Here is a 110,083-nt window from a genome sequence, read left to right on the forward strand (position 1 = left end):
GGGCCGTCGTGCAGCTCGGCGCTGACCCGGCGCATGTAACGTTCATTCGTGGCGCTCACCCGCTGCGAGGCGCCCTGCACGCGGGTCCGGAGCGCCTCGTTCTGCGTCGAGATGCGCGCCAGTTCCTCGAGCTGCAGCGTCAGCCGCCGGGTCTGGTCGGCGATGGTCCGGCTGCCGGCGCGGACGATGCCGAAGAGCGCGAGGAAGGTCATGCCGGTGACCAGGGCGACCACGGCCCAGGCACGGGCATGGGCGGTGCGCAGGTCGTGCTCCAGCTCGCTGGCGTCGAGGTAGAACTCCGCGACGGCGATGATCTGGCCGGTCACGATCGAGTGGATCGGGTTGTAGACCTCGAGCAGCGGCACGCCGCTCTGCAGCTCGCGCTGGCTCTCGGCCTCCTCGAGCTCGTCGAAAGAGGCGTTGAGCTGGCCGTTCCAGGCCTCGATCAGCTCCTCGCTCGGCGGGAAGCGCTGGCCGATCAGGTCGGCGTCGCTGCTGAAGGCGAGCAGCCCGCCGGGCCGCCAGATCTTCACCGAGATCACCCGGTCCGAGAGCGGCGGCTGGGTCAGCAGCGCGGTCATCCGCTCGATGGTCTGCGGCGAGAGCGACTCCGCGCTCGCGAGTTCCTGCGACATGGGGGCGATGAAGCTTTCCATGTAGACGGCGCTGGAGATCGCCGAGTTGCGCACGACGCCGGCCTTGATGCTGCCGCTGACGATGGAGCCGATGACGGCCATGCCGACCAGCGTGACCACGCTGCCCGCCATCGCGAAACGGTGGTGCAGCGGCAGGCCGGCCAGCCGCCTGCGCAGCGCTGCGAGCGCGCCCTTTCCACGGGCCGGAGCGAAGTCTGCCTGCGTCGTCGTCACGAGCGGTCATCCCAGTTGCGATGGTTCATCAGGCGATCACGGGCGCCCGAATGCAAGCCTCATCGGACCAAGGTCCGAAACCTGTCCCGCCGGAGGTCGGGCGCGCCGGTCCCCGAGGTCCGGCAGTCCGCGGCAGGGGTCCGGCCCCGGTCGCCATCTGCGGCCCGCGGGTGCCAGATGGGGGCGGCCAGGCATCGGTGCCTGTGCCAGTCGGAGGACCCAATCGATGATCAAGTTCCTGAGATGCGGCCTTGCCGCCGCCGTGCTGAGCACCGCCGCCATCCCCCTTGCCCCGGCCGCGGGACAGGCCGCCCCGCAACTGCTGAAGGCGGGCTTCGACCTTCCCCTGATCAAGGGCGCGACGCTCCTCCTTGTCCGCAAGGGCAGGGGCGCCGACGATGGCGCCGGGCATGATGCGGGCGACGACAAGGGCGGCCGGAAAGCCGGCAAGGGCCGTGGCGCGGACGATGCGCAAGGCGACGACCGCGGCGGCCGGATGGGTGGCAAGGGCCGAGGCGCAGATGACGCGCCCGGTGATGATAGAGGTGGCAAGGGCGGGAAAGGCCGCGGCCGCGATGACGGTCCCAACCACACGTGACGTCCACCCGGGCCAAGGTCTCGTCCGCCTTTGAATTTCTTGCGGCGGACGAGCCTCGCCAAACAAAGGCGCACTCTGCGCTGGAATGAATCCGCCGTCACGCCCAGTGGTGCGTTTACACCTTAGAAGTGCGGGCAGATAATGGTGACCGCGTCACTGGGTCACCCAGCCCCGAGCCTGCGTCGAGTGCAGCACGGCAGAGTCCGAGCGAACTTGGCTTGCGCTTGTGGCGTTGGGTTCATCCCTTTGCGCGCCACAGGCCGGTCATCAATCCAAGGCGTTCTTGTAGATCACGCCATCCTTCATGATCAGTGCGAAATTCGCCTCCGGATCCGCAAGGAGATCAAGGTCCTCGAGCGGAGTCCCGTTCACAAGAAGGAGGTCGGCATATGCGCCCTCCCCGATGACGCCGAGCTTGCCCGGATAGGGAGTGCGCGGACCGGACAAGGCGATGAGCTCTCCCGCGCGCGACGTCACCTGCACGAGGATCTCGAATGGCGTGAACCAGATCCCGCGGTCTACGGCATACCTCATCGTCTCCTCTTCGATCATCTGACCGTGCTCGATCACCTTGACCCCGGCATCGATGGCGCGACGAACCGCCTCGCTGTTGTAGGCGTGGGCACCGACGTAGGTGTTCCAGTCCGCGGCTGCCTGGACCGCGGCTTGCATTTCCTTGGGGGTCATCTGCTTGGAGTCGATCGGGTCAACGGGCACGTTGGCATCCTCGATGACCGCCTCGTTGACCCCGTCGAACACGTGCACGTTCGTGAAGAGAGTCTTTGAAGTGCCGTCCTGTGCGAGAGCGGGTGCAGCGCAAAGCGCAAGTACAGCTGCTGTCAGAAGGTCCCTCGTCTCGTTCCCCCCACGTGCCGAACGGGATGAAGATAGATGGCGCCGTGTTGGCCTGCGTTGATCGGCGTCACCTTACTCCACGTGGACGGCTCAACTCCGACCTGCGGCAAGAATGTCTTTGCACCGCTGGCCCATGGCAGTTGCCTCGCTATCCCCGCCGCTCCAGAAACGAAATGTCCTCCTCGTCCGCGCAAAGGTGGCCAGACGCTGCGCCGCCGCAAGTCCGCTCGGAGGCCATTCCTGTCCGTATCATGCGGCGTATGCGGAATTTTTGGATGCGCCTGAATTGGCCCTATATCCACATCACCCGATGAAACGCGAAGGAGGCTCCTGCATGGCCACCACCGGAAAACAGCTGTTCACCACCCTCGAGGCCGACGGCACACTGACCGTCGCTCTTGAGGACGTTTCATTTGCCGACCCCACCCGCAACCAGGTGCTCGTGCGGATGGAAGCCGCGCCGATCAACCCGTCGGACCTCGCCATTCTCGTCGGCGGCGCCGACATGGAGAACGCGGAGTATACGCCCGGCAAGTTCGTGGCCCGGATGCCCGAGACGGTGAATGCCGCGTCGAAGGCGCGGCACGGTCTGAAACTGCCCGCTGGCAATGAAGGCGCCGGCACGGTCATCGCCGCCGGCGACAGCGACGCCGCGCAGGCGCTGATGGGGCAGCGCGTCTCCTGCGTCCCGGGCAACGCCTACAGCCAATACTGCCTCGCCGATGCGGACATGTGCCTTCCGCTGGGCGAGCATTCCGCCGAAGAGGGCGCCAGCGCCTTCATCAATCCGATGACCGCGCTCGGCTTCGTGGAGACTGCCAGGGCCGATGGTCAGGATGCCATCCTGCACACCGTTGGCGCCTCGAACCTCGGCCAGATGCTGACACGCATCTGCGCAGAGGACGGCATCGGGCTGGTGAACATCGTGCGAAAGACCGATCAGGTGGAACTGCTGAAGGGGCTCGGCGCCGAGCATGTGGTCAACTCCTCCGAAGAGGATTTCATGGACAAGCTGGCCGACGCCATTCGTGCGACAGGCGCCTTCTACGGCTTCGATCCCGTGGGGGGCGGCATGCTGGTCGATACCGCATTCCGGGCGATGGAGCGGGTCGCAAGGGAGCAGATGGCCGAGTATTCACGCTACGGATCGAACCAGCCGAAACGCATGTTCATCTACGGCCGCCTCGACACCAGCCCCACCATCCTGACACCCAGCTACGGGTTCGGCTGGACCCTGTCGGGCTGGCTGCTGTTCCCGTTCCTGCAGTCGGCCGGGCAGGAAACCGTGGCCCGGATGCGTCAGCGCGTGCGTGACAACCTCACCAGCACCTTTGCCAGCAGCTACAAGTCTCGGGTCACGCTGGAGGACATGCTCACCAAAGACGCCGTGCTGGACTACCGCGCAATGCGCACGGGCGAGAAATATCTCGTCACGCCCTGGGCCTGATCCGCAGGCCAGAGCGGTGCCGCCCGTCGCTGGGCGGCGCCGCAGGTGGGCTCAGAAGCTCGAGAACCTTCTTCGCCGCAGCGCTTGATGAAGCAGGGTTCTGCCCGGTTACCAGCCGGCCATCGGCCACGGCATGAGCCTGCCAGTCGCCGACACTCTCGAACTCTGCCCCGAGCTTACGCAGCTTGGTTTCCGGCAGGAACGGCACCACGTAGACCAGCCCCACGGCCTATGTCTCGCTGACGGTGAAACCCGCCAAGCGTCGCCAGCGTGACCTCGTCGCCCGCGTCAAGGAAGGCTTAATACGGGCTTTCAAGTACTTCGTACCAGACGCCAGTGGGATTGCCGGCCTCGCCAAGGACATCGGCCGCGGTGGACAGCATCAGACTACGTGCCGGTTTCAGGTCTCGCTGCGCTGTCTCGGAACGTCCCGCGAGGGTCTCTGCAGGAGCATCCCCGGCCTGATATGGGGCGAATTCCCAGATCGAGAAATTGATGCGCAGCATGTCCGGTATCGACAAGCTGGACACATGACCCAGGACAGTTGCGAGGAACTGCAAGCAGGGTCGGACGCATAGCCTTTCTCCGTCACGTAGGGTCTCTGACAAGCCGGCCGCTGATCTACCGCGCCACCTCCACTTCCGCCAAAGCGGCCACCAGGCGATGCAGGAACTTCCGGGGATATCGATCCGTCTTCGCGAAGCCCTCGACGGTGAAGCCGGGATCCACGTCGAGAAGCCCGCGCATCGCAATCGCTGCGGCATCAGGCTCGCCGAGTTTGACATGCGCCACTGCGAGGTAGGCGTAGGGCACGCTGAATGCGGGGTTTGCCTGGATGGTCAGGCGCGCATAGGCCGCCGCCTCCTCGAAGCGCCCGGCAAACAGTCCGGCGACCGCCAGTGCGCAGAACGGATGGTATCGGAGCGGGTCGTCGAGCGGGCTCAACCGCAGCGCCTTCCGGGCATGTTCGACCGCCCGTTCGTCGCGCCCGCAATGCGCGGCCGCCATGGCGCTTAACCCGTAGACGAGCGCCGAACTCGCGTTGATCGCCAGCGCCCGGTCGAACACGGCCAGCGCCGCGTCGTAGTCCCCGGTCAGCATGCTGCGAACGAAGGCGCCGAAGCTCATGGCCTGCGGATCGTCGGCGTTTACCCCGAGCACCACGTCGGAGTGCGCCAGTGCCGCGGCGCGGTCCGCGGGATCGAGCCCGCCGCGGAAATAGCGCTGCTCGTGAAGCCATGCGGCATACCCGTGCGCCGGCAAGAACCCGGGATCGAGCGCGAGAGCGTCCTGAAGGAGCCGAAGCGCCTCGTCCGTGCCGCCGGCCTTGTTGGTGAGTACCAGTGGCACAGCCCTCAGATAGAGATCGTAGGCGTCGAGCCGGCCGGGTGCCTTGCGCCTCGCCCGGTCGATTTCCGCCCGGCGAAGCGACGGTTCGAGCACGCCGACGAGTCGCTCCGTCAGCTCGTCCTGCAGTTCGAACACATCCTCGACCGTCCCTTCAAACCGACCCGCCCAGATTTCGACCGCGCTGCCGCCGTCGATCAGGTGTGCGTTGATCCGCAGCTTCCGGCCCACCCGTCGCACGCTGCCGTCGAGCAGGTACCGCACGCCAAGCTCGGACGCGATCCGCCGAAGGTCGATGGACTGGCCGCGATAGGCGAAAGAGGAATTGCGGGCGATGACGAAAAGCCCCGGCAGCCGCGAAAGCCCGGTAATCACCTCCTCGGCCAGCCCGTCGACGAAGGAACTCTCGACCTCGCCTGCCATTGCGAAGGGCAGCACCGCGATCGAGGAGCGGCCCGGCGCCGTCGCGCGGTCTTCCGGCAGGTTCAGCCGATAGCCGCGCCGCGAGACGGTCTGCAACAGGCTCCGGTCGTGGTCGGCGAGGGCCTGGCGGATCGCGTGGATGCACTGCACCAGGCTGTCGTCGGTCACCGCCGCCCCGCGCCAGACCGCTTCGTGCAACTCGGCCTTGCTCACCAGCCGGTTGGCGTTGGAGATGAGGTAGCGCAACGCGGCGAATGACTGTGGCCGCATCAGCGAGGCGCCACCGTCGGGCCGACGAACCAGATCGCCTTCGAGATCCACCTCGAAGCCGTTCAGGACAACCTTGCGCGGCAACGACGCGTGCATCCCGAAGTCCCCGACAGAACCGCTCCTCGCTTCGAAGTTTAGCATGCACTGCGACGCGTTCGCCGAAATTTCGTCGAACGATCGGGACGCGCTCGTCACTTGCGGCCGTATGCGCCCTATTCTCGGCGGGAGTTCACGGCGCGAGGTGAGAAAATGAACCGGCCATGTCTTTCCGGGATCACCGTCGCAATGGCGCTCGCGGTCGGAACCTGCGCGTATGCCGAGGGTTTCGAAACGCGGGTCATGCAAGCGATGATCCGGGATATCGAATTCATCACACAAAATTCTTCGCTCGAATACGCCGGACAGGATCTGCCTGGCGTCACGGTCGTGTCCGCAGACGCCCTTCAGCAGCTGTTCCGTTCATCGGAGACCCATGTCTCGGCGAAGCAAGACGACAATTCCCCCGCACGTGTATCCGCCCTTTACGACCGCTTCGCGAACAGGATCTTTCTCGACGACATGAACGCAGTCGCCGGGCCCGCCATGCTCCACGAACTGGTTCACTATCTCCAGGCCATCAACGACAAGGAAGACATGTTCGTCTCTCACATCGTCTGCCTGGAGGCCGAAGCCTACGACGTGCAGGCAATCTGGCAGACCGAGAATGAGATCGATCTTGCGTCGAGGCCCCAGTACGGCTTCGTCACGACGCTGTTCGGGATCTGCAACGATGCCGACTTCTCGTGGATGGATGGCGCCTACGGACGTTGAAAAGGAGGCGTCAGGCTGACCTCAGCGGAAGTGCCTGAACAGCCCGCCGGCGATATCGGCGATGTCGAAGACCCGCGCATAGAGGTGTTCGCGCGCCGCGAAGGGAGCGGTATCCGACCCTGTCATGTCCCGCTCCACGGCGGTGACCAACCGGCGCAGACGTGCCTGATGGACACCGAGCCGGGTCTGGACGGGATCGGCCAGGATGCCCGCAAAGGCCGTGACGACGGCCGCCGTGACGATCAGCATCAGGGCGACCGTGACAATGGCCAGGGGCGAGGCGCCGACTGGGAAGGCGCCGTACCAGAGGCCGCCCAGTCCACGCCCGAGCGGGAAGTTCCCGATCGCGGCGTCCATGGCGTAGGTATCGGCCAGCGCAGGCGCCAGGGACAGCATGCCCGGCGTCAGGCGATGAAACAGCCAGGCCCCGAAGCAGATTGTCAGCAGCGCCGTGGTCATTTCGGCCACGGCCGACCGGGTGCCGGTGTAGGTCTTTATGGTCGCGGCGGCGCGTTCTGCCCGCCTGCGCGTCTCTTCCTCGCTGAGGGACGCGTCATCGCGAAGCGGAGGAGCCTCGGCGACGCGATCGGCAATGGAGCGCCCCGGACCGCCCGTCAGGGCAAAGACATGCTCGAGAAGCCCCTCCTCCACCGCGCGAGCCGTGCGCGTGGGCAGGATCAGGTGGATGCGCCCCAGAAGGCCTGAAGCGCGTCTCAGGCGCACCACCCGCATCAGGAGCGCGATGAGGCGGAGGACCGCATGCAGGGGCGCCAGGACGACGTTGAGCGGGGCACAGAGGATATCAAGGCCCAGGGCCCTGCGATGCAGACGGGCCGAGCCCGCGAAGGAGAAGGTCGACGCGACATGACCATCGATGCGCGCCCGCGCCTCGGCAAAGTAGTCCTCGGGCTCGGAAGGCCGGGTCGCACCGCGCTGCATTGTCGTCCTTTCACCGGACCGAGCCCCCTGCCCGCCCCGTTCGCAGATAAGACGCCCGCGGCCCGCTTCCAAGCGATGAGCAAGACGTCATGCGCCAAGAGGGCCCATCGCGGGCACATCAAACCGCCGACCAGGCTATGTCATCGCTTTCCCTGTCTCACAACCCGGAGGGATGTCAGTCGCCCCTGCCGTGCTTGTTGACTACAATCTCGTGGAGGCGGCCCGGCTCTTCGGGCTCGCCGAGGAGATCCGCGTGCATCGGCGGCGCCTGCTCGACGGCGCACCGACCTACCTATCGCGCAGGGAGTCCCCCGGCGCGCTTCCCGAACTTCGAAGACGACCAAGCGCCATCTTGCGCTTGCATACCCTCAGGGCTTTGATTTTCCGCCGCGACTTCGATCGCCGAGACCGGCCCCGAGCGGTTCAACCATGATCTCCTCGCCTCTGTCAGCGGCTGCTCAACGCGGTCTTCCGGTGGCACGCGCCCTGCCAAATTTTCGGGAATGGTCGCGCGTTGAAGCCCCGGAGGACAGGAGGCAAGACATGCCCTGCAGCGACATTCCCGGACCACACGCCGTCACCTCGATCTGCGGCGATCCGGGGTACACCCTCGATTTCCCCGCCGGCTGCCTTGGCCAGAGGCTGGTAAAGAAGAAGGTGACTTTCGAGGGCCCCGACACCCATCACCTCTGCTACGGCGACGCGGTGGGCACCTCCAACACGCTGATGACCTTCTTTCCCTTCACCCATACCGGCCCCGTCCGCGCCGGGCCGGGCATGGCCAGCGCAGTGGCCTCCTCGGCTTTCGAAGGCTGGATGGACCGGCGGGCGCTGGCGGCGGTCTGCGCGGTTCAGAACCTCGCTCGCCGCCCGTGCGGAAGGCCTCGGGATCGGCTGGGGCTCGATCTATCGGCCCGACGACCTGCGCTACCTGTTTCGCACCCCGGACCACGTTGAAATCGCTCGCTATCTCTGCGCGGTCTGCGTCGATGATCTCTACCCGAAGCCAGAGCCCGAGGTTCGTGGCTGGCGCTTGAAAGCGTGATCCACGACGAAGCTTGGCCTGCGACGGTCCTCCCAGGCGGCGCCTTCTACACGCCGTGAGAGTGCTGGGCGTACAGGCGCCTAGTCCGCGATGGGCTCCGGCAGCGTGAACAGGCCGACGAAGCGCGCTGCCAGCGCGGGGTCGCCGCGGATCACGACGCCCACCGCCTCGGGCGGCGCAGCGCCGTAGAACACGGCGGCGAGCGCGGCTCCGCTGCCCGCTTCGAAGCGCAGGTCCGGATCCTCGGTCTCGCCGCGCGCGACTGGCAGCGCCCCGTCCCCCAGCCGCGCGGTAAAGCGTGTGAGCCCGATCGCGAACACCGCGGTCACCGCAACTCCGCCTGCGGACCCGGCATCGAACATGGTGCGCAGCGACAGCATGAAGGAAACCGGTGACAGCGGGAGGGTCGGATCATGCAGCGGCGAGGCGGCGGCCCAGCGGCCCAGCTCCTGGATGATCGGCTCGGCCGCGTACCCCCAGCGCGTCAGACCATAAAGCTGCGCCGGGGCGGGCTCGGGCGCCATCTCGCGCCGCAGCACGCCGCTGGCCTCGAGCCCCGCGAGCCGCTCGGTCAGCACCTTGGCGCTGATCCCCGGCAGGCTTGCGCGCAGGTCCGAGAAGCGTCGCGGCCCGAACATGAGCTCGCGCACGATCAGCAGTGCCCAGCGTTCGCCCAGGGTCTCGAGCCCGAAGGCGGTGCCGCAGGCATCGGCGTACCAGCGACCATGGGGGCTTTTCCGCTCATTGGTTTCTTTTTGTAACGTCATGGTTGCCAATTGTAACTACTAGATCCTAGCCTGTCCACATCGGACTCAGCTCAGGAGGAATCCAGATGTCACAGATGATCTTCATCAACCTGCCCGTCGCCGACCTCGATCGCGCCATGCGGTTCTACGAGGCGATCGGGTTCCGCAACGATCCGCGGTTCACCAACGACAAGGCCGCGGCGATGACCCTGTCCGAGGCGATCCACGTGATGCTGCTCACCCATGACTTCTGGGCAACCTTCACCGACAGGCGGCGCGTCGACGCCCGAACTGAGGCGCAGGTGCTGCTCTGCATCAGCCGCGACAGCGCCGAGGCGGTCGATGCCATCACCGAGGCCGCGGGCGAGGCAGGCGGCACGCTCGACCCCACCCCGAAGCAGGATCACGGGTTCATGTACGGGCGCAGCTTCGCCGATCCCGACGGGCACATCTGGGAGCCGATGTGGATGAGCGCCGAGGCCGCCGCCGAGGGCCCGGCCGCCATGTCCGAGGCGGGCTGACCGCCAGGGCGCAGGGCGGACCACTCGGCCCTGCCCGCGCCACCGCACCACCTCCCCTTCACCGAAAGGAGCGCAGAGATGCCCAACCATCATGGCGATTTCATCTGGTACGAGCTGATGAGCCGCGAGCCGGACGCCTCCGAGGCCTTCTACGCCGGGCTGCTCGGCTGGTCCTTCGAGCCCGCCGGCTCCGGTGGCGGGATGGACTACCGTGTCTTCTCCAGGGGTGGACCGCAGGCCGGCGGACTGCTCGGCCTGCCCGCCGAGGCCTGCGAGGCCGGGGCGCAGACCATGTGGGCCGGCTATATCGGGGTCGACGACGTCGATGCATCGGTGCAGGACATGGTGCGGCACGGCGGCCGCGTGATCATGGAGCCGGTGACCATGGAGGGCGTCGGTCGCATGGCGCTGCTGCACGACCCGCAGGGCGCCCCGATCTACCTCATGCACGGCGCCTCGGACGAGGCAAGCCAGGCCTTCGCGCAGGATGCCCCGCGCGAGGGCCATTGCGCCTGGAACGAGCTGCGCACCACGGACCCCGCCGCGGCGCTCGAGGTCTACGCGGACTGCTTCGGCTGGGAGAAGGCCGACAGCATGGACATGGGCCCGGTCGGCTCCTACGACATGCTGCGCAACCCGCCCCACGACTCCCTCCTCGGCGCGATGATGCCCTCCGGCGACATGCCGTCGCAGTGGCTGTTCTACTTCCGCGTCGCCGACATCGACAAGGCCGCAGCATACATTGTGGCGAATGGCGGCGAGATGCTGATGGGCCCTCAGGACATCCCGGGCGGCGAGTTCATCCTCAATGCCCGCGACCCGCAGGGCGCCGTTCTCGCTCTCATCGGCAAAAGAACTTCGTAGGCCGTCGCCACAGGGCGGAGAGCCGGTGCGGGGGCCGCCGAAAGGCCTGGTCCTCTATCTCCCCGTGCGTGCCTGCCCGAGTTGGTTCGGTGATCGACAGTTGTGGCACAGGGCCGCAAGGTTGCTCGCGCAACCGGACATCGGCCCGGACGGAAGCACGAAGGGCAGTCCCCGGCGCGCGCCTACGGAGTGGATCGCGGGCAGTACCGCCTTCGGAAAGCGTTGGCAGGGGGTGCCCCGCCAACGCGCCCGCGCGCTTACCGGGCGTTGTCCATGTCGTGCAGCATCGAGACCCGGCGGCGGAAATCCTCGTCGGTCGAGAATTCGGCGGTCAGGAAGGCGTCGATAAGGTCGAGCGCCAGCCAGGGCCCGACGATCTGCGCCCCGATGCAGAGCACGTTGACGTCGTCATGCTCGACGCATTGATGCGCCGAATGAACGTCATGGCCGACCGCGGCGCGGATGCCCTTGACCTTGTTGGCGGCGATCGAGGCGCCGACGCCGGTGCCGCAGACCAGAAGGCCGCGCTCGGCCGAGCCGTCGTTGACCGCGCGGGTCACCGCCTGCGCGATCTCGGGGAAGTCGACCGGCTTGTCGTCGTGGGAGCCGACGTCGCTGACCTCGTGGCCGAGGCGCTTGAGGTGTTCGACGACGGTGGCCTTGAGCGGGAAGCCCGCGTGATCGGAGCCAATGACAAGACGCATTGTGGGAACCTTTCGAGGTTGGGTTTAGCGAAGCAGTTTCGGCAGGGCGAGCACGAGCCCGTCGGCGAAGGTGATGATCGCCAGCGTGAGCAGCAGCGGCACGTAGAACGGCAGCAGGGCCTTCAGCAGCTGGCGCAGCGTGACCTTGGCGATCGACGAGACGAGGAACAGCGACAGGCCCATCGGCGGCGTCAGCAGCCCCAGCATCAGGTTGAAGATGACCACGATGCCAAGGTGCACCGGGTCGATCCCCGCCATCACCATCGGCGGCGCGATCACCGGCACCACCAGCAGCGTCGCGGTGGTGGAATCGAGGAACATGCCCGCGATGAAGAAGATCAGGTTGGCGATCAGCAGCAACACGAAGGGATCGCTCGAGATGGTCAGGATCAGCTTCGAGAAGTCCTGCGGGATCTGCTCGACCGCGAGGATCCAGCCGAAGAGCGAGGCCGCCGCGACGATGATCAGGATCGCGCTGGTGTTGCGCAGCGTGGTCAGCATGGCGTTCCAGAGATGGTCGAGCGTCAGCTCGCGGTAAACCAGCCCGCTGATGAGGATCACGTAGACCGCGGTGACCGCCGCCGCCTCGGTCGGGGTGAAGAGCCCCAGCAACATGCCCGAGATCATCAGCACCGGAGCCAGCAGCGCCGGCAGCGCGGGTAGCAGGCTCTCGCCCACCTCGCGCGGGCTCGCCCAGCGGTCGGCGCGCGGCATGTCCTTGCGGATGGCGATGATCGCCGCGGTCACCATCAGCAGCACGATGCAGATCAGCGCGGGCACGATGCCGGCGATCAGCAGCTGGATGATCGACACGCTGGTGACCGAGCCGTAGACGATGAGCGGGATGCTGGGCGGGAAGATCGGCCCGACCACCGCCGAGCTCGCGGTCACCGCGGCGGCGAAGGGCGCATCGAAGCCGCGGCGCTTCATCGCCTCGATCTCGATCTTGCCGAGCCCCCCGACATCGGCCAGCGCCGCGCCCGACATGCCCGAGAAGATCAGGCTCGAGAAGATGTTGACCTGAGCCAGCCCGCCCGGGATGCGGCCCACCAGCGTGTCGGCGAAGCGGAAGATCCGGTCGGTCACCCCGGCAAGGTTCATCAGGTTGCCGACGAAGATGAAGAGCGGCACCGCGACCAGCGGGAAGCTGTCGAGCGCGTAGGTCACGCGCTGGGTCAGCAGGCCCAGCGGCAACCCCTCGAAGACCACGTAGAAGATCGCCGGCAGCAGGATCGAGTAGACCACCGGGAAGCCGAGCACGAAGAGCGCGAGGAAAAGAACGATCAGGATCAGGCCCATGTCAGAGGCTCACCGACTTGGCCGCGGGACGCTTGCGCAGCTGCAGTGCGTGGAAGATGCCCGCCCCGGCAAAGCCGACGAAACAGGCGCCGAGGAAGATCCAGAACGGGATCCCCAGCGTCGGCGTCGCGTTTTTCAGGTTGTCCGAGATGTTCGTCGCCGTCACCACCGCGATCAGCGCGCAGGCGCCGAAGGAGAGCAGCGTGATGGCAATTCCGAGCCAGCGCTGCACCCGCTCGGGCAGCGCCGCGCGCAGCTCTCCCATCACGATGTTCTCGTCCGAGCGCACCACCAGCGGGTAGGCCACGAAGACGGTGCAGATGAGCAGGAAGCGCGTGAGCTCCTCGGCCCCCACGATGGCGGAGCCGAAGACGTCGCGCATGATGACCTGCAGGAAGGGCAGCGCGATCAGCGCCGCAAGCATGGCCACGCACAGAAGGCGGAGGATCTTGATCATGGACCGGGGAACTCCGGGGTCTTGAGGTCGGAAAAAGCGCGGCGTGGACGCGCCCTGCGCCCACGCCGCGGCGGATCACTTCATCGACATGATCTGCTGGATGTACGGCCCGAAGTCCGGGAAATCGGTGTTGATCTGCGCCAGCACCTTCTCGCGGAAGGCGGCGAGATCGAGCCCGGTCTCCTCGGTGGTGAAGGTCATGCCATTGCCCTTCAGCTCCTCGACCAGCGCCTGCTCGGATTCCTGCGCCCAGTGCAGCGACTCCATCGCCTTGTCGTCGAGCACCTTGGTGATCGCGGCGCGGTTCTCCTCGGTCAGCCCCTGCCAGGCCTTCTCGTTGACGAAGACCGCGAGCACCGACTGCATGTGCCCGGTCATCGCCACGTGGCTCTGCACCTCGTAGAGCTTGTTGGCCGAGATCATCGTCAGCGGGTTCTCCTGCCCGACGACCATGCCGGTCATCAGCGCGGTCGGCAGCTCAGACACTTCGACCGGCGTCGGGGTCGCGCCGAAGCCCTTGACCATCGACACCCACAGATCGAGCGGCACGGCCCGGAAGGGCTTGCCCGCCATGTCGTCCGGCGACTTGATCTCGAAGTTCGACGAGATGTGCCGCGCGCCGCGGTAGATGCGCCCGATGATGCGCACCCCACCCTCCTCGATCAGCCGCGCGTTGATCTCCTGCAGCGCCTCGGACTTGGCCGGGTCGGTCTCGCGCATGGCGTGCTCGGCGTTCTCATAGACGAAGGGCGCGTTGAACACGGCGACCTCGGGCACGATGCGGGCCAGCGAGGCAAAGTCGTGGTGGCCCATCTGGATGGTGCCCATGCGCACCCCGTCGACCATCTCGGCGACGTTGCCGAGCTGGCTGGCCGGGAACACCTGCACCTTGACCTCGCCGCCGGTCTCCTCCTCGATCGCGGCAGCGGCCTCGGCGGCGAAACGGGTCTGGAAATCCCCCTCCGCGCCCACGTGGGCATAGCGCAGTTCAGCCGCCGCGGCCGGCAGCGCGCACAACCCGATTGTCGCGGCAGCCAGCAGCTGCCGAGCAGAAAAAGCGAACATGTTCTCCTCCCTTCGCTTGTCGTCTATGCTTTTCTGAGGCCTTTTCGATAGCTGTCGATCAGGCTCCTGCGACGCAACTCGTCGCCGATCGCGAAATGCTCCCGCAGCCGCTTGTCCGCGGCCTCCGGGTCCTTCGCGACGATCGAGAGGAACACCTCCCGATGTGCTTCCACGAGGTCTCCGACCACCGAGCGCTCGTGGTAGACCGTCTTGCGCCGCTGCACGTGGCTGCGCCGGAGCAGCTCCGACAGGGCGCCGTAAAGGGTGATGAGCGAGCTGCTGTGGCTCGCCGCGACGATCGAGCGGTGGAACATGAAATCCGCGCGCCCGCCTGCCTCGGGATCGTCCAGCGTGTCGATCAGCGAGCCGAACCATTGGCCGATGCGCGCGAGATCCACCTCATTCGCCCGCGTGCAGGCAAGCCGGATCGCCTGGCATTCGATGCCGATCCGCGCCTCCATCACGTCGTCGAGCATGTCCTGCTGCTGCGCGAGGCAGAAGGTGAAGAAGTCCGACACGGTCCCGAGGTTGGCCTGCCGCACGTAGGTGCCGCTGCCGTGGCGCACGTCGAGCATGCCGAGCATCGACAGCGAGCGGATCACCTCGCGCAGCAGCGGACGGCCCACCTCGAGCTCGCTGGCAAGGTCGCGCTCGGACTTCAGCCGGTCCCCGACGCGGAGCTCGCCCGACATCAGCGCATCCTTGAAATACGCGATGACGCGGTCCGTCCCCTTCTGCGGTTGAGGTGTGTCGACCTCGCTCATCCCTGCCGCCTCCTCCTGGCTGACCAAAGTGAACCTCTGGGCGGATCACTTGCCAACCAGTATCTGACATCGTGGCGAATTTCACCGAGGTGCTCGGATCAAATCTGGAAGGATTCCTTTTCAAAGCACTGAATTATATCACATTATTTTTGTTGCCCGCATCGCCTGCCTCGGCCAAAGAGGTCTTACCACTTAGCATGATTCCGAAGAACTCGGACGTCGACGCCAGTCGCGGAACGTGATCCATCACCTCCACCGTTGCGACGGAGGAGGCAATGCGTGGACCGGACGAGGCGACGCCATCCTGGCTATGCCAAATCCCAGCGGCGCCGGAAGAAGATCGAGGAACCTTTCGGCTGGGCCATGACCGTCGGCGGCATGGCGCAGACCCTGTCTCGCGGCATCGAGCGGGTGCGGGCCCGCTTCACGCTGGCAATGGCGGCCTGCAATCTGGCAAGGCTGCCGAAACCGCCTGCGACCTGATCCGGGAAGCCAGCGCGTATCGGGACGTCGTCCCACTCGGCAGAGGTTTTCAGCGCCCTGTCAGGAGTGGCCGTGGCTTGGTTCTGAAGTGCAGTCGGCCGCCGGTCTACCGGGCGAGGAACTCTGGTGGCTCTTGTCTTCCGCGACCTCGCGAAGATGCACGCCAAGCATCAAGAGCGCGGGCCAGAACATGTAGGCCTCGATCTCGAGATTCTCTCCGAAAGAGAGCAGGACCAGTGTCATCAGGATGCCGAGCGGAAGGCGCCCGCGCGGGTGGCGCGTGGCGTCCGCAAGGACGACGGCGAGATGTGCCACCAGCGGTACGAGAAGCGCGCCGACACCCACCAGCCCCTTCACGAAGAGAAGCCCGTACCAGGTGTGGTGGCTGCCGATGGGCATGTACTCCACCACGTGCGGGCCCGGCTGCACGGTGCCATGCCCGAACCAGGGTGCCTCTTCCCGCCAGCGCTCGAAGGCGATGCGCTGCAGCGTCTCGCGCACCCGCGTGCTGTCCGCCCGCGCGCCCTTGAAGGCCGCGACGCCGGCCTGGGCGCTCGACAGGAGCCATGTGCCCAGCACCGCAAGAGAGGCGGTCACCCCCGCAAGCGCCAGCCAGGCCGAACTGCGCAGCACGAGCGGAAGCATGCGCGGCCCGACCGTGCAGGCCACCAGCCCGACGAGGCCCATCCGCGATTTCGACGCGAGGATCATCAGCAGCCCCGCCCCGATTCCGCAGGCCATCCATCCCCGGTGCTTCTCCTCGAGCGCGAAAAGCACCATGACCACGCCGAGCAGGGCGGCAAATGGCGACCAGGGCAGGTAGAACTGCCAGCGCGGCGTCCAGGAGGCAGGATCGTAGGTGAAGAAGTAGACCGAGAAATACTCGGGTCCCGGACCGCCGATGACCTTCAGCGGCGAGGTGAAAATACGCTCGGGCAGCCCAATGTAGGGCGCGATCAGAAGCAGCGGCGCAAGCAGCACCGTCCAGAACCCGATGGCGCACTGGCCCCGGATCAGCACCTCGCGGCGGATCGGCAGCACCGCGCCGGCCAGCATGAAGAGCGCGACCAGCGCCCAGCCCTTGGCCCAGCCGATCGAGGACTTGATGGTCTGCTTGAGCCCCAGCCCCCAGGCCAGGTGCCCGCCCCAGAGCGCGATCAGCATGACCAGCATTCCGGCGATCCAGAGCCAGACGAGGCCGGGAACAGGGCCCGTCGCGCGCAGGTCGGCGCGGATCGCCGGCCCGAGATAGAGCGCCAGCGCCGCCATGCCCGCGAAGACCCAGCCGAGCACCGGACCGATCACGTAGAGCGCCCCCGCGCCGTAGAACACCCAGGTCATCACCATCGCGCGCCAGGCCAGCGCCTCGGGCGGGGTCATGGCCTCCGGCCGGCCTCGCCCGGTCATGGCGCAGCCGCGGGACGGGAGAGAATGCGCCCGATGAGCGGACGGCGGATCCAGGCGAGGAACAGGCCAAGAAGCAGCATCATGTTCGCCGCCCCCCCGGCCGCGAGCGCCAGCTTGCGATTGGGCGAGGTCGGCCTGTCCGGCAGCGAGGGATTTTCCAGGACCTGCACCAGCGGGTAGGAGGCGTAGATGTCGGCCTTGCTCGACTGGCTGCGCGCTATGGCCGTGGCAAAGACCGCTTCCGCGACCGAGAAGTCGCGCTGCATGTCCTCGAGCCGCGCCGCGACGGGCGCCAGCCGTGCCAGACGCGCGGTCTCGGCATCGAGGCGGCGTGCCACGGTGTCGTGCTCGGAACTCAGACCCCGGCGCGCGGCCTCTTCGCGGACAAGCTCGGCAAGCAGATCGGCGCGCGCGCCGGGCTGCGCGAGGTCGAGCCCCGCCACCGCGTCGGCCGAGAGGCCGGTCAGGCCCATGGCGCGTGCGCGGGCCATGCTGCGCGCCGCCTCGAGGGCCGCGCGCGCGGCGGTCACCTCTGGGTGGCGCGGGCCATAGCGCGAGCTCGCCTGGGCCAGTGCCGCGGTGTGCAATGCGATTTCCTCCAGCAGCGCCGTGTAGTCCGCATCGGCGTAGAGCTTGATGCTGACGGCCGCCTGCCCCGGCGCGATGCCAAGGCTGCGCGAGAGCGCGGCAACGGCCTCGGTCTTCTGCGCGAGGTCCGAGGCAAGCCCGGCCAGGTCCGCGCGCAACTCGTCCGCCGCGGCGAGCAGCCGGTCGTACTGGGCCGACGAGACAAGGCCGGTCTCGCTCTGGAGCGCGGCGATCGTCTCGCGCGTGTCGGCGACCGAGCGGCGATAGTCCTCGATGGCGGACAGCGCCCCCGCCTCGCGCACCGACAGCTCGTCACGGCGTAGCGCGTCGACCTCGCTGAAGAAGGCCCCCCGCAGCGCCTCGGCGCGGTCGCGGGCGGCCTCGGGCGTGGGGCCCTTCATCTGGACCCGGATGAGTCCGGTCTGATCCACCAGCTCAACCTTGGGCCGGCCGATGTCGCGGGGCTCCTCTCCGAGCACACTCGCGGCGGCATCGACGATGCGGTCGGCGCTCAGCAGGCGCTTGTAGGTCTCGGTGGGACTGATTGCGTTCGAGGAGAAGGCGGAGTTGGCGTAGGAGGAGGCCTGCCCGATATCGGCGAGATTGAGCGAGGCGGCCGCGCCCGAGCCGGGCAGGATCAGCGACATCTCGGAGCTGAAGCTGAGCGGCGCCTTCTTGAGATAGGTGGTGATCGGCCCCCAGATCGCCAGCGCGCCGAGCGACGCCAGGATCAGGTAGCGCGGCAGACGGACGAGATCGTTCGGCCGCCCGCCGCCGAAGAGGCGGCCCATCGAAAGCTCGCGCGGGGGGGTGCGCAGGATGCCCGGGATCGGGGCGTGTCGGCGGACGGGGCCGCTGGCAGTGACGTCGGACATGGAAGCTCTCCTTCGTCCGACAGTCTACCGGGTGTCACCCCCGAGGCCCGCCTGCGCCGCCGGATAGCGGGGCGCCGTGAGGGCGATGCTGGCTGGCTGAAGGCATCGCCGCCCTATCCGTAGGGATCGCGGGCCGTCGCCGTTCAGGCGAGGCCGACCTCGCGCGCGATCAGCGCGGCCTGGGTGCGGTTCGACGCGCCGATCTTGCGATAGAGCGTCTTCACGTGGAGCTTGATGGTCGGTTCCTGCAGGTCGAGGTCGCGGGCGATCTCCTTGTTCGACTTGCCCTCGGTCAGCCCCTTGGCGACCTGCTGCTCGCGGCGCGACAGCTTCTCGGCCAGCGGGTGGAGCTCCCGCGTTTCCGGGCCGCTCATGAAATCGATGGGCGCGTAGACCTCGCCCATCGCCATGAACCGCACCGCGTTCACCAGCCTTCGCGCGGTCAGCGTCTTGGGGATGAACCCGCAGGCGCCCATCGCCAGCGCCTTCTCGGCCACCTCGCGCCGCGCCTCGCCCGAGAGCAGAGCCACCCGAGGCGGCGCCGGACGGGCGAGCAGGCGCTCGAGCCCGGACAGGCCAGCCATCTGCGGCATGTTGAAATCCAGCAGCACGAGGTCGAACGGACCATCCTTGTCGATCATCCGTTCCGCCTCGCCGAAACTCGCGGCGGTGACGACCGATATGTCGCTGGCCGTCTCGAAATACATGACGAGCGTGTCCCTCAGAAGGTCATGATCGTCGGCAATCAACAGTCGCATGACTACTTACCAACCTCTGCAATGGTTTCTCCCCCGCGCAACAAGATAGCGCAAAAGCACGCATTAGTTGTGGAAAACTGCCCCTGCCGATCCGCCAGAACAGGCGACCTATCCGGTGGGACAGATTTTCCATACCCGCAGCCGGGCGCCCACCTGTCAGGCTCGAGCGGTTCTCCCGACGCTCCGTTGAAGCGTGCCGCTGCGTAATGAACCTTTGGGTCAAATACGAAAGAACCCAGGGAGGACCACCATGAAACACGCAGCCGGTACCGACTTCACCGCGCAGAATACGCAGCAAATCCAACGGGCTGATGTGAGCCTGCCGATGCGCGAGGTGATGGGACTGCCGCTCGTCGATGCAGCCGCACGAGCCACGATCGACGCCATTCTGGCCCCGGGGCTCAGGACTGTCGCCTTTCTCAACGCGCATTGCGCGAATGTCATGGTGCGCGATCCCTCCTATGCGGACGCCCTGCGCCGGGCGGACATGATCCTGCCGGATGGGATCGGCGTCGAACTGGCCGCGCGGATGACCGGCCAGCGGCTCGCGGCGAACCTCAACGGCACCGATTTCGTCCCGGCCCTGCTGCGCACGGCACGCCAGCGCGGGCTCTCGGTCTTCCTCTTCGGGGGCACCCCCGGCACCGCCGAGCGTGCGGCGGACCGGCTCTGCCGCGACATGCCCGGCCTGCGGGTGGTCGGCACCCGAGACGGCTACGCCGGCGCCGCCGACGAGGCGGCCGCGATTGACGCCATCAACGCGTCCGGCGCCGATATCCTCATCGTCGCAATGGGCGTGCCGCTGCAGGATGTCTGGCTTGCCCGGAACGCGGAGCGGCTCGCCCCGCGCGTCCGGCTCGGAGTCGGCGCCCTGCTCGACTTCCTCGCCGGCAACGTCCGGCGCGCACCCCTCGTGGTTCGCAGGGCGCGCTGCGAATGGATCTGGCGGCTCGCGATCGAGCCGCGCCGCATGGCCCGCCGCTACCTTGTCGGCAACGCCACCTTCATGGCCCGCGCCGCGCTGCACGCGCTGCGGTCGGTCGACCCGATCGGCCTGCGCAAGCGCCTGCTCGACCTGACCCTCGCGGGCCTCGCGGCGGTGGCCCTCTCGCCGCTGCTGCTGCTCGTCATGCTGGCGGTCCGGCTCGACAGCCCGGGCCCCGCTTTCTACCGGCAGACCCGCGTCGGCAAGGACGGCACGCCCTTTTCGGTGCTGAAGTTCCGATCCATGTACACCGATGCCGAGGCGCGCCGCGCCGCGCTTCTCGCGCAGTCGGACCGTGCGGGGATCTGCTTCAAATCGAGGAACGACCCCCGCGTGACGCGCATCGGGCGCATCCTGCGACGCAGCTCGCTCGACGAGTTGCCGCAGATCTTCAACGTGCTGCGTGGCGAGATGTCCCTCGTCGGCCCGCGCCCCGCCCTTCCGCAGGAGGTCGCCGCCTACCCCGCGCAGGCGCTGGGGCGGCTCCGGGTGAAGCCGGGCATCACCGGGCTCTGGCAGGTCTCCGGCCGGGCCGACATTTCCTTCGACAAGATGATCGACATGGATCTGGCCTACGGCGCGAGCCGCTCGACCCTGCTCGACCTGATGATCATCTTCCTGACCTTCCGCACCGTGCTGTCCGGCCGCGGGGCCTACTGATCCGCAAGGGTCATGCCCCGTCGGGTCCCGACGGACACCGGAGCGAAGAGAGGCCCGGCGCAGTCCCCCGCGCCGGGCCTCGCCTTGCCCACCCCTTCGTGAAGAGTCAGCGCAGGAAGGACACGACGCCGATGATGCCCAGCAGCCGCGCCACCTCGGTGATGTTGGTGACAGTGCTGTCGTAGCAGGCGATGGAGTCGCCGGGCAGCAGGTAGGGATCGTAATCATCGCGGTCCGCGCGCCGCAGCAGGTCCTCGATGTTGCGCTCGATCACCGCCGAGACGCCCGTCACCGGGTTGCGGCTGAACAGGACCGCCGAGCGGTCCGCGCTGGTCGCGCGCGGGCCGCCGACGCAGTTGGTGTCGACCACGGCCTGCAGGTAGCGCGTGCCCCAGGGCACCTCGCGGACCTCGCGCCCGATGGCGGATTCGGCATTGCCGCTCGCCGGCTGCGTCAGGTTCGACAGGAAGAGCGACGCGCCCGGCGGGCTGATCGGCGAGGGCCGCATCAGCTCCTCCTGGAAGCACTGGCGGCTCGGCACGCGGATCTCGTCACCGGTGACAAGCATGACGTCCACCACGTTCTCGCCTTCGAAGACACCGCGCATGTCGAGCTTGTAGAGCTGCCCGGCCCGGCGCAGTTCCACCGCCGAGATGTCGGCGTCGGGGCGCACGCCGCCCGCCGCCCGCAGCGCCGCGGACAGGTTGCGAGCCTCGGTCGAGGCGCCCATGGCGTTGATCCGCACACCGTCGCGCTGGTCTGCCCCGAGGGCCCCGATCTCGACCTGGTGCGGCTCGAACACCGCGCCAGAGACGCCGACGCTGACCGGCGCAAGATCGAGAACCCGCACCGAGATGCGCGGCCTGTCGTCATAGAATTCCTCGGCGCGCAGCGCGGCGGCGAGTCGGTCCTCGATCTCGTCCACGGTGCGGCCCTGCGCCGGGATCGCATTGAGGAACGGCAGGCGGATGGTGCCGTCGCGCGACACCTCGTAGGAGCCGTTGAAGGTCTCGTCCTGCTCGACCCGGATGTCGAGAAGATCGCCCCGCGTGAGCCGCTCGCCGCGCAGCGAGGCCGCGGCGAGCCCGCTGCCCTTGCCGTCACCGCCCCCGATCGGGGTCCGGCAGGCCTGGGCGTTGATCGTCGCCGAGCGCAGGAACTGGGCGTTGCCGCGGCTGACCTCGGGTTCACGCCACTGTGCCTGGTAGTCGAGCCCCTCTGCCACGGGAGCAAGATTGTCGGGCCGGTCGTAGCTGGCGCAGCCCGTGGCCGCCATCAGCGCGAAAATCGAGGCTGCCCTGAGACTTGGCTGGAACACGCGAACTCTCCGTCGGAACTGGGGGACCGCTCAGCGGCCCAATCCAGTGTTAGGCAATCTGATCGGAGGGGTCCACGTTCCCGCCAGGGTTGACGCGATATCCCTTCGGATTGCTGGCTGTCCGTGGGCAGCGTGCAACTGTCCGGCGGCGCAAGCGACGTGGCGGCAAGGCATGCGGCAAGGTCGGGGAACCACAGACCAGAGGTTTCGCCGATGCCCTTGCCCGCCACCCTTCTTGCGCTGACGCGTGTTCCGCTCGGGCGGAACCTGCTGTCCTACGGCGCCTCGGAAGTGGCGGCGAAGGCGTCTCGCCTGCTGGTCGTCATCGCCGTGTCCCGGACCATGGAGGCCGAAGCCATCGGCCTTGCCGCGGCCGCGCTTGCGGCGGCGGACATTCTCAAGGCGCTGACCGAGAACGGCGTGGGGCAACGCATCATCGCCGCCCCCGAGCACCGGCTCGAGCCCACCTGCGCCACCGCGCGGCGGATCTTCACGCTCTGGTGCGCCGGGCTCTTCGGACTGCAGCTGCTGGTCGCCGTTTTGCTCGTGCTCCTCGGCGGCAGTGTCTCCGTCGGCGGCCTGATCGCGCTGCTTGCGCTCGAGTACCTCTTCATGCCCGCCGGGCTGGTGCAGGCGGCACTGGCCATGCGCGAGGGCAAGATGCGGCAGACCGCCGCCATCGCCGGCGGCCAGGTGGTGGGTGCGAACCTCATTGCCGCGTTGCTGGCGCTGCTCTGGCCCAGTGCGATGGCGCTGGTGCTGCCTCGCATCCTTGCCGCCCCGATCTGGCTCGTCTGCATGCGCCGCCTCCGGCCCTGGACACCGGCGCGAAGCATCGTGGGCGCGCCGCTCTCTGAGTTCACCCGCTTCGGCGCCGCGGTGCTGGGGATCGAGATCGTCAAGGCCCTGCGCCTGCAGGCCGACAAGCTGCTCATCGGCCTGCTGATGGGCCCCGAGATGCTCGGTCTCTACTTCCTCGCCTTCAACGCCGGGCTTGGCCTTGCCTCGTCCTTCTCGGTGGCGATCTCGGTCGTGATCTTCCCGCATCTCTGCCGCGCCCCGGACCGCGCCGAGGCGCTGCGGCAGGGCATCCTGCTGAGCCTTGCCGTGGTCGCCCCCGCCGTGGCGCTGCAAGCGGCGCTCGCCCCCGTCTACGTGCCGCTGCTTTTCGGCGCAGGCTGGGACGGGATCGCCGAGGTCGTGAGCATCCTCTGCCTCGCGGCCATCCCGATGAGCCTCTGGTCGGGCGCCGCCGGCTGGCTGCGCGCCGAGGGGCGCACCGGCGAGGAGCTTCGCGCGACCATGCTGCTCACCGGCGCGCTGCTTCTGAACACCGTCATCATGTCGCCCTTCGGCCTCGCCGCTCTGGCCTGGGGATATCTCGCCACCGCCTGCGTCACCATGGGCGCGGCCTCTCTTCCCGCCCTCGCCGCCGGCTTCGGCCCGCGCCCCCAAAGGAGCTGATCCATGCCCCGTTTCTCGATCATCGTGCCGTGCTACCAGGCCGCCGCGACCATCGCCGACACGCTCGCCAGCCTGCGCGCCCAGACGGTGACGGACTGGGAGGCGCTCTGCGTCGACGACGGCTCGACCGATGCCACCTACGCGCTGCTGCGCACCGCCGCAGCAACCGACCCCCGCATCCGCGTGCTGGAGAACCCGGGCAAGGGCCCGTCGGAGGCCCGCAACCACGGCGCCACGCAAGCAACGGCGGAAATCCTGGCCTTCTGCGACGCCGACGACCTCTGGGCGCCGAACAAGCTGGCCGCGCTGGAGAGCGCCTTTGCCGACCCGGCTTGCGACGCCGCCTTCGGGCGGGTCTCCTTCTTCGAGCGCCGTGCCGAGGATGCGCGCTCGATCTCGAGCGTGCCCGCCGGCCCGCTGAGCGTCCCGCTGCTGCTGGGCGAGAACCCGGTCTGCACCATGTCCAACATCGCGCTGCGGGCATCGGTCTTTGCCCGCAGCGGCGGGCTGCGCCGCGAGATGGTGCACAACGAGGACCTCGAGTGGCTGATCCGCCTCGTCGGCATGGGCGCGCGTATCGATCCGGTCGATCAGACACTGGTGCATTACCGCGTTTCGACCTCCGGCCTCTCGGCCGACCTCGAGGCGATGCGCGCGGGCCGAGCCATGGCGCTGGAAAGCGCGGCGCGCTTCGGTTTTCGTGCCGATGCACATGCCGAGGCGGTGCACCTGCGCTACCTCGCGCGCCGCGCCCTGCGGGTCGGCCTCGGAGGCACGACCGCGCTGGGTCTCGCGCTGCGGGGGCTCGCGCTCGCCCCGGCCCGTTTCCTGACCCCGATGCATCGCGGCTGCGGCACGCTCGCCGGTGCGCTGATCGCGCCGGCGCTGCCCGCCCCGATGCGCCGCGCCCTGTTCTCCCGCTGACCCCACCGAAGGAGCCGCACCGATGACCCACGTTCCGTCCCGGACTTCCGCCCCCGCCGCCTCCGTCGTCGTACCGGCGTTCAATGCCGTGGCCACGCTCGAGCAAACGCTCACCAGCCTGCGCCTTCAGACGCTTCGGGATATCGAGATCATCGTGGTGGATGACGGCTCGACCGACGACACGCCGCAGATCGCCGAGGCGATCGCGCGGCAGGACCCGCGCCTGCGCGTCGTGCGGCAGGCAAACCGCGGCCTCGCCGGCGCGCGCAACAGCGGCATCGCGGCCGCCCGCGCCGGATACATCGGCTTCTGCGACGCCGACGACCAGTGGGCCCCCGGCAAGCTCGCAGCGCATGTTGCGCATCTTGATGCGAACCCGCTGGTCGGCCTCTCGTTCTGCGGCTCGCAGCTCATGGATGAGAACGGCGCGCTCATGCGGCGTGCGCAAAAGCCGCGGCTGACAGGCATCGGCGCGGTGCATGTCTTCAAGCGCAATCCGGTGGGCAACGGCTCGGTGCCCGTCCTGCGCCGTGCCGCGCTCGAGGCCATCGCCTGGCGCCCGGCTTGTGAGCGCGAACGCGACTGGGTCTTCGACGAAACCTTCCGGCAGTCCGAGGATATCGAATGTTGGCTGCGCCTGGCGCTGAGCACCGACTGGGAAATCGAGGGGATCCGCGGACTTCTGACACGCTACCGGATCACCTCGGGCGGTCTGAGCGCCGCGACCGACCGCCAGTTTGCCGCCTGGGAGCGGATGGTCGAGAAGCTGACACCACTCGATCCGCAGTTCTTTGGCCGCCATGCGCCCTCGGCACGGGCCTACCAGCTTCGCTATCTCGCGCGGCGCGCGGTCAGCGACGGGCGCGGTGCCGATGCGCGCAGGCTGCTACGCCGCGCCTTTGCAAGTTCGCCCCGGCCGTTGTTCGAGGAACCGATCCGCTCGGGTGTCACGCTCGCCGCGGCGACCTTGGTCGACCGCCCGCTGGGGCGCGCCCTGCACCGAGTGGCCACGCGGCCCGCGTCAGCCTGACGCCTCCGGCAGTCGGCGCGCCCCCCGCGACACATTTCAAGGAGCCAGACCAATGACCTTTGTCGGAGCCCCCGTCCCCAGCGCGTCCAACGATCGGACGCGCGTGGTCCACCTCGTCGACGACACCACGCCGGGCGGCGTCATGCGGTATCTCGATTTCTTGAAAAGCGACGCCACACTTGCCGAGGCGGCGGAGCATATCCTGCGCCCGGTCAACCGCGGCGAGGTCGGTCGGCTGTTGCTGGACTGCGAGGTCATCGTCTCGCACCTCTCGGTCAACTGGCGCGCCCTGCCCGGCCTCATTGCGCTGCGCGCCCGCCACGCCTCTGCGCGGCTGATCCATGTCGAACACAGCTACACCGCGGCGTTCACCGCGCTGAATGTGCGCAGCCGGGTGCGTTTCTTCACGCTCCTGCGGAGCGCCTACGCTCTTTTCGACAAGGTGGTGGCCGTCAGCGCCGCGCAGGGCGAATGGCTGCGCGGGCGTGGCCTCGTGACATCGGATCGGCTCGAGATCATTCGCCCGGCGGTCGATCTCTCGGACTTTGCCGCTCTGCCCGCACCCCGCGCGCAGCCGCGGGTGATCGGTGCATTCGGACGCCTCGACCGCCAGAAAGGTTTCGACACGCTGGTCTCGGCCTTTCGCAAGGTCCCTGGGAATGACAGGGTCCTGCGCCTCCATGGCGCCGGCGCCGATCTTGCCATGTTGAAATCCCTGGCGGCCGGAGACGCGCGTATCCAATTCCTTGGCCATGTCGCGGATCCGTCACGCGCCATGGCCGAGGTCGACATCGTGGCGATGCCCTCCCGCTGGGAGGCCTACGGCATCGCCGCGCTCGAAGCGCGTGTCGCCGGACGCCCGCTGGTGGTCACAAGCGTCGACGGATTGCGCGACCACGCTGGCCCCGGGGTCACGCTGGTTCGGCCGGGCGCCGTGGATGAACTTGCGGACGCGCTGCTGGGGACGACGAGGTGTGGCCAGAGCTCTGTCGAGCGCCGCGCTCTCGCCATCCGCTCGGAAGCCGCGACGCGCGATGGTTGGAGCCGTTTGATCCTGCGAGATCCCCCGTCGAACAGGGCTTGGGTTGCTGAAACCGAGGTGCCCTCGTCGATCCGGGCGTCCGCCTGAGTTGATCGTGCCGCGGGATCACGTCCGCACCATCTCGGCGCTGTCGAGGCCATGTCCCTGCAACTGAGGAAACTGCACGTCGATGCCGAGGGCCAGGCTCCCGCGGCGCGCCCGATCGCCTGACCTGAGCCGGGGGCAGGCCCGCGATCAGGCCGCCGCGTAGCTGGAGAAGACTTCCGTGCTGCCGTCCTTGCGGATCAGGAAGACGTCATAGGCCTCGCGCTCGGTCTCGGGGCCCATGCCGGGCGATCCGTAGGGCATGCCGGGCACGGCGAGGCCGACGGCATCGGGGCGCTCGGCGAGGAGCCTGCGGATGTCGGCCGCGGGCACGTGGCCCTCGATCATGTAGCCTTCGATCTCGCCGGTGTGGCAGGAGGTCATGCGCTGCGGGATGCCCCTCTCGAGCTTGTGCCGCATCAGGAGCGTGCCGAGGCTGTTCTCGGTGGTGACGGTGAAGCCCTCCCGGCTCAGGATCCGGGCCCAGCCCGTGCAGCAGCCGCAGTTGGGGTCCTTGAGGACGTGGATCGCCGGCGTGGCCTGCGCACCCAGCGCGCCCGGCAGGGAAAGCGCAAGGCTGGCGGTGCCGGCCATCATGCGACGTCGTGTCAGGGTCATGGACGGTGTCATGGACTGTCTCCTTTCAGAGGGCCGAGGGGCGGAAGGTCAGCAGGCGCAGGGCGTTCATCGTGACCAGCACCGTCGCCCCCGTGTCGGCGAGGATGGCGGGCCAGAGGCCGGTGATGCCGAGGACCGTGGTCACGAGGAAGACCGCCTTCAACCCGAGCGCAATGGCGATGTTCTGCCGGATGTTCGCCATGGTGGCACGGGCGAGGCGGACGATGCCCGCCGCATCGGTGACCCGGTTGCGCAGGATCGCGGCATCGGCGGTCTCGAGCGCCACGTCGGTGCCCGAGCCCATGGCGACGCCGACCTGTGCGGCGGCCAGCGCCGGAGCGTCGTTGATGCCGTCGCCGATCATCATCACCCGGGCCCCGGAACGCAGGTCGCGGATCGCCGCGACCTTGTCCTCGGGCATGAGCCCGGCGCGGTGGTCGATGCCGAGCCCTTCGGCGATGGCCTGCGCGGTGCGGGGATTGTCGCCGGTCAGCATGAGCGGGGACACTCCGAGCGCGCCCAGCTGCCTCACCGCCTCGGCCGCATCGGCGCGGGGCTCGTCGCGCAGGGCAATGAGTCCCAGCGGCACGTCCCCGCGCATCACGACCACCACCGTCTTGCCCTCGGCCTCGAGCGCCGCGACGCGTGTCCGGACCCCGTCTTCGAGCGCGCCGCGCTCCTCCGCCAGCCTCGGGGAGCCGACACGGACGGTCACGCCGCCGATCACGGCCTCGGCGCCCTTGCCCGGCAGCGCGCGGCCGCCGGTGGCCGGTGCAGCGGCGATGCCGCGCCTGCCGGCCTCGGCGCAGATCGCCTGACCGAGCGGGTGGCTCGCGCCGGTCTCGACCCCGGCGGCAAGGGCGAGCAGCTCCGCCTCGCTTCCCGCCAGCACCACCATATCGGTGACGCGCGGCCTGCCCAGGGTGAGCGTGCCGGTCTTGTCGAAGGCGACGTGGGTGATCCCCGCGGCGGCCTCGATCACCCTGCCCCCCTTCATCAGCAGCCCGTTGCGCGCCCCGGTCGAAAGCGCCGAGGCGATGGAGGCCGGGACCGAGATCACCAGCGCGCAGGGGCAGCCGATCAGCAGCAGCGCCAGCGCGCGGTAGGTCCAGTCGCCCCAGTCACCGCCGAGCACCAGCGGCGGGACAAGCGCCACCAGCAGCGCGGCGGCCACGACGGCGGGCATGTAGACGCGGCTGAAGCGGTCGATGAAACGCTCGGTCGGGGCACGGGCGCTCTCGGCCTCGGCCACCAGCCGCACGATGCGGGCGATGGTGTTGTCCCCGGCGGTCCTGGTGACGCGCACGCGCAGCAGCGCCTCGGTGTTGATCGACCCGGCAAAGACCTGCGATCCGGGTTCCTTGAGGCTGGGGACGCTCTCGCCGGTCACCGGGCTTTCGTCGACGCCCGAGGTGCCCTCGATCACCTCGCCGTCGCAGGGCACGCGGTCGCCGGGGCGCACCTGCACGACCTGCCCCAGCCCGAGCCGGTCCGCCGCGACCTCCCGCGTGCTGCCGCCGAGCTCGAGCCGGGCGGTCTTCGGCACGAGCTTCGAAAGGGCGCGGATGCTGTCCCGCGCCTTTCCGGCCGAGACGCCCTCGAGCAGTTCGCCCACGGCGAAGAGGAAGACGACCAGCGCCGCCTCTTCGGGGGCGCCGATCACCAGCGCGCCAAGCGCCGCGATCGTCATCAGCATCTCGATGGTGAAGGGCATGCGCGACCGGGCCATGGCAAGGGCGCGCCGGGCCACCGGGAAGAGGCCGATCAGCGTGGCGAGGGCAAAGGCCCAGTGCGCGACCTCCGCCGGGAAGACAAGGCGCGCGCCCCAGGCGGCGGCGAGCAATGTCCCGGTGCCGATCACCAGCCGGCCCTTCGCGGTCCGGTACCATGACGGCGCCGCCGGCTCCTCGGAGGGCGCCTCGTCCCGCGCGGGGCTTTCCGGGGCATGTTCGGCGGTCATGTCGGGGAAGGCCCCTTCCGGCAGGATGAAGGCGCCCCTGGGCCGTTCGGGCGGGGCGCCGCGGGGCGCGATGCCGAAGCCGATCCCGCGCACGGCGCTCTCGATGCTCTCGGGCGGGGTCTGGGTCACGTCCAGCGTCAGGGTCAGCCGTTCGGCCATCAGCGCGACATCCACGTTGCCGACGCCGGGCAGGCGCTCCACCGCGCCGCGGACCTTCGCGGCGCAGGAGCCGCAATCCATGCCCGTCACGCGCCATTCGCGCTGCGTTCCGTTCCCAACCGACATGCGTCCGCTCCATTGCGATTCCCGATTGGACCTCGATATAAGAGCTACAGCAACTGTAGCTTCAAGCCGTTTCTGCAGAAAGCCGCGCAAGGGTCGCGGCGGACCGGAAGCGGCAGGCCGAAGGGAAGGACGGGCCCATGCTGTCGATCGGGACCATGGCGAAACGCACCGGGACCAAGGTGCAGACGATCCGCTATTACGAGCAGATCGGGCTGATGCCCGAACCGGGCCGGACGGATGGCGGCCAGCGCCGATACGGCGATGCCGAGCTCGACCGCCTCGCCTTCATCCGCCACTCGCGCGAGCTCGGCTTCTCGCTGGAGGCCATCCGCGAATTGCTCGACCTCTCGGACACGCCCGAGAAATCCTGCGCCCAGATCGACGCGGTGGCGCAGCGGCAGCTGCGCGAGGTCGAGGCACGCATCGCCCGGCTGCAATCGCTCGAGGCCGAGCTTCGGCGGATGATCGGCGAGTGCCACAGCGACCGGGTCGCGGACTGCCGGATCCTCGAAGTGCTCCGCGATCACGAGGAATGCCTCTCGGACCACAAGGGGCCCGCGCTGTAACGCGCGCAGCCCCGGACCCCTCCGTCACGCCTTGCGGTCGGACCGCCCGTCCCCGACGAGGCGCACCGTCGACGGCAGGACCGCGATGATGAGGAAGACCCGCAGGACGTGATGCGCGGCCACCATTGCCGGGTCGATCATCAGGGCGAGCGCGACGACGCCCAGTTCCGGCGCGCCTCCGGGCAGGTAGGCAAGGAAGAGCGGCGCCACCCCCTCACCCACCAGCGGCGCCACGAGCACCGCCCCAACCAGCGAGCCGACCGCGAGCCCGGCGCCGACCAGCGCGGCAAGCCAGCCGTCGCGAAGGATCTGGCGGGCGGTGTACTGCGTGAACCTCGCGCCGACGCCCGAGCCGATGACCACCTGCGCCAGCACCGACAGCAGCGGCGGCACGTGCACGGTCAGCGTGCCGGTGGCATGCAGGACCGCCGAGCTCAGCAAGGGCACCAGCAACACGCCCGAGGGAAGCTTCAGCCAGCGCGCGACGCCCCAGCTTGCCGCCGCGACCAGCACCAGCAGCCCGTGCCGCATCGGATCGAAGGGCTCGGCGGCATGGAAGATTGCGCCGTTCGCCTCGGCGAGGTCGATCCCCGAAAGCATCTGCACGACCAGCGGCGCCGAGACCAGCAGAACCACGAGGCGCGCGGTGTGGCACAGCACGACCCGGTTGGTCTCGGCCCGGTACTCCTCGGCCAGCGTCGAGACCACCGAGAGCCCGCCCGGGATCGCGGCGAAGAGCGCGGTCTGCGGGGACATGTCGCTCCAGCGACGGAACACGGTGTAGGCCATCAGGCAGAAGCCGAGCGAGAGCAGCGACATGGCGACGAGGCTCAGCGCCCAGCTTCCCGACCGCGTGACCACGTCCTCGGTGAAGCCGGTCCCGAGCATGGTGCCGATCGCCACCATGGCGAGGCTGCGCCAGCTTGGCGGCAGCGCCGGACGGAAGCCCGAGACGCGGGCGACGAGTGCCGAGGCGGCAAGGCTGCCCAGCACCCAGGGCAGCGGCAGGTTCAGCGCGAAGAACAGCAGCCCGCCCGCCGCGCCGATCCCGATCGTGGCAAGGCCCCGCAGGGCCCGCCCCACCGTCAGGCTCACGCGTCCGCCTGCCTGCCGCGACCGCGGCGCAGGAGCCTCAGCAGCGGCGCGCCGACGAGGACGAGGATCATGATCGCGAAGAGCACCAGCGCGATCGGACGCTCGAGCAGGTATTCCAACGGTCGCCCGCCCGAGATCTGCAGCGTGCGCACCAGCTCGCCCTCCATCATCCGGCCGAGCAGCAGGCCGATCACCGTCGCCGCGACCGGGTAGTCGCTCCGCCGCATCAGCCAGCCGAGCCCCGAGAAGGCCGCGACGGTCAGCGGCCCGGCAATGGTCCCGGTGATCCCGTAGCCACCCCAGGCGCACATCGCCAGCACGCTCGGCACGAGATAGGCCAGCGGCACGCGCACCACCAGGCCCAGCACCCGCAGCATCAGCAGGCCGACGATGGCCAGCAGCACCACCTGCCCGAGGTTGCCGAGGATGATCGAGTAGACGATGTCGGTCTGGTTGCGGATGAAGGACGGCCCGCCGATGATGTTGTGGAACGAGAAGGCCGCGAGCAGCACCGCCGTGGCCGCCCCGCCCGGGATCCCCAGCGCGAGGAGCGCGGTCATCGAGCCGCCCTCGGAACTGCTGTTGGCGGATTCCGCCGCGATCACCCCGTCGGGCGCGCCCTTGCCGAAGGCTTCCGGCGTCTTCGAGGTGCGCTTGGCCTCGCCGTAGGAGACCAGGTTCGCGACCGAGGAGCCGACCCCGGGGATGGCGCCGATCACCGCGCCGATCAGGCTGCCGCGGATCAGCACGCCGGGATGACGGAAGGTCTCGGCGGCGCCGCGCAGGATCTTCGGGATGGAGATGTCGCGCTGCGCCTCGTCCTGCACGAGGTAGCTGCCGCCGCGCAGCCGCAGCAGCTCAGACGCGGCGAAGATGCCGATCATCGCGGGCACCACCGGGATGCCGTCGAGCAGGTGCGGGTTGCCGACCGTGGTGCGCATCACGCCCGTGGTCGACATGCCGATCTGGCTGAGCATCAGCCCGAAGGTCCCGGCCATCAGCCCCTTGGCAAGGCTGCTGTCGTTCAGCGTGGCGATCAGCGTCAGCCCCCAGAGCACGACGACCACCATCTCCATCGGTCCGATCTTCAGCACGAAGGCGGCAAGCGGCCCGATCAGCAGGAGCAGCAGCGCATAGCCGACGAAGGCCCCGACGACCGAGGCGGCGAGCCCCAGCCCCAGCGCCTCGTTGTGCTTGCCCTGCCGCGCCATCGGGTAGCCGTCGAAGGCGGTGGCGATCGACGAGGACGAGCCGGGAATGTTCATCAGGATCGCGGTGACCCCGCCGCCATAGGCGCCGCCGGTGAAGATCGAGGTGAGGAACAGCATGGCCTGCAGGAAGTCCATGCCGAAGGTGACCGGCAGGAAGACCGCCATGGCCATCGAGATCTGCAGCCCCGGGATCGAGCCGAAGATCAGCCCGATCAGCAAGCCGGGGATCACCCAGAGCCAGGGGCCGAAGCTGCCGAAGAGCAGGTCCATCGCCTGCGAGAGCGCGAAGGTGTCGATCATGTCAGAGGACCAGCGTCAGCATGGGATAGGGAAAGAGCGAGCCGAAGGCCTCGACCAGCAACAGCGTGAAGAGCGCGGCGAAGAGCGGCGGCTGCCACCAGCCCTTGCCGCCGCTGGCCACCACGCCGCCCCAGACGAAGAGGAAGGTCGCGACGTCGAAACCGACATGGGTGAGCGCGTAGCAGAAGACGGCAAAACCGGCGAGCAGCAGCAGGTCGCCCCAGACTGGCGCGACCTCGGTTGGATCGGCGGCGGGACGGCGCAGCGCGCTGACGATGACGGCGACCGCGAGCACCAGCATCGCCGCGCCGACCGGCGCGACCACGACGAGATTGTCGAGCTTGGCCGAGGCCGAGACGGCGCTCCAGGCGATGTAGCCGGAAACGGCGAGGATGATGCCGAGCAAGGCGGCGTGGGTGGCGGGGAACCTCGCGGTCATCGCGCTCTCCTCCCTGGGACGTGGAACGGGTGGGCGGGGGCCTCGGCCCCCGCCGGCGGATCACTGCGCGTCTTCGTAACGCTTCAGGATCTCGAAGTTCGAGGTGATCATCTCGGAGGTGCGGTCGGGCCCGAGCCATTCCGCCCCGATGTCCTGCGCCTCGAGCGAGGCGACGAACTCGGGATCCTCGAGCACCGTCTTGTAGGCATCGACCATCTTCTGGAAGGCCTCGGGGTGCTCGGCCTTGAAGGCCGCGTGGGCCGCGAGGCCGCGCATCGAGCCCGCCAGCACCGGCACCGGCTCGAGACCGGCCTGCTCGAGCGCGGCGTTGAGCGTCGGCGCGTCCCAGTCCTTGCTCGGGTTGTCGGCGGCAAGGGCCAGCGGCCGCACGTATTCGGCGATCGACAGGGTGCCGTCGGCGGCGAGCACCGTCATCTCGACCTGGCCGCCGGCCACAGCGGTCCGCGCCGCGCCGCCCGATTCATAGGTCACGACGTTGACCGCCGACTTGTCGAGCCCGTAGGCCTCGAGCGCGAGCTCGAGGTTGATCGCGCCGGTCGAGCCCGGAACCACCGAGACGCGCAGCTTGCCGGGCGTCTCCTTGGCCGCGGCCATGAACTCGTCCAGCGAGGCATAGGGGGTTTCGGCATTCACCGCGAAGAGGTCGTAGTCGTTCCACTGGCCGTTGATGAAGGCGAAGTCGTCCAGCGTGTAATCCGCGTCGAAACGTAGGATCGCGTTGGCGATGTAGGGGTGGATCGAGGTGGCGAGGAAGTAGCTGCCGTCCGCCGGCATCTGGGTGAAGTAGGTGTGGCCGACATGGCCGCCGCCGCCTTCCTGGTTGATCACCGAGATCGGCACGCCGAGCTCTTCCTGCATGCGCTGCGCCAGCGCGCGGGCGGTGCGGTCGGCCGAGCCGCCCGGGCCGAGCGCCACGACGAAGGTGATCTTGCGCGGCGGCCAGGCGTCCTGCGCGGCGGCGGACAGCGGCAGCAGGCTCGCGGCCAGCGTCAGCCCCAGAGCGGTGCGGGTGAATTGGCGTCTCTTCATCTTCGAGGTTCCTCCCTGTCGAACAAACTTCCTAGATTGTAGTGCAATCTGGATCTTGGTGAGTGGTATCGCCCCGCACTCCGCGCTGTCAAGACGCCACGTCATCTTGACAGACCAGTTATTTTCCATGATTTTACCGCCAGTCAGGAAGATTGCCCTACAATTCTTCTGAACGCCGGAGGTCAATATTGTCTACAAAGCTCGAAGATTCTCGCAGCCCCGCGCCCGAGCGACTCGCCGCGGAACTGCGGGGGGACATTCTTGAAGGACGCCTCCTGCCGGGGGCCAGGCTGGGCGAGGTCGCGCTGGCCGACCGCTTCGAGGTGAGCCGCGGCCCGGTGCGCGCGGCGCTGAACCTGCTCAGCGAATCCGGCATCGTGACGATCGTCCCGAACAGCGGCGCGCGGGTCCGCGTGATGAGCCGCGAGGACGCCCGCGCGCTCTATCAGGTCCGCGCCGCGCTCGAGAGCGAGGCCGCGAGACTGGCCGCCGCCAATGCCGGGCCGGAGACCGCGCTGCGCTTCAGCACCCTGCTCGAGCAGCACGCCCGCGAGGTCGGCGCGCATCCCCAGGGGGCCTACCTGCAGGGCGCGGGGGATCGCGACTTCCACATGATCACCGCGCAGATGGCCGGCAACCCGATCATCCTGCGCTACCTGACGCGCGAGCTTTACCCCCAGCTCTCGCTGCTGCGGGTGAAGCACCGGAACGTCACGGGGCGCGGCGCCAAGGCGCTGCACGAACACGAGCGCATCGCCGCCGCCATCGCCGACGGCGACCCCGAGATCGCCGGGCTGCTGATGCGCCGCCACATCCAGAACAGCTGGACCGCCCTCGAGGCGCAGCTCTCGGAAGAAGAGAAGGACGCCGAATGAGGCAGACCCACATTCCCGCCGCCTTCATGCGCGGCGGCACCTCCAAGGCGATCGTGCTCCGGCGCGCGGACCTGCCGGCGGACGAGACGCTCTGGCCGGGGCTCTTCGCCGCGATGCTCGGCAGCCCGGATCCGAACATGCGGCAGCTGAACGGCATGGGGGGCGGCATCTCGTCGCTCAGCAAGATCTGCATCATCGGCCCCGCCACGCGCGACGATGCCGACATCGACTACACCTTCGCGCAGGTCGGCGTGCGCGACGACACCGTGGATTTCAGCGGCAACTGCGGCAACATGAGTTCTGCCATGGGGCCCTTTGCCTATGACGAGGGGCTGGTGCCGGGCCCGCGGGACGGCGAGGCGACGGTCCGCATCCACAACACCAATTCCGGCAAGGTCATCGTCGCGCGCTTTGCCGTCACCGACGGCGAGGCCGATGTCTCGGGATCGCTCGAGATCCCCGGCGTTCACGGCAGCGGCGCCCCGGTCGCGCTGGATTTCCTCGACCCGGGCAACACCTTCGGCCGGGGCACCCTGCCGAGCGGACATGCGGTCGACACGCTGACGCTGGGCGATGGCCGGCAGGTCCGGGTGACGATGATCGACGCCGCCGTGCCCTCGGTCTTCGTGCCGGCCCGCGAGGTCGGCGGCGACACCGGGACGCACCCCGCGCAGATCGACGCCGACACCGCGCTGATGGCCACGCTCGAGGAGATCCGCCGCCTCGCCTCGCAGCGCATGGGGCTGACGGACAGCGCGGACGCGGCGGCCCGGCGCATCGCCACCCCCAAGGTCGCCATGGTCGGCCCGGCCGCGCCCTACGCCGATCTCAGCGGTGCGGCGCACGCGGCCGAGGCGCAGGACCTGCAGGTCCGGATGATCTCGGCCGGGCAGGCCCACCGTGCCGTGCCGGTCACCGGCGCGCTCGCGCTGGCCTGCGCCGCGGCGGTCGACGGCTCGGTCGTCGCGGACTGCCTGGGCGGCGATGCCGACGTGCTGTCGCTGCGCATCGGCACGCCGAGCGGGATCGTCGGCGTCGGCGCCGTCCGCGACCCGGGCACCGGCGCGATCACCGCCGCCCGCATCCTCCGCACGCAGCGGCGCCTCATGGACGGGCAGGTCCTCGTCCCGGCCGCCGCCCTCCCCCTCCCCTCCGACAAGACCTGACGAAAGAGTCCCCATGCTGAACCACGAGATCAACCGCGCCTTCAAGCAACGCGTCCTGACCGGGGGCGCCGTGCTGATGCCCGGAGCCGCCAACGCGCTTGCCGCCCGCGTCATCGAGGACCAGGGTTTCGAGGCTGTCTACCTCTCCGGCGCCGGTCTGACCAACACCTACCTCGGCATGCCCGACCTCGGCTTCGTCGGGCTGAGCGAGATCGCGATGCACACCTCGACCATCCGCGACGCCACCGAGCTGCCGATCGTGGTCGATGCGGACAACGGCTTCGGCAATGCGCTGAACGTCCGCCACGCGATCCGCACGCTCGAGCGCGCCGGGGCCAGCGCCATCCAGCTCGAGGACCAGCGGACCCCGAAACGCTGCGGGCACTTCTCCGGCAAGGACGTGGTCCCGCTCGACGAGGCCCGCTCGCGCATCCGCGCCGCGGTCGATGCCCGCCAGGACGAGAACACGCTGATCGTGGCCCGCACCGACGCGCGGGCGACCGACGGCTACACCGAGGCGCTCGACCGCGCCGCCGCCTTCATCGAGGACGGCGCCGACATCACCTTCGTCGAGGCGCCGCAGACGGTCGAGGAACTGCGCGGCATCCCCGCGGCGCTGAAGGGCACGCCGCAGCTGGTGAACCTCGTGGTCGGCGGCAAGACCCCGATCCTCGGGCTCGACGAGCTCGGCGACATGGGCTTCTCGCTGGTGCTCTACGCCAATGTCGCGCTGCAATCGGCGGTCTTCGGCATGCAGACGGCGCTGCGCCAGCTCCGGACCGAGGGGCGGATGGACGAGGGCGGCCCCGTCGCCAGTTTCCTCGAGCGCCAGCGCATGGTCCGCAAGGACCTCTTCGACGAGCTCGAGAAGCGCTACGCGATCTGAGCCACCCCCCCAGGAAGGAGTTCCGCCCATGCGCGCCCTGCAGATCGACACCTACGGCGACGAGGATGTCGTCACGTCCCGCGACATCCCCGTGCCCGAGATCGGACCGGACGAGGTGCTGGTCAGGCTCGGCGTCTCGGGCATCAACTTCATGGACATCCACACGCGCCAGGGAAAGTACCGGGACTCGCGGACCTACGAGGTCTCGGTGCCGACCACGCTCGGAATGGAAGGCGGCGGGATCATCGAGAAGGTGGGCCGCGACGTCCGGGACCTTCATCCGGGACAGCGGGTCGTCTACTGCATCAGCTGGGGCAGCTACGCGGACTACGCCGCGGTTCCCGCCCGCCGCGTCGTCCCGGTGCCGGATGAGCTCACGCTGCGCCGCGCGACCACGGCGCTGTTCCACGGGCTGACGGCGCATTACCTCGCGCGCGACGTCGGCCAGCTCGGGCCGGGGGTGAGCTGCCTCGTGCACTCGGCCTCGGGCGGCATCGGGCAGATCCTCGTCCAGATGGGTGTGGCCTGCGGCGCGAGCGTCTACGCGACGACGAGCACCTCGGGCAAGGCGGAGGTCGCGCGCTCGCGCGGGGCCTCGGAGGTGTTCGGCTACGAGGACTTCGCCGCCCGGATCCGCGAGGCGACGGGGGGCCGGGGTGTCGACGTGGTCTTCGACCCGGTCGGCGCACCGACGTTCCGGCAGAGCCTGCAGGCGCTGCGCAGGAAGGGGCTGATGGTCGCCTTCGGCTCGGTGGGCGGCAGCGTGCGCGATCTCGACCCGATCGAACTCGGCGAGGCGGGCTCGGTCTTCCTGACCCGGCCGCGCCTCGCCGATCACATCGCCAGTGCCGAGGACATCCGGCGCAGGGCGGACGAGGTGTTTTCCTGGCTCCTCTCCGGCGAGCTCGAGATCTCCTGCGCCGGTGAATTCGGGTTCGACGAGGTGCTCGAGGTGCACAGGCGGCTCGAGAACCGCCAGCTGGTCGGCAAGCCGCTGCTGAGCATTGACCCCGCCATCGACTAGCAGCGCACGTCAGAGGACTTCGAGGATCTCGCCGGTGTCGTGGCGCTTCACGAAATCGACGCGCGCGCCGTTCCAGTGGTAGCAGAAATGCGGCCCCTGGACCGGCACCGGGATCACGTCGGGCCAGAACAGCCCGATGCAGCGGCCGCCCTCCAGCCTCACGCTCTGCCACAGCAGCCCGTCGCTGCCCCCTGCCCGGAGCCGCGCGCCCTCGGCCTGCGAGGCGGCGTAGTCCTCCGGGTGCAGCACGCCCGGCACATCGGTCACGTCGTGCAGCTCGCGGTCGATCGACCCGATGAGGGCGCGGAAATCCGAGGTCCAGCCCGGCGCCTCTGCGGTCGCGGCCATGAACCTGCCGTGGTGGTGGATGGTCTCGGCCAGCGCAACGGTCTCGCTGTCGCCGGCGTAGTAGAGGCCGTAGCTGCCATCGGTGAACCGCCCCGGCCGCGCCGTCGAGCAATGCACGAAGGGCGCCATCACCAGGCTCGCCCCGGGCCCGGCCACCCGGCGCGCCGGCGGCACCTTGCCAAGGTCGCCCACCTCATCGCGCACCCGCGGGTTCGTCTTGGCCTCGACCGAGACCAGCGCCTCCCAGTCGCGCGGATCGGCGATGTCCTCGAAAAGATCGATCGGCGGGTAGATGGAGCGGATGATCCGCCAGGTCTGCGGCCAGGTCACGCGGCAGAGGGCCGCGCCCGGTGCTACCACGCGCCGCGCTCCGCATCGATCCACGTCCGCATCGCGGCGAGATCCGCAAGCTCGCCGCGCAGCATCATGTCGAGCGCCGAGTGGCCCTCGAAGGCGGCGTTGGGCCTGCGCACCCAGGCATAGCCGCGCGCGGGGTCGCGGAAGAGGTAGCGCAGGCCTTTGTGGATGCCCATGAGATGCGCCATGCGCATCCGGAGGTCGCGGTCGATCCGCCCGATCTCGCCGTCCTTCCACCGCGCCCAGGTGCGCGGAGCCATGCCGCCGAGAAGCGTTCGCGCCTCGGTGTCGCTCAGCCCCCAGGCCCGGAACAGGCTGACCGTCGTGCGGGCCAGCGCGCAGGCCTCCTCATCCGAGATCACCGGGTTGCCGGCTTCGGAGGGTCGCGAGGTGATGGGTTGCAGCTGCATGTCGGGCCCCTTCCATTTGGCATGAAGATAAGCTTTTCACGCCAAATGGCAAGTCCGGGCTGCGCGGGACCTGAAGATCAGGCGCGCTCGCAGAGCCGGGCCGGCGGGGTCCGGGCGGCGCGCCGCGCGGCGATCCACTCCTGCGCCTGCACGATGATCATCCCCGCCAGCACCAGCACGCCGCCCAGCAGGAACTCCGAGGTCAGCGCGTCGCCGAGCAGCACCACCCCGCTCGCGACCCCGAAGACCGGCGTCATGAAGCTGAGCACCCCGAGGCGCGACGAGCGGTAGACCTGCATCAGGCGGAACCAGGCGAGGAAGCTGAGGCTGCAGACGATCACCGTCTGGAACGACAGGCTCGCCAGCACGGCGGGCGTCGGCACCAGTGAAAGCCGCCCGGTCAGCGCGCAGAAGCCGAGCGCCGCCGCGCCCGCGACCGAGAGCTGGTAGAAGAGCGTCTGCGCGGGCGGCGCCACCGAGACGCGGGTGGTGCGGATGACCACGGTGGTCAGCCCCCACGACAGGCCCGCGCCCAGCCCCAGCAGATCGCCGAGGATCATCCCCGGGGTCAGCCCGGCACCGCGGCCGCGCAGCTCGGGCAGCACGAAGATCGCCACCACGCCGAGAAAGGCAATCGCGACCCCGAGCCATTGCACCGGCACCATGCGCTCGTCGGGCTGCGCGACGTGCAGGCCGATCGCGGCGAAGATCGGCGCGGTATAGAGAAACACCGCCATGTGCGAGGCGGTGGTCCAGCGCAGCCCCTCGGCGACGAGCAGGAACTCGAGCGCGAAGAGCGATCCCGCGAGCAGGCCGGGACCGAGGAACAGCCCGCCGTGCCAGCGGTCGCGCAGGATGATCCGGCTCAGCCCCAGCACGATCACAGCCGCGAGCACCGAGCGCAGGCCGATCTGCAGCATCGGGTCGACCGAGGCCGCGACCATCTTCATCGCGCTCTGCTGCAGCCCCCAGATCAGGCACAGCAGGACCATCACGGCGATGGCGGTGGTATCAATCGGTCGTTTCATGGGGACACTCGGTCAGGCTTTTCATGCCGCCTATCTAGTCTGGCGCATGGCATGTATATAGCGAGATGACGCCAATCTATAGTGCCGGACGGCCAAGCATGACATCCCCGCACCTGCGCCATCCCCCTTTCCGCGACAAGCTTCCCGCGCCGATCTATTTCCGTCTCGAGAAGATGCCCGCCAATGCCACCTACCCGGTGATGCGGCACGCCTGGGGAGAGTTCGTCTATTCCTTCAGCGGCGTGACCGAGCTGCGGCTGGCGGGGCAGCACCTGCTGGCGCCGCCGCACATGGGTTTCTGGATCCCGCCCGGCGTGCAGCACGTCGGGTTCAACCGCCGCGCGGCGGTGCATTTCTCGGCCTACATCAGCGAGGATCTCTGCGGCGCGATGCCGGAGCGCACCTGCTCGCTGCTGGTGACCCCGCTGCTGCGCGCCATCCTCGACAGCCTCGCCGAGACCCGGTTCACCAACACCGAGGCGCAGTCGCGCCTGCTGCGGGTGATGGTCGACGAGCTGGGAAACTGCGCAACCGCCGACAGTTTCGTGCCCGAAAGCGCCGATCCCGTGCTTGCCCCGCTGCTCGAGGCCCTGCGGGACTCCCCGGCGGATGCGCGCAGCAACGCGCAGCTGGCAAGAGCCTTCGGGCTGAGCGAGCGCACGCTCGTGCGGCGCTGCACGCAGGAGCTCGGCATGTCGCTCAGCGAGTGGCGACAGCGCGTGCGGGTGGTCCGCGGCATCTCGCTGTTGCAGGAGGGCCAGAGCGTCGAGAGCGTGGCGCTGGATCTGGGCTATGGCACCGCCTCGGCCTTCATCGCCATGTTCCGGCGGATCACCGGCAGCAGCCCGGCGCGGTTCGTCGGACGATAGGGTGCCCCTGCCCTCTCAGGCCAGCCGGGAGGCGCCGATGACCTGCGTGCCCGGCTGCCCGGCCGCGAGCCCCTCGACGAGCGCCTCGGCCACGCGGTCCGGCCGGCTCATCCGCCAGCGCCTCGGCAGGACGGGCCCGAGCAGGCCGAGGGCCAGCTTGCCGAGGTCCTCCGACGGCCTGCGCTCCGGTCTCGACCCGCCGAGAAGCCCCGGGCGCACGATCGTCAGCGAGGCGTAGCCGATCTTCGAAAGGTCGCGCTCGAGCTCGCCCTTGGTCCGCAGGTAGAAGGACGTTCGCGCGCCGGGGTCGGCACCGAGCGACGAGGTCAGCGCAAAGCGCGACGCGCCGCCCTCATGCGCCCGCCGGGCGAGCGCGAGGTTGAGCCCGTGGTCGATGGCCCGGAAGGCCTCGCGCGAGCCGGCGATCCGCTGCGTCGTGCCAAGCGCCGAGATCACCCCGTCGACCGAGAACCAGTCCGTTCCCGGGGGCAGATCGCCGAGGTCGACAACCGGGTTGGTCAGCTTCGGATGTCCCGGCAGGGGCCGGCGGGTCAGCGCCACGACCTCGGCGAAGCGCGGCTCGGCCAGCGCGCGCTCGAGGACCAGCCTGCCGACCACGCCGGTGGCGCCGATCAGCAGGACACGCAGGTTTTCCGTCGCCATGGCAGTCCTCCTGACGGGCAGCTTCGGTCCGGCGGGCGGCAAGGTGCTCACCGAATGTGGCACCCGGGCCCTACGGCGAACAAGCCAGTCAGGACCCGGACCACCCGGAAGGGTGCGCCGGTCGGCAGGTAGGTGGCAAGCAGCCGCGACATGCTCGGGACGAAGGAGAGGGCGTGGATGCAAGAAACCGAGGGCGCTGCGGGCGGAAGCGGCGGATTTCGTGGCAAGCTCCATGGCGAAGGATCGGGCGGACGGGGCCGGGTCTGCCGTCTCCGGTTCGGGTCCGCACCGACAGCGCGGCGGAGCCGGGCGCGCCGCTGGCCACCTTCCTCGGCCAGAGCCTCGGCTGGCCCGAGACCTACCTCGCGATGCCCGGCATCGGCCTGCTCGCCTTTCTCGCCATCCTGCGGCTGGTCCCGGTCGCGCCGGCGCTCTTCGGGATCGGCATGACCCTCGGCAACGTGCTGGGCGGCCGCATCGCCGACCGGGCGCCGTCGCGGCGCATTGTGCCCGGCTTCGGCGCGGCGGCCGGGGTGCTGCCGTCGGGGGCGGGGCTGCTGGTCTTCGCGATCGCCTTCCGCCTGCACCGGAGCGCCTGACAAGCCTCCGCGCCCCTTCCTGCGAATGAGTGTCATTATAATCTATTGAAAATATTTGACTTTCCACCACAGCCTCACCATATGGACGCCATCGGGGAGTAGCGACCGCCCTCGTGGCGGAGGCACGTCAACATACTCGCGCAGAAGTCGCGTGGCGTGTCTGACCCAGCGGGTTTTGCAAGACCGTGGCGACGGAACTCTGCGGGCGGAGTCCCTCCATCGCCCGGATCAGCCCCGAGGAAACCACGCATGTCTCCATTCTCGATCGGCGTTCTCGCCGTCTCCATGTCCGTCGACGCCTTCATCGCCTCCATGGGCAAGGGCACGGCGGGCCCGCGTCCCAGCCTCGCGATGACCCTGCGCACCGGGGCGATCTTCGGCGTGGTGGAGGCCATCACCCCGCTGGTCGGATGGCTCGCCGGGGTTGCCGCCTCGCAGGCCGTCGCCGAGGTCGATCACTGGATCGCCTTTGCCCTGCTCGCGGGGGTCGGCATCCACATGGCGCTGCAGGCATGGACCCGGGCCGAGGACGCGCCGCGCGCCGCCTCGCTCTGGGCAACCGTGGTCACCGCCATCGGCACCTCCATCGACGCCATGGCGGTCGGGGTCTCGCTGGCCTTCCTGCAGGTGAACATCCTCGTCATCGCCCTCGCGATCGGCGCGACGACGATGGTGATGAGCTCGACCGGCCTGATCCTCGGCCGCTACATCGGCGCCCGCTTCGGCCGGATCGCCGAGACGCTCGGGGGCGTCGCGCTGATCGCCATCGGGGCGATGATCCTCCGCGACCACCTCGGCGGAGCGGCCTGACCGCCCGGCGCAGGACGGGGCCGGCACGGGCGGGCCCCTGCCCGGGCCCGCGTCACCTGTCCTCGGCATGCCCCGGCGCGGCGCCGGTGATCTCGCGCCCGGCGCGGCGGTACCAGTCTTGGATACCATCCCAGATCTCGCCCGCCTCCTCGGCGTACCAGAAGAGGTCGCGGTCCTCGGGGTCGATCACCCCCTCCTCGACGAGGAAGTCGACGTCGAAGGCGCGCCGCCAGTAGGCCTCGCCGACCAGCACCACCGGCACCGGCAGGATCTTGCGGGTCTGGATCAGCGTCAGCGTCTCGAAGAGCTCGTCCATCGTGCCGTAGCCGCCGGGGAAGACCACCAGCGCCCGGGCGCGCTTGAGGAAGTGCAGCTTGCGCAGCGCGAAATAGTGGAAGCGAAAGCAGAGGTCGGGGGTGAGATAGGGGTTCGGGTACTGCTCGTGCGGCAGGGTGATGTTGAGCCCGACGCTGCGCGCCCCGGCCTCGCGGCTGCCGCGGTTCGCCGCCTCCATGATCCCCGGCCCGCCGCCGGTCACCACCACCAGCCGGTTGCCGTGCTGGCCCTCCTGCTCGCCGACGATCCTGCCGAAGGCGCGCGCGACCTCGTAATAGGCGCTCTTCGCGGCGATCCGCCGCGCGATGGCGAGGCAGCGGGCGAGCTCCGGGTCCTGCGGGGCGCGGGCCAGCGCCGCCTCGCGCGCCGCCACCTCGGCAAGGGCGCGGGCCGGCTCGGGAATGCGCGTCGCGCCGAAGACCACGATCGCATGGGCGATGCCATGCACCTGCAGCAGCGTCTCGGCCTTCTGGTAGTCGAGCAGCAGCCGCACCCCGCGCATGTCGTCCCGGTCGAGGAACTCGACGTCGTGGTCGCCCTCGCGGTAGCCGGGGCTCGCCATGATCCGGCGCACGAGATCCGGCGCCCGCGCGTCCTCGGCCGCGGGCTTGGGGACGCACCAGGGCAGGTCCACCTGCCGGTCCGGGGCCGGGGTTCCGGAGGCCGGGCCCCCGGCGCTGTCATCGGTCATCGGTCTTCCCCCCTTCGCTCACCGCGCCGGCGTGCTGCCGGTCGCGAGCTCCATGATTTCCTCGGTGATCGCGTCCTGCCGCAGCCGCCGGGCCTGCCCGACCAGCGTCTCGAGCGAGCCGGTGACATTGTCATGCGCGGCGATCATCGCGCGCATCCGCGCCTCGTTCTCGGCGGCGAAGGACAGCATGAGCGCCTCGCTGATCTCGGCAAAGACGTATTCCTCGACCAGCCGCGAGAGCAGCTCCTCCGGCGGCAGGGTGATCCGCGGCTCGAGCGCCGTGCCGGGATGCGGAAAGCGCGAATAGTCGAAGGGCACCAGCTGCTTGCGCGTCACCTCGTAGCCCCCCGCCCCGCCCGGCGCGGCATGGAGCAGCGTGACCGAGCTTGCCCGCCCGTCCGAGACCCGCGCAAAGACCGCCTCGGCGATCCGCCCGGCAAGGTGCGGCGTGCGCGCCGGGTGGGCGATCATCGGCGCGACCCAGCTCGTGGCGATGCCGTAGTCCTGCGCCACCGCCAGCCCGCGGTCGCCGACCAGCAGCACGTCGGCCCCGCCCCGCGCGCCCTGCAGCGCCTCCCGCGCCGCGTCGAGCACCCGTGCCGAGAAGCTGCCGGCAAAGCCCTGCTCGGCGCAGAGCACGATGAAGAGCGCGCCGCCGCCGGGCGCGGCCCCCGGCGCGGCGCGGTCCTGCGGCACGAGCGCAAGGGCCTGCCCGATGGCCTCGCCGATGGTGGCCGCGTAGAGGCGGATCGCGCCGAGGTGCCCCTGCGCGTCCTGCAGCCGCGAGGCGGCGATGCCGCGCATCGCGGCGATCACCGCCGAGAGCTTGTGCACGGTGCCGATGCGCGCCTCGACGTCAGCCAGGGTGCCGCTCATCCGCCCGCCTCCGCCGCGCCAAGCTCGGCCACCAGCCCGGCCACCAGCGCGACCAGCGCCGCGCGCTGCGTGTCGTCCAGCGCGCCGGTCTGCTGCACCGCCGTCGCCGCGTCGCCGCCCTCCGCGTCGATCCGTCCCGGCAGGCGCCGGCGCAGCTCGGGCAGCAGCTCTGTCCGCAGCGGGTCGAGCCTGCCCTCGGCCAGCGCCGCCAGCAGCGCCACCTGATCGACCAGCCGCAACCCCGCGTAGCGCGGCTGGCTCAGCAGCGCCCGGATATGCTCGCCCCGGGTGATCTGCGCCGTCACCCGGCTGCTCGAGATGCCGCCGAAGCGGGTGAACATCTCGAGCTCCTGGAACTGCGCGTAGTCGAGCCGCACCCGGCCCGACACCGCCCGCAGCGCCGGGGCCTGCGCCTTGCCGCCGACCCGGCTCACCGACAGGCCGACATCCACCGCCGGGCGCTGGTTCGCGGCGAAGAGGTGGGAGTCGAGCACGATCTGCCCGTCGGTGATCGATATGAGGTTGGTCGGGATATAGGCCGAGAGGTTGCCCGCGTCGGTCTCGGCGATGGGCAGCGCGGTGATCGAGCCGCCGGTCTCGCGCGGCAGTTTCGCCGCCCGCTCGAGCAGCCGCGCGTGAAGGTAGAAGATGTCGCCCGGGTAGGCCTCGCGCCCCGGCGGCTCGCGGGTGAGCAGCGCCAGCTCGCGGTGGGTGGCGGCGTGGCGCGTGAGGTCGTCGATGACGATGAGCACGTCGCGCCCCGCGTCGCGGAAATGCTCGGCCATGCTCATCCCCGCAAAGGGCGCGATCCACTGAAGGCCGGGCGCGCTGCCCGCGCCGCCGACGACGAAGATGCAGCGCTCTGGCGCGCCATGCTCGCGCACCGCCGCGATGACCCGCTCGACCGCCGTGGCGCGCTGGCCGACGGCGACGTAGATGCACACGACGTCGGTGTGCTTCTGGTTGACGATCGCCTCGACCGCGAGCGCGGTCTTTCCGGTGGCCCGGTCGCCGACGATCAGCTCGCGCTGGCCGCGGCCGAGCGCGAAGAGGCTGTCGACCACCAGCACCCCGGTCATCAGCGGCTCGGAGACCAGCGCGCGGTCGATGATCCCCGGCGCGGGGCGCTCGATGGGCAGGGTGCTGACCGTCTCTGGCACCGGCCCGCCGTCGATCGGCCGCCCCAGCGGGTCGAGGATCCGCCCGAGCAGCGCCTCGCCGACCGGCACCCGCACGACGTCGCCGGTGTCGGTCACCTGATCGCCCGCCTCGATCCCGGTGACGTCGTCGAAGAGCACGGCGTCGATCGCGTCGGCGTCCAGCGCCTGCGCGAAACCCGTCTGTCCGCCGCCGAAATGCAGCAGCGCGCCAAGCGGGGCGTCGGGCAGGCCGGAGACCCGCGCGATCCCGTCCGCCACCGAGATCACCCGGCCGATGGGTTCCGCCTCGGGCGCCAGCTCGGTGCGCGACAGCGCGGCGCGGCCCTCGCGCAGCCAGCCGGCGGAAAGCTCCTCTGCGCTCCGGTCAGCCATGTTTCAGCAGCTCCTGCCGGATGCGGTCGAGATCGGCGCGGAGATGGTTGCGCACCACGGCGTGCGGCGCGTCGAGCTCGAGCCCGGCGATCAGCCCCGGATCGACGGTGAGCGCAAGATCGATCTCGCGCCCGAGGACCTCGGCAAGGCGGGCCTTGAGCGCGCCGATCTCGTCGGCGCTCATCGCCGAGGCGGCCCGCACCGGCACGGGCCCGGCCGCGCCCAGCCCGTCCCGCGTCTGCTCGGGCAGGTCCGCCACCGCCCCGGCCAGCCCCGCGATGAAGCCCGCGCTGCGGCCCTCTTCGGGCATCCGGCCGAGCAGGCGGCGCGCGATGTCGATGGCGAGATCCGCCGCCTCGTCCTGCAGGGCGCGCGCCGCCTCGGCGCGGCTGCGCAGGGCCTCGGCCCCGGCCTCGGCGCGCAGCTGCGCGGCCTCCTTGCGCGCCTCCTCGAGCAGCTGGCGCCTGGCATCCTCGGCTTCCTGCTGCGCCCCGGCGAGCAGACCCGCGCGCCGCTCGGCGACGGCGGCATCCCCGGCCCGTGCCTCGGCCAGCGCGGCCTCCGCCTCGGTCCGCGCGGCGCGCGCGTGCTCGAGCGCATCGGTCGCCGCCGCCTGCCGCTTCTCGAGCATCCCGGACACCGGCCGGAACAGGAAATGCGACAGGATCCACAACAGGACCAGGACGTTGACCGTCTGAAGTCCCAATGTCCACCAGTCGAAGCTCATCGCCCGGCCCGCCTCAGACGAAGGGGTTGGCGAAGAGCAGCAGCAGCGCGATCACCAGCGTGTAGATCGCCATGGTCTCGATCATCGCGAGCCCGACGAAGAGCGTGCGGCTGAGCGTGCCCGCGGCCTCGGGCTGGCGGGCGATGGCGTCCATGGCGGCGGCCACGGCGCGGCCCTCGGCCAGCGCCGGGCCGATGGCCCCGAAGGACACGGCGAGCGCGGCGGCAAGGATGCTGACGATCTGGACAAGGTTTGCGGTCATGGGCGGGTCTCCTTTGCGGATGGGACGGGCGGCTCCTGCTCGCCCACGGCGGCGCCGATGAAGACGGTGGCGAGCACGGCGAAGATGTAGGCCTGGACGGCGCCGGTCAGCAGGTCGAGCGCCATCAGCGGGATCGGCACCAGCAGCCCGGCCAGCGACAGGATGATCCCGACGACGAAGACGCCGCTCATCACGTTGCCGAAGAGGCGCACGATCAGCGAGAAGGTGCGGGTGATCTGCTCGACCACGTTGAGCGGGATCATCACCCAGGAAGGCTCGGCGAAGGTGGCGAGATAGCCCCTCAGCCCCTGCGCCGCGATGCCGTACCAGATGGTCGCGGCGAAGACGATCAGCGCCAGCGCGGCATCGGTCTCGAGCCGGGCGGTGGGCGGCTCGACGCCCGGCACCAGCGAGGACCAGTTGGCCACCAGCACGAAGAGGAAGATCGTGCCGATCAGCACGCGGAACGGCGCCGGGTCGCGCTGCATCGTGTCGCGCACCTGCGCGTCGACCGCGGTGACGAAAAGCTCGAGCACGGTCTGCATCCGGCCCGGGGTCAGCGACAGGCGGCGCGTGGCGAGCCAGGAGCCGAGGGCCAGCAGCACGAGGATCGCCCAGGTCACCACCACCGGCGCGGTGATCGGCACCGGCCCGAGGCGGAACAGCGGCTCGAGGGAGAGCGGGCTGTCCATCACGGCGCCGTCCGCACCCGGCGCAGCATCACCTGCCGCGCCAGCAGCAGGCCCGGCGTGCCCGCCAGCAGCGGCAGCGCGCCGAGCAGCGCGAGCCCCGCCAGACCCGCCGCGAGCAGCGCGAGGCGGCCAATTTGCAGCGTGAGCGCGCGCCAGGCCGGGCCCGCTCCGAGATAGAGTGCCGTCACCCGCCGCAGGCTGGCGAAATGCCAGAGCCCCAGCGCGAAGCCGAGGCAGAGCGCGAGCGGGCCAAGCACGAAGGGCGTGTCGAGAAAGGCGGGAAGGCTCATTGCTTGTGCATCCATTTCCAGGCGGCGTGGAAGCCGATCGCGGCGCCGATCATGATCCCCGGCGCGGTGAAGAAGACCCCGGTGCCGAAGGCGCGGTCGGCGACGCGCCCCAGCACGACCCCCAGCAGGGTCGGCACCACCACCGCCCAGCCGAGGATGCCGATCTGCCCGAGCCGCGCGCCGAGCGAGGGCTCGGGCGTCTCCTGCCCCAGCTTCTCGCGCTCGGCCGAGCGGCGCGCCGCCTCGGCCACGTGGTTCCTGTGCTCCTCGGTCATGGCGCCTCCCCTCCCGGTGCGCGGCCCGCGAAGGGCCCGGCGGCCGGACCCGCCGGGCGCCCCGGGCGCAGGTATTGCATCAGCTGGCGCACCGCGCTGGCATGGAGCCGCATCTGCTCGACCCGCTCGCGCCGGTCGGCGTCGGCATCGGCGGCGCGCAGGGTATCGACCTCGGCCTCGAGCGCGTGCAGATCGTCGCCGAGCACCCCCTCGCGGCAGGCCACGGCGACATGCGTTCCGTTCTCCACCGTCAGCAGCCCGCTGCGCAGGGCGCAGAAACGCAGCCCGCCGCCGGCACTCCGCCAGCGCAGCACCGAGGCGGGCAGGACGGTCAGGAACTCGGTGTGGCCGGGCAGGATGCCGAAGCCGCCGCTGCGGTCCTCGGCCCGCACCGAGGTGACGCCGGTCTCGTCGACGAGCACGGTCATCGGCGTGGTGACGGTGAGATGCAGCCCGCTCATGCCGCGTCCCTCCCGGCGGCCTGCTTCTGGCGCGCCTCGTCCAATGTGCCGACCATGTAGAGCGCCGCCTCGTCCCAGTCGTCGCACTCGCCCGCGAGGATCGCCTTGCAGCCCCTGATGGTCTCGTCGACGGGCACCGAGCGGCCGGGGATGCCGGTGAAGGCCTCGGTCACGGTGAAGGGCTGGGTGAGGAAGCGCTGCAGCCGCCGCGCCCGCTCGACGATCTGCCGGTCCTCGCGGCCCAGCTCCTCCATGCCGAGCAGCGAGATCACGTCCTGCAGCCCCCGGTAATGCTCGATCGCCCGGCGCACCTCGTTGGCGACGCGCACGTGCTCCTCGCCCAGCACCAGCGGGTCGAGCAGGATCGAGGACGAGGCGACGGGGTCGATCGCCGGGTACATGCCGTCGGCCGCCATGGCGCGCGACAGCACCACCATGCTGTCCACATGCGCGGCGATGGTGGTGACGGCGGGGTCGGTGAAGTCGTCGGCGGGCACGTAGACCGCCTCGACCGCGGTGACCGAGGCGGCGCCGGTCGAGGCGATGCGCTCCTGCAGCTCGGCCACCTCCGTGCCGAGCGTCGGCTGGTAGCCCACCCGCGACGGCAGCCGCCCGAGCAGGCCCGAGACCTCGGCCCCGGCCTGCACGAAGCGGAAGACGTTGTCCATCAGCAACAGCACGTTGCGCTGCGCCTCGTCGCGGAAATGCTCGGCGATGGTCAGCGCGGTCAGCGGCACCCGCCAGCGCGCACCGGGCGGCTCGTTCATCTGGCCGTAGACCAGCACGGTGCGGCCCAGAACCCCGGCGGCGGTCATCTCGACCAGCAGCTCGTGCCCCTCGCGCGAGCGCTCGCCGACCCCGGAAAAGACCGAGATGCCCTCGTAGCTCGCGACCATGGCGTGGATCAGCTCCATCACCAGCACCGTCTTGCCGACCCCCGCGCCGCCGAACATCGCCGCCTTGCTGCCCTGCGCCAGCGGGGTCAGCAGGTCGAAGACCTTGATCCCGGTGTGGAACATCTCGGAGGCCCCGGCGCGGGCGCGGAAGGGCGGCGGCGGGCGGTGGATGGGGCTGCGCTTCACGTCCGGCGGCAGCTCGCCCTTGGCGTCGCCGGGGCGGCCGGTGACGTCGAGCAGCCGGCCCAGCACCGCCTCGCCCACCGGCACCTCGACCGGCCCGCCGATCCGCTCGGCCCGCGCGCCGCGCCGCAGCCCGGCGGTGTCCTGCAGCGCGATGCCGCGCACGGTGGCGGCGTCGAGATGCGCCTGCACCTCGATCATCACCCCGCCGCCGTCCGCGCGCCGGATCCGCACCGCCTCGTCGATCTTCGGCAGGGCGGCGCCGGCGAAGCGCACGTCGACCACCGCGCCGCGGATGGCGACGACCTCTCCGTCAGGTTCGATGTTCCGGGCACCCATGCGCATTCCCCGCCGCGAGCTTCCTGCCCAAGCGTAAGGGATTCGGGGCGCGCCACCTTGCGCCGTGTCAAATTTCCCGCGCTGCCAGCGCCTTGCCGCCGGAAATTCGATCAACTTGCCTTGAGCTTTGCGACAGCGCACCGCGTCACGGGATTTCCCGGCGCATCAGGAAGTCGTGTGCGCCGCCCGCGAGGCTTTCCCGCGGCACGCCGCTTGCGGCATAGTTCCGGCGGGAGGACCTAGCCATGATAGACGTCAAGGACACCGGGGAGCACGGCATCCTCGAGCTGCGGATGACCCCGCCGGTCACCGACACCGACTACCGCGAGCACCTGATGCCCGCGCTCGATACCGCCCTCACGCGCGGCGACCGGCTGCGGCTGCTGGCCATCGTCGAGGCGCGCCCGTCGGAATTCACCCTCGGCGCGATGGTGCAGGACGCGCGGGCGGGGCTCAAGCACTGGCGCGGCTTCGACCGCATCGCGCTGGTGAGCGACGACGCGATGCTGCGGACCGCGGTGGGGGGCTTCTCGATCTTCATGCCCTGCCCCGTCGCCACCTTCCCGATGAAGCAGGCCGACGACGCCCGGCGCTGGCTGCGCGAGAGCCTCGGCACGATCCAGCAGGAGGATCTCGGCGACGGCATGCTGCAGGTCCGCTTGCGCGGCAAGGTCGACAGCGCCGCCTATGACGACGCGATCGGGGATCTCGACAGCTTCTTCGCCCAGCACGACACCATCCGCCTGCTCATCGACCTGCGCGACTTCGACGGCTGGCAGGGGCTCGACGCGCTGAGCGACCATTTCCACCTGGTGCGCGGCCATGCCAAGCGGGTGAAGCGCGCCGCCATCCTCGGCGACGCCGGCTGGCAGGAGATGGCGGTGCAGATCGGCAAGCGCGCCTTCGGGCTCGAGGCGAAGTATTTCCCCGCCGGCGAGATCGAGGCGGCCAAGGCCTGGCTTGGCGCCTGAGCGCGGCTAGGGCCCGAGCCGGCCCTGCACGCGCGACTTGACCTCCTCGGGCTCCTCGCCGAGCGCGCGCATCAGCGCGCGCAGGTCGTTGCGCGTGCCGTGCAGCTGGTCGACGAGCTGCATCACCAGCCCCAGCGCGTCGTCGTTCAGCTCGAAATCGTCGCAGAGATCGCAGAGCAGCTCCATCCGCGCGATGTCGACCTGCCGGTAGACCGCGCGGCCCCCGGCCTCGGCGGGCAGGATCACCTCGGCGCGCAGGAAGCGGACGAGCCGCGCGTGGTCGAGCCGCCCGACCGCGGCGATGGCTTCCTCCTCGGAATAGAAGATGCTGGTCATGGTCAAACCCTCATGCCCTTGCGCGGATCGTAGCCATGGCGTTTGCGCCACTCTTCCATGAACGCCGCAAGCTCGGCATCCACGGTCTTCGGCATCACCACCTGCAGCTCGACCCGCTGGTCCCCGGCGGGCCGTCCCGCCGCCGCGACGCCGCGCCCGCGCAGGCGCAGCACCTGGCCGCTGCTGGCCCCCTTCGGCACCGTCACCATCACCGGCCCGGCGATCGTCGGCACCTCGACCTTGGCCCCCAGCACCGCCTCGTAGAGCGTGACCGGCAGCACCATCACCACGTCGTCGCCATCGCGCGTGAACACGGCATGCGGCTTCACCGACAGCGTCACGTAGGCATCACCCGGCGCACCGCCGCCATGGCCCGGCCCGCCCTTGCCGCGCAGCCGCAGGGTGGTGCCATCCGCGACGCCCTTCGGGATCTTCACCTCGAGATTGCCGCCGCCCGGCAGGGTGATCCGCATCGCGCCGCCGTTCGCCGCGTCGAGGAACGGCACCTCGAGCGCGTATTGCGCATCCGCCCCGCGCGCCCGGAAGCTGTAGCCGCCGTAGCCCTCGCCCGGCCCGCCGGACTGGCGGCGCAGGAACTCGGCGAAGATGTCGGCCTCGTCGCCGAACCCCTCGTAGCGCGGGCCGCGGCGGTAGGGATTGTCCGCGGCTTCGGCGAAATCGCGGTAGAAGCGCCGCTCCTGCGGCCGCTCCTGCCCGCTGGCGTCGATCTCGCCGGCGTCGAACCTTGCCCGCTTCTCGGGATCCTTCAGCAGCTCGAAGGCCGCCCCCGCCGCCTTGAACCGCGCCTCGGCGGCCGCGTCGCCGGGGTGCAGGTCGGGGTGGCTCTCCTTCGCGATCCTGCGATAGGCCTTCTTGATCTCGTCCGCGCTGGCGGTCTTCGCAACGCCAAGCACGTCATAGGGATTGTCGCTCATCGCCGCTCCACCGGTGAGTCCGCTCCCGGCAAGTAGAGCGACATCCGGCCCGTGCCGCAACCGGCTGCGCGCGTGCCGGGGCCGCGCATTGATCCCGATCATGTCGCCGCGGGCGGCGCGGTGGCAGGCTTGCCCGGCGGCCGGCGGCCCAAGTGGGTCTCTGGAGGGGCCCCGCACCGGCCCGGCCGCCCGAGGGGAGGACAGACGATGAAGCTCTCGTTTCACGGCGCCGCGCGGCAGGTCACCGGATCGTGCCACCTGATCGAGGCGGCGGGCCGGCGGATCCTGATCGACTGCGGCATGTTCCAGGGCGCGCACGAGCTGCACGACGAGAACGCCGCCCGCTTCGGATTCGATCCCGCCGCGATCGACATGCTGCTGCTGACCCACGCGCATCTCGATCACTGCGGGCGCATTCCGCTGCTGGTGAAGCGCGGCTTCTCCGGCCCCATCGTCGCCACCGCCGCGACGCGCGACCTTGCCCGGCTGGTGATGATGGATTCCGCGCACCTGCACGAGGAGGAGGCGCGCCACAACCGCCGCAAGGGCCGCAAGGGCGGGCATTACGACGCGCTCTACGACCGGCTCGACGCGCTCGACGCCGTCGGGCTCTTCGGACGGCCCGCGCGCTACGGCAAGGAGATCGAGCTCTTCCCCGGCATCACCGCCACCTACTTCGAGGCGGGCCACATCCTCGGCTCGGCCTCGGTCCTGCTCGAGATCACCGAGGGCGCGCGGCGGCGCAGGCTGCTCTTCTCCGGCGACATCGGGCCGGGCGGGCGCGTGCTGCTGAACGACCCGGACCCGCCGAGCGACGTGGACGTGGTGGTGATGGAGACGACCTACGGCGACCGCGACCACCGCTCGCTCGAAAGTTCGGTCGACGAGTTCTACGCCGCGATCCGCGCCACGCAGGCGCGCGGCGGCAACGTCATCATCCCGACCTTCGCGCTCGAACGCGCGCAGGAGCTGCTGTGGTACCTGCGCGAAGGGCTCGAGCAGGGCCGGATCGACCACGGGCTCGATCTCTACCTCGACTCCCCCATGGCGATCTCGGCCACGCGGGTCTTCGGGCGGCACCCCGAGGCGCTGGGGCCCGAGGCGGCGCGGATGATCCGCTCCGGGCGGGATCCGTTCCAGCTGCCCGGCCTTCACTTCACCGAGGAGGCGCGGGACTCGATGGAGCTGAACGAGATCCGCTCCGGGGCGGTGATCATGGCGGGGTCGGGCATGTGCACCGGCGGGCGCGTGCGCCACCACCTGCGCCACAACCTCGCCCAGCCCGAGTCGAGCGTGATCTTCGTCGGCTTCGCCGCCGAGGGCACGCTGGCGCGGATCATCATCGACGGCGCGACGCGGGTGAAGCTCTTCGGCGACGAAATCCCCGTGCGCGCGCAGATCCACACGATCAACGGCTTCTCGGCCCATGCCGGACGCCGCCAACTCGCGGACTGGCACGGCCGGCTCGGCATGCCGGAGAAGACCTTCCTCGTGCATGGCGAGATGAAGGCGATGGAGGCGCTCGCCCCGGAACTGCGGACAGGGTCGGTGACGCTGCCGCGGCTCGGCGAGGCCTTCGAGATCTAGGCGCGGCTCAGGGCCGGAAGAGCGCCGCCCCACCGCAGAGGATGGCGAGCGCCGAGACCGGCGCAACCCGCAGCCCCAGCCGCGCATTGCCGGTGAAAAAGCTGATCCCCGTCTTCACCACGAGGTTGACCGCGACCGCGATGAAGATCGCCACCGCCCCCTCGAAGGCCGGCATCTCCTCTCCGACCAGCCGCGAGACCGAGATGGTCAGCGCGTCGACGTCGGTGATCCCAGAGAGCGCCGCCGCCGCGTAGACCCCCTCGGTGCCGAGCCAGAGCCGCAGGTAGTGCACGCCGAGCAGCACCGCCGCCAGCACCGCGCCGAAACCGAGCGCGGTGGACAGCTCGAGCGGGTTGCCGATGCCCTCGAGCCGCGCCCCCTCCCCCGCGTGCCGGCCCGCGCGCAGGTAGAGAAACGCCGTGCCGAGGAAACCGACCGCCGCCATGCCGCCCATCGGCAGCGCCAGCTGCGGCAGCAGCGCGGGCTGGAACATCGCGGCGAGCACCAGCACCCGCAGGAAGGCGACCGAGCCTGCCGCCACCGTCCCCGCCGCCGCCATCGGCGCGAGACCCGGCTGCGCGCGCACCACCCGCGCCAGCGCCAGCGTCGTCGAGGTCGAGGAGGCGAGCCCGCCGCAGAGCCCGGTCAGCAGCATCCCGAGGTTGGCGCCGCCGAGCCGGATCGCCACGTAGCCGAGGAACGACAGCCCCGCGACCACGACCACCGCCCACCACAGCTCGTAGGGGTTGAGCACGCCGCCGGGCCCGTAGCCCCGGTCCGGCATCAGCGGCAGGATCACCACCGAGATGACCGCCAACTTGATCACCGCCGAAAGCTCGGCGCTGTCCATGCCCGCCACCCAGCCGTGCAGCCGGGTCTTCATCGACAGCAGCAGCGCGACCACCACCGCGGCGGCGGCCACCGGGGCCTTCTCGCCCAGCACCGCCGCGGCGCCGAGCACGACCACCAGCAGCAGCGCGATCTCGGTCGTCAGCCCCGCGTCGCCGCCCTGCCGCACGCCGATCCAGTAGCTTGCGGCCAGCAGCAGCGTCAGGCACAGCAACACCGCCGCCAGCACCACCGGCGAGCTGAGCCCCGCCAGCCAGCCCGACACCGCGCCGAGCAGTCCCGCGATGGCGAAGGTCCGCACCCCCGCCACCCGCGTTCCCTCGGCGTCCATGCGCCCGCTCCAGCCGCGCTCGAGGCCGATCAGCAGGCCGATCGCCAGCGCAAGGCCGAAGCGTTCAAAGATCTCGATCGTCGTCATCGCCGCCGCACGCACTGGCCCCTGCACCGGATCTGCCCATAGCAGGAACCGGCGCGGATTGCAGCCCGGCACCGCCCCGGCATTTCGCCGCGGTGCAAAGAAAAACCCCGCCGGAGCTGGCTCGGGCGGGGTCGTCGTCTGGATGGTGCCGGATGGTGTCCGGGGGTCAGGACGAAGCTGAAAGCTCCAGCCGGTCCCGCTGGATGGAGATTGCCTCGAGCAGAAGCTCTGGGTCCTCGCCCGCGGGGCAGATCCGCTGGGCGATGTCGAAATCGGACAGGCCGCACTGCAGGAGCTGCGCGACGGTGTTGGCTTGTTCCCGGTTGAAAATACCCATGAAAAAGGTCTCCTTCTCTTGTTGCCCGGACATGGCAATGCCGATTGGGCGCGGGGTGTCGTCCAGTGGCGAAGGTTGATTGTCCGGGTGACCGCCGGTCAGACCGGCAGGAGCACCCTGATAGCACAAACAGCGAACTTCACCAAGGCGTTTTCCGCGGAAATCCTGCCGCGGGACTCCCTAACATTCCGGTAACCCGTCGCGAGGTCAGTGGCGCCCGGTCCGGGGCGCCCCGGCGCCGCCGCGCAGCGCCGTGCGGAAGGCATCCGGCGTCATCGCGGTCTGGGCCTTGAAGACGCGGGTGAAATGGCTCTGGCTGGAAAAGCCGCAGGCCATGGCGATCTCGATCAGCGGGGTCCGCGTGGCCAGCAGCGCCCGCGCCCGCTCGATGCGCCGGCGGGTGATCCAGCCCTGCAGCGTGAGCCCGCGCGAGGCGCGGAACATCCGGTGCAGGTGGAAGGGAGAGAGCCCGGTCAGCCGCGCCAGATCCTCGAGCCGGATGCGCGCCTCGAGATGGGCGTCGATCCACTCGTCGATGCGGCGCAGCTGGTGCCCCGACAGCCCGCCGCGCAGCACGACCGAGCGCGGCCCGAGATGGGCGACAAGCTCGGCCAGCGCCGCGTCGGCCAGCATCACGTCGCCCTCTGCCGCCGCCCGCGCGAGCGTGGCGAGCGGCGGCGCCAGCAGCGGCATCTCGGCAAAGGTCAGCTCGGGCAGGTCGAGCCTGCGGGCGTCGCAGTCGTGGGTCTCGGCAAAGGCCCCGCGCAGCGCGTCGTCGGGCATGTAGAGATGCACGAAGCGGAAAGGCGTGGTGATCTCCCATTCCGAGCTCTGCCCCTCGGGCATGATGCAGACCGCGCCGGGCCGGCCGCTCACCGCGCCCGCGTCGAGCCGGCGCGTGCCGGTGCCGCCGTCGAGGTAGAGGCTGAACACGTGGCCGCGCGGCGCGGTGTAGGAGATCCGGTCGTCGCGGTTCTCCCAGACCGCGATGCCGCCCCCCGCCCCGAGATCCATCGAGGCGGCGAGACGGGCGGCGGGCGAGCCCTCGAGAAAGGTGCGGACGGTTGCGGTCATGGCGCCCTGATACCGCGCCGCCCGCCCGCCGGGAATAGCGCCACGGCGGGCGCCCGCATTTGACCGCAAGATCGTGCAACGCGCCGGGCCGCGGATCGCCTAGCAGTCGCGGCAAAGGAGCCGACACATGAACACCCCCCTGCTATTCGCCGCCACCGTCCTCATCTGGGGCACCACCTGGATCGCCATCGCCGCGCAGGTCGGCGAGATCCCGGTCACCGTGTCGATCTTCTACCGCTTCGCGCTGGCGGGGCTGCTGATGCTGGCCGGGCTCGCGGCCTTCGGGCGGCTGCGCCGTCCCGCCGCCTGGCGCTTCGTGGTGGTGCAGGCGCTCTGCCTCTTCTGCCTGAACTTCGTCGGGCTCTACTCGGCGACGCGGCTCATCCCCTCGGGCCTCGTCTCGGTGATCTTCTCGCTCGCCTCGATCTTCAACGCGATCAACGCGCGGGTCTTCTTCGGCGAGCGGATCAGCCGGCAGACCGTGCTCGCCGGCACGCTCGGGGTCGGCGGGCTGGTGCTGCTCTTCTGGCACGATCTCGCGGTGGCGCTCGATCCGGCGACGCTGCGCGGCATCGGCTGGGCGGTGCTCGGCACGGCCTTCTTCTCCTGGGGCAACATGGCCTCGCGGCAGAACGCCCGGCTGGGCGTGACGCCGGTGACCGCCAACGCCTGGGGCATGGGGATCGGCGCGCTCTGCCTGCTGGGGATCCTGCTCGCCACGCGCCAGCCGCTCGGGGTGCCGCAGGGCGGCGGCTACTGGCTGGCGCTGGCCTACCTCGCGATTGTCGGCTCGATCGCCGGCTTCACCGCCTACCTCGTGCTGGTGGGGCGCATCGGCTCGGCCCGCGCGGGCTATGCGACCGTGCTCTTTCCCATCGTCGCGCTCTCGGCCTCGACGATCTTCGAGGGCTACCAGTGGACGCCGCTGGCGATCGCCGGGCTGCTGCTCGCCTGCCTCGGCAACCTCGTGATGTTCCGCGCGCGCTAAGGCAACGGGGAGGCGCGGCCCGCGCCTCCCCCGAGAACTCACATCGAGTTGGGCAGGAACAGCACCAGCCCCGGCACGAGGATCAGGATCGCCAGCCGCAGCAGGTCGACCAGCACGAAGGGCATCACCCCGCGGAAGATCGTGGCGAGCCCGACGTTCCGCGCGATGCTGTTGATCACGAAGACGTTCATCCCGATCGGCGGGGTGATCAGCCCCAACTCCACCGTCATCACGATGATGATGCCGAACCAGATCGGGTCGAAGCCGAGCTGGGTGATCACCGGGAAGACGATCGGCACCATCAGGATGATCATCGCCATGGCGTCGAGGAAGCAGCCCAGCACCACGAACAGCACCATGATCAGCACCAGCGTGCCGTAGCGCCCGAGCCCGAGCTCGATCAGCAGCCGGGTCATGTTCTGCGGCACCTGCGTCACGGCAAGGAAGTAGCCGAAGAGGATCGCCCCGATCAGGATGGTGTAGATCGCCACCGAGGTGCGCAGCGCCCCGACGAGGCAGTCGAGCAGCGAGGCCGCCCCGAGCCGTCCGCGCGCGAAGCCGATCGCCGCGGTCAGCACCGCCCCCACCGCCGCCGCCTCGGTCGCCGTCGCGATGCCGAGGTAGATGGTCACGATCACCGCGCCGAAGAGCAGCGCCACCGCCCAGACATCGCGCAGCGCCCGCAGCGCCTCGCCGATGCGGAAGGGCGCGCCCGCGGGCAGGCGCGGCCCGTACCAGAAGCGCACGGTCAGCATGTACATCAGCACCGCCAGCAGGCCGGGCAGGACCCCGGCAATGAAGAGGCTGCCGATGTCCTGCTCGGTGATGTAGCCGTAGACCGCCAGCACCACCGAGGGCGGGATGAGGATGCCAAGCGTGCCGCCCGCCGCGATCACCCCGGTCGCCACGTCGTCGCCGTAGCCGGCGCGCTTCATCTCGGGATAGGCGATGTCGGTCATCGTGGCGGCCGTCGCCACCGACGAGCCGCAGATCGCCGCGAAGCCGGCGCAGGCCCCGACCGTGGCGATGCCGAGCCCGCCGCGGAACGAGCCGAGCGTGGCGTTGGCCGCGCGGAAGAGCTCGCGGCTCATGCCCGAGCGGGTCGCCAGCACGCCCATCAGCACGAAGAACGGGATCAGCGTCAGGTTGAAGTCGGTCACCGTGCGCAGCGGCGAGGTGGCGAGCAGGTTCAGCGCCGGTTTCAGCCCGGTCACCATGCCGAAGCCGCCGACCCCGACGATGCCCATGGCGATGCCGATCGGCACGCGGATCAGCATCAGCAGGAACAGCACGACGAAGCCGCCCGCCGCGATCAGGTCGCGTTCAGTCATTCTTGCCTTCCTTGGCCCGGTTGTCCTGCGCCCGGTCTTCCTCGGGCGGTGTTTCGTGGCCTTCGAGCCCCTCGCCATGGCGCCAGATGCGCCAGAGCCGGAGCGTGGTGGTGAAGAGCGCCGCGATGAGCCCCAGCAGGATCGCGGCGAGGAAGGGCCAGTGCGGGATGCGCAGGTCCATGGTGACCTCGCCGCCGCCGAGCTGCGACAGCACCCGCGCGCCCATCTTCCACACCAGCACCCCGGTGAAGCCGAGCAGGATCGCCCAGGCGGCAAGGTCCATCCAGCGCCGCAGCGCCGGCCCGACCGCCTGCGCCAGCAGGTCCACCTTGATGTGGCTGCCGCGGTAGCCGAGCGAGGCAAAGCCCCAGATCACGGCGATCGCCAGCGTCAGCCGCGAGATGTCGAAGGAATCCGGCAGCGGCGCGGCAAAGAGATACCGCCCCACCGCCGAGACGAAGATGAGCAGCGTGACGAGCCCGAGCATCACCGCGGCGGTTCGCTCCACCCACAGGATCACTTGGTCCGCCGAGCCGTGTCGTTGCCGTGTCATGGCGCCTCGCGTGTTGGGGGGAGCGCAGGCGCTCCCCCGGTTGGCCTCACTTGTAGAGCACGCCGTTGGCGTCGAGCGCCGCGCGCAGCCCCTCGAGGATCGGCTCGGGATCGGAGCCCGCGGCGGTCACGTCCGCCTTCCACGCCTCGAGCGTCGGCACCGCAGCCTCGCGCCAGAGCGCGACCTCCTCGGCGGTGGGGGTGTAGACCGTGTGCTCGGGGTTGCTCAGGATCTCCTCGCGCACGCCCTTGTCGTAGACAGCCCAGCCTTCCGAGAACTTCTTCGACCATTCCGGCGTGCAATGCGCGTCGATCACCGCCTTCTGCTCGGCACTCAGCCCGCCGTAGCTGTCGTTGTTGAACAGCAGCACCTGCGCCGAGAGGTAGAGCGGCATGTCGTTGTGGAACTTGGTCTCCTCGGCGACATTGAACACCTTCATCGCCTCGTAGGGGAAGGTCACCGCGTCGGCGGTGCCGCGCGCCAGCGCCTCGCGCGCCTCGGGGGCGGGCACCTGCACCGAGGCGCCGCCGAGCGAGGCGACGAAGCGCGCCATGGTGGAATGCGCCGGGCGCACGTTCAGCCCCTTCACGTCGGCCGGGACCTTGATCTCGGTCTTGCCGTGGAAGCGGCCGGGCTCGTGCGGGTTGACGAGGCAGAAGTGGACGTCGCCCATCTCCTTCGCGGCATAGTCGCCCGCGTACCATTCATGGATCGCCTTGGCGGCGTTCGGCCCGTCGGTGGCAAGGAAGGGCACGCCCACCAGCTCGTAGATCGGGAAGCGGCCGGCATTGTAGCCGGGGTTCACGTAGCCGATGTCGGCGATGCCGTCGCGGGTCATGTCATAGTGATCCGGCGCCGCGCCAAGCTGCTGGGCCGGAAACACCTCGAACTTGATGGTGCCGCCCGAGTCCGCGGTGATCGAATCCATCCACTCCTGCATGCCGGTCTGCGGCACGGCGTGCTGCGGCGGCAGCCAGTGGGCCAGCCGCAGCGTCACCTCCTGCGCCTGCGCGCAGGTGGTCCCGAGGGCGAGCAGGGCCGCCGCTCCGATGGTCAGTGTCTTCATGGTCTTCCTCCCTAAAAGAGCCCGGTGTTCCCCGGGCCGTCAGTCCGTTTCGATCCCCACCGATTGCAGGGATCCGGCGAGTGCTCCTCCGAGCGCGCCGGCGATGCCGTCCGCGCTCCACCCGCCGTTGGTAATCTCATGCGCGGCCTCGACCGGATGCGCCCAGAGGCTGAGCCGGTCGCCGCCGATGCCGATGCATTGCCCGGTGACCGCGCCCGAGGCCGCCGAGGCAAGGTAGACGACCAGCGGCGCCACGTCCTCCGGCCCGCCGATCCCCATCCGCTGCCGCGCGTCCGCGTCCAGCGCCTCGCCGCGCGCCGCCTGTTCGGTCAGCCCGGCGAGCGCCGGAATGGTGGCGGTCATCGCGGTCAGCGCCGCGGGCACCACGGCATTGACCGTGACCCCGGCGCGGGCGAGCTCCATCGACCAGGTGCGCGCCATGGCGGCGATCCCGGCCTTGGCGGCGGAATAGGCGGTCTGGCCGAAGTTGCCGCGCTGCCCGGCGATCGAGGACATCAGGATCAGCCGCCCCCCCTGCCCCGCCGCGCGCCAGTGCGTCGCGGCGGCACGGGCGCAGGTGAAGCTGCCGCGCAGATGCGTGGCGATCACCGCGTCGAAATCCTCGTCGCTGGTGTTCCACAGCACCCGGTCGCGCAGGATGCCGGCGTTGCAGACGAAGGCGTCGAGCCGCCCGAACCGATCGAGCGCCGCCTGCACGCAGGCCTCGGCCGCCTCCGCCGTGCCGATGGCGGCAACGCAAGGCACGGCGCGCGGGCCGATCTCGGCCGCCACCGCCTCCGCGGCCCCGGCGCCTATGTCGTTGACCACCACCGAGGCGCCCGCCGCGGCCAGCGCCAGCGCCGTGGCGCGGCCGATGCCCTGCCCCGCGCCGGTGACCACCGCGACGCGCCCGTCCAGCCGGATCCCGCCTGCCCCGCTCATCGCCCGACGAACCTCGGGCGGCGTTTCTCCATGAAGGCGCGCGGCCCCTCGCGCGCGTCCTCCGAGGCCATGACGATGCGCTTGGCCTCGTCCTCCATGGCAAAGCCCTCGTCCAGCGGCAGGCCGGAACTGCCCAGCACCACCCGCTTGATCTCGCGCAGCGAGACCGGTCCGTTCGCCGCCAGCACCTCGGCCATCTCGAAGGCCCGCGCCAGCACCTCGCCCTGCGGCACCACGCGGTTGACCAGCCCGAGCGCATGGGCGCGGGCGGCGTCGATCGTGCCGCCGGTGAGCAGCAGCTCCATGGCGACCGGCTCGGGGATCTGGCGGGCAAGCCGCACCAGTGCCCCGGCAAAGGGAATGACCCCGCGCCGCGCCTCGGGCAGGCCGAAGACAGCGTCTTCCGAGGCGATGCGCAGATCCGTGCCCAGCATGGTCTCCATCCCGCCGGCAAGGCAGAGCCCGTTGATCGCGGCGATCACCGGCTTGGCGGGCACGTTGCGGCGCAGCGCCGAGCGGTCCTGCACCTCGGGGTCATTCAGGAAGCGCCGGTCCCAGTCATCCTCGGGTGCGCGGTCGCCCGAGAGCAGCGGCAGCGTCCGCCCCAGATCCCCGCCCGCGCAGAAGGCGAGGTCCCCCGCCCCGGTCAGGATCGCCACGCGCAGAGCGTCATCGGCGTCGAAGGCGGCGAAGGCATCGGCGAGCCGGCAGGCCATCTCGGGCGAGATGGCGTTGCGCACCGCCGGCCGGTTCAGCGTCAGCAGCAGCACCGGGCCGCGGCGTTCCTCGATCAGGTGGGGCGCGCTCATGCGGTGGCATCCTTCTGCAGCATCTCTCCGGCCATCGTCCTCAGGTCGACCTTGCGCACCTTGCCGTTGGCCGTCTTCGGCGTCGCCTCGATGAAGGCGATGTGGCGCGGCACCTTGTGGCGGGCGATCCGCGCCCGGCACCAGTCGCGCAGCGCCCCCGCCTCCAGCCCCTGCCCGGCACGCAGCACGACGAAGGCAAAGATCTCCTCGCCGAACTCCGGGTCGGGCACGCCGACCACCTGCGCCTCGGCGATAGCGGGGTGCTGCATCAGCCAGTCCTCGATCTCGGCGGGGTAGATGTTCTCGCCGCCGCGGATCAGCATGTCCTTGATCCGGCCGAGGATGCGCAGGTGGCCCTCGGCGTCCATGGCGGCGAGATCGCCGCTCTTCAGCCAGCCATCAGCGCTCAAGGTTTCGCGCGTCTGCGCGGGCATGTCGAAATAGCCCGCGGTCACGAGGAAGCCGCGGATCTGCAGCTCGCCCTCGCGGCCGACGGGCCGGGTCTCGCCGCTCTCGGGATCGACGATGCGGATCTCGACATGCGGCAGCGGCACGCCCGCCGTCAGCACCCGCTGCCCGAGCGGTTCCGAGGGCTCGGTCTGGGTGATGATCGGGCTGCATTCGGTCATGCCCATGATGATCACCGGCTCGCAGCCGATCCGCGCGTGCAACTCGAGCATCAGCTGCGGCGGGATCGAGGTGCCGCCCGTGTAGGCGATGCGCCAGCGCGACAGGTCGCGCCCCCCGGCCAGCAGCCGCGGGTCCTGCAGCAGGCGGATGTACATGGTGGGCACGCCGTTGGTGACCGTGCCGCCGTGGCGCTCGATCAGGTCGAGCATCCGCTCGGCGTCGAAATCGGCCATGACGACGAGGCACCCCCCGGCGGCGAGCATCCCCATGACGTTGCACACGCAGCCCGCCGTGTGAAAGAGCGGCATGGCCGAGACCATCACGTCGGTCTCGCGGTAGCCCGCGCGCGCCGCCGCCAGCAGCGCGTTGTTGATCGTGCCGCGGTGGGTCAGCATCGCGCCCTTGGGCTTGCCGGTGGTGCCCGAGGTGAACTGGATCTGCAGCACGTCCCCCGGGCGGACCGCCTCCGCCACCTTGGCCAGCGCCGCGTCGCTCACCTCCGGCGCGGCGGCGCACAGCGCGTCGAAGGGCAGCGCGCCGGGGATCGCGGCCGCGCCGAGCCGCACGACGAGGCGCAGGTCGGGATAGTCCGCGCCCGCGGGCCGTCCGCCGTCGAGCCCCGGCAGCATCTGCGCCAGCATCGCCCCGAGGTCGAAGCCCCGGAAGCTGCCCGCCGCGAACAGCGCCGAGACCCGCGCCTGGCGCAGCAGGTAGTCAAGCTCGCCCTGCCGGAACGACGGGTTCACCGTCACCAGCACCGCCCCGATCCGCCCCAGCGCGTATTCGAGCAGCACCCATTCGGGACAGTTCGCCGACATGACCGCAACCCGCTCGCCCGGCGCGACGCCGCGCGCCAGCAGCGCCTTCGAAAGCTCCGTCACCCGCGCGTCAAGCTGCGCGTAGGTCCAGCTTGCAAGGAACCCGGCTTCGTCGAAGATGAGCGCGGCGCGCTCCGGCAAGGCCGCCGCCCGCTCGGCCAGCAGCGCCCCGAGCACCGTCTCGCGCAGCGGCGCGCCGGACACGTCCGGCAGCCAGTGCGCCTCCCCTGTGGCGGCCATTCCCATCGACGCGTTCCTCCTCCGAGTCGACTATGCATGGACGAGGTCCATGAGGTACTGTACGTAACAGAACTGTTCGAAGTAAAACAAAATCTGCGAGAGGGTGCGACCATGGGCGAAGGGGAAGACATCCAGCCGCGTCTCGACGCCGGCGAGGCCGAGGCGACGCTCGGCTACAAGCTGCGCCTCGCGCAGATCCTCGCCTTCCGCGGCTTCGAGCAGCGCCTCACCGACTATGGCCGCGCGCCGCGCTACCTTGGCCTGCTGCAGGTGATCCGCACCCATCCCGGCCAGCCGCAGAGCCGCATCGCCGAGGCGGTGGCCCTGCCCCGCTCGAGCTTCGTGACCATCCTCGACCAGCTCTCCGCCGACGGGCTGATCGAGCGCCGCCCGTCTGGCTTCGACCGCCGGGTCAACGGCATCTGGCTGACCCCGGCTGGCGAGGAGGTGGTGGCGCAGCTCATGCAGGAGGCGCAGCGCTACGAGGCCGAGATGACCCGCGGCATGACCGAGGACGAGATCGCCTGCGGCCTGCGCGTGCTGCAGAGGCTCATCGACAACCTCTCCTGACGCCATCCCGCCGGGGCGCGCCCGCGCATCGGCCGGGGCGCGCCGGTGCAAAAACGCAGGTCCGATTGCGCCTTGCGCCACGCGGCACACGCGCCTACCAAGCGGGGGTCCCCCTGTGCGCGGCCCCGGCTCCTGTTGTCCGGCCCGGTGCCGTCCCGCCCGACTTCAAGAGATTGCGACCATGCAGAGCACCCCCGTTTCCGCCGGTGGCCCCGCCCCCGTTTCCGATCCCGAAACCGCGGCGCGCAACCGCCTCGTCATCCTGCTGCTGCTGGTCTCGGCCTTCACGGTGATCCTCAACGAGACGATCATGGGCGTCGCCCTGCCCCGCCTGATGAAGGACCTGAACGTCACCGCCAACGCGGCGCAATGGCTGACCACCGCCTTCCTGCTGACCATGGCGGTGGTGATCCCGATCACCGGCTTCCTGCTGCAGCGCCTGCCGACGCGCACCGTCTTCACCATGGCCATGGGCCTCTTCAGCACGGGCACGCTGATCTGCGCGCTGTCGCCGGGGCTGGGCATGCTGATCTTCGGCCGGGTGGTGCAGGCCTGCGGCACGGCGATCATGATGCCGCTCCTGATGACCACGGTGATGACGCTGGTGCCGCCCGAGAGCCGCGGCAAGACCATGGGCAACATCTCGATCGTGATCTCGGTCGCCCCTGCCATCGGGCCGACCATCTCGGGGATCATCCTCAACCTGCTCGACTGGCGCTGGATGTTCTGGCTGGTGCTGCCGATCGGGCTCGGCGCGCTGGCGCTCGGCCAAGCCCGGCTGCAGAACGTCTCCGAGCCGCGCAAGACCCCGCTCGACCTGCTGTCGGTGCCGCTGTCGGTGCTGGCCTTCGGCGGGCTGGTCTACGGGCTCTCGACGCTGGGCGAGGGACAGGCCGCGGGCCATGACAGCAGCGGCGGCGTGCCGGTCTGGCTGCCGCTGGCGGTGGGCTTCGTCGCGCTGGTGCTCTTCGTCAGGCGTCAGGTGCGCCTCGCGCCGCAGGGACGCGCGCTGCTCGACCTGCGCACCTTCCGGGTGAAGGTCTTCACCGTCGCGGTGATCATGATGGGCTTTTGCATGATGTCGCTCTTCGGGATGATCATCCTCTTGCCGATCTACATGCAGAACGTGCTGGGCATGGAGCCGCTCGGGGCGGGCCTGCTGCTGCTGCCGGGCGGGCTTGCCATGGGGCTGATGGCGCCCTGGGTCGGGCGCACCTTCGACCGCATCGGCGCGCGGCGGCTGGTGATCCCCGGCGCGGTGCTGGTCTTCGCCGGGCTCGGCTCGATGGCGCTTCTCGGCACCCAGAGCGCGGTCTGGCAGGTGCTCGCCAGCCACATGCTGCTGAGCATCGGCCTCGCGCTGCTCTTCACCCCGCTCTTCACCTCGGCGCTCGGCTCGCTCCCGCGCGAGCTCTACTCCTACGGCTCGGCGGTGCTGGGCACGGTGCAGCAGGTGGCGGGCGCGGCGGGGATCGCGCTCTTCGTGTCGATCATGTCGATCCGCATCGGCGCCGAGATGGCCGGCGGCGCCGAGCTGGTGGACGCCACGGCGTCCGGCGTGCGGGCGGGCTTCGTCACCGGAGCGCTCATCGCGCTGGTGATGTTCGCCGCCAGCTTCTTCGTCCGCCGCCCGCCGGTGGTGAAGCCGCAGATGCCGGCGCACTGAGCCCGGCACGTCCGGCCGGGCAAGGCACCCGGCCGGTTCCCCCCGCGCGGCGGCGGCGCTCCGCCGCTCCTGCCCCGCGACACCCTGCCTCGCCCCGGCGATCTTGATTTTGCGCCCCGAGGGGGCTCTGCTGCCGCGCAGAGAGTCCCTTCATTTTCAAAAATCGAGATTGCCATGTCCCTTCCCAAGACGATGAAGGCCGCCGTCGTCCCGGCGCTCGGCCAGCCGCTGGAAATCCGCGAGGTGCCGGTGCCGCAGGTCGGCCCCGGGCAGGTGCTGATGCGGGTGCGCGCCTCGGGCGTGTGCCACACCGACCTGCATGCCGCCGAGGGCGACTGGCCGGTGAAGCCCACCGCCCCCTTCATCCCCGGCCACGAGGGTGTCGGCGAGGTCGCCGCGATCGGCGCCGGGGTCACCCACCTCAGGGAAGGCGACCGCATCGGCGCGCCCTGGCTGCACACCGCCTGCGGCCGCTGCGAGCATTGCGTCGGCGGCTGGGAGACGCTCTGCCCCGATCAGCAGATGACCGGCTACACGGTGGACGGCGGCTATGCCGAGTTCGTCCTCGCCGACGCCAATTTCGTCGGGATACTGCCCGACGGGCTCGACTGGGGCCCCGCCGCGCCGGTGCTCTGCGCCGGGGTCACCGTCTACAAGGGCCTCAAGGAGACCGAGGCCAAGCCCGGCCAGTGGGTCGCCGTCTCGGGCATCGGCGGGCTCGGCCACATGGCGGTGCAATACGCCGTGGCCATGGGGCTGCGGGTGATCGCCGTCGACATCTCGGAGGAAAAGCTGGCGCTGGCCCGCAACATGGGGGCCGAGATCGCGCTCAACGCCGCCGAGGTGGACGTGGCGCAGGAGGTGCACAAGCTGGTCGGCGGCGCGCATGGCGTGCTGGTCACCGCCGTGTCGAACGCCGCCTTCGCGCAGGCGGTGGGGATGCTCCGCCGTGGCGGCTTCATGGCGCTGGTCGGCCTGCCGCCGGGGGATTTCCCGCTGCCGATCTTCGACATCGTGCTGCAGCGGATCACCGTGCGCGGCTCGATCGTCGGCACCCGCAACGACCTGCGCGAGGCGCTGGCCTTCGCCGGGGCGGGCAAGGTCGCCTCGCATTTCAGCTGGGACAGGCTCGAGAACATCAACGCGATCTTCGACAAGATGCGCGCCGGGCAGATCGACGGGCGGATCGTGCTCGAGATCTGACGCGGCGCGCTGCGACCTTTTCGCGCTTTCCGGGGCGGGCGCGCCGTGGCATGTGAGCTTCCATGTCGATCCGGCGCGTCCTTCCCGCCTTCGCCTGCGTCCTGGCCCTGCTCCTGGCCCTGACCGGCGTGACCTCGGCCGGGCTGATGGCGCCCGACCGGGAGGCAGCCGCGCGCCTTGCCACAGAGCTTGCCTTCGGCCTCGCGCCGGGGGATCTCTGCGCCCCGCGCGACGACCAGGTGGGCCATTCCGGCCACCCCGGCCATGCCCCGCCCGGGGAGCACGGCGCCCATGCGGGCCACGAGCCGCACGCGGGCCACGATCACCATTGCCCCTTCTGCCACGGCCTGCCCGAGGCCCCTGCCCTCTCGCCCGGCGGGCGCGAGGCGCGGCTGGAGCCCCATGACGGCTGGCGGCAGAGCGCCGACCGCCACCGCGCCGCACAGGCGCGCGACGCCGGCCATGCCCCGAGAGCCCCTCCGACCCCGATCTGAGACCTGTGCGCCGCAGGCCTTTCGCCTGCCCCTCTCAGACCCCGCCCCGGCGGGCCTTTCGGATTGACCCCATGACAGACACCACCCGACGCGCGGCCTCCGCCGCGCTCTACCGCGCCGTCTGGCGCTGGCATTTCATCGCGGGACTGCTCGTCCTGCCCTTCTTGCTGATCCTCGCCGTCACCGGCGGCATCTACCTCTTCAAGGACGAGATCAACGACGCGGCCTACAGCCGCCTGCGCCTCGTCGCGCCGGCGGGCGAGATGCTCGCCCCCTCGGCCCTCGCCGCCGCCGCGCTCGCCGCGCATCCCGGCGAGCTCAAGGCCTATACCCCGCCCGCCGCCGCGGACCGCAGCGCCGAGCTCGACATCCTCGGGCCGGACGGGCTCAAGAACACGGTCTACGTGAACCCCTACAGCGGCGAGGTGCTGGGCACGCTCTGGGACGGCGGCGCCACCGGGAGCCCGGCGATGTACGTGGTGCGCAAGCTGCACTCGCTGGAATACGTCGGCTGGCTCGGCAACCGGCTGATCGAGGCCGCAGCAGGCTGGATGGTGCTGCTGGTCGCCACCGGCACCTACCTCTGGTGGCCGCGCGGCAAGGGGCTTGGGACCACCCGCATCAAGGCCACGCGCGGCAGTCCCTGGTGGCGCGACCTGCACGCGGTCACGGGGATCTACACCGGGGTCTTCATCGTCTTCCTCGCGATGACCGGCCTGCCCTGGTCGGGTGTCTGGGGAGCCAAGTTCTACGACACCGCCAACGCGCTCGGCCTCGGCATGCCCGAGGGCTACTGGTCCGGCCTGCCCGCCTCGACCGTACCGCTGTCCGAGGCCACCGACCGCGCCCCCTGGATCATCGAGAAACAGCCCGTGCCGCTGTCCGGCACAGCCAGCGGCGTGCCGCAGACGCTCGACCAGGTGGTCGCCACGGTCGAGGAACGCGGCATCGTGCCCGGCTACTCGGTGTCGATGCCGCGGGGGCCGGAGGGGGTCTTCACCGCCTCGGTCTACCCCGACGACATCACCTACGAGCGGGTGATCCACCTCGACCAGTACAGCGGCGCGGTGCTCTACGACGCCGATCTTGCCGATCTCGGCACGCTCGGCCGCTGGGCCGAATGGGGGATCTCGGTGCACATGGGCCAGGAATGGGGCCTCGTGAACCAGGTCGTGCTGCTGCTCGCCTGCCTCGCCATGGTCGGGCTCTGCGTCTCGGGCGCGGTGATGTGGTGGAAGCGCCGCCCCTCGGGCGCGCTCGGCGTGCCGCAGGTGCCCGCCGACTGGCGCATCCCGCGCACGCTGCTGGTCATGGCCGTCGCGGCGGGGGTCTTCTTCCCGCTGGTCGGCCTGTCGATGCTGCTGCTGGCGGCGGTCGAGATCGCGGTGCACCTGCGCAGCCGCCAGCCCCGCCCGGCCTGAGCCGCCCCGGGAGCCCCCGGACAGGAGAACGCCGGCCGCGCCTGGACGCGACCGGCCCCCCGGGGGTGCGGTGCCCCCGTCCCCGCGTGGTGCCCGGTTCCGCAACCGGGCGCCCCGCATCCCTGTGTCGGTCCCCCCGTGTCAGGCGACCATCATCGGATCGTCGAAATACCCCGTGTAGACATCGGCCCCGAACTGGCGGACCTCGGCGGGAACCTCCGCCACGCCGGCCGGAACGGCGGTGAAATTCGCCGCCCCGTCGTTGAACAGCACCAGCACCTCGCTCGACGCGTCCCGCGTGGTCAGCAGCATGTCGAGGTCGCCGTCCCCGTCGAAATCCGCCGCCTCCCGCACCGAGCCCCGGATCGCCGGATCGAACGAGACGATCTCCATCCCGAGCCCGTCCGGGGTCCCGGTGATGTCGAAGACCCGCAGCCCCGGCTCGAAGCCCTGAGACGGATCGTCGATCCCCGCGGCGACCACCTCGAGCCCCGGCTCCGCATCGAAATTGCCGACCACGAAGAAGCCCGGGCTCTCGGCCCCGTAGAAGCTTGGACCGGCCCCCGGCGCCTGCGCCCCGGTGCCGTCGTTGAGGTAGGAAAACAGACCCCCACCCTCGCTGACCGCGAGATACATCACGTCGTTGTCGCCATCGCCGTCGAGATCGGCCACCGTCTCGAGCGCATTGCCATCGTCGCTCTGCTGCATGTAGCCCGCCGTCTCGAAGCCGCCAGCCCCGTCGTTGATCAGCACCCATGTCGCGCTCAGCTCGTAGTCCGAGCTCAGCAGCAGGTCCGGCAGCGGATCGCCGTTCATGTCGGCGAGGATCAGCGCGTTGCCGTAATAGCCCGGCTCCGGCAGCCCGGACGGCAGGTCGATCAGCCGCAGGGTGAAGCTGCCCTCGCCGTCGTTCTCGAACATCGCGATCGCCTCGCCGGCGACCGAGAAGGCCGGCAGGTCGATGTCGCCGTCGCCGTCCATGTCCCCCGGCGTGCCGAACTCGAGGACTTGCGTCGCGTATTCGAGCCAGCCGCTCGGGTAGGACTTGAGCGTGAGGCCGAAGCTCTCGGTGGTGCTATGCGCGGTGAAGCTGCCGGTGCCGTCGTTCTCGTAGACCGTGGTGGTCAGCTCGAAGCTGATCTCCTGCGGCAGATCGGAATACTCCGGCGCCGGGAAGACATCGCTGGTGATCGCGACCGAGAAGAAATCCGTGTCGCCGTCGCCATCCATGTCGAGGATGCGCAGCCCGTCGCCCGAAGGCACCCCCGTCGCCTGCTCGGTGAAGTGGCCGCTGCCGTCATTCAGCGCGATGCGCATCTCGCCGTCCCGCGCAAAGGCGAGATCGAGCGAGCGCACCTGCGGCACGGGCCCGCCGGAGCCGCCCTCGACCGCGCTGAACTCGAGGTAATCCACCCGCAGCGGCTCGCCGCCATTGCCCTGCCCGCGCAGCTCGATCACGTCGCCCGCCGCGAGGTCCAGCGCCTCGATCACCTGCGAGGCGCGGCTCTGCGTGCTGGCGATGGTCGCGCCCGTGGCCGCGTCCCAGTCGAACTCGGCGACCACCGCGTCATTGACCAGCACCTGCATCGAGGAGGCCCCGTCGCTCTCGTCGAAATAGCCGATCGCAAGGTCGAAACTGCCCGCCTGCTGCACCGTGTAGGCCGCGCGCGCCGTGCCGCCCCCCGTGTGCTGAAGCGTCTGCCCGCCCGAGGCGGCGCCATTGCCCGCGACGGTGAAGCCCGACAGGATCTGCAGGTCCTCCGCCTCGATGACGAAGCCCTCGCCGAGCGCCGGGGTGGCGCTGGCACGGATGCCGATCGCGTCGGTGCGCAGCGGCTCGCCGCCATCGCCCTGCCCGCGCAGCTCGATCACGTCGCCCGCCGCCAGCACCAGCCCGCTGACCGTGGTCTCGGCCGCCGACGCCTTCGTGACGATCGCCGCCCCCGAGGCGCTCTCCCAGTCGAACGCCGCGACCACCGCGCCGTTCACCAGCACCTCCATGTAGGAGCGGCCGTCGCTCTCGTCGAAATAGCTGAGGGAAAGGTCGTAAAGCCCTGCGGTGCCGCCGAAAATCCCGCCCGCGCGCGAGCTGGCGCCGCTTGCCTGAAGATAGCTCTCTGCCGAGGCATGGGGGTTGGCCGCGATGGTGTAACCGTTTGCGATGGTGAGGGTTTCGGCTTCGGTCAGCCCGGGTCCGATGGGTGCGGCAAAGGCAAAGTCAGGAAAATCGAACACCGACGCCATGAAGGAAGTCGCGGGCATGCGGATGCCTCCGGAAAAGGAATATCTGAAAAATAGCATTAAAGAATACGCTCACAGACTGCGCTGACGGCGTCCCAGCGTCAACTCGCCGATGGCGGTCGGCAATTCTTCGCGCAGCTTCCGGGGCCGCCGCGCGGGGCCGGGTCAGGCGATGACCTGCACCTCGTCGATGCCGGCGTCGATGCCCCGGCAGACGCTCAGCAGGCGCGCCCCGAGATGGCCCGAGACGTAGCTCGCGTGGAAGCGCGAGGGCGCACGCAGCACCAGCCGCCCCCCTGCCCTCTCGCGCCGCTCGAGCGCCGCGAACCAGGCGGCGTAGAGCGCCGGGTCCTCGGCGTGCAGGATTGCCCGGGCCAGCCCCCAGTCTGACTCGTCGCCGAGATCCGGCGCGGGAATTTTTCCCTTGATCGGGAGCGGCACGATTTTCTCGTCCGGCGCCTCGCTGCCGGAGAGGCGCTGCTCGAAATCCGGGCCGACGTCGCCCCAGCGGTCACGGCTGTCCTCGAGGATGCGCTCGATGGCGAGGGAGTACTCGCTGACCCGGCCGCGCGCGCCCTGGCGCTTCACCCGCAGCCAGCCCATGGCGCGCAGCTTGGCCATCTCGCGCTTGACCGTGCGCTCGTCGACCATCCACAGCCGGGCGATTTCGCGCTGGCCGACGGCCAGTTCGTCGCGGGCCCAGTTGTAGCGCGCGGTGATCAGCGTCATGAGCCGCAGCACCAGCACCTGGCGCGCCTTCTCCTGCGCCAGCGCATAGGCCCCCATCACGGTGAGCAAGTCGTATTTGAGGGCCGAGGCATTGCGCCCGACCGCTTTCGTGGCAAGCATCCTGCTGCCCCTCGCCTGTGTCTCCGCGGTGTCGCGGTGCCTCGAAGTATGCAGGCTCTGGCGGCCTGTTGCGTCTTTGGCGGTGAGTGCGAACGCTGCTTTCCGTCAAAACGCAACGCTCTTTCCCAACCTTGAGCTATTTGCGTCCGCTTTCTCGATTCTGTCAAGCGGTGGGGTCCGATCGCTTTGCCCCCCTTCCCTTTTCCGAATGGAAAAATGGGTATTCTGGTATTGGGGGACATGCAGGACGTCCCCTATTGAGGCAAAAATGTCCCCCAATATGTAGCGGAACGCCGGATCGTGTCCCCCATTATTCGGTCCCCCCGCCGACCCGCCGCCGGGATTTTCCGAATCGGATCCATGCCTTGCAGGACGCTGTTCGACCAGGCTGGGCAGGGAAGACACGCAAATTCGCGGATTCACCGTTCAAAGACTATTAGGTTTTGCCTTGAATGCAAATTCGGCGTAAATTCCCGAGCATCGGAAATTAGCGTCCCGCGTTTCTTCCGATCAGGCTGTCCCCGCGGGGACAAACCGCATCGGCAAGGCGCACCGGGCTGTCCCCGCGGGGACAGGGCGCGAAGTCCCCCGGCGGGACGACCCGGAAGTCCACCTGTCCCCGCGGGGACAGTATAGAGAGCAAGGCGTCCCCGCGGGGACAGTGAAGAGCAGATGCGTCCCCGCGGGGACGCGGAGTGGTGAGTGTCCCCGCGGGGACGGACGGAACAAGCGCCCGCAGCGGCGCGACATTGAAAGCGTCCCCGCGGGGACAGGAGGCAGGATGTTTACACACGAAGACCTGGCGCGGCTGCAGGCGCAGTCGCTGAAGATGCAGGGCTGGATCCGCCAGCAGACCTTCTCGCCCGAGCTCGAGAAGACCCTGCGCCGCTTCTCAAGCTGGGAGGTGGCCGAGCTGATCCTGCAGGTGAACCAGTCGACCCTGCGGGGCCGCATGGCCGCCGAGCCGCACCTGCCGCAGGGCCTCGTCGAAGAGGACGGCCGCCAGCGCTGGTACTCGCTGGAAGAGATCAACGAGATCCGCCGCAAGCTGAAGGTCAACCGCAAGAGCCTGATGCCCTACCGCCCGGCGAAGAAGCGGGCCTTCCGGGTGGCCATCTCGAACTTCAAGGGCGGCGCCGGCAAGTCCACCGTGGCGCTGCACTTCGCCCATGCCGCGGCGCTCGACGGCTACCGCGTGCTCTGCGTCGACTTCGACCCGCAGGCGACGCTTAGCCACTCGATGGGCCTGTCGGACGTCACCGAGGAATACACCGTCTGGGGCATCATGGCGCGCGACCTCATCCGCGAGACCGAGCGGATGAACGCCGCCACCCGCGGCGCCGAGAGCGGCTCCGCCCTGCCCCAGCGCAAGCTGCCCGAGGCGATCACCTCGATGGGCCTGCGCGACCTGCGCGCCGCCGACTTCATCAAGCCGACCTCCTGGCCGACCATCGACATCATCCCCAGCTGCGCCAACGCGGCCTTCGTCGAGTTCGCCTCGGCGCAGTACCGGCACCTCAACCCGGAGTGGTCGTTCTTCGCCGCGGTCAGCCGCTACCTCGACAGCCTGCCGCCCGATGCCTATGACCTGGTGATCTTCGACTGCCCGCCCGCCATCGGGTACCAGAGCATGAACGCGGTCTTCGCCGCCGACATGCTCTACATCCCCTCGGGGCCGGGCTACTGGGAATACGACTCCACCACCTCGTTCATCGGCCAGCTCTCCGAGGCGCTCGGGGATCTGTCGGGCTTCGAGGGGGTTGTCCCCGCGGGGACACTCACCCTGCCCAAGGCCTTCCTCGACATCCGCTTCCTGCTCACCCGCTACGAGACCGGCAACGAGCTGCACCGCGCGATGCGTCAAGCCTTCCAGAAGGTCTGGGAGGACAGGATGACCGAGCACCCGATCGAGATGACCCGCGCGGTCGAGCAGTCCGGGCGCTTCCTGAGCTCGATCTACGAGATCGACTACCGCGAGATGACGCGGGAAACCTGGCGCCGGGCGCGCGCCTCCTTCGACCGCGCCTACGAGGAATTCCGCTCCCACGTGCAGGTGGCCTGGGACAAGCTGGAGGATGAGGCATGAGCAAGCGACGCGGCTTCGACATCGACTTCCCCGAGACGGCAGACGGGGCCTACACCGGCGATCTGCGCAAGCCCAAACCCGAGGAGCCCGCGAAACCCGCGTCCCGGCGGGGACCGATGGCGGCGGCGATCACGGAAAACGCCGAGGCCCTGCGCGACCGCGCCGAGGCCGAGCGCGCCATCCGCGAAGAGAACGACCGGCTGGCGCATGACTACGTGCGGCTGAAGCGCGCCGGGCTGATCACCGACCTCGTGCCGATCGACGCGGTGCGGGCCACCAAGCTGACCCGCGACCGCGCCGCCGGGCCCGACCCCGAGATCGAGGAACTGAAGGCCTCGATCCGCGAGGTGGGCCTCTCGAACCCGATCCGCGTCGAGCCGGTGGGCGACCATTACGAGCTGGTGCAGGGCTTCCGCCGGCTCTCGGCCTACCGCGAGCTCTACGCCGAAACCGGGGACGAGACCTATGCCCGCATCCCCGCGGGGCTGGTCGCCTCGGGCGAGGCGCTGGTCGATCTCTACCGCAAGATGGTCGACGAGAACCTCGTGCGCCGCGGCATCTCCTTTGCCGAGATGGCGCAGCTGGCGCTGGCCTTCACCCGCGACGAGGACACCGGCGTCACCGACATCGAGGAGGCGATCACCCTGCTCTACGCCTCCGCCGGGCGGCAGAAGCGCAGCTACATCCGGCATTTCGCCACGCTGATCGAGGAACTGGGCGAGGACCTGCGCCACGCCGAGGCGATCCCCCGCAAGCTCGGGCTCGACCTCGTCAAGCGCATGGGGGACGAGGAGGGCTTTGCCTCGGGGCTGCGCGAGATGCTGGCCGGGCAGGGCGAGGTCTCGTCCGATTACGAGGTGGCGCGGCTCACCGACGCGCTGAAGAGCGCGCCCAAGGCCGGGCCGAAGCCGAAGGGCAGCAGCGCCAATGCGGCCGCCAAGACCACGCTGCGCTGCACTGTCCCCGCGGGGACAGTGCGCTGCGCGGCGCGCGACGGCCGGGTGGAACTGGCGATGGAGCGCGACTTCTCGAGCATCGACCGCCACCGGCTCGAGGCCGCGGTCGCCGCCTTCATGGCCGCGCTCGACGACTGACGCTCGCCAAAGCCGCGCCGGGCCGAGGCCCCTGTCCCCGCGGGGACAGCGGCTTTTTTCTTGCCCGCACCCCGCAGGCCGCGTCCCCCGAAACAACCTGTCCCCGCGGGGACAGGTCCGTGAGCCGCTCCGACCTGCCAGACTGTCCCCGCGGGGACAGCACAAAAATCGCCGCACCGCACCGGACCTTTCGTCCCCGCGGGGACAGCGCCCCGATCACATCGGCCGGTGATCGGCATGGCCTGTCCCCGCGGGGACAGCGACGATCCGGCGCCGCTCTTCCCGGTCGTGTCCCCGCGGGGACAGATCGCAGCGCACCCTTTTCCATGGCCCGCTATCGAGAGGGGAGCGCGCGCCCTCCAGAGGCATGGGGGCCGGGGCGGGGGCAAAGCCGCTGTCCCCGCGGGGACAAACACTCTCCGGCTGCGCCTCTCTCTCATAGTGTCCCCGCGGGGACAGAACAGCGCGGCATGTCTCACGCCGGGGTGTCGTCGGGCCCGAAGCACTCCCTGTCCCCGCGGGGACACCGCTTTTATCACGTGGGGCGGGCCAACTTGGATAGCTGTCCCCGCGGGGACGGGCTCCGCCGGGCGCCGCCATTCGCGGGTGTCCCCGCGGGGACAGGAGGCGGTTACGAGACTCTCCCATGTATTATGTTCAATAAAGGAATCACCGGCCCGCGATCCGTCGGCAAGCCGCCGCTCGCGATGGGCGAGGTTCCGTCAATTCTTTCGCGCCAAGCGGAAATTCGCGCTAAAGTGGATGAATTCATTTCGTTGCAGGCCTTTGATGTCCAGATTTGCCAGATATCCCGCCGGACTCCCCTCGCTCTTCCTCGTCGAGATGTGGGAACGCTTCAGCTTCTACGGCATGCGGGCGATCCTCGTGCTCTACCTCGTCGATGCGGTCGCGACCGGGGGCATGGGGCTCGAGACGCCGGCGGCGGTGGCGATCTACGGCATCTACTCGGCGGCGGTCTACATCCTCGCGCTTCCGGGCGGCTGGGTCGCGGACCGGTTCTGGGGCGCGCGCAAGGCGATCATCGTCGGGGCGGTGGTGATCATCATCGGCCACATCCTCCTCGCGCTCTCGGGCTCGACCGCCTCGATCTTCCTCGCCGGGCTCTGTTGCATCGCGGTGGGGACGGGGCTGCTCAAGCCCAACATCTCGACCATGGTGGGCGAGCTCTACGACAAGGACGACGTCGGCGGGCGCGACGCGGGCTTTTCCTTCTTCTACATGGGCATCAATGTCGGCGCGATCCTCGGCGGCTTCGTCGCGGGCTATCTCGGCGAGGTCTGGGGCTGGCACTGGGGCTTCGGCGCCGCGGCGCTGGCGATGACGCTGGGGCTGATCAACTTCATCTACGCCGGGCAGCGCTCGCTGCGCGGCAAGGGCGAGCGCCCGCCGCCCAAGGAGGTGGACGCGGCGACGCGGCACCGCGACCACATGGTCAGCCTCGGGGTGACCGGCGCGGTGGTGGCGCTGCTGGTGCTGCTGATCGGCACCGGGGTGATCGACGTGCGCAGCGCCGAGGGCGTGGCGCAGGCGACGGGCGTGCTCATCGTGACCATCGCGGTGGCGTTCTTCCTCAACATCTTCATCGCCGGGGATCTCGACGGCTCCGAGAAGAAGCGGATGATCGTGCTGGCCATCCTCTTCGTCGCGGCGGCGGTGTTCTGGTCGCGCTTCGAGCAGGCGGGCTCGTCTCTGTCGATCTTCGCCGCGGACCTCACCCGCCGCGACCTCGTGGGCTTCGAGGTGCCGGCCTCGTGGTTCCAGAACCTCAACCCGGCCTTCATCATCCTGCTGACGCCGCTCTTTGCCGCCTTCTGGACCTGGGCGCAGGACCGCGGCTGGGAGATCTCGGTCTTCGTCAAGTTCGGCCTCGCGCTGGTGCTGGTGGGCCTCGGCTTCTGGATCCTCGTGCCCGCGGCCAAGATCGCGATGACCGGGGCAAAGGTCTCGGCGCTGTTCCTGATCGCCACCTTCTTCATCCACACCTGCGCCGAGCTGCTGCTGAGCCCGGTCGGGCTCTCGACCTTCTCGCGCCTTGCGCCGGAGCGCTTCGCCAGCCAGATGATGGGCTTCTGGTTCGTCGCCGCCTCGCTCGGCAACCTGCTGGCCGGGCTGCTGGCGGCGGGCATGGACACCGAGACGCCCTCGGCGCTGCCGGGGCTCTTCAACCAGCTCTTCTACGGCAGCGCCATCGCCGGGGTCGTGCTGATCGCGCTGTCCTGGCCGCTGAGCCGGTGGGCGATGGCGGGCAAGGCGGCCCCGGCAGAGACCGCCGGCACCGAGGTCCGGTAGGGCAGGGGGCTCAGCTGCTGCCGCGGACCGCCCAGACCCGCGCGGCGAGCAGGATGCGTCCGTCCGGGTCGGTGGGCAGGCCTTGCTCGAGCCGGGCGCGGAGCGCCTCGCGCTGCGCCTCGCCGAGCCCGGCGCAATAGCCGGGCGCGGGGCCGACCCCCGACAGGAACGGCGTCCAGTAATCGTCGAAATCGGCAAAGGGCGTGGCGATGTCGATCGCCGCGCAGGTGACCTCGCCAAGCCCCGCCGAGCGGAACAGCGCCTCGAGCGCGTCCGGGTGGCAGACCGGGAAGCGCCGCCCCTCGTCGAGCGCCTGCGCGCCCGGGTCGAGCGCGACGGCCGCGTCCCAGAACCGGCGCATGAACTGCGCGTGCCCGGCGTAGTCCCAGACATAGGCCGCCACCGTCCCGCCGGGGCTTGTGCAGCGCCGCAGCTCGGCCAGCGCGCGGTCCTTGTCGGGGATGAAGTTCAGCACCAGCCCCGAGACCGCGCAGTCGGCGGCACCGTCGCCGAGCGGGATCGTCTCGCCGTCGCCCTGCACGAAGCGCACCCTCGGGTCGGTGATCCGGCGCCCGGCGAGCGCGAGGAAGTCCTGCGAGGGCTCGACCCCGGTGACCGAGGCGGGCGCGCAGCCTTGCACGATCTGCTCGGTCAGCGCGCCGGTGCCGCAGCCGAGGTCGAGCCAGCGCAGACCATCCGGCATGTCCAGCCAGCCGAGGAAGTCGCGCCCGGCCTTCCGGCTCCACCGGCCGACGTACATTTCATAGGCATCCGCCCCGAGCCATTTGTCCATCATCGTCGTCACCCTCCCTCTGCTGCCGGGACGAGGGTAGCACGGATCGCGCCCCGCGTCCGCGCCGCCGGTCCGGGCCGGACGGTGCGGGCCGCGCCCAAGTCACGGGCAGCGCAGCGCAAAGCCGGCGCCCTCCGGGGTCGGCAATGTTCGATCAAGGCAGTTTTGTGGTGGAAACTCACGTCTTCTCGTGACGCGGGGGCATTTTCGATATACCTATGGATGCAGTGCGTCGTGTCTTCGCCGGAAAAGCCGGGGGTGTTACCAACCCGCGGCCGGTCCGGGGCCGGAAAATGGCGCAGAGTTTTGAACGAACCGTTTAATTGAAGTGAATTTTCTGCGCCGCGCGGCGCGCCCGAGCCATTTGATGGGCGCCCGTACCGGCTCGATCATGTGTCTTGTGCGTGCGGCCCGGGGCGGGACGCCCCGCCGGGTGAAGGCGCCCGGCCGTCATTTTGAATGGAGAGATTTCATGGAGGATGTCATAGTGACCAATCGCGACCCGGCTACCGACGGCGATGGCGAGGGGGTGGCGCGGCGTCATTGGAAGCAGAACCCCGAAGCGGTGCGCGCCAATATCCTCGATGTCGCGCGCAAGGCCTTCGTGGCGCATGGTCTGACCGGGGCGAAGATCGACGACATCGCCGCCGGGACCGAGACCTCGAAGCGGATGATCTACTACTACTTCGGCGACAAGGAAGGGCTCTACCGCGCGGTGCTCGAGGACACCTACGCCCGCGTGCGCGCGGCGGAGGACAGGCTCGACCTGGCCAGCCTGCACCCGGTCGAGGCGCTGCGGCGGCTGGCGGAATTCACCTTCGACCACCATGCCGAGAACACCGATTTCATCCGGCTCGTCATGGTCGAAAACCTGCACAATGCCGCGCACATGGAAAAGGTCGAGGACATCGCCGGCAAGAATGTCTCGGCGGTCGGGCTGCTCGACGAGATCTACCAGCGCGGCTGCGCCGAGGGGCTGTTCCGGCGCGGGCTCACGGCGCTGGAGCTGCGCTGGCACATCTCGGCGCTGGCCTTCTTCAACGTCGCCAACCGGCCGACCTTCTCGCATCTCTACGGCGACTCGCTGTTCGACCCGAAGGGCCAGCAGCAGCTCAGGCGGCACATCGGCGACATGCTGCTGCGCTTCGTGATGAAGCCGGGGCTCTCGGTCGAGGAGGCGGCGGTGCGCCCGGTGACCGAGACCCGCGCCATCCATCCCGACATCTACCGTTTCCGCGAGACCTGGGACGCCACCTGGGCGACCCTGCCGACCGAGGGCGACGCCACCACGCGGCGGCTGCATTTCGAATCCGTGTCGCGCTCTCTGCGCCTGCCCAGCCCCGAGGGAGTCGAGACCGACGAGGAGCACTGGATCGACACCGAGAGCGGCCCGGTGCGGGTGCGGCTGTTCCGCCCGCCGGACCCCGAGCCGCTGCCTGCCGTCGTCTACCTGCACGGCGGGGCCTGGCGGCAGGGCAGCCCCGAGACCCACTGGAACATCACCTCGCGCATGGCCGCCTGGTCGGGGCACCTGGTGATCTCGGTGGATTACGCGCTGGCGCCCGAGGCGGCCTATCCGGCGGCGCTGCACCAGATTCCGGCGGTGCTGACCTGGGCGCGCGACCATGCCTCGATGCTGGGCATCGACCCGGAGCGGCTGTCGATCGCCGGCGACGGGGCAGGGGGGAACCTTGCCGCGGCGGTGGCGCTGATGTGCCGCGACGCCGGGCTGCCGCTGGCGGCGCAGCTGCTGATCTACCCGATCTGCGACTTCGACACCTCGCGCCCGTCCTGCTCGGAATATGCCGAGGGCCCGCTCTGGACCCTGGCGCAGCTGCTCTCGGCGCACGCGGGCTATTGCCCGGACGTGACGCTGCGCCTGTCCGACCCGCTGGTCGCGCCGCTGCTGGCCTCCAGCCACGAGGGGCTGCCGCCCTGCTACCTCGCGCTGGCCGAGCATGACCCGATGCGCGACAGCGGTGCCGCCTATGGCGAGGCGCTGCGGGCGGCGGGCGTGCCGGTGCAGGTCGATCCGGGCGTCGGGCTGGTGCGCGACTACCTGCAGGCCATCGGCTTCGGCACCGCCGCCGAGGACCGGCTGCGCGAGATGAGCGCCTGGCTCAAGGAGGAGGTGGCGGCGCGCTGAGGCGCCGCCGCCGCTTCAGAAGGCGCTGGTCAGCCCGGCGCTGATCGTCAGGTCGTCGTAGCTGTAGGCGTCGATCGAGCTGTCGCGCCGCGCCACGCCGATCTGCAGGTAGGGGGTGAGCCGCCCGAAGACGAAGCTGTCGGTCTTGTCGAGCCGCAGGTCGAGCCCGTACTCGGTCTCGTATCGTGGCTCGCCGAGGCCGGGCGTCGCGCCGACCTGGTCGAAGGCGGCGGCATAGACCGAGGGCTCGATGAGGAACCCCCCGCCGAGCTCGGTCCGCCCGCCGAGGCGCAGCTCGGCATAGTCGTAGGAGAGATCGTCGCGCGCCGCGTCCTGGTGCTGCAGCGAGAGGCTCCCGGCGACCTGGGCGCGGCCGCGCAGCGGGCGGATCACCGAGAGCTGCGCGCTGGCGCGGGTCACCTCGGTGTCGGGGTAGCGCTCGAGCGTCACGTCCACCAGCTCGGCCTCGAGCGTCGTGGTCAGGCCCGCGGCGCTGCGCCAGCTCACCCCGGCGCCGAGCCCGAGCCGTTCCTCGACCATGTCGCCGCCGAAATAGTCGGTGCCGGCGATGAGCTCGGCCCAGGCGGTGGTCTGCGGCCAGGTGAGCTGCAGCCCGGCGCTGAGGTCGGCGCCGAGCTCGTCCCAGTCGCTGCCCGAGGTCTGGTAGATCTCGCCCTCGGCCTGCAGGTAGCCGGTCAGCGTGGCGCCGCCCGCGGCGCTGCGCAGCGGCCATTGCTTGCGGATCGTCCCGCCGAGCTCGATGCCGGTCTGCGGCGCCTCCTCGCGGTTCATCGTCAGCACCATCGGCCCGTAGCCGAGATCGGCCTCGACCTTGTCGGTGTCATAGCTGCGCCCGGCGCCCTCGGGGGCGCGGAGCGCGAAGGAAAAGCGCGTGCGCAGCCCCTGCCGCTCGTCGATGGCGCGCAGGAAGCGCAGCACGTTGGTGCGCACCATGGGCGGCAGGTCGGGGCTCGAGAGCACGATGCGGAACTGCTCGCGCGACTGCGCGTAGTCGCCCGCCTCGAAGAGCGCGCGCGCCAGCTCGAGCCGGACGCGCAGCAGGCCGGGATCCTGTGCGAGCAGCTTGCGCAGAAGCCGCACGGCGGCATCGGGCTGGCCCTGAACCACGGCGGCGAGCGCCTGCTGGAAGCCGGCCTCCATCTCGGCGCCGGTGGCGGCGGCGGAAGGGGTGGGGGACGCAACAGGGAGCGGGGCCGGGCCCTGCTGCGCCTGCGCCGCCGGGGCGGGAAGAAGAACCGCGGCGAGCGCGACCGCGACGGGCAGCGCCCGCCACGGAAGCGACCGGGCCGCGGGACGGCAATGCGTCCGGCGGCCCGGCCCGGGGAATGTCCGGGCAGTCATGGTCAGCGGCTGGCGTCGACCGCGCCGAAGGCGCCCACGTAGGTGCTGGTCGCGGTGGTGCCCGAGAAGGTGCCCCCCACTTCCTGCGCGTTGCCGCCATAGAACTGCCCGTCGAGCGCGCCGGTCAGCGTGCCCGTGTCGATGTCCGCCGAGAAGCCCGAGCCGCTGACCGCGCCTTCGGCGTAGAAGTCGAGGTCGGGACGGGTGGCGATGGTCGCGCCGGTCGTCGGATCGGCGGTGACGGTGTTGCTGCTGTAGACCTCGACAGTGTCGAAGTCGGTGTCCACGGCGACGTAGGAGGTGGTGACCGCCACGTCTCCGCCGGTGATCACCTGCCCGAGGCTGTCGCCGTAGTAGCTGGCGGTGCCGGTGGTGGGCATCTGGCTGGCCGAGGTGCGTGCCCCGACCGAGCCGGCGCCGGCCCTGCGCGAGGTACCGGTGAGCCCGGTCTGCCAGGTGCCGAAGGTCTGGTACTCGTAGCCCTGCTTGTCGGGATCGGCGATCAGCAGGGTCTTGTCGCCGTCGGCGCTGGCAATCAGCAGCCCGCCGGAGACGGTGGTGACGTCGAAGACGTCACCGTTGGCGGCAGAGAGGATGATCTTGCCCTGGTCGGTCTTCACGGTGACGCCGGTCAGCTCGCCGCCCTCGTAGGTGAGCAGGGCGGTGATGTCATCCTGGGTCACCGGGGTGTTGACCTTGGTGACGGTGCCATCGGCGTTGGTCTTGTAACTGGTGGTGACGGCCAGGCCACTGGCGCTGTAGGTGCCGTCGCCTTTCGTCGCGACGTCGGAGAACGAGATGAAACCGGTGGTGCCCGACGACTTGCTGGAACTGGTGTGACCGTCGCTGCAGGCGGCAGCAAGAGACAAAGCGGCCATACTGGCAAAGAGATATTTCATAATTCCTCACAATAAAAAACGTAAAGTCAAAGGCTTGTGGTCACCATCGGCCGGTTGGAAATTGACCGGCTTCGGCTGGCGTCTCCGCCGGGGGCGGCGCGTCGGAACTGTAGGCAGACCTGGAAGAGGAAGACCCTTGGGAGTAAATGGCGCGCCGTGCGGACTCGCCTCGACAGGTAACCACACACGCTAGGGATTTGTAAAGAATTCTGCGCTACGCGCTGTCGGCGAGCGCGGAGCGGTGCCGGCGGAGCAGGGCGGTCTGCCGGTAGTCCCTGTCATGCGTCACCTCGACCCCAAGCCAGGGCGGCCGCGCAAAGGCGGCGTCCTCCGAGGGCAGCTCGATCTCGGCGATCAGCGTGCCGGCGAGCGGGCCGTGGTACTCGTCGATGGTCCAGCTGCGGCCGTCGTGGCGCAGGTGGTGGCGGGTCTTGCGGATCGGCGGCCCGTCGCAGTGGTGCTCGATCAGCACAAGCCCGTCCTCGCGCGGGATCGGGTATTCGAACTCGTCGCGCGACATGCCCGAGCGCGGGCCCTTGACGCAGAGCGTCACGCGCTCCTCGCCGTAGAAGCGCACGCGCACCTTGCGCCCCTCGTGCAGGGCAAGGATGCCGTCCCGCAGCTCGACCCGGTGCGAGACATGGGCGCGCCAGTCGTCGGAGGCGACCAGAAACTTGCGTTCGATTTCCCGTGCCATCGGCATCCCGGCGTTGTCGATGCCGACAATCTGTCCGAAAGCGGGCGGAAAAATCAAGGCGACATCGTGCCCCGCCCGGGGGATCGCGGGCGGGAGCGGGGGCGTGCCGAAATGCCGGGCGACTCCGCGCGGGGCCGGTGCGGCCGGCGGATCAGGCGGGAATGCGCAGCACCTGCCCGGGGTAGATCTTGTCGGGATCGCTCAGCATCGGCTTGTTGGCCTCGAAGATCTCGGTGTAGCGCGAGCCCTCGCCCAGCGTCGCCTCGGCGATCTTCCAGAGGTTCTCGCCCTCCTTCACCTCGTGGAACACCGGCGCCGGGCCCTCGGCCTCGTCCTCGACCTCGGCCACGCCCTCGATGTTGCCGACCGCGAGGATCATCTTCTCGCGGGTTTCCTGGTCCTTGGGCTGGCCCTTGATCTTCACCCTCGAGCTGTCCGGGTCGACCTCGATGTCGACGCCGGTCTTGTCGAGGCCGAGCGTGTCGAGTTCCGCCTCGAGCGACGCCTTGGCCGGGGTGGCCGAGTCGTCGAGCTTCTTGCCCTTGCCCTTGAGGAAGCTGAAAAGTCCCATGTCGAAATCTCCGGTGAAATGCCTGGGGGTCAATGGCCGGAGTGTCGCGCAGGCGCGTCACGCCAGCCACCGGAAAATATTCCGGTGGCGGGAGTTGGCCTGTCGGCCGCGCGGGCAGGGGAGGGGGCGCGGATTACTCGAAGAGCGTGAGGATGCCCTGCGGCTGCGCGTTGGCGATCGACAGGGCCTGCGTTGCCAGCTGCTGCTGGATCTGCAGCGCCTGCAGGCGCGCGGCCTCTTCCTCCATGTCGGCATCGACCATGGCGCCGACGCTGGTGTCGAGCGTGTCCACCAGCGCGGCGAGGAAGTCCTGCTGGCTGTTGATGCTCTTCTCGACCACTCCGAGCCGCGTCGCGGCATCGACCGCGCCGGACTGCAGCGTGTCGACCTCGGCGAGGATGTTGGCAAGGAAGGTGGGCCCGGTCGTGGCGGTGGCATTGGCCTCGAACCCGTCCGCGATCGCCGCGAAGCTGGCCTGAAGCCGGGTGAGGTCGACCGTCTCGAAATTGATCGCCGTGGTTCCGTAGCTGCCGCCGCTGCGGCTGATGCCGGTGACGAGGCGGCGGGTCTCGGTCACCTCGGCGCCGGCGGTGAGCACGCCGAGCGGGCTGACCGTCGGCGTGGCGGCGAGCGTGCCGGCGGCATTGACCAGATCGTCGCCGTTGAAGGTGGAGGCGGAGATCACCGCGGTCATCTCGGTCACCAGCCCCTTCAGATCGCCGGCGATCGCCGCCATGCCGCCCTCGGCGTTCTGGGCAAAGGCGATGCGCTCGGCGAATCTGTCGACGAGGTCGAGGAAGCTTTCGGCGCCGAGCCGGGCGGTCGCGACGGAATTCGCCGAGAGGGTGAGCCCCTCGCTGATCGAGGCATAGGCCGAGCTGTCGCCGCGCATCCGCTCCGAGAGCGCGTAATAGGCGGCGTTGTCCTTGCCGGTCTCGACCCTCAGGCCCGAGGAGATCCGCTTCTGCGTCATCTCGAGCTGCTTGCCGATATTGCCGAGGCTCCGCAGGGCGGCCATCGAGGATAAATTCGTGAGTACCGAAGTCACTGATAAGGCTCCAAAGACACTGGGACCGAAACGCCATTCTGGCGCTTGGCCGGAGGCGCAACAAATTCGCTTCCAATGGGCTATATTGAATTCAAAGGTTAAGCGCAGGTAAACGAGTGGAATTATATATATGTCGCCATGGCGACACTTATGGGGAAACGGAGGAATGAATATCTAGGGTATATTCCCATAGGTTGTTTCACCCAATTGAATTGTCGCGCATAAGGAGGTGAAATCTTTCCGGCGGTACATTTGACGCCGCCGCGTCCGCCTCCGCGGGGCCGGTGGGCACGCCGGACGCCCGTTTTCCGGGCATCCGGGCAGGTTCCGCCGCGCCGGGGACCCTGCTGTCGCGCCGCGGCTTGACGTCCTCCGAGCCGCTGCCTAAGGGTTCGACGTTCTCAGGGCGGGGTGAAATTCCCCACCGGCGGTCATAGCCCGCGAGCGCCGCCCTCATGGCGGGTCAGCAGACACCGGTGGAATTCCGGGGCCGACGGTCAAAGTCCGGATGGAAGAGAATGTGGTCACGCGCCGTTCGGCGCGGGTCTGCAGATGTGCTCTGGGATCTTGTCATTTGGAAAGGATCTGAGCCGTGACAAAATCCCCTACCTTCGCCTTCATCAAGGCTCGCTGGCATGCCGAGATCGTCGATCAGGCCTTTGCCGGCTTCACCCAGCGCCTCGCCGAGCTGCTGCCCGGCGCCGAGGTCGAGAGCTTCGACGTGCCCGGCGCCTTCGAGATGCCGCTGCTTGCCAAGAAGCTCGGCGAGACCGGCCGTTTCGACGGCATCGCCGCCGCCGCGCTGGTGGTCGATGGCGGCATCTACCGGCATGACTTCGTCGCGCAGGCGGTGGTCTCGGGGCTGATGGATGCGCAGCTGGCGACCGGCGTGCCGGTCTTCTCGGTCTCGCTGACGCCGCACCACTTCCAGCCGAAGGGCGAGCACGAGACCTTCTACCACGCGCATTTCGTCCACAAGGGACGCGAGGCGGCGGATGCGGCGGTACAGATCTACAGGCTGAACGCGCAGGTCTTCGGCCCGGCGGTCAGCGCCGCGGCCTGAGTGCTGACACGTGGCGCCGGTCCCGGACCGGCGCCGCTCACTTCGCGATCAGCACCTCGATGCCGCGAAGCTCGAACTCCTTGGCGGTGGCGTCCGAGATGCCGTCGTCGGTGATGAAGGAATGGATCAGCTCGAGCGCGCCCAGCCGGGTGAAGGACGAGCGCCCGATCTTGGTGCTGTCGGCCACGAGGTAGACGTGGCTCGCGGCGCGGATCATCGCCTCTTTCAATTGCAGGTCGGCAAAGCTGGGGTAGGTGAGCCCGGTGTCGAGCGCGACCCCCGCCGTGGCGAGGAAGAGTTTCCCGGCAAAGATCGAGCGGAAGTAGTCCACCGACTTGTCGCCCGAGAGCGACAGGGTCGGCGGCTTGAACTGCCCGCCCGGCATGTGCACCGCGTTGCCGGGGATCGAGCCGAGGATCACCGCGATGTTGAGCGCGTTGGTGATCACCGTGAGGTTGCTGCGCGAGGTGAGCCGCACCGCGACCTCGGTGGTGGTGGTGCCCGCGTCGAGGATCAGCGTCTCGCCATCGGTCACAAGGTCGGCCGCCAGCGCGCCGATCTTGCGCTTGCGGTCCATGTTCTCCTGGTGGTGCAGGGACATGCTGGCCGATTGGGTGCGGACGGAACTGAGGTAGGCGCCGCCGTGCTCGCGGGTGATCTGGCCGTCGCGCTCGAGCCGCTCGAGATCCTGCCGGATGGTGGCCTCGGAGACCTCGAAGGCCGCCGACAGGTCGCGCACCCGGGCCGAGCCCTCTTCCTCGATCCACTCGAGGATGCGCTGCCGCCGCGGTTCCGCCAGCAGCCGCGCCATGCTCTCGTTCCGCTCCGCGCTGTGTTTCTCGGCCACTCTTCCGCCCTTTCGGTCGGCGGGCCGGGGCCCGCCGGAATTTTCCCCTCGTACCGTCAATCCCGGGTCGGAACAAGCGCCCCGCCCGCGGGGCTCAGCGTCCGGCCGCGGCCTCTTGCGACAGGGCCACACGCGCCTGCAGCCGGCTTTGCGCCTGGTCGATGACCACGGCGGCGATGATGACCAGCCCCTTGATGACCATCTGCCAGAAGGACGAGACGCCCATCATGATCAGCCCGTCCGACAGGATGCCGATGACGAAGGCGCCGACGATGGTGCCGCCGATCCGCCCGCGCCCGCCCGACATCGAGGTGCCGCCGAGCACCGCCGCGGCGATGGCGTTGAGCTCGAAGAACTCGCCCGTTGCCGGGTGCGCGGCCTTCAGCTGCGAGGCGATGATGAGACCCACCAGCGCCGCCATCAGCCCCGAGAACATGTAGACGAACATCTTCACCCGCCGCACCCGCACGCCCGAGAGCGCGGCGCCGCGCTCGTTGCCGCCGACCGCGTAGATGTGCCGCCCCAGAGGCGTGCGGCTGGCGATGTAGGAGGCACCGACGGTGACGAGGATCAGCATCCAGATCATCACCGGGATGCCGAGGACACTGCCCGCGCCGATCGTCGGGAAGCTGGCCGAGCCGTAGTCGGCATGGCCGTTCAGGTTGGGGAAGGTGCGCCCCTCGGAGGAGAGCAGCGCCGTGCCGCGCGCCACGTAGAGCATGCCGAGCGTGGCGATGAAGGGGGCGACGTTGAAGCGCGTGATCAGCATGCCGTTGATCCAGCCGACGAAGATGCCGACGAGGCAGACGATGAGCATGACCTCGAAGGTGTTGAACTGGATCGACCAGCCGAGCCCGAAGTCGACGCCGTAGAGCAGCAGCCAGCCCGCGACCATGCCGCAGAGCCCGACGACCGAGCCGACGGAAAGGTCGATCCCCCCGGTGATGATGACGAAGGTCATGCCGATGGCGAGGAAGGCGTTGATCGCCACGTGTTTCGACACCAGCACGGCGTTGGCGGTGCTGAGGAAGTTCGGCGCGGCAAACGAGAAGTAGCCCAGCACGAGGATCAGCGCCACGAAGGTGCGCGCCTTGAGCAGCAGCAGCAGCCAGTTGATCTTCTGCGGCGCCTTGGCGGCGGAGGCGGTGGTGGCGGTCATGCTGCGTGTCCTTTTCGGGTCTTGTCCGGCGTCGCGGCGGCGATCACCTGCGCGGCATCGGCGCCCTTGGGGAATTCGCCGGTCACCCTTCCGTCGGCCATGACGAGGATGCGGTCGGAAAGCCCCAGCACTTCCTCGAGGTCGGAGGTGACGAAGATGATGCCGATGCCCTCGGCGGCGAGCTGGCGCATCGTGCGGTAGATCTCGGCCTTGGCGCCGATGTCGATCCCGCGCGAGGGCTCGTCCATCATCAGCACCTTGGGTCCGGTCATCAGCGCCTTGCCGATGACCACCTTCTGCTGGTTGCCGCCCGAGAGCGACGAGACCGGGTTCTCGGGGCTGGCGACCTTGATGGTCAGGCGGCGGATGTAGTCGCGCGCCCGCTCGGCCTCGGCGGCGAGGCTCATGTGGAAGAGCCGGGTGAAGCTTTTCAGCGACGAGAGGGTGAGGTTCTCGCGGATCGACATGATCTGGATGAGCCCGTCGCGCTTGCGGTCCTCGGGCACCAGCGCGATGCCGCGCGCGATGCGCCCCTCGACCGAGCGCTCGCGCATCTCGCGGCCCTCGACGAAGAAGCTGCCGCCCGAGCCCGGGTGCTGGGCCATGACGCATTCGAGGAATTCCGAGCGCCCGGCGCCCATCAGCCCGTAGACGCCGAGGATCTCGCCGGCGCGCAGCGACAGCGACACGTCGTCGACCAGCCAGCCGCCGCCCATCTTCGGCAGGGTGATGTGCTCGGCGCGGAACACCTCGGCGCCGAAGTCGTGGCTCACGCCCTGGGAGTAGTCCTTGGACTTCTCGCCGATCATCGCGCGCACGATCCAGGGGATGTCGACGCCCTCCATCGGGCGCGATCCGGTGATCTCGCCGTCGCGCAGCACAGTGATGTAGTCGCCCACCCGGATCAGTTCCTCGAGCCGGTGCGAGATGTAGACGATGCCGACGCCCTGCGCCTTCAGCTCGTCGATGATGCGGAAGAGCACCTCGACCTCGGCGGCGGAAAGGGCGGAGGTGGGCTCGTCGAGGATCAGGATCCGCGCGTCCTCGGCCAGCGCCTTGGCGATCTCGACGATCTGCTGCTGGCCGATGCGCAGGAAGCCGAGCTGCATCTCGGGGTCGATGTCCTGCTCGAGCCGCTGCAAAAGCTCGCGGGTGCGGCGCACGACGGCGCGCCTGTCGATGTCGACGCCCATGCGCAGCGGCTCGCGCCCCATGAAAACGTTCTCGGCGACGCTGAGCTCGGGGAAGAGGTTCAGCTCCTGGAAGACGATGCCGATGCCATGCGCCACGGCGTCGTCCTTGCGGTGGAAGGTGACGGGCTTGCCGCCGATGAGGATCTCGCCCTCGGTCAGGTTCTCGACCCCGGCGATCACCTTCATCAGCGTCGACTTGCCCGCGCCGTTCTCGCCCACCAGCACGTTGACCGCGCCCATGCGGATGTCGAAGTCGACGCCCTTGAGCGCGCGGGTGCCGGGGTAGACCTTGACCGCGTTGCGGATCGAGAGGCCGACGGGATGCGCCTCGCCCGGGGTCATGGCGCCACCTCGATCTCGGTCGGGGTGACGGTGAGCGGCTCGGTGGCCGACTTCAGCGGCACGACCCCGGTGAAGGTCACGCTGCGGCCGACAAGATCGCCCTCGGGCACGGTGATGCGCTCCGCCAGCTGGTCGTTGATCGCACGGCCGAGCTTGGCGAACTCGATCTGGTCGCGGAAATCGTCGAAATTGTAGAAGGGGGCCACGTCGCGCATGGCACTGCCCTTGATCACCGGGCCGAGCTGCAGCGTCACGTCGCTGCTGCCGTCGCCGTCGGTGTCGAGCCCGAGCGTGCGGGCGCGGCTGTCGAGCTTGGCCTCGACCACGCGGCCCTCGCCCGAGACGGCGAAGTTCCATGCCGCCCCGGCGCCCGCGCCGCGGTTGCCATGTGCCTTGCCGGCGGCGTCGAGCCCGCCCGCAAGCGCGGCGCGCAGCTCGGGCAGGGGCAGGGCTGTGTCATGGACGAGCGGCAGGAGCTTGCTGTCGAACGTGTCGGCGATGCGCTGCGCGGTGCGGGCGTCGTCGCCGCTGGCATCGGCGGGGATCGCCTTCTCGTCCTCGGCCACGTCCTTGACGATCTTGCATCCGGCAAGCGCGAGGCCCGCCGCGAGTCCGAGCGCGAGCAGGGGGGTCGGTTTCATGCTGTCACCTTGTCGGTCAGGTCCGGCGCGCGGAGGGGCTCCGCGCGCCGGCAGTCTGGGGAAACGGGATCGACCCGCCCCGGATCACTCGGTCAGCGCGAAGGTCTCGAGCTTGCCGGCGTTGCTGTCGTCGATCAGCACGCAGTCCATCAGCTGCTTCTCGTCGAGGCCGGTCGAGCCGTCCTTGAGGAACTTGTCGGCCTGCATCACGGCAAGCTGCGCCTGGCTGTAGGCGGGCTGCAGCACGGTGGCCTTGATGCCGCCGGCGAGGATCGAGTCGCGCACGTCGTTCGAGCCGTCGAAGCCCACCACGATCACGTCGGTGCGGCCCGCCGCCTCGAGCGCGGCCCAGGCGCCCATGGCCATGGTGTCGTTGCCGGAGATGACGCCCTTGATCTCGGGGTTGGCCTGCAGCATCGATTCCATCACCGCGTAGGCCTCGGTCTGCGACCAGTTGGCGGTCTGCTGCGCGACCATCTCGAGGTCGGGGTACTGGTCGATCACGTCGTGGTAGCCCTGGCTGCGGATGCCGGCGTTGGTGTCCGACTCCTTGCCCAGCAGTTCCGCGAACTTGCCGGCCTCGCCCATCAGCTCGACGAACTTCTCGGCGCCGAGCTGCGCGCCCTGGTAGTTGTTCGACACGATCTGGCTGACCGCGACGCCGGTGGCGGTGATCTCGCGGTCGATCAGGAAGGAGGGGATGCCCGCATCCTTGGCCTTCTGCACCGCCGAGACCGAGGCATCGGCGCCGGCGTTGTCGAGCACGATCGCCTTGACCCCCGCCGCGATGGCGCTGTCGAAGAGCTCGGACTGCTTGTTGGCGTCGTCGTCATGGACGAGCACCATGGTCTCGTAGCCCAGCTCCTGCGCCTTGGCCGCGGCACCGTCGGCCTCGGCCTTGAAGAAGGGGTTGTCGTGGCTCGGCGTGATGATCGCGATGGTGTCTGCCGCGGCGAAGCCGGGGACGCCCCAGGCGACGGTCAGAGCCAGCGCGGACACGACGAGACGGCGATTGATGATCATGTAATAGTCCTCCCTGAAATTGCGGCGCCTCCCCGACGCCGTCCTCCGGGGGCAATCCTTAACGAATCTGACGTTATGTCAACAGTTTTAGTTTCGAATACTTTCGGTTTTGGGGCGAAGTGCAGATTTTCGCTGATTCATCGCGGCGTTTGGCGGTGGTTAGACTTGAGGTCGGGAGGATATTGGCCGGAATTCAGGGGTTTCGCGCAGATGATGGGCGGTTTGTGGAAGCGTCTTGCCTGAAACCGCAGAAAACGATAGTAAACGTAATCAAGCGAAAGTCCGGGGCGCGGAGGATGCCGTGCGCAGGGGCGCCCCAGCCATCGCCAAGGGAGGAAGACAGTGATCAGAACCGTGAACCGCAGGGTGTCGCTGGGTGTCGTCATCGGCAGCCGCGCCTTTTTCAGCCCCGCCCCCTGCCGCGATGCGCGCGAGCAGGTGCTGGCCCAGCTCGAGGCGCTGGGGATCGACGCCGTGACGCTGCCCTTCGAGGCGACCGAGAACGGTGCCGTGCAGTCCATCGCCGATGCCAAGCTCTATGCCGAGCATTTCAAGGCGCAGCGCGACAGCATCGACGGGCTGGTGATCTGCCTGCCCAACTTCGGCGACGAGATCGCCATTGCCGAGCTGGTGAACCGCGCCAAGCTGGGTGTGCCGATCCTGCTGCAGGCCAGCAACGACGAGATCGACAAGGTCGACGTGCATTCCCGCCGCGACGCCTTCTGCGGAAAGATCTCGGTCTCGAACAACTTCTGGCAATACGGCGTGCCCTTCACCGAGACCGCGCAGCACACCTGCGACGTGGACGGCGAGGGCTTCCGTGCCGACCTCGACCGCTTTGCCCGGCTCTGCCGCACGGTGAAGGGTCTGCGAAACGCCCGCATCGGCGCGATCGGCGCGCGCACCGGCCCGTTCCAGACCATGCGCTACTCGGAGAAGCTGCTGCAGGCGACCGGCATGACCGTGGTCACCGCCGACCTTTCCGAGCTCATCGCCGCCGCCGGCGCGATCCCCGACGAGGACGCGGAACTGCAGGAAAAGCTCAAGCGGATCAAGGGTTACGGCAAGATCCCCGGCTACATCCGCGACGCGCAGATCCTCAAGCAGGGCAAGTGGACGCTGGCGGTGAACCGCTGGATCGACGAGAACGAATGCGACGCCTCGGCGATCCAGTGCTGGCGCTCGCTGCAGGACAACTTCGGCTGCGCCACGTGCCTGACCATGTCGATGATGGGCGAGGATCTGATGCCCTCGGCCTGCGAGGTCGACGTGATGGGCGCGATCTCGATGTACGCGCTGACGCTGGCCTCGGGCGCCCCCGCCGCGATCCTCGACTGGAACAACAACTACGGCGACGCGGTCGACACCTGTGTCTGCACCCATTGCGGCAACTACCCCAAGAGCTTCCTCGGCGAGACGCCCGAGGTCTCGGAGCTTGACGTGCTGGGCGAGACCATCGGGCGCGAGAAATGCTTCGGCGCGGTCAAGGGCAAGGTGCAGCCCGGCCCGCTCACCTATTTCCGCCTTTCGAGCGACGACCGCAACGGCGTGCTCAAGGCCTATGTCGGCGAGGGCGACTTCACCGACGATCCCTTCGGCATGGACGGCGGCATCGCGGTCACCAGGATCCGCGACCTGCGCACGCTGATGCGCTTCGTCACGCAGAACGGCTTCGAGCATCACGTCGCCATGGTACGCGGCCACCATGCCGACATCGTCACCGAGGCGGCCACCCGCTACCTCGGCTGGCCCATCTACCACCACAACGGCATCCCCGAGCCCCGGCTCGTCCTGCCCAACCGCTTTTGAGGTGTCCCATGACAACTGCCCTGCGCAATGACGCCGGCTCGCCGGACCTGATCCGGGAAAAGGCGCTGTGGATGCGGCGCACCGCGCTGAAGATGGTCTACGACAAGCAGCTTGGCCATATCGGCGGCGACTACTCGGCGACCGACATCCTTGCCACGCTCTACTTCGGGGTGCTGCGCTACGACTCGGCGCGCCCCGACTGGGAGGCGCGGGACCGGTTCGTCATGTCGAAGGGCCACGCCACCGGGGTGCTCTACTCGGCGCTCTGCGCGGCGGGCTATTTCCCCGAGGACTGGCTCGGCACCTACATGGGCCCGCACTCGAAGCTGAACGGCCACCCCAACCGAAACTACCTGCCCGGGGTCGAGACCAACACCGGCCCGCTCGGCCATGGCTTTCCCGTGGCGCTCGGCATCGCCATTGCCGGGCAGATCACCGGCGCGGAGTACCGCACCTACGTGCTGACCGGCGACGGCGAGCAGCAGGAGGGCTCGAACTGGGAGGCGGCGATGACCGCCGGGCACCGGAAGGTGGCCAATCTCACGCTGATCGTCGACCGCAACCGGCTGCAGCAGGGCGCGGGCACCGAGGAGACCAGCGCGCTCGACCCGCTCGACGAGAAGTACCGCGCCTTCGGCTGGGAGGTGGTCGAGGTGGACGGGCACGACATCCCGGCGCTCCTGGAGGTGCTGGGCAGCCCGGTCGGGTCGCGCAAGAAGCCGCTCTGCGTCATCGCCAACACCGTCAAGGGCAAGGGCGTGTCCTTCATGGAGGGGCTGGCGAAATGGCACCACGGCGTGCCGAGCGCCGAGCAATACGAACAGGCAATGAAGGAGCTGGTCTGATGGCCGAGGCAGCGACCCTTACCCCCGAGACCTTCGACTGCCGCAAGGCCTGGGCCGAGACGATCGAGGCGCTGGCGGCAGCGGACGCGCGCATCACCGTGGTGGTGAACGACAGCGTCGGCTCGTCCAACCTCGGCGGTTTCCGCGAGAAGTTCCCCGACCGGCTGATCAACGTCGGCATCGCCGAGCAGAACATGGTCGGCGTCGGCGCGGGGCTGGCGAACGGCGGGCGCATCCCGTTCGTGTCGGCGGCGGGCTGCTTCCTGACCGGGCGCGCGCTCGAGCAGATCAAGGCCGATGTCGCCTATGCCGGGTTCAACGTGAAGCTGGTCGGCCAGTCGCCGGGCATCGCCTATGGCGAGCTTGGCGCGACGCACCATTCGATCGAGGATTTCGCCTGGCTGCGGGCGCTGGGGCCGATCACCATCGTCGCGCCCTCGGACCCGTGGGAGACCGCCGAGGCGGTGAAATGGGCCGCCGCGCACGAGGGGCCGGTCTACCTGCGGATCTCGCGCATGAAGGTGCCGGGGCTCAACGTGCCGGGCCGGGTCTTCACCCCGGGCAAGGCCGAGCCGCTGGCCGAAGGCGCGGACGTGACGCTGATCGCCAACGGCACCACGGTGCATCTTGCGCTGGCGGCCTCCGGGGTACTGGCGGGCGAGGGGGTCTCGGCGCGGGTGCTCAACATGCACACGGTCGCGCCGCTCGACGATGCGGCGGTGCTGGCGGCGGCCGAGGAGACCGGCGCGCTGGTCACCGTGGAAGAGGCGCTGGTGCGCGGCGGGCTTGGCGGCGCGGTGGCAGAGCTCACCTCGGCCAACAAGCCGGTGCCGCTCGAGCGGGTCGGCTTCCCGGGCTTCATGCCGACGGGCTCGGTCGACTTCCTCTTCGCGGAATTCGGCCTGTCCGCCGCGGGTATCGCCGCCGCCGCGCGGCGGGCGCTGGCGCGCAAGAGCGGCTGAGCCATGCGCATCCTCGCGCTCGACCAGGGCACCACCAACACCAAGGCGCTGGTGGTGGACGCAAGCGGCGCAATACTTGCCCGCGCCGCCACCGGCACCAGCACCGACTATCCCCGGCCGGGCTGGGCCGAGCAATCCGCCGCCGCCATCTGGGCGGCGACGCGGCAGGTCATCGGCAGCGTGGTCGAGGCGGTGGGGTCGGGCACGATCGACGGCATCGCGATCTCGAACCAGCGCGAGACGCTGGTGCTCTGGGATGCCGCCACCTCCGAGCCGGTCGGCCCGGCGATCCTCTGGCAGTGCCGCCGCACCGCGCCGGACTGCGCGGCGCTGATCGCGGCGGGGCGGAACGCCGAGGTCGAGGCGGCGACGGGGCTCGGCATCAACCCGCTCTTCCCGGCGTCGAAACTCGGCTGGGCGCTGCGCGAGCGCCCCGAGGCCCGCGCCCTGCTGGCGCAGGGCCGGCTGCGGGCGGGCACGGTCGATGCCTGGCTGCTGTGGAACCTCTCGGGCGGCGCGGCCTTCGCGACCGACCATTCCAACGCCTCGCGCACGCAGCTTTTCGACACGGCAAGGCTGGCGTGGGACCCGGATCTCACGGCGCTCTTCGGTGCCAGCCTCGAGGCGCTGCCCGCGCCCATGCCCTCGGACAGCCGCTTCGGCGAGACCGCGCCGGGCGCGACCGCGCTGCCCGGCGGCGTGCCGGTGCTGGCGATGATGGGCGACAGCCACGCGGCGCTCTACGGCCACGGCGTGCGCGGCCCGGGGCCGGTCAAGGCGACCTACGGCACCGGCTCGTCGCTGATGACCCTGACCGAGGGGCGCGTGCATTCGCGCCACGGGCTCTCGAGCACCATCGCCTGGACAGACCGGCACGGCACGGCCTACGCGCTCGAGGGCAACATCACCGTCTCGGCGCAGGCGGCGGCCTTCATGGCGGGGATCCTCGGGCTGCCCGATGCACGGGCGCTGTCGGATCTCGCGCAGACCGTGCCCGACTCCGGCGGCGTTGCCTTCGTGCCGGCGCTGGCCGGGCTCGGCGCGCCGCATTGGGACGATGCCGCGACCGGGCTCGTCACCGGCATGACCCATGGCACCAGCCGCGCCCATCTTGCCCGCGCGACGCTCGAGGCGATCGTGCTGCAGGTGGCGGATGTCTTCGGCGCGATGGAGGCGGACCGGGGCGCGCCGCTCGAGGGGATCAGCGCTGACGGCGGCGCCTCGTCGAACGGGTTCCTGATGCAGCTTCAGGCCGAGGTGCTTGGCCGTCCGGTCTCCGTCACCGGGGCCGAGGAGGTGGGGGCGCTGGGTGCGGCGGCCATGGCCTTTGCCGGGCTCGGCGTGTCGCTGCCGCCGCCCGGCGGAGAGACCCGCTACGCCCCGGCCCAGACGGACGGAACGGCCCGCGCGGCGCTGCGCGCCGGGTGGCGGGCGGCGGTGGAACGCTGCCGGTTCCAGCCAGGCTGAGGCGCGCGCGGCCGGGGTCCGACCGCGCGAACCGGCGCAAAACGATGAGCGCCCACCTCTCCCGGAGAAAGCCGCCTATCCCTTCGGAGAGCGGCGCGCCCAACAGTCACTCCCGGCCATCCCTGCGCGGATCTGGAGCGATTGCGGCCTTTCGAGCTAGGTTTGATCAACGCCACACGGAACCTCCGGTGGCTGGCAACGCAGCTCGAAAGGGGACATCAAATGGTTCAAGGACTCCTGAAACTGGCCGGGTATCGCGTCGAGTATGTCTGCGACTGGGGCACCTACGAGCGCCGCTACGGGGACATGGAATACTACGTCAACCTTCCGATCACCCGCGACATGAAGGTTGCACCGCCCTGGGCCGAGAAGCGCATCGTCCGCAAGGCCTGAGCCGGGTCGGCAAAGTGAAGGACGGGTTCCGCGCGGGCCTCAGGCGATGCGCGAGACCACCGAGAAGTCGGAACCGCTGAACCTAAGCCGCCAGGACCTGGCGTCGATCCCGGTTCCCGCCGCCGTCCGGTGGCCCGCCACGGCGAGCGTCTCGCCGGTGAGCCGCGCCCCGGCAACCCCGCCATCGGAAAAATGCACCCGCGCGGCGCTCTCGCCGCCCTCCGGCGGCGCCGAGATCAGCCGGCCCCTCGCACCCGGGTAGAGATGGGTGTGAAAGGCCTCGAGCTCGACCATCAGAACCCGCTCAGCGCGTCCAGCACGATGCCCATGGTCGTGGTGATATGCGCGCGCGCCAGCTCCTCGGCCCGCAGGTCGTCCTGCGCCTCGATCGCGTCGATGATCTCGACGTGCTGGACGTTCGACACCTCGACCTGCTCGCGGGTGAAGAGGATCGGCAGGCGCAGGTTCCAGTAGTTGTACTGGGTGCGCTCGTGCATCTCGATGAAGAAGGCGTTGCCCGAGGCCTCGACGATCAGGCGGTGGAACTCGCGGTCGAGCGCGTTCAGCTCGGCGCGGCTGAGGCCGGAGAAGTTGGTCATCTTCTCGGTCAGCCCGCGCAGCGTGGCGATCAGCGTGTAGGGCCGGCGCTTGGCGGCGAGCCGGGTGGCGTAGCCCTCGATGGCGATCCGGCTCTCGAACAGCATCGGCACGTCGGCCGGGTCGATCTCGTCGACGACCCAGCCCTTTTCGCGAGCCACGAAGCCTTCGCCCTGCAGCCGCAGCAGCGCCTCGCGCACCGGCGTGCGCCCGACGCCGAGCGTCTCGCTGATCTCGTCCTCGACCAGCCGGGTGCCCGGCTTGTATTCCAGCGTCAGGATCTTCTGCCGCAGGATGTCGTGGACGTTCGCCGCGAGAAGCTTGCTGCCGTTCTTTCTGACCATGTCGTGTCCCATGTCCCTGCCTTGCGTGTGTTAATGGGCCGAATCCGCATAGTGATCAAGGAACTGCCGCGTGCGCGCCTCGCGCGGGGCGGCAAAGAACTCGGCCGCGGGGCGATCCTCGACGACGTGCCCGTCGCACATGAACACAGCCCGGTCGCAGAAGCTGGCGGCGATCGACATCTCGTGCGTCGCGATCATCATCGTGTAGCCGAGGTCCGCGAGGCCGCGGATGGTCGAGATCACCTCCTTGCTGAGCTCAGGGTCGAGCGCGCTGGTCGGCTCGTCGAGCAGCAGCACCTTGGGCTCCATCGCCAGCGTCCGGGCGATTGCGACGCGCTGTTGCTGCCCGCCCGAAAGCTGGCTGGGATAGGCCCCGGCCTTCTCGGCCAGCCCGACGAGCGCAAGCAATTCCAGCGCCTTGACCCGCGCCTCCTCGCGGCTGCGGCGCAGCACCTGCACCGGGCCGGACATGACATTGTCGAGCACGGTCATGTGGCGGAAGAGGTTGAAGCTCTGGAACACCATGCCGATGGCGCGGCGCTGGCGGGCGATCTGACGGTCGGGCAGCTGGTGCAGCCGCGTGCCGCGCGCCTCGTAGCCGATGAGCTCGCCGTTCACGTGGATGCGACCGCCGTTGATCGTCTCGAGGTGGTTGATGCAGCGCAGCAGGGTGGACTTGCCCGAGCCCGACGGCCCGAGCAGCGCGACGACCTGGCCGCGCGGCACCTTGAGCGAGATGCCCTTCAGCACCTCGAGCGGGCCGTAGGACTTGCGCACGTTGTCGATGGAAATGATGGCTTGGGTCATGGGGCTCACCGCAGGGGGAAGGTCTTTTCCAGCACCGTCTGGATGCCGGTCGCGAAGGCGGTCATCACCAGGTACCAGACCGCCGCGACGGTCAGCAGCTCGACCACGAGGAAGTTCGACGAGTAGATGTCGGTGGCGATGCGCAGCAGCTCGAGATAGCCGATGGCCGAGGCGAGCGAGGTGGACTTCAGCATCATGATGTACTGGTTGCCGCCCGCCGGAAGGATGATCCGCGCCGCCTGCGGGATCACCACGCGGCGCATCACCTGCGCCCGCGTCATGCCGAGCGCCCGCGCCGCCGCCTGCTGGCCCTGGTCCACCGCCTGGATGCCGGTGCGGATGATCTCGGACATGTAGCCCGCCTCGGCCAGCGACAGGCCGATCAGCGCCGCGACGAAGGGGGTGACGAGCTGCGTCGTCTGCGCCTGCAGCAGCAGGACGTCGGTGAAGGGCAGGGGGATGCGGATCTCGCCGAACATGATCGGTACGGCGTTGAACCAGAACAAGAGCTGGATCAGCATCGGCGTGCCGCGGAAGAAGTAGACGTAGATGGCGGCGAGCGAGGCCATGATCGGGTTGCCCGAGACCCGCATCAGCGCCACCACCAGCCCGACGCCGCAGGCCAGCACCATGGCGAGCGAGCCCAGCACCAGCGCGTTGCGCGCGCCGATCAGGATCTGCCGGCTGAAGAGGTATTGCACGAAGAGCCCGGGGTCGAGGATGCGCGCCTCGATCCCGGCGCGCAGGATGGCAAGGACGAGGCCGAGGCAGAGGAAACCGAGGAGCCAGGCCCCCCAGTTCCGCCGATGCACGACCTCCTGCGCCGGTTCCGGCGCGAGGTGTGACTGTGCTGCGGTCATCATCAGCGATCGGTCCTCAGCGCTTGCTTGCGGGCAGGTTGATCGAGATCTCGGGCAGCGCCGCGCCCTGCATCCCCCACTCCTCGAGGATGGCGAGGTAGCTGCCGTCCTCGAGCATGCCCTGCACCACCTCCTGGAAGAGCGGGGTCAGCGGGCTTTCCTTGGGGAAGGCCCAGGAGGTGACGTATTTCACCAGCAGGTAGTTGCCGTCGGCGATGACATAGGTGTCGGGCGTGCCCGAGAGCATGAAGACCAGCGCCGGGAAGTCGCCGATGTAGCCGTTGACCCGCTTGAGGTCGAGCTGCATGCGGCTGTCGGGCGCGCCGGGCAGCTGCTCGGCGGTGATCGGTCCCTTGCCGGCGCTCTCGCAGGGCGGCCGCCGAGGCCGCCTCGACCGCCGCCATGATCGTCCGCCCGCCCAGCATGGTAGAGACGGAGTCGCCGCAGAAGTCCATGATCGTGCTGTACTTCCCCTCGTCCTCCTTGCGCAGCAGGATCGAGGCGCCGGACATCATGTAGTTGACGAAATCGACCTTCTGCTCGCGCTCCTCGGTGTCGGAGATGCCGCCCGAGGCCATGTCGAAGCGTTTCGCCTCGAGCCCGGGGATCAGCGCCGAGTAGTCGGCCTGGCGGTATTCGAGCCTGAGCCCGAGCCGGTCGGTGATCTCGGCCAGCAGCCCGGCCGAGACGCCCACGGGCACGTCCTCGCCGTCGCGCCGGTACTCGACCGGCGGGAAGGTCTGCTGCGAGCCGACGGTCAGCACGCCCGCGGCCCTGATCCCGGCGGGCAGCTTGGCGGCAAGCTCGGGGATGACCCCGGCGCCGGCCGCGCCCGCCATCCCGAGGAGGGCGGACAGGGCCGCGATGGTCAGCGTGTTCTTGATCTTGTTCATCTTTTTCTCTCCCTGTTGTCTGGCGGGTCAGCGCGTCGCGGCGGATTTTCCGGGGATCTTCGACGGGTTGGGCCGGTCCGCGTCGGGGCATTCGGCAGCGGCCTCGAAGGTGTCGATCACCGAGCGGATGTAGGGCTCGGGGAAGCCGTGGGCGCGCAGGCCGGTCGGGATGTGGTCCCAGTAGTAATGCGGCGGGCGCATCGGGATGTCCGGGGTGATCAGCCGGTAGGTCCAGCAGTCGTAGGTGCGGCCGTCCTCGCCCAGCACGGTGACCGTGCAGCGCTCGAAGTCGTCGTACTCGTCGTTGAAGTGGATGCCGTCGTGCTCGAACACCATGCCGAGCGCGTCGTTGCCCCAGGCGTCCTTGCAGCTGTTGTTGAAGTGGCACCAGCCGCGGTCGGCGCGGTCGCCCGCGGCGTGGAAGGTCAGCCGGTGGTTCGGCGCCTTGGCCTTGGTCACCAGTGTCGCGTTGGGCATGAAACGGCGGAGTTCGGCGTCGTCGAGCCAGGTGCAGTAGCCAAAGTAGTACATGACAATCCTTCATCCTTTGCGGGCCCGGCCATCGCCGGAGCCCGCAGTATCCTTGGGTGTTTCGGGCCGCTGGGCCCGGTCGTTGCGAGAGCATCGCGCCTAAGCGCATACGACAACATATACGAAGAAATATACGAAACAAGACGGTATTTTGCGCCCCGGGATTTCCTCGTCAAGCATCTGTTTTCAGGCGGTTTTCTTCTGGTCTTCCGGGGTCCTGCGGATCTCGAGCACGACGCCGGCGCGGGCCTTGGTGTCGAAGTAGCAGAAGCCGGATTCGTCGGTCTTGCGGCCGCGCGCGACCACGCCGAGCCCCAGGGCCCGGCCCTCCGTCTCGGCCGCGGAGAGGTCCGGCACCTCGAAGCCGAGCTGGTAGAGACCTTCGCCATGCGCATCGAGGTGGCGCTTCTGCGGGCTGTCGAGACGGCCGGGATCGCAAAGCTGGATCTGCACGTTGTCGAGGTCGCAGCACATGTAGCGCATGGCTTTCGATGCGGCCTCGTTGGGCACCTCGAAGTCGCGATAGGTGCCGGTCTTGGGGTAATCGTACCACGGACCGATGCCGACGCTTTCGTAGAAGCGCTGCGTGGCCTCGAGATCGTGGACCAGGATGCAGACGTGGTGGAGTTGCTTGAAGATGGGCATTTTTGGCCTTTCACTGCCGATGTGCGTGGATTTGCAACATATACGAAGTCGTATACTGTTATTGGCGCCGCAGGGATGTCAAACCGGACGAGAGGATCCGGCGTGGGGCGGGGCGATGCCATGCCGAAGCGGCCCGCGCCCGATGGGGCGGTTCCGGAGGAGCTCGGAAGGGGAGCGGAGGTCTAGCGGGCGCTGCCCGACAGGCGGTAGCGCGGCCCGGGGTGCAGGGCATAGACCTGCGTCACCACGCGGTCGTTGTTCCAGGTACGCCGCTGCAGCAGCAGGCAGGGATCGCCGCGCGAGATCTGCAGCATCTCCGCCTCGTCCTCGTCCGGCAGCACCGCCTCGACGATGACGTCGATGTTGGTGATCGCCGCGCAGCGCGTGAGATAGGCGTTGGGCGTCTCGGTGCGGAAATCCTGCGCGAGGTAGTCCGGCGCCACCGCCGGGTTCACGTAGCGGTTCTCGATCTGGATCGGCGTGCCGTTCTCGGAATGCACGATCACCGAGTGGAAGAGCTCGGCCTCGGCCCCCAGCCCGAAGGCCTCGCGCAGCCGGGCCGGGGCGGCGATCCGCTCGAGCAGCGCGACTCGCATGTCATGGCGATGCCCGCGCTCGCGGATCTCCTCGGCGATGTTGCGCACGTCGAGCATGGCCGAGCTGGGCTTGGGCTCCGAGACGAAGGAGCCGACGCCGTGGATGCGGGTGATCTTGCCCTCGGCGGCCAGCTCGCGCAGCGCGCGGTTGGCGGTCATCCGGCTGACGCCGAGCCCGGCGACGATCTCGTTCTCGGAGGGGATGCGGTCGTTCGGGGCCAGCACGCCGGTGCGGATCTGCGCCTCGAGGTAGAGCTTCACCGCCTCGTAGAGCGGAACGCCCTGCGAGAACCGCCTGAACTCCTGCTCTGCCGCCGACTTTCCGGGCACTGCTTCCTCCGCTGCCTGCCGCGCCCCTCCGGGCGCCGTGCGGACCATGCCACCAAGCGGCGCGGCGATCCACCGCAAAGCACATGGTTCCCTATACATCCTTGCGCCGCCTGACCCAGCGGCAGCCGGGGCAGGGCGAGCGACGCAGTCAATTGCGCCATTGTGCGGCTGTGATAGCCTCGCCCCGGGGAGGAGTTCGCAGGTGCTCGAGTTCAGTCACGATCCTTGGTTGGTTGCGGCGTCATTCGCCGTGGCCCTGTTTGCGGGTTTCAGCGGGCTGTCGCTGCTGCGCGGCGCGTCGGGCCTTCCGCCCGGCCAGCGCAAGAAGCTGGTGGTGCTCGCCGCGGTGGTGCTGGGCGGCGGCATCTGGTCGATGCATTTCGTCGCCATGCTCGGGCTGCAGCTGCCGGTGCTCTTCTTCTACGACGGGCTGGCCACGCTGATCTCGGCGCTGGTGGCGATCCTGATGGTGGGGCTGGCGCTGCTGCTGCTGCATTTCGGCCGCCGCACGCGGCCGCGGATGGCGCTGGCCGGGGCGGTGCTCGGCGGCGGCATCGCGGCGATGCACTATATCGGCATGCTGGGGATGGAGCTCTGCGGGCCGGTGTTCGGCCCGGCAGGGGTGGTGGTGGCGCTGCTCGCGGCGGTGGGGCTGTCGAACCTCGCGATCTGGACCGCCTATGGCACGCGCACGCGCGGGCACATCCTGCTTGGCACGCTGTGCTTTGCCGTGGCGGTGGTCAGCATGCATTTCATCGCAATGGCCGGGACCGAGTTCTCGCGCGAGGCGGTGGCAAGCAGCGCGGGACCGGCGCTGAGCAATGCCCTGCTCGCCATGCTGGTCACGCTCTCGTCCTTCGTCATCAGCGGCGTCGCGCTGCTGAGCGGGGTCTCCTTCTTCACGCCCGCCGAGGCGCAGGAGACCGGGGTCCGCGCCGTGCCGCCGATGCCCGCTATCCCGGCTCCGGACAGCCCGGCTCCGGCAGCCGCCGCGCGGGCGCCGTCCGGGGCGCAGGCAAGCTCGCTGCCGGTGCCTTTCGAGCGCGACGGCAAGATCCATTTCGCGGAATCCTCGGCGATCGCGGCGATCCGGGCCGAGGGGCATTACACGGTGATCTACACCGGCAAGCAGAAGCATCTCAGCCCCTGGTCGATCACCGAGGCCTGCGCCCGGCTTGAGCCCTACCGCTTCATCAGGGTGCATCGTTCCTACCTGATCAACCCCGCCCACGTCAGCCATTTCCAGCGCACCAAGGACACCGGGGTCTGCTTCTTCAAGGGGATCGAGACCTTGGCCAAGGCGCCGGTAAGCCGCTCGCGGCTGGCCGATGTGAAGTCCGCGCTCGGCGTCTGACTTCGCATTTCGTGCAAGCAGTTCGCATTTCGTGAACGAAACACCGGCATTCGCGTCCCGGCATTAGGAGGCCCGCGCGACTTGTCCGAAACTCCCGCCAACGGCATCGCCACGTATGCCGCAGGGAGGACACATCATGATACCAGCCGGGTTCGAATACCATCGACCCGCCGATCTCGCGTCGGCGGTGGCGCTCCTGCAGGAGCACGGGGACGAGGCGCGCGTGGTCGCGGGCGGCCACAGCCTGATCCCGATGATGAAGCTGCGCATGGCAGAGCTTGGCCACCTCGTCGATCTGCAGGACATCGGCGAGCTGAAGGGCATCGAGGTCGGCGGCACGAGCGTCACGCTCGGCGCGATGACCACCCAGCACGAGCTGATCTCGCACGCCGGGCTGGCCGCGGCGATCCCGCTGCTGCGCGAGGCGGCGCTGCAGATCGCCGATCCGCAGGTGCGCTACCTCGGCACCGTCGGCGGCAACGTGGCGAACGGCGATCCGGGCAACGACATGCCCGGGCTGATGCAGTGCCTCGGCGCGAGCTTCGAGCTGCACGGCCCCGGGGGCACCCGGCAGGTCGCGGCGCGTGACTTCTACGAGGCGGCCTATTTCACCGCCCGCGAGGAGGACGAGATCCTTACCCGCGTGATCATCCCCGTGCCCGCGCCCGGCACCGGCTACGCCTATGCCAAGCAGAAGCGCAAGATCGGCGACTATGCCACCGCCGCGGCGGCGGTGCTGGTCGGCACGAGCGGCGCCTCGGTGGCGATGACCAACCTTTCCGACACGCCGGTCTGGTCCGAGGAGGCCGGGGATGCGCTGGCGGCGGGCGACGTCGAAGGCTGCGTCGCGGCGATGCTGGCGGCGATCGACCCGCAGGAGGACATGCGCGGGCCCATCGCCTTCAAGAGACACGTGGCGGCGGTGATCCTGCGCCGCGCCGTAGGCAGCGCGCTCGCGCGCCGGACGTAAGGGGGGAATTCCATGAGCAAGATGCACGTCAAGTTCACGCTGAACGGCCAGGAGGTCGAGGGGCTCGCCGAGCCGCGGATGCTGCTGATCCACTTCCTGCGCGAGAACCTCAAGGTCACCGGCCCGCACATCGGCTGCGAGACCAGCCATTGCGGCGCCTGCACCGTCGACATGAACGGCAAGTCGGTGAAGTCCTGCACGGTCTTCGCCTGCCAGGCCGAAGGGGCCGAGATCACCACGGTCGAGGGGCTGACCAACCCCGACGGCACGCTCGGCGTGCTGCAGGAGATGTTCCGCGAGCACCACGGGCTGCAATGCGGCTTCTGCACGCCGGGGATGATCACCCGCGCGCACCGGCTGCTGCAGGAGAACCCGACGCCGACCGAGGAGGAGGTGCGCTTCGGCATGTCCGGAAACCTCTGCCGCTGCACCGGCTACCAGAACATCGTCAAGGCGATCCTCGCCGCGGCGGACCAGCTCAACTCCCACCAGGAGGCCGCGGAATGAAGGACGAGGTTCAATCCCCCGAAGAGCGCAGCGCCGGCCTGAAGGGCATGGGCTGCTCGCGCAAGCGGGTCGAGGACGTGCGCTTCACGCAGGGGCGCGGCAACTACGTCGACGACATCAAGCTCGACGGCATGCTGCAGGGCGACTTCGTGCGCTCGCCCTATGCCCATGCGCGCATCGTCTCGATCGACACATCGGCGGCGCTGGCGGTGCCGGGCGTGCTGGCGGTGCTGACCGCCGCCGATCTCGCGCCGCTGGGCCTGCACTGGATGCCGACGCTCGCGGGTGACAAGCAGATGGTGCTGGCCGACGGCAAGGTGCTCTTCCAGGGCCAGGAGGTCGCCTACGTCGTCGCCAGGGACCGCTACGCCGCCGCCGATGGCATCGCCGCGGTGGTCGTCGATTACGAGGACCTGCCGGTCGTCACCGACCCGTTCAAGGCGATGGCCCCGGACGCGCCGGTGCTGCGCGAGGATCTCGCCGGCCAGACCGAGGGCGCGCATGGTCCGCGCCGCCACCACAACCACATCTTCACCTGGGAGCAGGGCGACAAGGAGGCCACCGAGGCGGTCCTCGCCGGCGCCGACGTGGTGGCCGAGGAGATGGTCTACTACCACCGCACCCATCCGATGCCGCTGGAAACCTGCGGCTGCGTGGCGTCCATGGACAAGGTCACCGGCAAGCTGACGCTCTGGGGCACCTTCCAGGCGCCGCACGCGGTGCGCACCGTGGCCTCGCTGATCTCGGGCATCGCCGAGCACAACATCCGCGTCATCAGCCCCGACATTGGCGGCGGCTTCGGCAACAAGGTGGGGGTCTACCCGGGCTACGTCTGCTCGATCGTCGCCTCGATCGTCACCGGCAAGCCGGTGAAATGGGTCGAGAGCCGGATGGACAACCTGATGTCCACCGCCTTTGCCCGCGATTACTGGATGCAGGGCAAGATCGCCGCCACCAAGGAGGGCAGGATCACCGGGCTGTGGTGCCACACCACCGCCGACCACGGCGGCTTCGATGCCTGCGCCGATCCCACCAAGTTCCCCGCGGGCTTCATGAACATCTGCACCGGGTCGTATGACATCCCGGTGGCCTATCTGGCGGTGGATGGCGTCTACACCAACAAGGCGCCGGGCGGGGTGGCCTACCGCTGCTCGTTCCGCGTGACCGAGGCGGCGTATTTCATCGAGCGGATGATCGAGGTCCTCGCGATCAAGCTGAACATGGACGCGGCCGAGCTGCGGCGGATCAACTTCATCCGCAAGGACCAGTTCCCCTACCAGTCGGCGCTCGGCTGGGAATACGACAGCGGCGACTATCACACCGCCTGGGAAAAGGCCCTGAACGCCGTCGGTTACGAGGCGCTGCGCAAGGAGCAGGCCGAGCGGCTGGAAGCCTTCAAGCGCGGCGAGACCCGAAAGCTGATCGGCATCGGGCTGACGCATTTCACCGAGATCGTCGGCGCGGGCCCGGTGAAGAACTGCGACATCCTCGGGCTCGGCATGTTCGACAGCTGCGAGATCCGCATCCACCCCACCGGCTCGGCCATCGCCCGGCTCGGCACGATCAGCCAGGGGCAGGGCCACGCCACGACCTTCGCGCAGATCATCGCCTCCGAGATCGGCATTCCCGCCGATGACATCACGCTCGAGGAGGGCGACACCGACACCGCGCCCTACGGGCTTGGCACCTACGGCTCGCGTTCCACCCCGGTCGCCGGGGCGGCCACGGCCATGGCGGCGCGCAAGATCCGCGCCAAGGCGCAGATGATCGCCGCCTACCTGCTGGAGGTGCATGACGACGACGTCGAGTTCGAGGTCGACCGCTTCGTGGTCAAGGGCGCACCCGAGCGCTTCAAGACGATGAAGGAGATCGCCTTCGCCTCCTACAACCAGGCCATCCCGGGGGTGGAGCCGGGGCTCGAGGCGGTCAGCTACTACGACCCGCCCAACATGACCTATCCCTTCGGCGCCTACATCTGCGTCATGGAGATCGACGTCGACACCGGCGAGCACGAGGTGCGCAGCTTCTACGCGCTCGACGACTGCGGCACCCGGATCAACCCGATGATCATCGAGGGCCAGGTGCATGGCGGCGCGACCGAGGGCTATGCCATCGCGATGGGGCAGGAGATCGCCTACGACGAGATGGGCAACCACAAGACCGCGACGCTGATGGACTTCTTCGTGCCGACCGCCTGGGAGACGCCGCACTATACCACCGATTTCACCGTCACCCCGAGCCCGCATCACCCGATCGGCGCGAAGGGCGTGGGCGAAAGCCCGAACGTCGGATCGGTGCCGTGCTTCTCCAACGCCGTGCACGATGCCTTCCGGCCCTTCGGGCTGGTGCAGAGCCACATGCCGCACGACCACTGGCGGATCTGGAAGATCGCCGAGGATCTCGGCCTGCACGCCTGAGGCGTGCCGCGCGGCGGCGGGCGCTGAGCCTGCCACCGCGACACCGGCAATCGGGGCGCGCAACTCGGGATGGGGACCCGGCGCGCTCCTGCCCGTGCCACGCAGGGTGGTGGGACATGTCCGCCCATGCCGTGGCCGGGTCGGCTCGGGGCGCGTCGTGGGAAGGGGACATCCCGCGGCGCGCTCCGGGTCCATGAACGAGGAACCTTATGACCACCGCACCGCAGACAGAGCTGAAGCGCGCCCTCGCGGCCGCCGGTTACGTGGCCGACGACACGCTGGCCATGGCGCTGCACCTCGCCGTGACGCTGGGCCGTCCGCTGCTGCTCGAGGGCCCGGCGGGGGTGGGCAAGACAGAGATCGCCAAGGCGCTGGCCGAGGTCCGGCAGGCGCGGCTGATCCGGCTGCAATGCTACGAGGGGCTCGACGCCTCGCACGCGATCTACGAGTGGAACTACCAGCGCCAGCTGCTCGCCATCCGGGCCGACGGCGCGCGCGAGGAGACGCTGTTCTCCGACCGCTTCCTGCTCCGGCGCCCGCTGCTCGAGGCGATCACGCAGGCCGAGCCGCCAGTGCTGCTGATCGACGAGATCGACCGCGCCGACGAGGAGTTCGAGGCCTACCTGCTGGAGATCCTCTCGGAGTTCCAGATCACCATCCCCGAGCTCGGCACCATCACGGCGACGACGCGGCCGCTGGTCATCCTCACCGCAAACGGCACGCGCGACCTGTCGGACGCGCTGCGGCGGCGCTGCCTCTATGCCTATGTCGACTACCCGGACCGCGACACCGAGCTGGCGATCCTCGCCCGGCGCGGCCCGGCGCTCGAGGCGCGGCTGGCGCGGCAGATCGTCGGCGTGGTGCAGGCGCTGCGCCGCGAGGAGCTGGAGAAGAAGCCCGGCATTGCCGAGATGCTGGACTGGGCGGCGGCGCTTTCGGGGCTCGGGATCAACGACCTGACCGAGGACCGCGCCGCGCTGCAGGCGACGCTGGTCTGCCTTCTGAAGACCGCCGCCGACCGCGACGCGGCCCCGCCCGAGCTGCTCGACCGCATCATCGGCAAGGTGGCGTGATGCAGGCGACCCGCTTTCCCGCCCGCGCCGAGGGTCTGGCCGACCGGATGACCGGCTTCGTCGCGCATCTGCGGATGAACGGCCTGAAGCTCGGCCCGCAGGAGACTTCGGACGCGCTGGCGGTGCTGGCCGAGGTCGAGGCGACCGACCCGGATCAGGCGCGGCAGGCGCTGAAGGTGCTGCTGGTGCCGGATGCCGAGGGCTGGCGGAATTTCGACGCGCTTTTCGACGCCTACTGGTTCAACGCCGGCCGCACCCGGCAGCGCAGCACCAGCGCCCATGTGCGCACCCAGTCGGCGCGCCCGCAGCTCTGGCAGGCGC

Annotated in this window: 111 protein-coding genes, 2 pseudogenes and 1 riboswitch (2 of these 114 only partly in view); of the genes and pseudogenes, 44 read left to right on the forward strand and 69 right to left on the reverse strand. The window is 69.6% G+C overall.

All coding sequences use genetic code 11. The features are described 5' to 3' along the window. Positions 1-869 carry the 5' portion of a sensor histidine kinase gene (locus tag PVT71_RS24815; protein ID WP_353476176.1) on the reverse strand. The gene continues 571 nt to the left of window position 1, outside the view, so only the first 869 of its 1,440 coding nucleotides appear in the window; it begins with the start codon at positions 867-869; its stop codon lies beyond the left edge, outside the window. A 226-nt stretch (positions 870-1,095) separates the two neighbouring features. Between PVT71_RS24815 and PVT71_RS24820 the strand changes: the two genes are divergently transcribed. Then, positions 1,096-1,467 carry a hypothetical protein gene (locus PVT71_RS24820; protein ID WP_353476177.1) on the forward strand — a complete coding sequence of 124 codons (372 nt, stop codon included), beginning with the start codon at positions 1,096-1,098 and terminating at the stop codon, positions 1,465-1,467. A gap of 267 nt (positions 1,468-1,734) precedes the next feature. Here PVT71_RS24820 and PVT71_RS24825 read toward each other — a convergent pair whose 3' ends face one another. After that, positions 1,735-2,226, reverse strand: a complete 492-nt coding sequence (locus tag PVT71_RS24825; protein ID WP_353476178.1) for an amidohydrolase family protein — start codon at positions 2,224-2,226, stop codon at positions 1,735-1,737. 430 nt (positions 2,227-2,656) lie between these two features. Here PVT71_RS24825 and PVT71_RS24830 point away from each other — a divergent pair, with 430 nt between their 5' ends. Continuing rightward, positions 2,657-3,769, forward strand: a complete 1,113-nt coding sequence (locus PVT71_RS24830; RefSeq protein WP_353476179.1) for a zinc-binding dehydrogenase — start codon at positions 2,657-2,659, stop codon at positions 3,767-3,769. On the opposite strand, the gene PVT71_RS24835 is transcribed toward PVT71_RS24830, so the two are convergent. The 3 genes from PVT71_RS24835 to PVT71_RS24845 all read right to left on the reverse strand — a co-directional run bounded on the left by PVT71_RS24835 (position 3,753) and on the right by PVT71_RS24845 (position 5,905). Then, complete coding sequence (locus tag PVT71_RS24835) at positions 3,753-3,995, reverse strand: hypothetical protein (RefSeq protein WP_353476180.1); 243 nt, start codon at positions 3,993-3,995, stop codon at positions 3,753-3,755. The genes PVT71_RS24830 and PVT71_RS24835 overlap by 17 nt on opposite strands. A 73-nt stretch (positions 3,996-4,068) precedes the next feature. Then, complete coding sequence (locus PVT71_RS24840; RefSeq protein ID WP_353476181.1) at positions 4,069-4,275, reverse strand: hypothetical protein; 207 nt, start codon at positions 4,273-4,275, stop codon at positions 4,069-4,071. A 115-nt stretch (positions 4,276-4,390) separates the two neighbouring features. Beyond that, positions 4,391-5,905, reverse strand: coding sequence for a winged helix-turn-helix domain-containing protein (locus tag PVT71_RS24845; RefSeq protein WP_353476182.1), 1,515 nt, complete (start codon positions 5,903-5,905; stop codon positions 4,391-4,393). Positions 5,906-6,094: 189 nt separating this feature from the next. Here PVT71_RS24845 and PVT71_RS24850 point away from each other — a divergent pair, with 189 nt between their 5' ends. Next, positions 6,095-6,619: a hypothetical protein gene (locus PVT71_RS24850; protein WP_353476183.1), complete on the forward strand. Its 525-nt coding sequence runs from the start codon at positions 6,095-6,097 to the stop codon at positions 6,617-6,619. 21 nt (positions 6,620-6,640) lie between these two features. Here PVT71_RS24850 and PVT71_RS24855 read toward each other — a convergent pair whose 3' ends face one another. Next, a complete protein-coding gene (locus tag PVT71_RS24855; RefSeq protein ID WP_353476184.1) occupies positions 6,641-7,558 on the reverse strand; it encodes a DUF6635 family protein in 918 nt (305 codons plus the stop codon). Positions 7,559-8,101: 543 nt separating this feature from the next. On the opposite strand from PVT71_RS24855, the gene PVT71_RS24860 reads away from it, so the two are divergent. Beyond that, complete coding sequence (locus PVT71_RS24860; RefSeq protein WP_353476185.1) at positions 8,102-8,515, forward strand: hypothetical protein; 414 nt, start codon at positions 8,102-8,104, stop codon at positions 8,513-8,515. A gap of 168 nt (positions 8,516-8,683) precedes the next feature. Here PVT71_RS24860 and PVT71_RS24865 read toward each other — a convergent pair whose 3' ends face one another. Further along, positions 8,684-9,370, reverse strand: coding sequence for a helix-turn-helix domain-containing protein (locus PVT71_RS24865; protein WP_353476186.1), 687 nt, complete (start codon positions 9,368-9,370; stop codon positions 8,684-8,686). 65 nt (positions 9,371-9,435) lie between these two features. Here PVT71_RS24865 and PVT71_RS24870 point away from each other — a divergent pair, with 65 nt between their 5' ends. Together PVT71_RS24870 and PVT71_RS24875 are read left to right on the forward strand one after the other, a co-directional pair. Next, positions 9,436-9,870, forward strand: a complete 435-nt coding sequence (locus PVT71_RS24870) for a VOC family protein (RefSeq protein ID WP_353476187.1) — start codon at positions 9,436-9,438, stop codon at positions 9,868-9,870. Positions 9,871-9,948: 78 nt separating this feature from the next. Further along, complete coding sequence (locus PVT71_RS24875) at positions 9,949-10,734, forward strand: VOC family protein (protein WP_353476188.1); 786 nt, start codon at positions 9,949-9,951, stop codon at positions 10,732-10,734. Between the two features lie 257 nt (positions 10,735-10,991). Here PVT71_RS24875 and rpiB read toward each other — a convergent pair whose 3' ends face one another. The 5 genes from rpiB to PVT71_RS24900 form a co-directional block, all read right to left on the reverse strand. Beyond that, complete coding sequence (gene rpiB, locus PVT71_RS24880; protein WP_353476189.1) at positions 10,992-11,438, reverse strand: ribose 5-phosphate isomerase B; 447 nt, start codon at positions 11,436-11,438, stop codon at positions 10,992-10,994. 24 nt (positions 11,439-11,462) lie between these two features. Beyond that, positions 11,463-12,737 (reverse strand): TRAP transporter large permease, encoded by a 1,275-nt coding sequence (locus PVT71_RS24885; protein ID WP_353476190.1) that lies wholly within the window; start codon positions 12,735-12,737, stop codon positions 11,463-11,465. 1 nt (position 12,738) lies between these two features. Further along, positions 12,739-13,194, reverse strand: coding sequence for a TRAP transporter small permease (locus PVT71_RS24890; RefSeq protein ID WP_353476191.1), 456 nt, complete (start codon positions 13,192-13,194; stop codon positions 12,739-12,741). A gap of 75 nt (positions 13,195-13,269) precedes the next feature. Continuing rightward, positions 13,270-14,259, reverse strand: a complete 990-nt coding sequence (locus PVT71_RS24895; protein ID WP_353476192.1) for a TRAP transporter substrate-binding protein — start codon at positions 14,257-14,259, stop codon at positions 13,270-13,272. 23 nt (positions 14,260-14,282) lie between these two features. Further along, positions 14,283-15,023: a FadR/GntR family transcriptional regulator gene (locus PVT71_RS24900; protein ID WP_353476193.1), complete on the reverse strand. Its 741-nt coding sequence runs from the start codon at positions 15,021-15,023 to the stop codon at positions 14,283-14,285. A 297-nt stretch (positions 15,024-15,320) separates the two neighbouring features. Between PVT71_RS24900 and PVT71_RS24905 the strand changes: the two are divergent. Next, positions 15,321-15,506, forward strand: a pseudogene (locus PVT71_RS24905) (transposase); the annotation flags it as partial. Between the two features lie 60 nt (positions 15,507-15,566). On the opposite strand, the gene PVT71_RS24910 reads toward PVT71_RS24905, so the two are convergent. The 3 genes from PVT71_RS24910 to PVT71_RS24920 form a co-directional block, all read right to left on the reverse strand. Next, entirely contained in the window at positions 15,567-16,886 is a 1,320-nt protein-coding gene (locus PVT71_RS24910; RefSeq protein WP_353476194.1) for an O-antigen ligase domain-containing protein, read from the reverse strand. 23 nt (positions 16,887-16,909) lie between these two features. Beyond that, positions 16,910-18,376: a hypothetical protein gene (locus PVT71_RS24915; protein WP_353476195.1), complete on the reverse strand. Its 1,467-nt coding sequence runs from the start codon at positions 18,374-18,376 to the stop codon at positions 16,910-16,912. A gap of 143 nt (positions 18,377-18,519) precedes the next feature. Continuing rightward, complete coding sequence (locus tag PVT71_RS24920; RefSeq protein WP_353476196.1) at positions 18,520-19,134, reverse strand: response regulator transcription factor; 615 nt, start codon at positions 19,132-19,134, stop codon at positions 18,520-18,522. A gap of 250 nt (positions 19,135-19,384) precedes the next feature. On the opposite strand from PVT71_RS24920, the gene PVT71_RS24925 reads away from it, so the two are divergent. Further along, the gene (locus PVT71_RS24925) at positions 19,385-20,779 is read left to right on the forward strand and encodes a WecB/TagA/CpsF family glycosyltransferase (RefSeq protein WP_353476197.1); all 1,395 of its coding nucleotides are present in this window, start codon (positions 19,385-19,387) and stop codon (positions 20,777-20,779) included. Positions 20,780-20,885: 106 nt separating this feature from the next. On the opposite strand, the gene PVT71_RS24930 is transcribed toward PVT71_RS24925, so the two are convergent. Continuing rightward, complete coding sequence (locus tag PVT71_RS24930) at positions 20,886-22,055, reverse strand: polysaccharide biosynthesis/export family protein (protein WP_353476283.1); 1,170 nt, start codon at positions 22,053-22,055, stop codon at positions 20,886-20,888. A gap of 255 nt (positions 22,056-22,310) precedes the next feature. Between PVT71_RS24930 and PVT71_RS24935 the strand changes: the two genes are divergently transcribed. Genes PVT71_RS24935 through PVT71_RS24950 form a run of 4 tightly spaced genes read left to right on the forward strand, consistent with a single transcriptional unit; the run spans position 22,311 to position 26,644 of the window. Then, positions 22,311-23,561, forward strand: coding sequence for an oligosaccharide flippase family protein (locus PVT71_RS24935; RefSeq protein WP_353476198.1), 1,251 nt, complete (start codon positions 22,311-22,313; stop codon positions 23,559-23,561). A gap of 3 nt (positions 23,562-23,564) precedes the next feature. Further along, positions 23,565-24,485 carry a glycosyltransferase family 2 protein gene (locus tag PVT71_RS24940; protein WP_353476199.1) on the forward strand — a complete coding sequence of 307 codons (921 nt, stop codon included), beginning with the start codon at positions 23,565-23,567 and terminating at the stop codon, positions 24,483-24,485. 22 nt (positions 24,486-24,507) lie between these two features. Further along, the gene (locus PVT71_RS24945) at positions 24,508-25,515 is read left to right on the forward strand and encodes a glycosyltransferase family 2 protein (protein ID WP_353476200.1); all 1,008 of its coding nucleotides are present in this window, start codon (positions 24,508-24,510) and stop codon (positions 25,513-25,515) included. Between the two features lie 52 nt (positions 25,516-25,567). After that, entirely contained in the window at positions 25,568-26,644 is a 1,077-nt protein-coding gene (locus PVT71_RS24950; protein WP_353476201.1) for a glycosyltransferase, read from the forward strand. A gap of 147 nt (positions 26,645-26,791) precedes the next feature. Here the strand turns inward: PVT71_RS24950 and PVT71_RS24955 are convergent, their stop codons facing one another. Next, complete coding sequence (locus PVT71_RS24955) at positions 26,792-27,271, reverse strand: DUF411 domain-containing protein (RefSeq protein ID WP_353476202.1); 480 nt, start codon at positions 27,269-27,271, stop codon at positions 26,792-26,794. A gap of 13 nt (positions 27,272-27,284) precedes the next feature. Next, a complete protein-coding gene (locus PVT71_RS24960; protein WP_353476203.1) occupies positions 27,285-29,504 on the reverse strand; it encodes a heavy metal translocating P-type ATPase in 2,220 nt (739 codons plus the stop codon). Positions 29,505-29,641: 137 nt separating this feature from the next. Between PVT71_RS24960 and PVT71_RS24965 the strand changes: the two genes are divergently transcribed. Further along, positions 29,642-30,070, forward strand: coding sequence for a helix-turn-helix domain-containing protein (locus PVT71_RS24965; protein WP_353476204.1), 429 nt, complete (start codon positions 29,642-29,644; stop codon positions 30,068-30,070). Positions 30,071-30,094: 24 nt separating this feature from the next. Here PVT71_RS24965 and PVT71_RS24970 read toward each other — a convergent pair whose 3' ends face one another. Genes PVT71_RS24970 through PVT71_RS24985 form a run of 4 tightly spaced genes read right to left on the reverse strand, consistent with a single transcriptional unit; the run spans position 30,095 to position 34,165 of the window. After that, entirely contained in the window at positions 30,095-31,165 is a 1,071-nt protein-coding gene (locus PVT71_RS24970) for an AbrB family transcriptional regulator (RefSeq protein WP_353476205.1), read from the reverse strand. Next, complete coding sequence (locus PVT71_RS24975) at positions 31,162-32,676, reverse strand: tripartite tricarboxylate transporter permease (RefSeq protein WP_353476206.1); 1,515 nt, start codon at positions 32,674-32,676, stop codon at positions 31,162-31,164. The genes PVT71_RS24970 and PVT71_RS24975 overlap by 4 nt, the downstream gene beginning before the upstream one ends. A gap of 1 nt (position 32,677) precedes the next feature. Next, complete coding sequence (locus PVT71_RS24980) at positions 32,678-33,115, reverse strand: tripartite tricarboxylate transporter TctB family protein (protein WP_353476207.1); 438 nt, start codon at positions 33,113-33,115, stop codon at positions 32,678-32,680. Positions 33,116-33,175: 60 nt separating this feature from the next. Further along, complete coding sequence (locus PVT71_RS24985; RefSeq protein ID WP_353476208.1) at positions 33,176-34,165, reverse strand: tripartite tricarboxylate transporter substrate binding protein; 990 nt, start codon at positions 34,163-34,165, stop codon at positions 33,176-33,178. Between the two features lie 188 nt (positions 34,166-34,353). Between PVT71_RS24985 and PVT71_RS24990 the strand changes: the two genes are divergently transcribed. Genes PVT71_RS24990 through PVT71_RS25005 form a run of 4 tightly spaced genes read left to right on the forward strand, consistent with a single transcriptional unit; the run spans position 34,354 to position 38,116 of the window. Beyond that, positions 34,354-35,040 carry a GntR family transcriptional regulator gene (locus tag PVT71_RS24990; protein ID WP_353476209.1) on the forward strand — a complete coding sequence of 229 codons (687 nt, stop codon included), beginning with the start codon at positions 34,354-34,356 and terminating at the stop codon, positions 35,038-35,040. Beyond that, positions 35,037-36,206 (forward strand): PrpF domain-containing protein, encoded by a 1,170-nt coding sequence (locus PVT71_RS24995; RefSeq protein ID WP_353476210.1) that lies wholly within the window; start codon positions 35,037-35,039, stop codon positions 36,204-36,206. Before PVT71_RS24990 ends, PVT71_RS24995 begins: the two co-directional genes overlap by 4 nt. 13 nt (positions 36,207-36,219) lie before the next feature. Next, a complete protein-coding gene (locus tag PVT71_RS25000; RefSeq protein WP_353476211.1) occupies positions 36,220-37,092 on the forward strand; it encodes an isocitrate lyase/PEP mutase family protein in 873 nt (290 codons plus the stop codon). A 28-nt stretch (positions 37,093-37,120) separates the two neighbouring features. After that, positions 37,121-38,116: a quinone oxidoreductase gene (locus tag PVT71_RS25005; protein ID WP_353476212.1), complete on the forward strand. Its 996-nt coding sequence runs from the start codon at positions 37,121-37,123 to the stop codon at positions 38,114-38,116. 9 nt (positions 38,117-38,125) lie between these two features. On the opposite strand, the gene PVT71_RS25010 is transcribed toward PVT71_RS25005, so the two are convergent. The 3 genes from PVT71_RS25010 to PVT71_RS25020 form a co-directional block, all read right to left on the reverse strand. Continuing rightward, positions 38,126-38,824: an RES family NAD+ phosphorylase gene (locus PVT71_RS25010; RefSeq protein ID WP_353476213.1), complete on the reverse strand. Its 699-nt coding sequence runs from the start codon at positions 38,822-38,824 to the stop codon at positions 38,126-38,128. After that, complete coding sequence (locus PVT71_RS25015) at positions 38,818-39,231, reverse strand: MbcA/ParS/Xre antitoxin family protein (protein ID WP_353476214.1); 414 nt, start codon at positions 39,229-39,231, stop codon at positions 38,818-38,820. Before PVT71_RS25015 ends, PVT71_RS25010 begins: the two co-directional genes overlap by 7 nt. Before the next feature lie 77 nt (positions 39,232-39,308). Beyond that, on the reverse strand, positions 39,309-40,259 hold the full coding sequence (locus PVT71_RS25020) for a DMT family transporter (RefSeq protein WP_353476215.1): 951 nt from the start codon (positions 40,257-40,259) through the stop codon (positions 39,309-39,311). Between the two features lie 98 nt (positions 40,260-40,357). On the opposite strand from PVT71_RS25020, the gene PVT71_RS25025 reads away from it, so the two are divergent. Continuing rightward, positions 40,358-41,128, forward strand: coding sequence for a helix-turn-helix transcriptional regulator (locus PVT71_RS25025; RefSeq protein WP_353476216.1), 771 nt, complete (start codon positions 40,358-40,360; stop codon positions 41,126-41,128). Positions 41,129-41,143: 15 nt separating this feature from the next. Here the strand turns inward: PVT71_RS25025 and PVT71_RS25030 are convergent, their stop codons facing one another. After that, entirely contained in the window at positions 41,144-41,776 is a 633-nt protein-coding gene (locus tag PVT71_RS25030) for an NAD(P)H-binding protein (protein WP_353476284.1), read from the reverse strand. 188 nt (positions 41,777-41,964) lie between these two features. Here PVT71_RS25030 and PVT71_RS25035 point away from each other — a divergent pair, with 188 nt between their 5' ends. Beyond that, complete coding sequence (locus tag PVT71_RS25035; protein ID WP_353476217.1) at positions 41,965-42,390, forward strand: hypothetical protein; 426 nt, start codon at positions 41,965-41,967, stop codon at positions 42,388-42,390. Positions 42,391-42,639: 249 nt separating this feature from the next. Then, entirely contained in the window at positions 42,640-43,200 is a 561-nt protein-coding gene (locus PVT71_RS25040) for a manganese efflux pump MntP family protein (protein WP_353476218.1), read from the forward strand. Between the two features lie 52 nt (positions 43,201-43,252). On the opposite strand, the gene PVT71_RS25045 is transcribed toward PVT71_RS25040, so the two are convergent. Genes PVT71_RS25045 through atpD form a run of 10 tightly spaced genes read right to left on the reverse strand, consistent with a single transcriptional unit; the run spans position 43,253 to position 50,760 of the window. After that, positions 43,253-44,227 (reverse strand): TIGR00730 family Rossman fold protein, encoded by a 975-nt coding sequence (locus tag PVT71_RS25045; RefSeq protein ID WP_353476219.1) that lies wholly within the window; start codon positions 44,225-44,227, stop codon positions 43,253-43,255. 18 nt (positions 44,228-44,245) lie between these two features. Beyond that, positions 44,246-45,103 carry a FoF1 ATP synthase subunit gamma gene (locus PVT71_RS25050; RefSeq protein ID WP_353476220.1) on the reverse strand — a complete coding sequence of 286 codons (858 nt, stop codon included), beginning with the start codon at positions 45,101-45,103 and terminating at the stop codon, positions 44,246-44,248. Next, positions 45,100-46,635: a F0F1 ATP synthase subunit alpha gene (locus PVT71_RS25055; protein WP_353476221.1), complete on the reverse strand. Its 1,536-nt coding sequence runs from the start codon at positions 46,633-46,635 to the stop codon at positions 45,100-45,102. The genes PVT71_RS25050 and PVT71_RS25055 overlap by 4 nt, the downstream gene beginning before the upstream one ends. Continuing rightward, positions 46,628-47,362 carry a F0F1 ATP synthase subunit delta gene (locus PVT71_RS25060; protein WP_353476222.1) on the reverse strand — a complete coding sequence of 245 codons (735 nt, stop codon included), beginning with the start codon at positions 47,360-47,362 and terminating at the stop codon, positions 46,628-46,630. The genes PVT71_RS25055 and PVT71_RS25060 overlap by 8 nt, the downstream gene beginning before the upstream one ends. 13 nt (positions 47,363-47,375) lie before the next feature. After that, positions 47,376-47,624, reverse strand: a complete 249-nt coding sequence (locus PVT71_RS25065) for a F0F1 ATP synthase subunit C (protein ID WP_353476223.1) — start codon at positions 47,622-47,624, stop codon at positions 47,376-47,378. Next, a complete protein-coding gene (locus PVT71_RS25070) occupies positions 47,621-48,316 on the reverse strand; it encodes a F0F1 ATP synthase subunit A (protein WP_353476224.1) in 696 nt (231 codons plus the stop codon). The genes PVT71_RS25065 and PVT71_RS25070 overlap by 4 nt, the downstream gene beginning before the upstream one ends. Next, positions 48,316-48,606 (reverse strand): ATP synthase subunit I, encoded by a 291-nt coding sequence (locus PVT71_RS25075; protein ID WP_353476225.1) that lies wholly within the window; start codon positions 48,604-48,606, stop codon positions 48,316-48,318. The genes PVT71_RS25070 and PVT71_RS25075 overlap by 1 nt, the downstream gene beginning before the upstream one ends. Next, entirely contained in the window at positions 48,603-48,881 is a 279-nt protein-coding gene (locus tag PVT71_RS25080) for an AtpZ/AtpI family protein (RefSeq protein ID WP_353476226.1), read from the reverse strand. The genes PVT71_RS25075 and PVT71_RS25080 overlap by 4 nt, the downstream gene beginning before the upstream one ends. Next, on the reverse strand, positions 48,878-49,342 hold the full coding sequence (locus PVT71_RS25085) for a F0F1 ATP synthase subunit epsilon (RefSeq protein ID WP_353476227.1): 465 nt from the start codon (positions 49,340-49,342) through the stop codon (positions 48,878-48,880). Before PVT71_RS25085 ends, PVT71_RS25080 begins: the two co-directional genes overlap by 4 nt. Continuing rightward, positions 49,339-50,760, reverse strand: a complete 1,422-nt coding sequence (atpD, locus tag PVT71_RS25090) for a F0F1 ATP synthase subunit beta (protein ID WP_353476228.1) — start codon at positions 50,758-50,760, stop codon at positions 49,339-49,341. The genes PVT71_RS25085 and atpD overlap by 4 nt, the downstream gene beginning before the upstream one ends. 245 nt (positions 50,761-51,005) lie before the next feature. On the opposite strand from atpD, the gene PVT71_RS25095 reads away from it, so the two are divergent. Next, complete coding sequence (locus tag PVT71_RS25095; protein ID WP_353476229.1) at positions 51,006-51,731, forward strand: STAS/SEC14 domain-containing protein; 726 nt, start codon at positions 51,006-51,008, stop codon at positions 51,729-51,731. 6 nt (positions 51,732-51,737) lie between these two features. On the opposite strand, the gene PVT71_RS25100 is transcribed toward PVT71_RS25095, so the two are convergent. Then, on the reverse strand, positions 51,738-52,067 hold the full coding sequence (locus PVT71_RS25100) for a hypothetical protein (protein WP_353476230.1): 330 nt from the start codon (positions 52,065-52,067) through the stop codon (positions 51,738-51,740). Positions 52,068-52,069: 2 nt separating this feature from the next. Continuing rightward, positions 52,070-53,002, reverse strand: coding sequence for a DnaJ C-terminal domain-containing protein (locus PVT71_RS25105; protein WP_353476231.1), 933 nt, complete (start codon positions 53,000-53,002; stop codon positions 52,070-52,072). A gap of 207 nt (positions 53,003-53,209) precedes the next feature. On the opposite strand from PVT71_RS25105, the gene PVT71_RS25110 reads away from it, so the two are divergent. Continuing rightward, the gene (locus PVT71_RS25110) at positions 53,210-54,589 is read left to right on the forward strand and encodes an MBL fold metallo-hydrolase (RefSeq protein WP_353476232.1); all 1,380 of its coding nucleotides are present in this window, start codon (positions 53,210-53,212) and stop codon (positions 54,587-54,589) included. Positions 54,590-54,596: 7 nt separating this feature from the next. Here PVT71_RS25110 and PVT71_RS25115 read toward each other — a convergent pair whose 3' ends face one another. The 3 genes from PVT71_RS25115 to PVT71_RS25125 all read right to left on the reverse strand — a co-directional run bounded on the left by PVT71_RS25115 (position 54,597) and on the right by PVT71_RS25125 (position 57,267). Beyond that, on the reverse strand, positions 54,597-55,856 hold the full coding sequence (locus PVT71_RS25115) for an MgtC/SapB family protein (protein WP_353476233.1): 1,260 nt from the start codon (positions 55,854-55,856) through the stop codon (positions 54,597-54,599). Between the two features lie 166 nt (positions 55,857-56,022). Further along, positions 56,023-56,193 carry a hypothetical protein gene (locus tag PVT71_RS25120; protein WP_353476234.1) on the reverse strand — a complete coding sequence of 57 codons (171 nt, stop codon included), beginning with the start codon at positions 56,191-56,193 and terminating at the stop codon, positions 56,023-56,025. A 207-nt stretch (positions 56,194-56,400) separates the two neighbouring features. Beyond that, positions 56,401-57,267 (reverse strand): AraC family transcriptional regulator, encoded by an 867-nt coding sequence (locus PVT71_RS25125; RefSeq protein WP_353476235.1) that lies wholly within the window; start codon positions 57,265-57,267, stop codon positions 56,401-56,403. 127 nt (positions 57,268-57,394) lie between these two features. On the opposite strand from PVT71_RS25125, the gene PVT71_RS25130 reads away from it, so the two are divergent. Beyond that, complete coding sequence (locus PVT71_RS25130) at positions 57,395-58,255, forward strand: DMT family transporter (protein ID WP_353476236.1); 861 nt, start codon at positions 57,395-57,397, stop codon at positions 58,253-58,255. Positions 58,256-58,293: 38 nt separating this feature from the next. Here PVT71_RS25130 and PVT71_RS25135 read toward each other — a convergent pair whose 3' ends face one another. From PVT71_RS25135 to PVT71_RS25160, 6 genes are read right to left on the reverse strand one after another with little or no spacing between them, the layout of a single operon-like run. Then, entirely contained in the window at positions 58,294-59,586 is a 1,293-nt protein-coding gene (locus PVT71_RS25135; RefSeq protein ID WP_353476237.1) for a TRAP transporter large permease, read from the reverse strand. Then, a complete protein-coding gene (locus PVT71_RS25140; RefSeq protein ID WP_353476238.1) occupies positions 59,579-60,139 on the reverse strand; it encodes a TRAP transporter small permease in 561 nt (186 codons plus the stop codon). The genes PVT71_RS25135 and PVT71_RS25140 overlap by 8 nt, the downstream gene beginning before the upstream one ends. A gap of 46 nt (positions 60,140-60,185) precedes the next feature. Next, positions 60,186-61,205 (reverse strand): TRAP transporter substrate-binding protein, encoded by a 1,020-nt coding sequence (locus PVT71_RS25145; protein ID WP_353476239.1) that lies wholly within the window; start codon positions 61,203-61,205, stop codon positions 60,186-60,188. A 39-nt stretch (positions 61,206-61,244) separates the two neighbouring features. After that, a complete protein-coding gene (locus PVT71_RS25150) occupies positions 61,245-62,147 on the reverse strand; it encodes an SDR family NAD(P)-dependent oxidoreductase (RefSeq protein WP_353476240.1) in 903 nt (300 codons plus the stop codon). Then, positions 62,144-62,956, reverse strand: coding sequence for an enoyl-CoA hydratase-related protein (locus PVT71_RS25155; RefSeq protein WP_353476241.1), 813 nt, complete (start codon positions 62,954-62,956; stop codon positions 62,144-62,146). Before PVT71_RS25155 ends, PVT71_RS25150 begins: the two co-directional genes overlap by 4 nt. Further along, complete coding sequence (locus PVT71_RS25160) at positions 62,953-64,644, reverse strand: AMP-binding protein (RefSeq protein ID WP_353476242.1); 1,692 nt, start codon at positions 64,642-64,644, stop codon at positions 62,953-62,955. The genes PVT71_RS25155 and PVT71_RS25160 overlap by 4 nt, the downstream gene beginning before the upstream one ends. 111 nt (positions 64,645-64,755) lie before the next feature. Here PVT71_RS25160 and PVT71_RS25165 point away from each other — a divergent pair, with 111 nt between their 5' ends. The 5 genes from PVT71_RS25165 (at position 64,756) to PVT71_RS25185 (ending at position 69,998) form a co-directional block, all read left to right on the forward strand. Beyond that, complete coding sequence (locus PVT71_RS25165; RefSeq protein WP_353476243.1) at positions 64,756-65,214, forward strand: MarR family transcriptional regulator; 459 nt, start codon at positions 64,756-64,758, stop codon at positions 65,212-65,214. 181 nt (positions 65,215-65,395) lie between these two features. Then, entirely contained in the window at positions 65,396-66,880 is a 1,485-nt protein-coding gene (locus tag PVT71_RS25170) for an MDR family MFS transporter (RefSeq protein ID WP_353476244.1), read from the forward strand. A gap of 174 nt (positions 66,881-67,054) precedes the next feature. Further along, a complete protein-coding gene (gene adhP, locus PVT71_RS25175) occupies positions 67,055-68,083 on the forward strand; it encodes an alcohol dehydrogenase AdhP (protein WP_353476245.1) in 1,029 nt (342 codons plus the stop codon). Positions 68,084-68,145: 62 nt separating this feature from the next. Continuing rightward, positions 68,146-68,577 (forward strand): hypothetical protein, encoded by a 432-nt coding sequence (locus PVT71_RS25180; protein ID WP_353476246.1) that lies wholly within the window; start codon positions 68,146-68,148, stop codon positions 68,575-68,577. Between the two features lie 71 nt (positions 68,578-68,648). Beyond that, complete coding sequence (locus tag PVT71_RS25185) at positions 68,649-69,998, forward strand: PepSY domain-containing protein (protein ID WP_353476247.1); 1,350 nt, start codon at positions 68,649-68,651, stop codon at positions 69,996-69,998. A 141-nt stretch (positions 69,999-70,139) separates the two neighbouring features. Here PVT71_RS25185 and PVT71_RS25190 read toward each other — a convergent pair whose 3' ends face one another. Beyond that, complete coding sequence (locus PVT71_RS25190; protein WP_353476248.1) at positions 70,140-72,260, reverse strand: FG-GAP-like repeat-containing protein; 2,121 nt, start codon at positions 72,258-72,260, stop codon at positions 70,140-70,142. Between the two features lie 144 nt (positions 72,261-72,404). Next, the gene (locus tag PVT71_RS25195) at positions 72,405-73,088 is read right to left on the reverse strand and encodes a hypothetical protein (RefSeq protein WP_353476249.1); all 684 of its coding nucleotides are present in this window, start codon (positions 73,086-73,088) and stop codon (positions 72,405-72,407) included. A 781-nt stretch (positions 73,089-73,869) separates the two neighbouring features. Here PVT71_RS25195 and PVT71_RS25200 point away from each other — a divergent pair. From PVT71_RS25200 to PVT71_RS25210, 3 genes are all read left to right on the forward strand, one after another. Next, a complete protein-coding gene (locus tag PVT71_RS25200; RefSeq protein WP_353476250.1) occupies positions 73,870-75,174 on the forward strand; it encodes an AAA family ATPase in 1,305 nt (434 codons plus the stop codon). Next, on the forward strand, positions 75,171-76,268 hold the full coding sequence (locus PVT71_RS25205) for a ParB N-terminal domain-containing protein (RefSeq protein WP_353476251.1): 1,098 nt from the start codon (positions 75,171-75,173) through the stop codon (positions 76,266-76,268). The genes PVT71_RS25200 and PVT71_RS25205 overlap by 4 nt, the downstream gene beginning before the upstream one ends. 789 nt (positions 76,269-77,057) lie before the next feature. Then, on the forward strand, positions 77,058-78,578 hold the full coding sequence (locus PVT71_RS25210; RefSeq protein ID WP_353476252.1) for a peptide MFS transporter: 1,521 nt from the start codon (positions 77,058-77,060) through the stop codon (positions 78,576-78,578). Between the two features lie 10 nt (positions 78,579-78,588). On the opposite strand, the gene PVT71_RS25215 is transcribed toward PVT71_RS25210, so the two are convergent. Further along, complete coding sequence (locus tag PVT71_RS25215; RefSeq protein WP_353476253.1) at positions 78,589-79,374, reverse strand: methyltransferase domain-containing protein; 786 nt, start codon at positions 79,372-79,374, stop codon at positions 78,589-78,591. A gap of 469 nt (positions 79,375-79,843) precedes the next feature. Here PVT71_RS25215 and PVT71_RS25220 point away from each other — a divergent pair, with 469 nt between their 5' ends. Beyond that, positions 79,844-81,517: an alpha/beta hydrolase fold domain-containing protein gene (locus PVT71_RS25220; protein WP_353476254.1), complete on the forward strand. Its 1,674-nt coding sequence runs from the start codon at positions 79,844-79,846 to the stop codon at positions 81,515-81,517. A 15-nt stretch (positions 81,518-81,532) separates the two neighbouring features. Here PVT71_RS25220 and PVT71_RS25225 read toward each other — a convergent pair whose 3' ends face one another. From PVT71_RS25225 to PVT71_RS25245, 5 genes are all read right to left on the reverse strand, one after another. Further along, the gene (locus PVT71_RS25225; RefSeq protein ID WP_353476255.1) at positions 81,533-82,879 is read right to left on the reverse strand and encodes a porin family protein; all 1,347 of its coding nucleotides are present in this window, start codon (positions 82,877-82,879) and stop codon (positions 81,533-81,535) included. 2 nt (positions 82,880-82,881) lie between these two features. After that, positions 82,882-83,748, reverse strand: coding sequence for a transferrin-binding protein-like solute binding protein (locus PVT71_RS25230; RefSeq protein WP_353476256.1), 867 nt, complete (start codon positions 83,746-83,748; stop codon positions 82,882-82,884). 244 nt (positions 83,749-83,992) lie between these two features. After that, complete coding sequence (locus PVT71_RS25235) at positions 83,993-84,532, reverse strand: CYTH domain-containing protein (protein ID WP_353476257.1); 540 nt, start codon at positions 84,530-84,532, stop codon at positions 83,993-83,995. Positions 84,533-84,626: 94 nt separating this feature from the next. Then, positions 84,627-85,046, reverse strand: coding sequence for a peptidoglycan-binding protein LysM (lysM, locus tag PVT71_RS25240; protein ID WP_353476258.1), 420 nt, complete (start codon positions 85,044-85,046; stop codon positions 84,627-84,629). Positions 85,047-85,179: 133 nt separating this feature from the next. Next, positions 85,180-86,094 (reverse strand): flagellin, encoded by a 915-nt coding sequence (locus tag PVT71_RS25245; RefSeq protein WP_353476259.1) that lies wholly within the window; start codon positions 86,092-86,094, stop codon positions 85,180-85,182. Between the two features lie 393 nt (positions 86,095-86,487). Further along, positions 86,488-86,618: riboswitch (FMN riboswitch) on the forward strand. A 68-nt stretch (positions 86,619-86,686) separates the two neighbouring features. Here PVT71_RS25245 and PVT71_RS25250 point away from each other — a divergent pair. Beyond that, the gene (locus PVT71_RS25250; protein WP_353476260.1) at positions 86,687-87,157 is read left to right on the forward strand and encodes a 6,7-dimethyl-8-ribityllumazine synthase; all 471 of its coding nucleotides are present in this window, start codon (positions 86,687-86,689) and stop codon (positions 87,155-87,157) included. Positions 87,158-87,194: 37 nt separating this feature from the next. Here PVT71_RS25250 and PVT71_RS25255 read toward each other — a convergent pair whose 3' ends face one another. From PVT71_RS25255 to PVT71_RS25275, 5 genes are all read right to left on the reverse strand, one after another. Then, positions 87,195-87,968 carry a DeoR/GlpR family DNA-binding transcription regulator gene (locus tag PVT71_RS25255; RefSeq protein WP_353476279.1) on the reverse strand — a complete coding sequence of 258 codons (774 nt, stop codon included), beginning with the start codon at positions 87,966-87,968 and terminating at the stop codon, positions 87,195-87,197. A gap of 130 nt (positions 87,969-88,098) precedes the next feature. Beyond that, positions 88,099-89,163: an ABC transporter permease gene (locus tag PVT71_RS25260; RefSeq protein WP_353476261.1), complete on the reverse strand. Its 1,065-nt coding sequence runs from the start codon at positions 89,161-89,163 to the stop codon at positions 88,099-88,101. After that, the gene (locus PVT71_RS25265) at positions 89,160-90,698 is read right to left on the reverse strand and encodes a sugar ABC transporter ATP-binding protein (RefSeq protein ID WP_353476262.1); all 1,539 of its coding nucleotides are present in this window, start codon (positions 90,696-90,698) and stop codon (positions 89,160-89,162) included. Before PVT71_RS25265 ends, PVT71_RS25260 begins: the two co-directional genes overlap by 4 nt. Then, positions 90,695-91,339 carry a DUF2291 domain-containing protein gene (locus tag PVT71_RS25270; protein ID WP_353476263.1) on the reverse strand — a complete coding sequence of 215 codons (645 nt, stop codon included), beginning with the start codon at positions 91,337-91,339 and terminating at the stop codon, positions 90,695-90,697. Before PVT71_RS25270 ends, PVT71_RS25265 begins: the two co-directional genes overlap by 4 nt. Before the next feature lie 84 nt (positions 91,340-91,423). Continuing rightward, entirely contained in the window at positions 91,424-92,362 is a 939-nt protein-coding gene (locus tag PVT71_RS25275; protein ID WP_353476264.1) for a D-ribose ABC transporter substrate-binding protein, read from the reverse strand. A gap of 342 nt (positions 92,363-92,704) precedes the next feature. Between PVT71_RS25275 and PVT71_RS25280 the strand changes: the two genes are divergently transcribed. The 5 genes from PVT71_RS25280 (at position 92,705) to PVT71_RS25300 (ending at position 97,838) form a co-directional block, all read left to right on the forward strand. Then, a complete protein-coding gene (locus PVT71_RS25280) occupies positions 92,705-94,171 on the forward strand; it encodes a fucose isomerase (RefSeq protein WP_353476265.1) in 1,467 nt (488 codons plus the stop codon). Positions 94,172-94,179: 8 nt separating this feature from the next. Then, positions 94,180-95,016 carry a transketolase gene (locus PVT71_RS25285; RefSeq protein WP_353476266.1) on the forward strand — a complete coding sequence of 279 codons (837 nt, stop codon included), beginning with the start codon at positions 94,180-94,182 and terminating at the stop codon, positions 95,014-95,016. Beyond that, a complete protein-coding gene (locus PVT71_RS25290) occupies positions 95,016-95,978 on the forward strand; it encodes a transketolase C-terminal domain-containing protein (protein ID WP_353476267.1) in 963 nt (320 codons plus the stop codon). The genes PVT71_RS25285 and PVT71_RS25290 overlap by 1 nt, the downstream gene beginning before the upstream one ends. A gap of 3 nt (positions 95,979-95,981) precedes the next feature. Beyond that, the gene (locus tag PVT71_RS25295) at positions 95,982-97,445 is read left to right on the forward strand and encodes an FGGY family carbohydrate kinase (protein ID WP_353476268.1); all 1,464 of its coding nucleotides are present in this window, start codon (positions 95,982-95,984) and stop codon (positions 97,443-97,445) included. Positions 97,446-97,667: 222 nt separating this feature from the next. Further along, the gene (locus tag PVT71_RS25300) at positions 97,668-97,838 is read left to right on the forward strand and encodes a hypothetical protein (RefSeq protein WP_353476269.1); all 171 of its coding nucleotides are present in this window, start codon (positions 97,668-97,670) and stop codon (positions 97,836-97,838) included. A gap of 39 nt (positions 97,839-97,877) precedes the next feature. Here PVT71_RS25300 and PVT71_RS25305 read toward each other — a convergent pair whose 3' ends face one another. From PVT71_RS25305 to hutC, 9 genes and pseudogenes are all read right to left on the reverse strand, one after another. Next, a complete protein-coding gene (locus tag PVT71_RS25305) occupies positions 97,878-98,132 on the reverse strand; it encodes a hypothetical protein (protein ID WP_353476270.1) in 255 nt (84 codons plus the stop codon). Next, positions 98,132-98,779: a GntR family transcriptional regulator gene (locus PVT71_RS25310; protein ID WP_353476271.1), complete on the reverse strand. Its 648-nt coding sequence runs from the start codon at positions 98,777-98,779 to the stop codon at positions 98,132-98,134. The genes PVT71_RS25305 and PVT71_RS25310 overlap by 1 nt, the downstream gene beginning before the upstream one ends. A gap of 30 nt (positions 98,780-98,809) precedes the next feature. Continuing rightward, positions 98,810-99,586, reverse strand: coding sequence for an amino acid ABC transporter ATP-binding protein (locus PVT71_RS25315; protein WP_353476272.1), 777 nt, complete (start codon positions 99,584-99,586; stop codon positions 98,810-98,812). 5 nt (positions 99,587-99,591) lie between these two features. Continuing rightward, positions 99,592-100,449, reverse strand: a complete 858-nt coding sequence (locus tag PVT71_RS25320) for an amino acid ABC transporter permease (protein WP_353476273.1) — start codon at positions 100,447-100,449, stop codon at positions 99,592-99,594. 13 nt (positions 100,450-100,462) lie between these two features. Then, positions 100,463-100,753, reverse strand: a complete 291-nt coding sequence (locus PVT71_RS25325; RefSeq protein ID WP_353476274.1) for a transporter substrate-binding domain-containing protein — start codon at positions 100,751-100,753, stop codon at positions 100,463-100,465. 109 nt (positions 100,754-100,862) lie between these two features. Beyond that, positions 100,863-101,339, reverse strand: a pseudogene (locus PVT71_RS25330) (transporter substrate-binding domain-containing protein); the annotation flags it as partial. Between the two features lie 27 nt (positions 101,340-101,366). Beyond that, entirely contained in the window at positions 101,367-101,870 is a 504-nt protein-coding gene (locus PVT71_RS25335) for a gamma-glutamylcyclotransferase family protein (RefSeq protein WP_353476275.1), read from the reverse strand. Between the two features lie 186 nt (positions 101,871-102,056). Further along, positions 102,057-102,515 (reverse strand): VOC family protein, encoded by a 459-nt coding sequence (locus PVT71_RS25340; RefSeq protein WP_353476276.1) that lies wholly within the window; start codon positions 102,513-102,515, stop codon positions 102,057-102,059. 182 nt (positions 102,516-102,697) lie between these two features. Continuing rightward, positions 102,698-103,441, reverse strand: coding sequence for a histidine utilization repressor (hutC, locus tag PVT71_RS25345; protein WP_353476277.1), 744 nt, complete (start codon positions 103,439-103,441; stop codon positions 102,698-102,700). 250 nt (positions 103,442-103,691) lie between these two features. Here hutC and PVT71_RS25350 point away from each other — a divergent pair, with 250 nt between their 5' ends. The 6 genes from PVT71_RS25350 to PVT71_RS25375 form a co-directional block, all read left to right on the forward strand. Next, positions 103,692-104,795 (forward strand): MHYT domain-containing protein, encoded by a 1,104-nt coding sequence (locus PVT71_RS25350; protein ID WP_353476278.1) that lies wholly within the window; start codon positions 103,692-103,694, stop codon positions 104,793-104,795. A 136-nt stretch (positions 104,796-104,931) separates the two neighbouring features. Next, the gene (locus PVT71_RS25355) at positions 104,932-105,765 is read left to right on the forward strand and encodes a xanthine dehydrogenase family protein subunit M (protein ID WP_353475977.1); all 834 of its coding nucleotides are present in this window, start codon (positions 104,932-104,934) and stop codon (positions 105,763-105,765) included. Between the two features lie 12 nt (positions 105,766-105,777). Beyond that, positions 105,778-106,272 (forward strand): (2Fe-2S)-binding protein, encoded by a 495-nt coding sequence (locus PVT71_RS25360; RefSeq protein ID WP_353475978.1) that lies wholly within the window; start codon positions 105,778-105,780, stop codon positions 106,270-106,272. Further along, positions 106,269-108,689: an aerobic carbon-monoxide dehydrogenase large subunit gene (locus PVT71_RS25365; RefSeq protein WP_353475979.1), complete on the forward strand. Its 2,421-nt coding sequence runs from the start codon at positions 106,269-106,271 to the stop codon at positions 108,687-108,689. The genes PVT71_RS25360 and PVT71_RS25365 overlap by 4 nt, the downstream gene beginning before the upstream one ends. A gap of 209 nt (positions 108,690-108,898) precedes the next feature. Next, positions 108,899-109,762: a MoxR family ATPase gene (locus PVT71_RS25370; RefSeq protein ID WP_353475980.1), complete on the forward strand. Its 864-nt coding sequence runs from the start codon at positions 108,899-108,901 to the stop codon at positions 109,760-109,762. Beyond that, positions 109,762-110,083, forward strand: the start of a protein-coding gene (locus PVT71_RS25375) for a VWA domain-containing protein (protein ID WP_353475981.1). The gene runs 860 nt beyond the window's last position; only the first 322 of its 1,182 coding nucleotides appear in the window; the start codon lies at positions 109,762-109,764; its stop codon lies beyond the right edge, outside the window. The genes PVT71_RS25370 and PVT71_RS25375 overlap by 1 nt, the downstream gene beginning before the upstream one ends.

Source organism: Salipiger sp. H15 (genome assembly GCF_040409955.1).
GTDB lineage: Bacteria > Pseudomonadota > Alphaproteobacteria > Rhodobacterales > Rhodobacteraceae > Salipiger.

Excerpts from the sequence above, each read along its gene's own strand:
- PVT71_RS25190 (WP_353476248.1), bottom strand. The coding sequence starts at position 72,260 with ATGCCCGCGACTTCCTTCATGGCGTCGGTGTTCGATTTTCCTGACTTT.
- PVT71_RS24860 (WP_353476185.1), top strand. The coding sequence starts at position 8,102 with ATGCCCTGCAGCGACATTCCCGGACCACACGCCGTCACCTCGATCTGC.
- PVT71_RS25115 (WP_353476233.1), bottom strand. The coding sequence starts at position 55,856 with ATGACGACGATCGAGATCTTTGAACGCTTCGGCCTTGCGCTGGCGATC.
- PVT71_RS25005 (WP_353476212.1), top strand. The coding sequence starts at position 37,121 with ATGCGCGCCCTGCAGATCGACACCTACGGCGACGAGGATGTCGTCACG.
- adhP (WP_353476245.1), top strand. The coding sequence starts at position 67,055 with ATGTCCCTTCCCAAGACGATGAAGGCCGCCGTCGTCCCGGCGCTCGGC.
- PVT71_RS25165 (WP_353476243.1), top strand. The coding sequence starts at position 64,756 with ATGGGCGAAGGGGAAGACATCCAGCCGCGTCTCGACGCCGGCGAGGCC.
- PVT71_RS25130 (WP_353476236.1), top strand. The coding sequence starts at position 57,395 with ATGAACACCCCCCTGCTATTCGCCGCCACCGTCCTCATCTGGGGCACC.
- PVT71_RS24895 (WP_353476192.1), bottom strand. The coding sequence starts at position 14,259 with ATGTTCGCTTTTTCTGCTCGGCAGCTGCTGGCTGCCGCGACAATCGGG.
- PVT71_RS25285 (WP_353476266.1), top strand. The coding sequence starts at position 94,180 with ATGACAACTGCCCTGCGCAATGACGCCGGCTCGCCGGACCTGATCCGG.
- PVT71_RS24875 (WP_353476188.1), top strand. The coding sequence starts at position 9,949 with ATGCCCAACCATCATGGCGATTTCATCTGGTACGAGCTGATGAGCCGC.
- PVT71_RS24845 (WP_353476182.1), bottom strand. The coding sequence starts at position 5,905 with ATGCACGCGTCGTTGCCGCGCAAGGTTGTCCTGAACGGCTTCGAGGTG.
- PVT71_RS24940 (WP_353476199.1), top strand. The coding sequence starts at position 23,565 with ATGCCCCGTTTCTCGATCATCGTGCCGTGCTACCAGGCCGCCGCGACC.
- PVT71_RS25360 (WP_353475978.1), top strand. The coding sequence starts at position 105,778 with ATGAGCAAGATGCACGTCAAGTTCACGCTGAACGGCCAGGAGGTCGAG.
- PVT71_RS25120 (WP_353476234.1), bottom strand. The coding sequence starts at position 56,193 with ATGGGTATTTTCAACCGGGAACAAGCCAACACCGTCGCGCAGCTCCTG.
- PVT71_RS24885 (WP_353476190.1), bottom strand. The coding sequence starts at position 12,737 with ATGGGCCTGATCCTGATCGTTCTTTTCCTCGCGCTCTTCGTGCTCGGC.
- PVT71_RS25195 (WP_353476249.1), bottom strand. The coding sequence starts at position 73,088 with ATGCTTGCCACGAAAGCGGTCGGGCGCAATGCCTCGGCCCTCAAATAC.
- PVT71_RS25040 (WP_353476218.1), top strand. The coding sequence starts at position 42,640 with ATGTCTCCATTCTCGATCGGCGTTCTCGCCGTCTCCATGTCCGTCGAC.
- PVT71_RS24945 (WP_353476200.1), top strand. The coding sequence starts at position 24,508 with ATGACCCACGTTCCGTCCCGGACTTCCGCCCCCGCCGCCTCCGTCGTC.
- PVT71_RS25000 (WP_353476211.1), top strand. The coding sequence starts at position 36,220 with ATGCTGAACCACGAGATCAACCGCGCCTTCAAGCAACGCGTCCTGACC.
- PVT71_RS25095 (WP_353476229.1), top strand. The coding sequence starts at position 51,006 with ATGATAGACGTCAAGGACACCGGGGAGCACGGCATCCTCGAGCTGCGG.
- PVT71_RS25200 (WP_353476250.1), top strand. The coding sequence starts at position 73,870 with ATGTTTACACACGAAGACCTGGCGCGGCTGCAGGCGCAGTCGCTGAAG.
- PVT71_RS25300 (WP_353476269.1), top strand. The coding sequence starts at position 97,668 with ATGGTTCAAGGACTCCTGAAACTGGCCGGGTATCGCGTCGAGTATGTC.
- PVT71_RS25260 (WP_353476261.1), bottom strand. The coding sequence starts at position 89,163 with ATGACCGCCACCACCGCCTCCGCCGCCAAGGCGCCGCAGAAGATCAAC.
- PVT71_RS25340 (WP_353476276.1), bottom strand. The coding sequence starts at position 102,515 with ATGCCCATCTTCAAGCAACTCCACCACGTCTGCATCCTGGTCCACGAT.
- PVT71_RS24955 (WP_353476202.1), bottom strand. The coding sequence starts at position 27,271 with ATGACACCGTCCATGACCCTGACACGACGTCGCATGATGGCCGGCACC.
- PVT71_RS25100 (WP_353476230.1), bottom strand. The coding sequence starts at position 52,067 with ATGACCAGCATCTTCTATTCCGAGGAGGAAGCCATCGCCGCGGTCGGG.
- PVT71_RS25275 (WP_353476264.1), bottom strand. The coding sequence starts at position 92,362 with ATGATCATCAATCGCCGTCTCGTCGTGTCCGCGCTGGCTCTGACCGTC.
- PVT71_RS25355 (WP_353475977.1), top strand. The coding sequence starts at position 104,932 with ATGATACCAGCCGGGTTCGAATACCATCGACCCGCCGATCTCGCGTCG.
- PVT71_RS24910 (WP_353476194.1), bottom strand. The coding sequence starts at position 16,886 with ATGACCCCGCCCGAGGCGCTGGCCTGGCGCGCGATGGTGATGACCTGG.
- PVT71_RS24985 (WP_353476208.1), bottom strand. The coding sequence starts at position 34,165 with ATGAAGAGACGCCAATTCACCCGCACCGCTCTGGGGCTGACGCTGGCC.
- PVT71_RS25145 (WP_353476239.1), bottom strand. The coding sequence starts at position 61,205 with ATGAAGACACTGACCATCGGAGCGGCGGCCCTGCTCGCCCTCGGGACC.
- PVT71_RS25335 (WP_353476275.1), bottom strand. The coding sequence starts at position 101,870 with ATGTACTACTTTGGCTACTGCACCTGGCTCGACGACGCCGAACTCCGC.
- PVT71_RS24890 (WP_353476191.1), bottom strand. The coding sequence starts at position 13,194 with ATGATCAAGATCCTCCGCCTTCTGTGCGTGGCCATGCTTGCGGCGCTG.
- PVT71_RS25290 (WP_353476267.1), top strand. The coding sequence starts at position 95,016 with ATGGCCGAGGCAGCGACCCTTACCCCCGAGACCTTCGACTGCCGCAAG.
- PVT71_RS25265 (WP_353476262.1), bottom strand. The coding sequence starts at position 90,698 with ATGACCCCGGGCGAGGCGCATCCCGTCGGCCTCTCGATCCGCAACGCG.
- lysM (WP_353476258.1), bottom strand. The coding sequence starts at position 85,046 with ATGGGACTTTTCAGCTTCCTCAAGGGCAAGGGCAAGAAGCTCGACGAC.
- PVT71_RS24980 (WP_353476207.1), bottom strand. The coding sequence starts at position 33,115 with ATGACCGCGAGGTTCCCCGCCACCCACGCCGCCTTGCTCGGCATCATC.
- PVT71_RS25015 (WP_353476214.1), bottom strand. The coding sequence starts at position 39,231 with ATGCAGCTGCAACCCATCACCTCGCGACCCTCCGAAGCCGGCAACCCG.
- PVT71_RS25180 (WP_353476246.1), top strand. The coding sequence starts at position 68,146 with ATGTCGATCCGGCGCGTCCTTCCCGCCTTCGCCTGCGTCCTGGCCCTG.
- PVT71_RS24995 (WP_353476210.1), top strand. The coding sequence starts at position 35,037 with ATGAGGCAGACCCACATTCCCGCCGCCTTCATGCGCGGCGGCACCTCC.
- PVT71_RS24920 (WP_353476196.1), bottom strand. The coding sequence starts at position 19,134 with ATGCGACTGTTGATTGCCGACGATCATGACCTTCTGAGGGACACGCTC.
- PVT71_RS24865 (WP_353476186.1), bottom strand. The coding sequence starts at position 9,370 with ATGACGTTACAAAAAGAAACCAATGAGCGGAAAAGCCCCCATGGTCGC.
- PVT71_RS24820 (WP_353476177.1), top strand. The coding sequence starts at position 1,096 with ATGATCAAGTTCCTGAGATGCGGCCTTGCCGCCGCCGTGCTGAGCACC.
- PVT71_RS25320 (WP_353476273.1), bottom strand. The coding sequence starts at position 100,449 with ATGATGACCGCAGCACAGTCACACCTCGCGCCGGAACCGGCGCAGGAG.
- PVT71_RS25135 (WP_353476237.1), bottom strand. The coding sequence starts at position 59,586 with ATGACTGAACGCGACCTGATCGCGGCGGGCGGCTTCGTCGTGCTGTTC.
- PVT71_RS25225 (WP_353476255.1), bottom strand. The coding sequence starts at position 82,879 with ATGACTGCCCGGACATTCCCCGGGCCGGGCCGCCGGACGCATTGCCGT.
- PVT71_RS25155 (WP_353476241.1), bottom strand. The coding sequence starts at position 62,956 with ATGAGCGCGCCCCACCTGATCGAGGAACGCCGCGGCCCGGTGCTGCTG.
- PVT71_RS25110 (WP_353476232.1), top strand. The coding sequence starts at position 53,210 with ATGAAGCTCTCGTTTCACGGCGCCGCGCGGCAGGTCACCGGATCGTGC.
- PVT71_RS25370 (WP_353475980.1), top strand. The coding sequence starts at position 108,899 with ATGACCACCGCACCGCAGACAGAGCTGAAGCGCGCCCTCGCGGCCGCC.
- PVT71_RS25210 (WP_353476252.1), top strand. The coding sequence starts at position 77,058 with ATGTCCAGATTTGCCAGATATCCCGCCGGACTCCCCTCGCTCTTCCTC.
- PVT71_RS25045 (WP_353476219.1), bottom strand. The coding sequence starts at position 44,227 with ATGACCGATGACAGCGCCGGGGGCCCGGCCTCCGGAACCCCGGCCCCG.
- PVT71_RS25325 (WP_353476274.1), bottom strand. The coding sequence starts at position 100,753 with ATGCAGCTCGACCTCAAGCGGGTCAACGGCTACATCGGCGACTTCCCG.
- PVT71_RS24830 (WP_353476179.1), top strand. The coding sequence starts at position 2,657 with ATGGCCACCACCGGAAAACAGCTGTTCACCACCCTCGAGGCCGACGGC.
- PVT71_RS25220 (WP_353476254.1), top strand. The coding sequence starts at position 79,844 with ATGGAGGATGTCATAGTGACCAATCGCGACCCGGCTACCGACGGCGAT.
- PVT71_RS24925 (WP_353476197.1), top strand. The coding sequence starts at position 19,385 with ATGAAACACGCAGCCGGTACCGACTTCACCGCGCAGAATACGCAGCAA.
- PVT71_RS25185 (WP_353476247.1), top strand. The coding sequence starts at position 68,649 with ATGACAGACACCACCCGACGCGCGGCCTCCGCCGCGCTCTACCGCGCC.
- PVT71_RS25080 (WP_353476226.1), bottom strand. The coding sequence starts at position 48,881 with ATGACCGAGGAGCACAGGAACCACGTGGCCGAGGCGGCGCGCCGCTCG.
- PVT71_RS24930 (WP_353476283.1), bottom strand. The coding sequence starts at position 22,055 with ATGGCGGCCACGGGCTGCGCCAGCTACGACCGGCCCGACAATCTTGCT.
- PVT71_RS25085 (WP_353476227.1), bottom strand. The coding sequence starts at position 49,342 with ATGAGCGGGCTGCATCTCACCGTCACCACGCCGATGACCGTGCTCGTC.
- PVT71_RS25060 (WP_353476222.1), bottom strand. The coding sequence starts at position 47,362 with ATGAGCTTCGACTGGTGGACATTGGGACTTCAGACGGTCAACGTCCTG.
- PVT71_RS25365 (WP_353475979.1), top strand. The coding sequence starts at position 106,269 with ATGAAGGACGAGGTTCAATCCCCCGAAGAGCGCAGCGCCGGCCTGAAG.
- PVT71_RS25065 (WP_353476223.1), bottom strand. The coding sequence starts at position 47,624 with ATGACCGCAAACCTTGTCCAGATCGTCAGCATCCTTGCCGCCGCGCTC.
- PVT71_RS24950 (WP_353476201.1), top strand. The coding sequence starts at position 25,568 with ATGACCTTTGTCGGAGCCCCCGTCCCCAGCGCGTCCAACGATCGGACG.
- PVT71_RS25105 (WP_353476231.1), bottom strand. The coding sequence starts at position 53,002 with ATGAGCGACAATCCCTATGACGTGCTTGGCGTTGCGAAGACCGCCAGC.
- PVT71_RS25295 (WP_353476268.1), top strand. The coding sequence starts at position 95,982 with ATGCGCATCCTCGCGCTCGACCAGGGCACCACCAACACCAAGGCGCTG.
- PVT71_RS24840 (WP_353476181.1), bottom strand. The coding sequence starts at position 4,275 with ATGCTGCGCATCAATTTCTCGATCTGGGAATTCGCCCCATATCAGGCC.
- PVT71_RS25160 (WP_353476242.1), bottom strand. The coding sequence starts at position 64,644 with ATGGCCGCCACAGGGGAGGCGCACTGGCTGCCGGACGTGTCCGGCGCG.
- rpiB (WP_353476189.1), bottom strand. The coding sequence starts at position 11,438 with ATGCGTCTTGTCATTGGCTCCGATCACGCGGGCTTCCCGCTCAAGGCC.
- PVT71_RS25310 (WP_353476271.1), bottom strand. The coding sequence starts at position 98,779 with ATGGTCAGAAAGAACGGCAGCAAGCTTCTCGCGGCGAACGTCCACGAC.
- PVT71_RS24900 (WP_353476193.1), bottom strand. The coding sequence starts at position 15,023 with ATGAGCGAGGTCGACACACCTCAACCGCAGAAGGGGACGGACCGCGTC.
- PVT71_RS25255 (WP_353476279.1), bottom strand. The coding sequence starts at position 87,968 with ATGGCGCGGCTGCTGGCGGAACCGCGGCGGCAGCGCATCCTCGAGTGG.
- atpD (WP_353476228.1), bottom strand. The coding sequence starts at position 50,760 with ATGGGTGCCCGGAACATCGAACCTGACGGAGAGGTCGTCGCCATCCGC.
- PVT71_RS24850 (WP_353476183.1), top strand. The coding sequence starts at position 6,095 with ATGGCGCTCGCGGTCGGAACCTGCGCGTATGCCGAGGGTTTCGAAACG.
- PVT71_RS25140 (WP_353476238.1), bottom strand. The coding sequence starts at position 60,139 with ATGACACGGCAACGACACGGCTCGGCGGACCAAGTGATCCTGTGGGTG.
- PVT71_RS25055 (WP_353476221.1), bottom strand. The coding sequence starts at position 46,635 with ATGGCTGACCGGAGCGCAGAGGAGCTTTCCGCCGGCTGGCTGCGCGAG.
- PVT71_RS25125 (WP_353476235.1), bottom strand. The coding sequence starts at position 57,267 with ATGACCGCAACCGTCCGCACCTTTCTCGAGGGCTCGCCCGCCGCCCGT.
- PVT71_RS25170 (WP_353476244.1), top strand. The coding sequence starts at position 65,396 with ATGCAGAGCACCCCCGTTTCCGCCGGTGGCCCCGCCCCCGTTTCCGAT.
- PVT71_RS25270 (WP_353476263.1), bottom strand. The coding sequence starts at position 91,339 with ATGAAACCGACCCCCCTGCTCGCGCTCGGACTCGCGGCGGGCCTCGCG.
- PVT71_RS25305 (WP_353476270.1), bottom strand. The coding sequence starts at position 98,132 with ATGGTCGAGCTCGAGGCCTTTCACACCCATCTCTACCCGGGTGCGAGG.
- PVT71_RS25050 (WP_353476220.1), bottom strand. The coding sequence starts at position 45,103 with ATGAGCGGCACCCTGGCTGACGTCGAGGCGCGCATCGGCACCGTGCAC.
- PVT71_RS25020 (WP_353476215.1), bottom strand. The coding sequence starts at position 40,259 with ATGAAACGACCGATTGATACCACCGCCATCGCCGTGATGGTCCTGCTG.
- PVT71_RS25215 (WP_353476253.1), bottom strand. The coding sequence starts at position 79,374 with ATGATGGACAAATGGCTCGGGGCGGATGCCTATGAAATGTACGTCGGC.
- PVT71_RS25205 (WP_353476251.1), top strand. The coding sequence starts at position 75,171 with ATGAGCAAGCGACGCGGCTTCGACATCGACTTCCCCGAGACGGCAGAC.
- PVT71_RS24965 (WP_353476204.1), top strand. The coding sequence starts at position 29,642 with ATGCTGTCGATCGGGACCATGGCGAAACGCACCGGGACCAAGGTGCAG.
- PVT71_RS25025 (WP_353476216.1), top strand. The coding sequence starts at position 40,358 with ATGACATCCCCGCACCTGCGCCATCCCCCTTTCCGCGACAAGCTTCCC.
- PVT71_RS25150 (WP_353476240.1), bottom strand. The coding sequence starts at position 62,147 with ATGAGCGGGGCAGGCGGGATCCGGCTGGACGGGCGCGTCGCGGTGGTC.
- PVT71_RS24870 (WP_353476187.1), top strand. The coding sequence starts at position 9,436 with ATGTCACAGATGATCTTCATCAACCTGCCCGTCGCCGACCTCGATCGC.
- PVT71_RS24935 (WP_353476198.1), top strand. The coding sequence starts at position 22,311 with ATGCCCTTGCCCGCCACCCTTCTTGCGCTGACGCGTGTTCCGCTCGGG.
- PVT71_RS24915 (WP_353476195.1), bottom strand. The coding sequence starts at position 18,376 with ATGTCCGACGTCACTGCCAGCGGCCCCGTCCGCCGACACGCCCCGATC.
- PVT71_RS24855 (WP_353476184.1), bottom strand. The coding sequence starts at position 7,558 with ATGCAGCGCGGTGCGACCCGGCCTTCCGAGCCCGAGGACTACTTTGCC.
- PVT71_RS25315 (WP_353476272.1), bottom strand. The coding sequence starts at position 99,586 with ATGACCCAAGCCATCATTTCCATCGACAACGTGCGCAAGTCCTACGGC.
- PVT71_RS25070 (WP_353476224.1), bottom strand. The coding sequence starts at position 48,316 with ATGGACAGCCCGCTCTCCCTCGAGCCGCTGTTCCGCCTCGGGCCGGTG.
- PVT71_RS24975 (WP_353476206.1), bottom strand. The coding sequence starts at position 32,676 with ATGATCGACACCTTCGCGCTCTCGCAGGCGATGGACCTGCTCTTCGGC.
- PVT71_RS25075 (WP_353476225.1), bottom strand. The coding sequence starts at position 48,606 with ATGAGCCTTCCCGCCTTTCTCGACACGCCCTTCGTGCTTGGCCCGCTC.
- PVT71_RS24960 (WP_353476203.1), bottom strand. The coding sequence starts at position 29,504 with ATGTCGGTTGGGAACGGAACGCAGCGCGAATGGCGCGTGACGGGCATG.